The sequence below is a fragment of the Sinomicrobium pectinilyticum genome (assembly GCF_003725735.1).
Taxonomy (GTDB): Bacteria; Bacteroidota; Bacteroidia; order Flavobacteriales; family Flavobacteriaceae; genus Sinomicrobium; species Sinomicrobium pectinilyticum.
In genome coordinates this window covers 1-84,729 of the sequence record NZ_RJTM01000114.1, presented here as the reverse complement: position 1 = coordinate 84,729, position 84,729 = coordinate 1, and the positions used below count along the sequence as shown (strand labels likewise).

The 84,729-nt window shown below is 46.6% G+C and carries 41 protein-coding genes; 33 read left to right on the top strand and 8 right to left on the bottom strand.

What is annotated here, in order from left to right; translation table 11 throughout:
- Positions 1–105 precede the first annotated feature (105 nt).
- The 21 genes from ED312_RS17255 to ED312_RS17155 all read left to right on the top strand — a co-directional run bounded on the left by ED312_RS17255 (position 106) and on the right by ED312_RS17155 (position 39,472).
- Positions 106–696, top strand: coding sequence for an AbiV family abortive infection protein (locus ED312_RS17255; protein ID WP_170164549.1), 591 nt, complete (start codon positions 106–108; stop codon positions 694–696).
- Positions 697–822: 126 nt separating this feature from the next.
- Positions 823–1,215, top strand: coding sequence for a hypothetical protein (locus ED312_RS17250; RefSeq protein ID WP_123217271.1), 393 nt, complete (start codon positions 823–825; stop codon positions 1,213–1,215).
- A 454-nt stretch (positions 1,216–1,669) separates the two neighbouring features.
- Positions 1,670–4,534 (top strand): TIM-barrel domain-containing protein, encoded by a 2,865-nt coding sequence (locus ED312_RS17245; protein WP_123217270.1) that lies wholly within the window; start codon positions 1,670–1,672, stop codon positions 4,532–4,534.
- 52 nt (positions 4,535–4,586) lie between these two features.
- On the top strand, positions 4,587–8,582 hold the full coding sequence (locus ED312_RS17240) for a hybrid sensor histidine kinase/response regulator transcription factor (RefSeq protein WP_123217269.1): 3,996 nt from the start codon (positions 4,587–4,589) through the stop codon (positions 8,580–8,582).
- Positions 8,583–9,085: 503 nt separating this feature from the next.
- Positions 9,086–12,253, top strand: a complete 3,168-nt coding sequence (locus tag ED312_RS17235) for a SusC/RagA family TonB-linked outer membrane protein (RefSeq protein ID WP_206363278.1) — start codon at positions 9,086–9,088, stop codon at positions 12,251–12,253.
- A 12-nt stretch (positions 12,254–12,265) separates the two neighbouring features.
- The gene (locus tag ED312_RS17230; protein ID WP_123217268.1) at positions 12,266–13,849 is read left to right on the top strand and encodes a RagB/SusD family nutrient uptake outer membrane protein; all 1,584 of its coding nucleotides are present in this window, start codon (positions 12,266–12,268) and stop codon (positions 13,847–13,849) included.
- A gap of 18 nt (positions 13,850–13,867) precedes the next feature.
- Complete coding sequence (locus ED312_RS17225; RefSeq protein WP_123217267.1) at positions 13,868–15,085, top strand: glycan-binding surface protein; 1,218 nt, start codon at positions 13,868–13,870, stop codon at positions 15,083–15,085.
- A gap of 114 nt (positions 15,086–15,199) precedes the next feature.
- Positions 15,200–17,950 carry a T9SS type A sorting domain-containing protein gene (locus ED312_RS17220; protein WP_123217266.1) on the top strand — a complete coding sequence of 917 codons (2,751 nt, stop codon included), beginning with the start codon at positions 15,200–15,202 and terminating at the stop codon, positions 17,948–17,950.
- Positions 17,951–18,082: 132 nt separating this feature from the next.
- A complete protein-coding gene (locus ED312_RS17215) occupies positions 18,083–20,044 on the top strand; it encodes a sialate O-acetylesterase (RefSeq protein WP_123217265.1) in 1,962 nt (653 codons plus the stop codon).
- A gap of 211 nt (positions 20,045–20,255) precedes the next feature.
- On the top strand, positions 20,256–21,707 hold the full coding sequence (locus tag ED312_RS17210) for a cellulase family glycosylhydrolase (protein WP_206363277.1): 1,452 nt from the start codon (positions 20,256–20,258) through the stop codon (positions 21,705–21,707).
- Positions 21,708–21,742: 35 nt separating this feature from the next.
- Positions 21,743–23,329: a glycoside hydrolase family 43 protein gene (locus ED312_RS17205; protein ID WP_123217264.1), complete on the top strand. Its 1,587-nt coding sequence runs from the start codon at positions 21,743–21,745 to the stop codon at positions 23,327–23,329.
- Between the two features lie 237 nt (positions 23,330–23,566).
- Complete coding sequence (locus tag ED312_RS17200) at positions 23,567–25,552, top strand: glycoside hydrolase family 97 protein (RefSeq protein ID WP_123217263.1); 1,986 nt, start codon at positions 23,567–23,569, stop codon at positions 25,550–25,552.
- A gap of 227 nt (positions 25,553–25,779) precedes the next feature.
- Positions 25,780–27,852, top strand: coding sequence for an alpha-L-fucosidase (locus ED312_RS17195; RefSeq protein ID WP_123217262.1), 2,073 nt, complete (start codon positions 25,780–25,782; stop codon positions 27,850–27,852).
- A 57-nt stretch (positions 27,853–27,909) separates the two neighbouring features.
- A complete protein-coding gene (locus tag ED312_RS17190; protein WP_123217261.1) occupies positions 27,910–28,377 on the top strand; it encodes a RidA family protein in 468 nt (155 codons plus the stop codon).
- Positions 28,378–28,421: 44 nt separating this feature from the next.
- Positions 28,422–29,231 (top strand): PhzF family phenazine biosynthesis protein, encoded by an 810-nt coding sequence (locus ED312_RS17185; RefSeq protein WP_123217260.1) that lies wholly within the window; start codon positions 28,422–28,424, stop codon positions 29,229–29,231.
- A 279-nt stretch (positions 29,232–29,510) separates the two neighbouring features.
- Complete coding sequence (locus ED312_RS17180; RefSeq protein ID WP_123217259.1) at positions 29,511–31,052, top strand: alpha-L-fucosidase; 1,542 nt, start codon at positions 29,511–29,513, stop codon at positions 31,050–31,052.
- A 73-nt stretch (positions 31,053–31,125) separates the two neighbouring features.
- Positions 31,126–33,552: a glycoside hydrolase family 2 TIM barrel-domain containing protein gene (locus tag ED312_RS17175; RefSeq protein WP_170164548.1), complete on the top strand. Its 2,427-nt coding sequence runs from the start codon at positions 31,126–31,128 to the stop codon at positions 33,550–33,552.
- A gap of 84 nt (positions 33,553–33,636) precedes the next feature.
- Positions 33,637–34,077, top strand: a complete 441-nt coding sequence (locus ED312_RS17170) for a nuclear transport factor 2 family protein (RefSeq protein WP_123217257.1) — start codon at positions 33,637–33,639, stop codon at positions 34,075–34,077.
- Positions 34,078–34,102: 25 nt separating this feature from the next.
- On the top strand, positions 34,103–35,902 hold the full coding sequence (locus ED312_RS17165) for a glycoside hydrolase family 2 protein (protein WP_240643130.1): 1,800 nt from the start codon (positions 34,103–34,105) through the stop codon (positions 35,900–35,902).
- A gap of 16 nt (positions 35,903–35,918) precedes the next feature.
- The gene (locus ED312_RS17160) at positions 35,919–37,247 is read left to right on the top strand and encodes a serine hydrolase domain-containing protein (RefSeq protein ID WP_123217256.1); all 1,329 of its coding nucleotides are present in this window, start codon (positions 35,919–35,921) and stop codon (positions 37,245–37,247) included.
- A gap of 29 nt (positions 37,248–37,276) precedes the next feature.
- Positions 37,277–39,472 carry a glycoside hydrolase family 3 C-terminal domain-containing protein gene (locus ED312_RS17155; RefSeq protein WP_123217255.1) on the top strand — a complete coding sequence of 732 codons (2,196 nt, stop codon included), beginning with the start codon at positions 37,277–37,279 and terminating at the stop codon, positions 39,470–39,472.
- A gap of 396 nt (positions 39,473–39,868) precedes the next feature.
- Here ED312_RS17155 and ED312_RS24295 read toward each other — a convergent pair whose 3' ends face one another.
- Positions 39,869–41,071 (bottom strand): hypothetical protein, encoded by a 1,203-nt coding sequence (locus ED312_RS24295; RefSeq protein WP_240643129.1) that lies wholly within the window; start codon positions 41,069–41,071, stop codon positions 39,869–39,871.
- 270 nt (positions 41,072–41,341) lie between these two features.
- Between ED312_RS24295 and pdxR the strand changes: the two genes are divergently transcribed.
- Complete coding sequence (gene pdxR, locus ED312_RS17140; protein ID WP_123217254.1) at positions 41,342–42,796, top strand: MocR-like pyridoxine biosynthesis transcription factor PdxR; 1,455 nt, start codon at positions 41,342–41,344, stop codon at positions 42,794–42,796.
- Between the two features lie 300 nt (positions 42,797–43,096).
- Here the strand turns inward: pdxR and ED312_RS17135 are convergent, their stop codons facing one another.
- From ED312_RS17135 to ED312_RS17120, 4 genes are all read right to left on the bottom strand, one after another.
- Positions 43,097–45,718: a glycosyl hydrolase 115 family protein gene (locus ED312_RS17135; RefSeq protein ID WP_123217253.1), complete on the bottom strand. Its 2,622-nt coding sequence runs from the start codon at positions 45,716–45,718 to the stop codon at positions 43,097–43,099.
- A gap of 304 nt (positions 45,719–46,022) precedes the next feature.
- The gene (locus ED312_RS17130) at positions 46,023–47,708 is read right to left on the bottom strand and encodes a RagB/SusD family nutrient uptake outer membrane protein (RefSeq protein ID WP_123217252.1); all 1,686 of its coding nucleotides are present in this window, start codon (positions 47,706–47,708) and stop codon (positions 46,023–46,025) included.
- Positions 47,709–47,721: 13 nt separating this feature from the next.
- The gene (locus tag ED312_RS17125; RefSeq protein WP_240643128.1) at positions 47,722–51,096 is read right to left on the bottom strand and encodes a TonB-dependent receptor; all 3,375 of its coding nucleotides are present in this window, start codon (positions 51,094–51,096) and stop codon (positions 47,722–47,724) included.
- Positions 51,097–51,328: 232 nt separating this feature from the next.
- Positions 51,329–52,486, bottom strand: a complete 1,158-nt coding sequence (locus ED312_RS17120; RefSeq protein ID WP_123217251.1) for a FecR family protein — start codon at positions 52,484–52,486, stop codon at positions 51,329–51,331.
- Between the two features lie 111 nt (positions 52,487–52,597).
- On the opposite strand from ED312_RS17120, the gene ED312_RS17115 reads away from it, so the two are divergent.
- The gene (locus tag ED312_RS17115) at positions 52,598–53,206 is read left to right on the top strand and encodes an RNA polymerase sigma factor (protein ID WP_123217250.1); all 609 of its coding nucleotides are present in this window, start codon (positions 52,598–52,600) and stop codon (positions 53,204–53,206) included.
- Between the two features lie 82 nt (positions 53,207–53,288).
- On the opposite strand, the gene ED312_RS17110 is transcribed toward ED312_RS17115, so the two are convergent.
- The gene (locus tag ED312_RS17110; RefSeq protein WP_170164547.1) at positions 53,289–54,569 is read right to left on the bottom strand and encodes a prolyl oligopeptidase family serine peptidase; all 1,281 of its coding nucleotides are present in this window, start codon (positions 54,567–54,569) and stop codon (positions 53,289–53,291) included.
- A 433-nt stretch (positions 54,570–55,002) separates the two neighbouring features.
- Here ED312_RS17110 and ED312_RS17105 point away from each other — a divergent pair, with 433 nt between their 5' ends.
- The 4 genes from ED312_RS17105 (at position 55,003) to ED312_RS17090 (ending at position 62,182) form a co-directional block, all read left to right on the top strand.
- Positions 55,003–56,883: a glycoside hydrolase family 97 protein gene (locus tag ED312_RS17105; RefSeq protein WP_123217248.1), complete on the top strand. Its 1,881-nt coding sequence runs from the start codon at positions 55,003–55,005 to the stop codon at positions 56,881–56,883.
- Positions 56,884–56,885: 2 nt separating this feature from the next.
- Entirely contained in the window at positions 56,886–59,666 is a 2,781-nt protein-coding gene (locus ED312_RS17100; RefSeq protein WP_170164546.1) for a heparinase II/III family protein, read from the top strand.
- A 65-nt stretch (positions 59,667–59,731) separates the two neighbouring features.
- A complete protein-coding gene (locus ED312_RS17095; RefSeq protein ID WP_123217246.1) occupies positions 59,732–61,144 on the top strand; it encodes a glycosyl hydrolase family 28 protein in 1,413 nt (470 codons plus the stop codon).
- A gap of 6 nt (positions 61,145–61,150) precedes the next feature.
- A complete protein-coding gene (locus tag ED312_RS17090; RefSeq protein ID WP_206363276.1) occupies positions 61,151–62,182 on the top strand; it encodes a family 43 glycosylhydrolase in 1,032 nt (343 codons plus the stop codon).
- A gap of 150 nt (positions 62,183–62,332) precedes the next feature.
- Here the strand turns inward: ED312_RS17090 and ED312_RS17085 are convergent, their stop codons facing one another.
- On the bottom strand, positions 62,333–63,343 hold the full coding sequence (locus tag ED312_RS17085; protein WP_123217245.1) for a YncE family protein: 1,011 nt from the start codon (positions 63,341–63,343) through the stop codon (positions 62,333–62,335).
- Between the two features lie 481 nt (positions 63,344–63,824).
- On the opposite strand from ED312_RS17085, the gene ED312_RS17080 reads away from it, so the two are divergent.
- The 6 genes from ED312_RS17080 to ED312_RS17055 all read left to right on the top strand — a co-directional run bounded on the left by ED312_RS17080 (position 63,825) and on the right by ED312_RS17055 (position 79,718).
- Positions 63,825–67,037, top strand: coding sequence for a SusC/RagA family TonB-linked outer membrane protein (locus tag ED312_RS17080; RefSeq protein ID WP_123217244.1), 3,213 nt, complete (start codon positions 63,825–63,827; stop codon positions 67,035–67,037).
- Positions 67,038–67,048: 11 nt separating this feature from the next.
- On the top strand, positions 67,049–68,818 hold the full coding sequence (locus ED312_RS17075; protein WP_123217243.1) for a RagB/SusD family nutrient uptake outer membrane protein: 1,770 nt from the start codon (positions 67,049–67,051) through the stop codon (positions 68,816–68,818).
- Positions 68,819–68,883: 65 nt separating this feature from the next.
- The gene (locus tag ED312_RS17070) at positions 68,884–69,909 is read left to right on the top strand and encodes an IPT/TIG domain-containing protein (RefSeq protein ID WP_123217242.1); all 1,026 of its coding nucleotides are present in this window, start codon (positions 68,884–68,886) and stop codon (positions 69,907–69,909) included.
- Positions 69,910–70,196: 287 nt separating this feature from the next.
- Positions 70,197–75,770 carry a cellulose binding domain-containing protein gene (locus ED312_RS17065; protein ID WP_123217241.1) on the top strand — a complete coding sequence of 1,858 codons (5,574 nt, stop codon included), beginning with the start codon at positions 70,197–70,199 and terminating at the stop codon, positions 75,768–75,770.
- A gap of 151 nt (positions 75,771–75,921) precedes the next feature.
- Positions 75,922–78,069 (top strand): RICIN domain-containing protein, encoded by a 2,148-nt coding sequence (locus ED312_RS17060; RefSeq protein WP_123217240.1) that lies wholly within the window; start codon positions 75,922–75,924, stop codon positions 78,067–78,069.
- A gap of 413 nt (positions 78,070–78,482) precedes the next feature.
- Positions 78,483–79,718 (top strand): glycoside hydrolase family 88 protein, encoded by a 1,236-nt coding sequence (locus ED312_RS17055; protein ID WP_123217239.1) that lies wholly within the window; start codon positions 78,483–78,485, stop codon positions 79,716–79,718.
- A gap of 33 nt (positions 79,719–79,751) precedes the next feature.
- Here the strand turns inward: ED312_RS17055 and ED312_RS17050 are convergent, their stop codons facing one another.
- Positions 79,752–83,942 carry a hybrid sensor histidine kinase/response regulator transcription factor gene (locus ED312_RS17050; RefSeq protein WP_240643127.1) on the bottom strand — a complete coding sequence of 1,397 codons (4,191 nt, stop codon included), beginning with the start codon at positions 83,940–83,942 and terminating at the stop codon, positions 79,752–79,754.
- Between the last annotated feature and the right edge of the window lie 787 nt (positions 83,943–84,729).

Genomic DNA, 84,729 nt, shown 5'->3' with positions numbered 1-84,729 from the left:
TGACTTTACTCCTTTTTTACGTTAAGATTATTTTATCTCTTATCCATTATTCACGTTAATTTAATGCCCTATATAACGGATTATTTGCAATTAAAATCAACTTTCGTGTTAGAAAAAATATATAAAGCGATGTTTCTGACATTTGAGAATGCGACTGAATTGTATGAAGATGCTGAAATACTCTATAAAAACGGAAAAATCAAACGGTCGTATACTTTTTATCACTTTTCTTTTGAGGAAGGCGGAAGGTTTTTTCTTTTAGTAAAAGTTTTTTTCAAATCTCTACTCAACGAAATTAAACCTTTTGAATTGAACTATGGATACTTAAAAAAAAATGGATTTGAACAGCACATTAAAAAATTGGATGAATCTGTTCTAAAATTATTTGCTACACAAGTTTATACATCAGTATTGCAAAACAATACCGAACAGACAGAAAAATTAACCGAAATGTATGAAGAATTAAAAGGACGAATAAGTGAATTTAATAATTTGAAAAATAGAAGTATTTATATATCGTATATTGAAAATGAATTTACTAAGCCTTCTAACTCGATAACTCTTGAAAATGTTGACTACATGAAGGAATTAGCAGGTATTCAATTAATTAATATAAAACAAATACTTCAGAGAATCGAAAAAGAGGGCTCTATAAATAATTTAAAAACAAAATTCGTAAACGATAATTACAAGTAGCATCGCTAAAATAACTACATGGCAGACTGGAATGTAGCCAGGAAAGCGTTACAATAGAACAGTTTGGGTTTATTTGTTGCTTTCATAGTCGCAGTGCATTGGCACAATTCAAAATATAAAAACCGAATGAGTAAGATTAATTTTGATGTCAGAGATAATTACGAGTATTTCCAAGAATTATCTTATGCAGAAAAAAACCTGTCCACTAACCCCATTATTCTTGAACCGAAAAGAAATAATCGGGATTGGTTAAAACAAACTACAAAAATTGAACACTCTTCTATTGATGAAAACATCAATTTAATTGTGGAAAAAAAGTTATCTCTGCATAAATACGGAATTAAATTGCATTGCCCAGATTTTACGGAAAAACCATACTTCAGGTTTGATTCAGATGGCCCTGCACATAGGAACAAAACAGAACTACCATTATCTGAACAATTAATCACTACACCCCATTTTAACACTTATGATGAAAAAGGTCAAGAATTTGCATATAAAAGTGAGGTCCTGATTTGAGACCAGCTAGTTTTTTGAGGATAATTCACTGAGCTCAATCGTGGTATAGATCTCATAATTTCAGTCCGGTTCCTTTCATGATTCAATTGTACTAAAGATATACGTATTCTTTATAAATACAGGGAAATCAAATTGATTAAATGCCTATCGAAATTCCAAAGGAGATGAATTGGCTTATTTTTCTAACAAAACAATAAAATACGATCGGAACTACTTATGATTTATGAAGTTCAAGCTTCCTTCTAATACCTCTCCGAATAATTATTTCACCTGTTCGAAATAATCAGTGAGATTACCGTTTTCAGTCGTTATTTCACCCAAGGACTTTTCAAAATCATTTTCCGGCATTGAATTCACAATGCCCCCTCTTTAGAAACATAAGAACCCTACGGATGTATTTTTTTATCGGAGGTTTGAAGTCTGAATATTTTATTGAACTCCTTTTTGATATCAGATGAAAAAACCAACAAGACTATTGAATTTATTGGTACTGCTGACCCTTGCGGCATGTGCCGAATCTCCTTATCAAAAAATTGATGACGGTATAATTATCAATGTGGAACAACCGCAGGATGCAGGAGCCCGGAGAGTTCGTTTGCAGGTATTGGGAGACAAACTGATCCATGTTTCCGCTACCCCCGAAAAAGAATTTCCCCGGGATTCCAGCCTGATCATTGTTCCGGGACTTCAGACAGTTCCTTTCTCCATAGAGGATATCGGTGATTCCGTCATGTTAAGTACAGCAAAGCTAAAAGCAGTAGTATCCAGATCGGATGGCGGAATAAGGTTCAAAGATAAAGCCGGCAAGGTAATACTGGCCGAAAAGCAGGGTGGGGGCAGGTCATTTACCCCCATTGAAGCAGATGGAACAAAGGGCTATTCAGTAAGGCAGCTGTTTGATTCTCCTGCCGACGAAGCCTTTTACGGGTTAGGGCAGCACCAGGCCGATGAGTTCAATTATAAAGGAAAGAGCGAGGAGTTGTTCCAGTACAACACCAAGGTTTCCGTACCCTTTATTGTTTCCAATAAAAACTATGGTCTCTTGTGGGACAGCTATTCCTTAAGTCGTTTTGGTGACAGCAGGGAGTACAGGCAATTGAATGAAACATTTATATTATATGATAAAGAAGGGCGACAAGGGGGACTAACCGGCACCTACGTATCCCCGGCCCCGGAAAGACCACGATTGGAACGCAAAGAAGAGTCCCTCTATTTTGAAGATATAAAGACCATAAGGAATTTACCTGAAAATTTCCCCTTAAAAGAAGCCGATGTAACCTACGAAGGCACTATTGAAGCACAGCATGACGGCACCTACCGGTTTATCCTGTATTATGCCGGTTATGTCAAGGTTTACCTGAACGACGAATTGGTGGTGCCCGAACGCTGGCGGACCGCCTGGAACCCGAACAGCTATAAATTTACTTTTGATCTGGAATCCGGTAAAAAGGTCCCCTTACGCATCGAGTGGAAACCCGACGGGGGAAAATCGTATTTTGGTCTGAGGGTGCAACCGCCGCTGGAAGAAGAAGAACAGGACAGCCAGATATGGTGGAGCGAGATGAACAAGAAAATAGATTACTACTTTGTATACGGCGAATCCATGGACGAGATCATCGGGGGCTACCGGACCCTGACCGGAAAATCCCGGATCATGCCCAAATGGGCCATGGGCTTCTGGCAGAGCCGGGAAAGATACAAGACCCAGGACGAAATATTGGGTACACTTAAAGAATTCCGGGACCGTAAAATTCCGATCGACAATATTGTCCTCGACTGGAACCACTGGCCCGAAGACGCCTGGGGAAGTCATGAATTTGATAAAAGCCGCTTCCCGGACCCGAAGGCCATGGTAGATTCCATCCATGCCATGCACGGGAAAATGATGATCTCCGTGTGGCCCAAGTTTTATGCGACCACCGAGCACTACAAGGAGTTTGACAGTAAAGGCTGGATGTACCGGCAGGCCGTGAAAGACAGCATCCGGGACTGGGTGGGACCCGGGTACGTAGGCTCATTCTACGATGCCTATGCTCCCGGTGCCCGGAAGCTGTTCTGGAACCAGATATACGAACATTACTACCCACTGGGCATAGATGCGTGGTGGATGGATGCCAGCGAACCGAATATACTCGACTGTACGGATATGGAATACCGCAAAGCACTTTCTGGCCCTACGGCCCTGGGCTCTTCCACAGAATATTTTAACGCTTATGCACTGATGAACGCAGAAGCGATTTATGAAGGGCAACGCAGTGTAGACCCCGATAAACGCGTGTTTTTACTAACCCGTTCCGGCTTTGCCGGGTTACAGCGATATTCCACGGCCACATGGAGCGGTGATATTGCCACCCGCTGGGAAGATATGAAAGCCCAGATCTCTGCCGGGCTTAATTTTGCCATGAGTGGCATTCCCTATTGGACCATGGATATCGGGGGCTTTTGTGTGGAGAGCAGGTATGTCGGGGCACAACTGGAATACGACAGAAGCGGAAAGGAAAATGCCGACCTGAAGGAATGGCGCGAACTCAATGCCCGGTGGTATCAGTTCGGTGCCTTTGCACCCTTATACCGGGCACACGGGCAGTTCCCGTATCGCGAACCCTGGCATATTGCTCCCGAAGGGCATCCTGCATATGACGCCATACTGTACTATACCGATCTGCGCTACCGGTTAATGCCCTATATCTATACCCTGTCCGGAATGACCTATTTTGACGATTACACCATGATGCGGCCCCTGGTCATGGATTTCGGGGATGACAAAAAGGTAGAAAATATAAGCGACCAGTTTATGTTCGGCCCCGCATTTATGGTATGCCCCGTTTATCAATACCAGGCACGAAGCCGGGAAGTTTATTTTCCCGATGGAACAAACTGGTATGATTTCTACACCGGACAATCCGTAACGGGCGGACAGCAGTTAAAAGTGGATGCCCCCTATGACCGTATCCCCCTGTATATCCGTGAAGGTGCCATCATCCCCATAGGTCCGGATATACAGTATAGTGATGAGAAACCGGCAGAAACCATTGTTCTGTATGTTTACCGGGGACAAAACGGCAGCTTTACACTATACGAAGACGAAGGAGTAAACTACAATTACGAAAAAGGAGACTATTCAACCATCTCTTTTAATTATAATGACACAGAAGGAACATTGACCATCGGGGAGCGAAAAGGAGCATTTGACGGGATGCTCAGGGAAAGGAAATTTATCATTGTTCCGGTGAGCAGGGAAGACCCCAGGTCATTTCAATACACCGATCAGGGCAAGCAGGTAAATTATGACGGGAAACAACAGATCATAGAATTGTAATTGTTACATTTTTTATATCTTAGGTGGCCCTGGTTTTCAATGAGGCAAGGAGATGAGAGCATTTATCAAAATATTAGGCATACTTGTGATGGGGCTGATGGCTACCATTCGGACCACAGGGCAATCTCCTTACATATTCCATCACCTCACCACAGGAGACGGGCTTTCCAATAGTCATGTCGGTGCTGTTTTAAAGGATAGTTACGGGTTTTTATGGGTAGGAACGGCATCAGGATTGAACCGTTATGATGGCTATGGATTTAAAACCTACACCGCAAGACCCGGGGAGCCCGGTACGATGTCTGCAAATAACATCTGGGGACTACAGGAAGACGGTCTGGGCAATATCTGGGTCAGGAGCTTCACTTATATGGTGTATAACCGCGACAAGGACAATTTCATTACGGATGTCCCCGGGTTTTTGCAGGATCTGGGTATTTCCGTAGACCGCAATTATAAAGTTTACGTAGACAGGGAAAAGGACCTGTGGGTGATGAGCGGACAAAAAGTATACCTGTACGATACCCGTAAAGAAGCCCTGAAGGTCTTTAACATCAAAATACGGGTGGATGAAGTGGTCACCGTCGAGTTAAGCGATAATGGGAATTCCTTGTATGGCATGTTGAAGCCGGGATTTTTGTGGCAGATGGATAAACACACCGGCAGACAGCGGGTACTTGAATTACAGCATATCGCAACCCCCGGATTATATAACAAAATATACGCCGATAGCCATGGCGGGTTATGGCTGTTGTCCGGTAAAACCGACCTGATCTACTACCGGAAAAGCCCGGACTCGGATTGGGAGAAATTGTTGTTGAGTTCCGTTAGCGGGGCCCGGCGCAATAAAATATTAAATATGCTGGACGATGAGAACGGCCGTATCTGGATAGGCACCGACCACGACGGATTGTTCATATATGACCGGGCTACCGGAGCACTTACCAATCTATCGGAAGACCCGGCAATAAATTCTTCGATCGCATCCGATAATATTGCCTGCCTGTATAAAGATGATAACGGAATTATATGGATAGGCCACAACAAGAAAGGCATTTCGTATTATCACCATAGCTTTCGTAACATCGTAAATGAAGAACATCCGGATTGCAGGAATGTCAGCGTCATATTAGAAGACCGGCAAGGCAATACCTGGCTGGGTACAGACGGAAACGGGTTATTCCTGAAAGAGAAAACAAAAGAAAATAAGATCAGGAAACTACCCTTGCAAAGTGATGTTATCGTTTCTTTACTGGAAGACCGTAAAGGACGGATATGGATCGGGACCTATATAGATGGCCTTTTTTGCTATGAGAACGGAAAGTTCAGTCACTTCACCAAAGACAACAGCGCACTGGTCTCCGACGACATCTGGAATTTGCAGGAAGATCGATATGGGAATTTATGGATAGGGACCCTTGGTGGAGGGATACAATGCCTCCGTAATGAAGAAGAGAACATGAATGCCCTCTCCACGGTGTGCGAACAGACAAAACACCCTATGGACATGTATTACGACAACGGGGACAAGCTGTACATCGGTACGGTCTACGGGCTCTATGTAGTCGATATTACCACCGGCGGCCATGTCGTCCATACGGGAAACAAGCGGGGAACACAGCATTTCAATAAAATGCTGATATCCAGCGTATATAAAGATTCGAAAGACAACATCTGGCTGGGGCATCTGGAAGGACTGACATTATGGGATCTGAAGAAGGATACGCTCTACTTCATGGATAAAGACACAGGTCTTACCGATAATCTCATCCAGGGTATTATTGAAGATGATCACAGGAATATATGGGTGACCACAAGTAATGGCCTGTCCATTCTCTCCGCCGAACGTGATAGCCGGGATGTGATGAAGATCAGCTATAGGAATTTCTCTTCCAGAGACGGGTTCAAGGACAATCATTTTAATAATAATGCTATTTATAAACTCCGTAACGGAGATATTCTTCTGGGAGGAGTTGAAGGACTAACCGTTGTGAACCCGAACAAAATGGCGGAAAAAAACAGATCTCCTGCCCAAGTGATCTTTACAGGGCTGAGCGTGGGGAACAGCAGTGTTAAAGTAGATTCGCTCTATAAAGGAAATAAGCTGTTGAAACACCCGATGGAACAGACGGACTCACTGACGTTCCGGCATAACGACAAGCAGATCACCATACAATTCACCACCGGCGACCTGCTGCACGCCGACAAGGTGAAATATGCTTATAAACTGGAAGGATTTGACACACAGTGGCTCTACACACAAGACCATAAAATTATGTTTTCCTCCCTGGCCCCCGGCAGTTACAGGCTCCTTGTCAAAGCCGGCAACAGTGATGGTGTATGGAATGGTGAGGCTTCTGTGCTGAATATAACGGTTACCCCGCCCTTTTACCTGTCGGGATGGGCAATCGCTCTGTATGCCGTATTGGCTATCGGTCTTATCTCGTTCATTGTTTACCGGATCAGGAAACATCATCGCCGCAAATTCGAACAGCAAAGAATACAATTGAGGCGCAAGCAGGAAGCCAGTCTCAATGAAATGAAACTCAGGTTCTTTACAAACATAAGTCACGATCTTCGCACCCCGCTTACACTTATCACCACCCCGTTACAGGCCATATTGAACCAGGAACTGGAAGTGGGTTTACGCAAAAAACTGAACACGATAAACAAGAATGCAGAACAATTACTGACACTGATCAATTCTTTGCTCGATTTCCGTAAACTCGACACAGACGCCGAATCCCTGCACTTGCGGCAAGGTAATTTCGTGGTTTTTATGGAAGAAGTATGTGCGCCCTTCCATGCGTATGCCGTTGATCGTCATATCAATTTTTCCTTTTCCGGGGAACTAAAAAAACTTTCCATGCAGTTCGATCCGGATAAAGTGCAGAAGATAATGCTGAACCTGCTTTCCAACGCCTTCAAATTCACACAGGAAGGAGGCGAGATCGATGTCCGTGTGTACTGGGAGGAAGGCCATGCATGCGTCGATGTTACCGATTCCGGTCCGGGTATAGGAGATACCCATAAAAAACACATCTTTGAACGGTTTTACCAGGGGCCGCAGCTGCAGGAAAGGACAGGCAGCGGTATCGGTCTTCATATCGTAAGCGAATATGTACGTATGCACGGGGGCACCATTGCCGTAAAGGACAACATACCGCAGGGCAGTACGTTCACGTTTACACTGCCGGTAACCGAAACCGGGGAGACGGAAGAACTGAGTCCCGAAGAAGTCTCTGTGGATGATATTGCGGAACAGGTAGAAGACATGCAAGGCATGCCCGGATGTCCGGTATTGCTGTTCGTTGATGATAATAAGGATCTATGCGAATTTATGGAAGACAGCCTGTCTGACGAATATACCGTACTGCTTGCTAATAACGGCCGGGAAGCATTAGCACAGCTGGAAAAACACGACATTAACGTAGTGGTAAGTGATGTGATGATGCCCCTTATGGACGGAATAGAGCTTTGCAACCGCATCAAGACAAACATACAATGGTCTCATATTCCCGTGATCCTGCTCACCGCCCGTACAGCCGAAGAATATGAAATAAAAGGGCTGGAAGTGGGAGCCGATGATTACCTGACCAAACCTTTCAATTTTAACCTGCTGAAATTGCGCATCCGCAAATTCCTGGAGTGGACGGAAAAGTGCCATCTTTCATTCAGTCAAAAGATCGATGTCTCTCCCGGCGAAATTACCATCACCCCCCTGGACCAGCAACTGATAGAAAAGGCCATTAAAGTGGTGGAAGAACATATCGCTGACCCGGAATTTTCCGTGGAGGAACTGGGCAGCGAGGTCGGGCTCAGCAGGAGCCATTTATATAAAAAGCTGATGAGCATCACCGGAAAAGGACCGGCTGAGTTTATCCGCACCATCCGCCTGAAACGAGGCCGGCAACTTCTGGAAAAAAGCCAGATGCAAATTGCAGAAGTGGCTTATAGTGTGGGCTTTAATTCGCCAAAACGGTTTACCATCAACTTCAAAAATGAATTCGGTATCTCACCTTCGGAATACCTGCGCAGCATAAAATAACGTGAAGAATGTTTAAGTTGTTCCGGTCAAAAGCATTGAATTGTAAAAAAGATTTCCTCTACTTCGACTAGGCTCAATACAACGCCTTTAGACAAAGGGAGGTGGACAAACTTTCGTTTGGTCGGAGGGTTTGATAACCCAAGCTATAGGTATTGTATAAAAGTTTGAGGTTAAGCCCAGGGTATGGGCTGGGTCAAACTCCCCGTCCTGCAAGCGGGACACCCCTACTTTGGCTTTGCTCAGCACGGGCCTTCGTCTGAAGAGGGAAGTCTTTTTCTTATCCATTACTCACGTTAAAATAGAACGGTTTCTTAGAAACTGTATTAATTTTTTAACAATACACTATAAAATCGGCCGGATTTTTATCAAAATATGGAAGGATAACACATTGCTCCCCCTTATTAAAAACATGGCGAACCCTGTCCAGGCAGCGGAATTGATACTTTCACGACTTTGAACGACCGTTAAAAGGTCAACTATTAAAAAACCAAAACCACTATTTTATGAAGACGTGTACACGTATTAAATGGCCGGGTAAGAGGCTGAGGCGCTCTCTTGTTCCGTTGCTGATGAATTTGTGGATGGTCCCTGTTCTCGGGCAGGCCATCCAGGTATCGGGGGTAGTAACCTCAGGTGAGGATAAAGAACTGCTTCCGGGGGTTAATATTGTTGTTAAAGGAACCAACAAGGGAACTGTTACCGACTTTGACGGGAACTATTCCATAGAAGTTCCCTCTCCCGGAGCCGTCCTGGTATTCAGTTCCATAGGCTTTGTCTCAAAAGAGGTTGTCGTCGGACAGAAATCGGTAATCAATGTTGCCCTGTATACCGATATGACCGCCCTGGATGAAGTGGTAGTCATCGGGTACGGAACCACAAAACGAAAGGACATTACAGGCTCTATTTCGTCGATAACCGGTGAGGACCTCCGGAAGACCAGTCCTGTTACCATGGACCAGGCCCTGCAGGGAAAAGTTCCCGGGCTTGTGGTACAACAGGTTTCGGGGCAACCGGGCGGAGCAGTATCTGTTCAGGTCAGGGGCTTGTCTTCGTTCGGGTCATCCGATCCCCTGTACGTCATAGACGGTGTTATTATAAACAACACGGCCACTCTCGGTTCAGGAACCAATCCCTTGGCCGGAATAAACCCGTCTGAGATCGAGTCTATCGATGTTTTAAAAGATGCATCCGCTACGGCCATTTATGGTTCGCAGGCTACCAATGGAGTTATCGTAATTACTACAAAAAGGGGAAAAGATGCCCCGCCCAGTATTAATTATGAATTTTATACGGGCTTTCAACAACTTCCGAACAGGTTGCCTCTTATGAATTTGCAGGAATATGCTACTTTCATCAATGAACGAAATACGGGACTGGGCTGGGGCTTCGATGAAAGACCGGAGTTTGTCAATCCCCAATATCTGGGCAAGGGAACAGACTGGCAGGATGAACTGTTCAGAAACGCGCCGGTCAGCAATCACACCATTACGGTCAAAGGAGGCGATAAAAGAACGCAATACCTGCTTTCCGGTTCCTATTTTGAGCAGGAGGGCATTGCCCTGGGATCTGATTTCAAAAGAATGTCGGTTCGGCTTAACCTGGATAACCAGACAACCGATTGGTTAAAAATAGGAACAAGCCTTCAACTGGCAAACATCAAGGAAAATGTCAACTCCACCAGTTCGAATGTGATCCGCACGGCACTCAGTCAAACACCCGATATTTCCGTGAGAAATGCCGACGGTAGCTGGGGCGGTGCTTATAACCCGAACGGCTGGGTGAACAATACGGTAAATCCGTATGCCATAGCCCTTATCAATAAAGATCGCGCAAGGCGGAAGCAAATTTTCGGCAATGCTTACGCTGAGATCACATTTACAAAAGACCTGGTACTGAGAAATGAGATCACGGGAAGCTTTTCCATGGCTACACAGGACAGGTTTTTTCCGAGTTATAAAATGGGGCTTGTGGAAAGAACCATCAATGAAGGCTCCTATACCTTCGCACAAAGCTATAATTCAACCATACGAAATTACCTCACCTATTCCCGCTTGTTCGTCGACAGGTACAATATGAACGTCATGGTGGGACACGAAGCACAGCTGAACAAATCCGAAAACGTAGCTGCGGGCCGTACCAACTTCCCCTCCAATAACGTACAGGTGATCAGCGGCGGCGATCCCAATACCGCTACAAATTCGGGGATTAAGACCCACAGTGCACTGGAATCGTATTTCGGGCGGATAAATTTCGGAATGGATGATAAATACCTGTTGACCAGCAACGTCCGGGTAGATGGTTCTTCAAAGTTTGCTGCGGGAAACCGGTGGGTAACAACCTATTCGTGGGCCCTTGCCTGGAAAATGAATAATGAGGCATTCCTGAAGGATGTAGAAAAAATAAATGAATTAAAACTACGGGCCGGTTACGGACTGACGAACAATCAGAATATAAGGGATTATGCCTATACCTCCACATTGGCTACGGTGACTACAGGTCTTTCCGGAATATCCCAGATTACCAGTAACATGGCAAACCCCTATGTAGAATGGGAAAAGACAAAATACACCAATATCGGTCTTGACGGAACATTCTTTAACTGGCGTCTCAACTTCTCGGTAGATTTTTACAACAGGGACACCGATGGCCTTTTGATGCAGATTCCGTTGCCATTATACTCAGGAACAGCTACCGGCTATTCCCCCGGTTCGATAGCATCTCCTTACGTAAATGTCGGTCAGATCAATAATAAGGGATTCGACCTTAGAATAAGTTCTAAAAATTTTAACGGGGAAGATTTTTCATGGACAACAGATCTCACCGTATCCCATAACATCAATAAGATCAAAAAACTCAATACCGAAGGCGCTTCATTGGACGGACAGTACAGCAAAACCACCGTAGGAAGATCGATAGGTGAATTTTACGGATATGTGGTAGAAGGGGTTTTTGCGAATGCGGAGGATTTTGAGACGCATGCCATACCTGTGAGAAACGGGGAAAAGCTTAATATTGGCCCGGCAGGAGGAAGTATCTGGTATGGCGACCTGATGTTTAAGGATTTCAATGGCGACGGGATCATTGACGAACGCGATCAGACCTATCTGGGGTCGCCGATCCCCAAGTACCAGGTGGGACTTAATAATACATTTTCTTATAAGAACTTCGACCTGAATATATTTTTCAACGCCAATTACGGGAACAAGGTGTTTAACCAGCTGCGTATCAACGGAGAATATCCCGGAACCAGTTTCGGTTACCTCAAGGCATTAAACAACTACGCTAAACTTGCGCTGATAGACCCGGACGGATCAGACAGTGACGTTAACAATGTTTATGTTACCAATCCCGATACCAGGATCGTAGGTATCAGAAATGATAATACAAACGATAATAACAGAACTTCAGATAAATTTATCGAAGACGGATCTTTTATCCGGTGTAAAAACATTTCCTTAGGGTACACCTTTCCCAAAGAGCTCACGCAAAAAATACATATCAATTCCCTTCGGATTTACGCGAATGTTACCAATGCATTTATCATTACCAAATACAAAGGAATGGATCCCGAGATCGGGTCCTGGGATCCGCTTAACGCCGGTGTGGACAATGGTTTCTATCCCCAGTCGCGTGTATTTTCGGTTGGTGCAAGCATTACTCTTAACAAATAAAAACAGAAAACCATGAAATTCAAATATATCATAGTGTATTCCCTCATCGCGGCTACAGGGCTTTTGGTGTCCTGTGGTGAGGATTTTCTTGAGCGTGCTCCTTTATCGGAGATCAGTACAGAAAACTTTTATCAGACCCCCGAAGACCTGAGACTGGCAACTGCGGCTTTATACGGGGGTGCGCCATGGGCCGACTGGAATTATAATTGTTATTTGCCCGTAGGCGAGGTGCTTAGCGGCAATATGGCCGTAGGTTATTGGGGCGATGCGGTTCAGCTGAATACGTTCTCCGTAACCGGGTTGAATGAGATCATGATAGCGAACTGGAAGTCCATGTACAAGGTTATTGCCCATTGCAATACCACCATTAATGCCATACAGGAAAAAGCACCGCCTTCCATTCCTGAAGAGGACAGGAACGCTGCCATTGCCGAGGCGAGGTTTATACGTGGATTTGCTTATTACAATCTGGCTTTGTTGTGGGGGCCGGTCCCCATTATAGAGGATAACACCAGCCTGATCGGCGCTCCCCTGGTTTACAGAAATAAAGTTAACGACGTATACCAGTTTGTGGTGAATGACCTGACTTTTGCAGAAGGCCACCTTCCCGATTCTGATACGAAAGGCAGGCTTACCACCTGGTCTGCACAGGGTATGTTAGCCAAAGTCTATTTGACATGGGCAGGGCTGAATTCGGAAGGCTCCGGCCAGCGGGACCAGGCATTACTGGACAAGGCGAAATCTTATGCCGGCAATGTCTGTAAAAACAGCGGGCTGATGCTGTTGGACAATTATGCAAACCTCTTCAAAACCGAGTACAATGACAACCAGGAATCATTGTTTGCTTTGCAATGGGCGCCGGGCCTCGGCTGGCTGGAGGGCAACATGCTACAGGTATATTCTCCCGGAGGCGCTGAAATATCGGCCAACGGACAGGCGGGCTGGTTTAATATCGAGCCTACTATTGATATGTATGCTTTGTACACCGAGCAGGATTCCATAAGACGCAAGGCCACTTTTATGCTGAGAGGCGATTATTACCCCGAGTTAAATGCTGCGGGAGGCGGCTTTACATTTGATAGCCATACCGGTTTAAAGAAACATATTATCGGCACCAATGTGGATAACAATGCACCGACCATGACCCTGACCTCTTCCACAGAGCACAACTCATTATTGAGGCTTGCCGATGTTTATTTACTGTATGCCGAAGCGATCCTCGGCAATAACGCCGCCACATCAGATGCCGATGCACTGTTTTACTTCAACGAAGTACGCACAAGGGCCGGACTCGATCCCGTGGCCTCCATCGATGCGGACATGTTGCTGAAGGAACGAAGGATTGAGCTCGCCGCCGAAGGTCAGTTCTGGAACGACCTCGTAAGGCTCTCCTACTACGATCCCCAAAAGGCCATCGGTATTCTCAACAACGAGCAACGTGTGCCTTTTGATTATGAAGACGGGACGGCAACCCCCCGGGACCCGTACGGGGAAATAACCCCGGCCACGGTGAATACATTTAGGTTTCCGCTGCCGTCATCCGAGATAACAGCCAATCCTAAGCTGTTGGAACCACCGGTATCTTATTCATTCTAACATAATCAAGAACATATCATGGAAAAAACTAAATATAAATTTAATCGTTTTCTACTTCCTTGTCTGGCGGCAGTTTTTGTCCTGATGCTTGCCTGCGAGAAGGAAGATACCGTGTCTGCCCCTGTCATTACAGAGGTCCGGAATTATGAAGCATCCCCCAACGACACATTAATCACTGAAATGGTTGCCGGTCAGTGGGTGGTAATACATGGAAAAAACTTAAGCCAGGTTGGCCAGGTGACTTTTGGTGGCATCCAGGCAAACATCAACCAAACCCTTTTGACTGATGAAAATATAGTGGTCCAGATACCTTCTGTTCCGTTCCAGTCGGTGCCCTTGGAAGAACTGAATAAAGTAACCGTTGTAAGCGCGGGAGGATCTTATACGTATTCGATTGACTTTGCCATTGACCCACCCGTAATCACACGAGTATCATACGAACTCCCGGGTGAGGGAGACCCGGTGTTCATTTATGGAAGCAATTTCTTTTACGTTAAAGAGGTGACTTTTGCCGGTGCGACGATTTCGGAATACGAATTATCGGATGATGGTACATCAATTGGGTTTAAGGCCCCGGCACTCAATCAAAGTGGGCCGGTAACGGTAAAAACAGGGACAGGAGCCTATACTTCTTCTTTCAATGTCAATGATGCCACAACAGGTATGCTTTGTAATTTCGATGATGTAAATACATTCGACTGGGGAGCAAGTATAAGCAATAACAGCACCACCTTTCCGGGCAACAGGGGCAACTATGCAATTTTAAGTAATAATGGCCTGAGCGCGGATAATTCCAGTTGGTGGGAAGGAGGAAGGAGTATTAATACCAAAGGAGTCCAGTGGATTCCGGAGGATAAGCTGGATGATCCTGTTGACGATTATGCTTTTAAATTTGAGATCAATATACCTGGAGAATGGAATGGAACATCTCTGTTCATTTTAAAAGATTTCGATTGGACTTACGTGGCACGCTATGAACCCTGGAAACTCGGGGATGACAAGACTGCTCCCGTCACCACAAACGGTAATTGGGTCACAGTAACTATCCCTTTTTCACAATTCCGTAATAAACCCGATGGAGGAAAAGATGGAACAGGCGAATCAGTGGGAAGTTTAAAAGCCTTGCTGGGAGACTCTGGTAGCGGAGGTATCAATATCTTCACGGTCAATGACACCAATCAACCTACGGCCGCTATGAATTTTGCAATTGATAATATCAGAGTAGTGAGAATGTAACGGGTAAAAGAAGTTGTCTGAAACGTAGATTTAGATAACTTCTTCCCAAAATGTTTTTCGCAACCAAAGCCACCAAAAATTTACACCATTTAATTAACCCCTTAAACTTAAATTATGAAGAAAACCAATGATGACTGTGGTAAAAACAGCTTCAGGCACAGGATGCCTGCTTTTCTCTGTTTATTTGTCACAATTCTTATGTACCAGGGCCATAAGGTTAAGGCCCAGGCCACAGCAGATTACAACTGGAAGAGTGTAGCTATCGGCGGTGGCGGATTTGTATCTGCCATTATACCGAGTAAGACCCAGCAAAACCTGGTTTATGCCCGGACCGATGTAGGAGGTGCCTACAGATGGAATGCTTCGACGGGCAGCTGGATACCTCTGACGGACTGGGTATCGGAAGATCAGGTAGGGTTTCTGGGTGTCGAATCACTGGCAACAGATCCTAATAATCCCGGCAGGTTGTATATGCTTGCAGGCATCAGTTATTTTAATAATGGCAAAACTGCAATCCTTCGCTCCAGTGATTATGGCAACACGTTTACCGTAACAGATGTCACGGATCAATTTAAGGCTCACGGTAACGGTATGGGGCGACAAACCGGCGAGAAACTTGTAGTTGATCCCAACAACAGCAATATTGTGTACTGCGGTACGCGGTGGAACGGATTGTTCAGGAGTACGGATGCCGGTGTAACATGGAGCAGGCTCAATGCGCTCAACGTCACCACGACCCCCAATGAAAACGGCATAAGCTTTGTTATTCTGGATGGCAGCAGCGTTTCGGGGGGAGTTACGCAACGGATCATTGTCGGAGTTTCGCGCAGTGGCAGTACAAACCTGTACCGAAGTGAAAATGGCGGCCAGTCCTTTTCGGCAGTTTCAGGGGCTACCACCACCTATATGCCCCATCGGGCGGCTTTGGCAAGTAACGGAGACCTGTATATAACCTATGGCAATGGAGCCGGGCCTCACGGGCACTCGGCAGTGCCCGAACCCATGGATAACGGACAGATCTGGAAATACAATATTCCTTCAGGTGCATGGACCAACATCACACCTTCGGGTTTCAACAGGGCATTCGGAGGAATAAGCGTTGATCCGAATAATCCTAACCGGGTTGTGACATCTACCATCAACACCTATATGAACCAGAATGGGACCTGGGGTGACCGGATATTCCTGAGCACCAGCGGCGGATCGAGCTGGGTTGATGTGGTAGACCGGGGATTTAACATGGACCCTGATGGTGTAACCTGGATCAACGGCCATTCCATCCATTGGGCAGGCTCCGTAGAATTCGACCCCTTCAATACGCAAAAAGTCTGGGTCACTTCGGGGAATGGTATTTTCGTGAATGACAACATCAATAGCAGCGGTACCTGGCGGTTTACTGTCCGGGGGCTTGAAGAAACCGTGCCCCTTGGCCTGGAAAGTATTCCCAATGGCCCTTTAATTTCTGTTATCGGCGACTATGACGGATTCAGGCATACTGACATTGGTCAATATGCACCCATTCATAACCCGCAAATGGGAACCACCACCGGGCTGGCAGCAGCGGCCCAGAATACGGGCAAAATGGTTCGGGTGGGAAATTCCATGTATTATTCCACCGATATGGGATCGACCTGGACCCAAAGCAATATGAACGGAACGCAGGGAAAGGTGGCGCTATCGGCCAATGGCAATATCGTTTTGCATTCGCCCAGGCAATCGTCTGTCACTTACCGTTCAACGAATAACGGGTCTTCCTGGTCCACGGTAAGCGGGTTAAGTTTTAATGAAGCACATCCGGTTGGCGACCCGGTCAATTCCAATAAATTTTATGCATACAACCCCGGGAACGGAGCGGTAATGGTGAGCACCGACGGCGGATCTTCATTTTCCCGGGCAGGTTCAGTCGCGGGCTGGGGCTCAAAAGTCATCCGGCTGGCGCCCGGAAGGGAAGGCCATGTCTGGATAGCTTTGAACAATGGAGGTCTGGTACGTTCAACAGACTCCGGGCAATCCTTTTCAACCATAAATGGTATCAGTTATTGTGGAGCCGTTGGTTTCGGTATCGCTGCCCCCGGAGCCAATTATCCTGCCATTTACATTTGGGGTACCATCAACAATGTAAAAGGTGTTTATCGCTCCACAGACCAGGGAGCATCCTGGACCAGGATCAATACGGACACGCAACAATACGGAGGTCCGGGAAACGGGCAATTCGTGCAGGGAGATATGAATGTCTTCGGAAGAGTATATATGAGTACGGCCGGTCGTGGTATCGTATATGGAGACCCTGCCGCCTGTACGCCTACGGGCATTACACCGTACGTACAGATCAATAACGGAACCTGGCAGCAAACAGCCAGTGCCACCTTAGACGCAGGCGGGACGGTGAAATTCGGGCCCCAGCCTATCCAGGGAGGATCGTGGAGCTGGAGCGGACCGAACGGTTTTAGTGCTTCCACCCGGGAAGTAACCATTTCCAATATACAGGCCAGCCAGGCAGGAAGCTATGAAGCTACCTATACGAACAGCGGAGGGTGCCAAAGCACGCAGACTTTTGATGTCACAATAACAAGTGGAGCCCAGGCGGAGAAAACCATTGCCCTTCAGGTAAATGACAATACTTTAGCTAATGAAGTTGTTATTTACCCGAACCCTACCCGGGCAGGGAAATTTTCGATAGCATTACCGGCCCCTTTACAAACAGCGATCATCAGTATTTATGATAATCGGGGCAGATGGTTGTACCAGGAAGTTACGGGAGGAGATGAAATACGGGAATTCGATCAGTCTCTGGATAGAGGAATTTACCTGGTCAATATACGATCCGGCCAATATAACATAACGAAGAAGTTAATTGTCAATTAATGGGAAAACATAAAAACCCCTTATCAGACACATAGCATCCCCTGTCCGGATAAGGTTATAAATACTTTAGCCAATTAAATTCAGTTTAAACATGCTTTAAAGCCACAATCAAAATAAATTAACCTGAAAACAATGTTAAATACGAAAACAAGAATAGCGGGAGGACTTTTCATACTGTTCCTCTTTTGCCAGGGGCTATGTTACGCCCGGATCACCATGCCCGGAGTATTCGGGAATGATATGGTTTTACAAAGGGGCATAAAAATTCCGGTTTGGGGAAATTCGGACCCCGGAGCACACATCATAGCAGAATTGGGAACCGTGCGTGCAACCACAAAAGCCGATACCGAAGGAAAGTGGATGGTCCGGTTTCCGAAGTTCAAGGCAGGCGGTCCCTATACCCTTAAAATTTATGAAAAGGGAAAACCTGCCGAAGGTTTGGAACTGAAGGGTATCCTCATCGGGGATGTATGGGTGGCTTCCGGGCAATCCAATATGGAATGGCAGGTGCAGCAATCCGCAGATGCAGAAAATGAGATCGCAAATGCCAATTTTTCCAATATACGCTTCCTTCCGGTAGCACATGACAAGAAATTAATCCCGCAAACGGATATTTCTTCCGGAAAATGGCAGGTATGCGACAGTGCCAATGTAAAGGAGTTTTCGGCCGTAGCCTATTTTTTTGCGAGGAAGATACACCGGGACCACAATGTCCCCGTAGGCATCATCCAGAGTACCTGGGGGGGAACACCCGTAGAATCCTGGACAAGCCGGGAAATGTTGCTTTCTTCCCCGATATCCAGGCAAGCCGTGCTGGCCAATGATACGCTCAGGGACCCCTACGATTTTGTACAGGACAGCCTGAATGTCATACGCTTTTGGGATATCGTCTTGAATCCTCAGGATAAGGCAGACAAGATAGTACCTTCGACGGAATACGACGACTCCGGCTGGACCGAAACGGAAATGCCCCGGTTGATCAAAGATTTCGGGATCGGGCCCTACGAAGGGGTGATGTGGCTGCGCAAAAAGGTACTATTGCCGGAGCGTTTTGAGGGCAAAGACCTGGTAGTGAATGTGGGACATCCGGAGTTTAACTATTCTCTGTACTTCAACGGTGAGGAGATCTGTAAGGCGGTCTGGAACTCAAATCCAACCCATCGGTATACCATTCCCGCCCACCTCGTAAAAAAGGGGGAAAACGTGGTTTCTATCCGCCTGGCCATGATCTGGAACGGCGGAGGTATCTATCCCCCGGCCGACAGCCTCTATATCACGGACGGCTCTTCAAAAATATCTTTAGCCGGAAAGTGGTTGTATCAAAAAGATATCGAACCCGCCCTTCCCAGGATCATGGATTATCATTACAGGCCCGCGGTATTGTTCAATGCGATGATCAACCCGGTCATCCCTTACGGCATCAAGGGATTTATATGGTACCAGGGAGAAGCGAATGCCCCCGAAGCGTATCACTACAGGAAGCTTTTCCCCATGCTGATCACCGACTGGCGGGAACGCTGGGGCCAGGGCAACCTCCCCTTTTTGTATGTACAACTGGCAAATTTCAAAAAGAGAAAAGATACCCCTTCGGAAAGTGATTGGGCAGAGCTCAGGGAAGCCCAGACGCTGACGTTGTCACAACCGAATACGGGAATGGCCTGTATCATCGACATAGGCGAAGCGGATAATATCCACCCCACAAACAAGCAGGAAGTAGGCCGGCGACTGGCTCTGATCGCCGATAAAATGGTATATGGACGGAACGACCGTATCGCATCCGGTCCCGTGTACAAAAGCGCTAAAACAGAAGGAAACCGGGTCCGCATCAGCTTCACCAATACCGGTTCGGGACTATCCGCAAAAGACGGGAGACAAGTAACAGGTTTTGCCATTGCGGGAAATGACCGGAAATTCCATTGGGCCAAAGCTGTGATCGAGGGAAATGAGGTGGTCGTTTATTCCGATAAGGTGGTCAGTCCGGAAGCGGTACGCTATGCCTGGGCCGACAACCCCGAATGCAACCTGGTAAATTCCGAAGGATTGCCTGCGGTCCCTTTCCGGACAGATGACTGGAAAGGGATCACCCGGAAATAGAATCCAAAGATTGGATGAAAACGAATAATAAACAGTTTAGTACAAGGCAAAATTCAATTTCGCTGGATTTTCCTCGATGTTGCACCCCGTCCCTAAAGGGTGAATTGAGGAAAATCAGGTTCCCTTTAGGGTTAGGGTAAAGCTGATTTTCCGACAACTTGCTGAAAAACAAATTTTGTCATGTACTAAAAACAAATAAAAACAACCCGAAATGAAAAAAATAAATCCGGCCGGGATTCTGGCCATACTTTTTGTAATAATAGCACTTGCCTCTTGCAGTAGTAAAGAAGGAGAAATAGCCCCCGTGCTCGACGTTTCTTCGAATAAGGCTGATTTCACAGCGGAAGGAGGAGATGTAGAAATAACAATAACAAGCAACAGCGAGTGGAGTATTAGTAACCCGGTCTCATGGTTACAGCCGAGTCAGACAACAGGTAGCAGCGGAAGCACATCCGTAAAATTAAGCACAGAAGCTAATGGCACCGGTTCAGCCCGGGCCTCCGTATTGGAGGTTGCCGCGTCAAACGGCCAGGTGCGCAGGATTAATGCCTCACAGGGTTCGACGATCTACCCCTCTTATAATACTTCTCCGCTGCCGCCCGATGCCACAGGGATGAGCAGCAATGCCGTGGAGCTGGCGGCCAAAATGAAACTGGGCTGGAATATCGGCAATACCCTGGAAGCCACGGGCGGTGAAAATGCCTGGGGTAATCCGAATATCACAAAAGAATATGTCGAGGCTGTTAAAAAACTGGGATTCAACGCCATTCGTATTCCCTGTGCCTGGGATCAGTATGCAGACCAGGCGACGGCAAAAATAGGACAAGAGTGGATGAACAGGGTCAAAGAAGTGGTAGGATACTGTGTAGACAATGACATGTATGTAATGCTCAATATCCACTGGGATGGTGGCTGGCTGGAAAAAAACTGCACCCCCGAAAAGAAAGATTCGGTAAATGCCAAACAAAAAGCGTACTGGGAACAAATAGCAACAGCCATGCGCGACTTTGATGAGCACCTGATGTTTGCCAGTGCCAATGAGCCAGACGTAGATAATGCTGAAGAGATGGCGGTACTCCATTCCTACCACCAGACCTTTGTCAATGCCGTTCGGGCTACGGGCGGTAAGAACAGCTATAGGGTGCTGGTGGTCCAGGGACCTGCTACAAATATTGAAAAAAGCAATGATTTGATGAACATGCCTACAGATGAGGTAGACGGCCGTATGATGGCTGAGGTACATTATTATACACCTTCTCAATTCTGCATCCTGTTCGACGGCGACAAGAGCTGGGGCAAGATGGCCTATTACTGGGGTGCAGATAACCACTCTGCCATTGAACCCGACCGCAACGCCACCTATGGGGAAGAGGATGAAGTAGATGCATCTATGGCTTTGGCAAAAACGAAATTCATCGACAAAGGAATCCCGGTAATCCTGGGCGAATATGGGGCCTATCGACGTCACGAAAGTGAGCATGTCCCCCAGGACCTGGAGACACACCACAATGCAGTAGATCATTGGATCGAGTATGTAACAAGGAAGGCCCTGGCGAATGGTTTGATCCCTTTTTGGTGGGATACGGGAGTTGCGGTGGATAGAAACAACGGTTCCGTAAAAGACCAACGTACCATCGATAAACTTTTTGAGGCAATAGAATAATAAAAACCTGCCCGTATTTCAATTAAAAATAACTCATGATAAGTAAAAAAATCACATGGCTTGCCTGTTTACTGTTTTTACAGGTAAGCCTGCTCATAGGTCAAACCACCTATAAAAATCCGGTAATCCCCGGATTTCATCCCGATCCGAGTATCTGTAAAGCCGGGGATAGTTTTTATCTGGTAACCAGTACTTTCGAGTATTTCCCGGGAGTTCCGGTTTTTCACAGCAAAGACCTTGTCAATTGGGAAAAAATAGGACACTGCTTAACCCGGCCTTCACAAGTGAATTTGGAGAAATGTCGCGCTTCGGGAGGTATTTTTGCACCCACCATCCGTTATCATGACGGGGTTTTTTACATGGTCACTACAAATGTAACCGGCGGGGGTAATTTCATTGTGCACACCACAGATCCGGCCGGCGAATGGTCAGACCCCGTGTGGTTGAAGCAGGGGGGGATTGATCCTTCGCTCTATTTCGAGGGTGATAAGTGTTACCTCACCACCAATCCGGATAACTGTATCTACTTGTGCGAAATTAACCCATTGACGGGTGAACAACTTTCAGAGAGCAAAGCAATCTGGAATGGGACAGGAGGGCGCTACCCGGAAGCCCCGCACATTTACAAAAAGGACGGGTGGTATTATCTGTTGATCTCGGAAGGAGGCACAGAGTATGGGCACAAAGTGACCATTGCACGTAGTAAGCATATCGACGGACCCTATGATCCGAATCCCGCCAATCCCATTTTAACGCACATGAACGCGAATACCCAATCACATCCGGTCCAGGGCACAGGACATGCGGATCTGGTTCAGGCCAACGACGGTTCCTGGTGGATGGTGTTCCTCGCTTTTCGGCCACAGTCCGGGTTGCACCACATGCTGGGCAGGGAAACCTTTCTGGCTCCCGTGAGATGGGACAGGAATGCGTGGCCGGTTGTTAACGGCGATGGTACGGTCGATTTAAACATGGATGTCCCTACTTTACCGTTGCAGCCGTTTCCCCGGGTATCGTACAGTTCCGATTTCAACAAAGATAAACTGGGGCTTGAATGGAGTTATTTGAGAAACCCCAAAAGCGAAAATTATTCGTTAAGCGCGAGAAAAGGTCACTTGCGTTTAAAGGCAACGCCGGTATCGCTCGACGATCTTGATTCGCCCACTTTTGTCGGACGCAGGCAAGAGCATATCAACTTTACTGCCACTGCTGCCACAGAACTTTTTGATGCCCGAAAAGGAGACGAATCAGGGATCACCGTATTTATGAATAACACATCGCACTATGACCTGTTTGTAACTCAGGATGAGTCGGGGAAACGCGTTTTGAGCCTGCGTTACCGCCTGGGGGCATTGTCCCATACTGCTCGTGAGATTTCCGTGCCTGAAGGAAATGTCCACCTGCAGGTCCGTGGCGATAAAGACTATTATTCATTTGCCTATTCGACTAACGGCAAGGATTTCGAGACTTTGGATAAAGTGGATGTACGCTATATCAGTTCCGAAACGGCAGGTGGATTTACAGGAATATACCTTGGTCTGTTTGCAAGTTCGGGCGGAGGATCTTCCAAAGCCTATGCCGATTTTGACAAATTTGTTTATACGCCGGGAGTTGTAGACTGAAATTATCGTGTTACCCACAAGGCAAACGCATTATATATGGAATAGTAATAGTGTTACAGTTCGGAGTTTTGGAGTTGAAGGTATTTTTTTTGTTACAGGTTGCGGGTTATATGTTTGGGTAATAGCATTTAACAAACCTGCAACATGTAACATGTAACTTGGAATTTGCCCTGGTGTTACCCGCTCCAATCAGAATAGCGTTATTTTTTTGTCATGCATTAAAAATCAATATATCAAATGAATAGAATTTTTTTATATATAGTCTCTATCGTGTTTTTATCAACCGGTGTTGGTATGGCGCAGGTCATCCATGTAAAGTCGCCCGACGGGAAGATCGACATGGCTTTGGAAAGCGGAGAGAAGATTTTGTGGTCTGTCAAACATGAAAATACGGAAGTTATTGCTGCTTCTACTATTTCATTGACACTTGACAGCGGAGAGGTTTTAGGAAATAATGCAAAAGTCATCAGTACTAAAACTTCAAAAGTCAGCAACACCTTTGCCACACCTGTTTATAAAAAGGCAACGGTAATTGACGAGTACAACCAGGTCGTAATAAAGTTTAAAGGCGGTTTCGGTTTGATTTTAAGAGCCTATAATGACGGGGTAGCCTACCGCTTTTTTACCAGTAAGAAGGGACAGATCATTATTGAATCCGAAGAAGCCAATTTTAACTTTAATAAAGATCATAAAGCCTTTGTTCCCTACGTGCGCGATCTGAGGGAAAACGATATGTATACATCTGCTTTCGAAGTGATGTATACTCAAATTCCTCTTTCCGGATTTGTAAAAGATTCACTGGCTATTTCCCCGCTCCTTGTTGATCTGGGAAATGGAAAAAAGGCGGCCATTATAGAGGCTGACCTGGAAGATTATCCCGGTATGTTCTTAACACGCAATAATCAAACACAGCAAGGCTTGAAGGGGGCGTTTGCCTGTTACCCGAAGGAAGAACGCCTGGGAGGCTTTAACAATATGAACTACATGGTGGTGAAGCGGGAACCTTATATGGCTAAAACAAACGGTACCCGCAATTTCCCGTGGAGAGCAATAATAATAAGTGAAAGCGATAAAGACCTGTTGAATAATGACATGGTCCAAAAACTTTCAGCACCTTCACAAATTGCTGATGTAAGCTGGATAAAGCCGGGTAAAGTGGCATGGGACTGGTGGAATGACTGGAGTATATCGAAGGTTGATTTTAAGGCCGGAATCAATACGGAAACCTATAAGTATTATATTGATTTTGCCGCAGAAAACCATATTGAATATGTGGTGCTGGACGAAGGTTGGAGTGAAGAAAACAATATGCTGGAAATTTCACCCGGTATGGACATCGAAGAAATCATCAGCTATGCGAATCAGAAAAATGTCGGGATTATCTTATGGGCCACCTGGTATGCCATAAATCAGGATCTGGATAATACCTTTTCTCACTATTCAAAATTAGGGGTTAAGGGCTTTAAGATTGATTTTTTAGATCGTGATGATCAGAAAATGGTAAAATCTGTTTATGACATTTCAAAAAAGGCGGCCTCTTATAAACTCCTGATCGATTTCCACGGCATTTATAAACCTACAGGTATTCAGCGGACCTACCCTAATGTGGTCAATTTTGAAGGGGTCAAAGGTCTGGAGAACGTGAAATGGACGCCGAATGATGATATGCCGTATTATGCGACCTGTATTCCCTTCATCAGAATGCTGGCGGGGCCTATGGATTATACACCGGGAGCAATGCGCAATGCAACAAGAGCAGATTTTCGTCCGAGCAATTCCATGCCGATGAGCCAGGGGACCAGGTGTCACCAATTAGGGATGTACATCATTTATGAAGCACCCTTGCAAATGATGGCAGATAGCCCTACGGCATATATGAAAGAACAGGAAAGCACTACCTTTATTTCCCGGATCCCTACCACTTTTGACGAAACAGTTGCCCTCGATGGCAAAGTTGGCGAATATGTTGCTCTGGCCAGGCGAAAGGATGAAAAATGGTTTGTAGGTGGTTTAACCAATTGGTCGGCAAGAGAAATATCGATAGACCTGTCTTTCCTGGGAGAGGGAACCTATTTGGCGGAGATTTTTAAAGACGGGGTTAACGCAGATAAAGATCCCACGGACTATAAACGTGAGATAATTAAAGTAGTAAGTACCGATAAACCGGTAATAAGTATGGCTAATGGCGGTGGCTTTGCAATCATAATCAGACCGGAAAAATAAGGCGTGTTTGCATGCTGCACTGCCATTCACCGGTAGCCCGGGAAAATTTATGCATAACGAAGGCAGCGGCCAATATAACCGGCCGGTACTATACCTTGTTTTGATTTCAAAACAATTATAAAGTCCAAATAGTCATAATGACAAAATAAAAATTAAAAGCTAACTTTGAGACATACAGTGCTTGCTGATACGTATAATAACCGTTGAACAATCAATAAAAAAAGAATATGATCAGGTATTTACTATTCGGAACCGTTCTGGCCGTATGTATGGGGTGTAGCAGAGTAGCACCTCCGACTGCCTTCGGGCCTGTGCCATCCGAAAACCAGATGAGATGGCAGGAAATGGAATATTATGCATTTGTTCATTTCTCACTGAACACCTACACCGACCAGGCATGGGGATATGGTAATGAAGATATCAACCTGTTTAATCCCACGGAACTGGATGCCCGTCAGTGGGCCCGGATTTGTAAAGAAGCAGGGATGAAAGGCATCATCATCACGGCTAAACACCATAGTGGCTTTTGTTTATGGCCGTCGGAGTATACGGAGTATTCTGTAAAAAACGCTCCCTGGAAGGGCGGCAAGGGGGATGTGGTCCGCGAACTGGCCGAGGCTTGCGAAGAATACGGTTTGAAATTGGGCATTTACGTATCTCCATGGGACAGGAATCACCCTGATTATGGAAAGCCGGAATACATCACCTATTTCCGAAACCAGATAAAAGAGTTACTGACCGATTATGGCCCCATTTTCGAAATATGGTTCGATGGCGCCAATGGAGGCAACGGTTATTACGGTGGTGCCAATGAAAACCGTAAAATTGACCGTACGACATATTACGACTGGCAGCCGACGTATAAAATGATCCGGGAGCTTCAACCCGACATTGTTATCTGGAACGATGGCGGCGACAGGGCGGACCTGCGCTGGGTAGGCACAGAAGGGGGCTTTGTAGGGGAGACCAACTGGAGTTTATTGAACGGTACAGGCGACGTGGAGTGGGAGATGTTGCATTTTGGCCTGGAAACCGGCGATTCGTGGGTGCCGGCTGAAGTAAATACCTCCATCCGGCCGGAGTGGTTTTATCACCCGATTGAGGACGACAAGGTAAAAACAGTACCGCAGTTAATGGAGACCTATTATAACTCCATAGGGCGCAACGGCACGTTGTTGCTCAACTTCCCGATCATGCCCAATGGTCTGATTCATGAAAATGACGAAAAAGCGGCATTGGAATTTGCGGCAACCGTCGAGGCTTCATTTGCTGAAAACTTAGCCAGGAACAAGCATGCGATTGCGTCGGATGTCCGCGGTAAAGCCAAAGAATTTGGAGCGGATAAGGCGTTAGACAATAATAAGGACACATACTGGGCAACGGATGATAGCGTAACAACAGCCTCCCTGACCATAAATTTTGAAAAACCAACCATGGTCAACCGGTTCCTTGCACAGGAATACATCCGCTTGGGGCAACGGGTGAAAGCCTTTACGGTGGAAGCCCTCGTGGACGGAAACTGGAAAGAACTGGCCAAAGGAACGACCGTCGGGTATAAGCGTTTCCTCAGGTTTCCCGCTGTTGAGGCAACGAAGGTTCGTTTCCGTATTACCGACTCGAAAAGCTGCCCGGTAATTTCCAATATCGGGATTTACAATGCGCCGTTATCTTTGAATCCTCCCGCCATTATCCGGGATCAATCCGGTGAAATCACCATATCGACCGATGATATAGGGCCATATTTTTACTATACATTGGATGGAAGCGAGCCTACCCCGGAATCAAAAAGGTATACAGGCCCGGTCCCGACAGACGGGAAAGTGGAAGTAAAAGCCATTGCCTATGATCCTTCCACGCATAAAAGCAGCCCTGTGACTATCGGGAAATTTGACATTTGCAGAAAGGATTGGAAGATCGTCGGAACCGATGACCATAAAGCATACGCCGTTCTGGACGGAAATACAGCTACCACCTGGCGTCAAAGCAGGGACAAGAAGATGCCCGTTGATCTTGTCATCGATCTGGGAGGTCTGCAAAATTTGAATGGTTTCAGGTACCATCCGGACCAGAGCATGTGGGAACCCGGCATCATTACCAACTACGAGTTTTATGTGTCCGATGATAATAAGAAATGGAAACTGGCAGACAAGGGAGAATTCTCCAATATCAAAAACAATCCCGTTTGGCAAACCAGAATGTTTGCACCTCAAAAAGCCCGTTTTATCAAGTTCCGGGCATTAAAGAACACTGAGGGCAATGATAATATAGGATATGCTGAAATAGATGTGGTCACGGACTGATTTAAGCTGGAAAAACACCATATCCCTTGTGAACTCCATACTTAAAAAATAAACAAAATGACAAATACGCCAGAACAAAATCTAAAAAAGCATTCAATTACTTTAAACGAAGTTTCGCAACCAATTGCAAGCTATGTGAATTGTGTAAGAACAGGGAATTTATTATTTCTTTCAGGTAAAGGCCCGATTAAAGAAGACAAGACTTATGTAACAGGAAAGGTAGGAAAAGACTTGACCATTGAGCAAGGAAATGAAGCTGCCCGTTTAGTTGCAATCGATCATATAGCCGTTCTAAAAGACGAACTGGGAGACTTGAGCAAAGTAAAAAGAATCGTTAAAGTTTTCGGTATGGTTAATTGCACAAGTGATTTTATTGACCAGGCAAAAGTTATCAATGGATATAGCGATTTAATGTTTTCCGTTTTTGGCGAAAAGGGACGACACGCCAGAAGTGCGGTAAGTATGCACGCATTACCTTTAAATTTTGCCGATGAAGTTGAAGTAATTGTTGAAATAGAAGATTAATTCAATACTTTTTATTTTATAACCATAATAAAGATTCAAAATCGATGCGTATAAAAACATATATTATAGATGCTTTCACCACAGCGCTTTTCAAGGGAAATCAAGCTGCTGTCTGCCTGCTTGAAAATGAACTTGATGAAAATACAATGCTCAATATAGCAAAGGAGTTCGGGTTTTCGGAAACCGCTTTTGTTGTAAAGCAAAATACGGATTCCTTTTCCATTCGCTACTTTTCACCTGCACAAGAAATTCCGTTATGCGGACATGCCACATTAGCTTCATCCAAAGCCTTATTTACGGAGTATGAAGATCTGCCCAAGATCACCTTTTATACCCGTTTTGGCCATGTCTTGAAAATCTTCAGGAAAGAGGAATTAATAGAAATGTATTTTCCGCTTCATGACACAGAAAAATCAACTGCAGATGAGGAAATTAAAAAAGCATTGGGTATAAGCGAAATTCTTAACTGCGAGTATAATAAATTTCATAATATACTTTTAATGGAAATACAAAGCGGCGTAGTACTTCAAAATCTAAAACCCGATTTTTATGCACTGAGGAATATCAAAACAACCGTTAGTGGCGTGCTGTTAACTGCTAAATCAGTGCATAAAAATTATGACTACGAATACCGGTATTTCTTTCCCTGGTCAGGTGTTGACGAAGATCCTGTAACAGGTGGAGTCCAAAGTTTTTTAGGCAAGTATTGGGCAAACAAATTGGATAAAAAAATAATGAGGGCTTACCAAAGTTCGGCCCGTACAGGGAGTATGGAAGTCGAATTGATGAAAGATTCTGTAGTGATCAGAAGCAGTGCCGTAATATTTTCGTCCGGAATATTGCATTTGCCTTAGTTGGCCCCCACCCGGGCAAAATATAAACGAAACAGACAACTGCTATTGTTTATATATATAATGCTGTTTTCGCGGATGAAGCCGAGTTTTTTAGTTTGAAAAGAACCTTATGCCAATCGGACAGTTCTCACAAAGAATGTAAAATACGCCCATTAATGCTATAATGAATGAAACAAAAATTTTATTGATCTTAATTTGTGTTCAAACAGGGGCTTTGCGCAATGGGAGAAGGAAGTGTAAAGTTTAAGAATTTCGCTTACAAGCCATTAAAATAAATAAATGATGAGAAATATAATACACGCTATCTGCATGCTGTGCTGTTATTCACTGATAGCCCAGGAATCATCTGTTCGGGACAGCCAAGAGCCTGTTGCCGAAGGAAAGTTCGAACCCACGTGGGAATCCTTGTCTGTTATCGAACGAGAACCCGAATGGTTCAAAGACGCCAAATTCGGGATCTATTTTCATTGGGGGGTCTACAGTGTACCGGCTTATAGTTCGGAATGGTATCCCCGGTGGATGTATGTTCCCGGCAGGGAAGACTGGGGAGGCGACATTTTTGAACATCACCGGAAAACATACGGCCCGCTATCCGAATTCAATTACCACGATTTTATACCGATGTTCACCGCAGAGCACTTCGATGCGAAAGAATGGGCCGGGCTGTTTAAAAAAACCGGGGCCAGGTTTGCTGGTCCCGTCGCACAACACCATGACGGATTCGCCATGTGGGGCAGCAAGGTGAACCCCTGGAATGCCAAAGACATGGGGCCGGAAAAAGATATCCTCGGGGAGTTGTTTGCAGAACTCAAAAAAAGTGACATCAAAACGATTGCTACCTTTCATCATGCCAGACTTCTCCAGAGATATGCAAAGGATACTTCCAATTGGGCGGGTAATAGGCCGGACCCCGGCTGGAACAGCCACTACCCTTACCATCCGGATTATGTCACCTCCACAACCGATCCGAAGCTCAGGATGCTGTACGGGAACATGCCGGCAGACGAATTTCACGAGTACTGGTTGAACCAGGTAAATGAAGTAGTCGATGTGTATGCACCCGACATCATCTGGTTTGATTCCTGGCTGGATGAGATACCGGAAAACTATCGTCAGAAAATGGTTGCCCATCACTTTAACACAGCCGTTTCAAGGGGACAGGCTCCCATAGTGGCTTATAAACAAGAAGATTTGCCCGCTAATGTGGGGATATTGGACATTGAGCAAGGTGGGAAAACAGAAATTTCCGAAGACTATTGGCTTACGGATATTACCCTGAGTCATGACAGTTGGTGCTATATCAACGGACAAACCTACAAGCCGGCATCCCTGGTCATCAGGAACATGGTCGACGTCTGGAGTAAAAAAGGTATCGTGTTACTGAATATTTCTCCTAAGGCCGACGGAACGATCCCCACAGAACAAAGGAGCGTCCTGGCCGCTATCGGAGAATGGATCGATAAACATAAAGAAGCTATTTACGGGACCAGGGCACACTCCATCTATGGCTACGGGGATGCCGAATTCGAAAAGGGGCATTTCGGGGGGCAGTCCGCAACGATTGCCTACTCTGAAAAGGATATCCGGTTTACGGTGTCAAAAGACAAAAAGTACCTGTATGTATTTTCATTAGGGCTTCCGGCACCTGGTTCGGATCTTGTAATTCGTACTCCAATCGAATCCGGGATTAAAAAAGTATCCGTACTGGGAAGCGGAAAGGAGTTGAGGTGGACGGTAACGGATAATTTGTTAACGCTTACAACACCCGGTTCTTCCGACATGAATGAGTTGGCGACGGTATTTAAAGTGGAACTGGAATAATAAAAGAAGAATATGAACCGGAAAAGTGCCGTTTTTCAGCGAATTAAAAAAATTTAAACAAGCTCAATATAAAGTGAAAAGAATTCGATTAATTTCATCATTGTTCCTTCTTTTCGTGGTGCTTGCATCATGCAACAAAGAACAGCCCGATGATAATACCAAGATCCCTTTCGATTTCGACTGGAAATTTGCCCCGGAAGATCACCAGGGCGCAGAACAACCCGGGTTCGACGATTCCGGCTGGCGTATACTGGATGTACCGCACGATTTCAGTATCGAACATCCTTTCGACTCAGCCTATGCCACTGGCCCAGGTGGTGGCTATACGTACAGCGGTATCGGCTGGTACAGAAAAGCCTTCAGGACAGCGCCCGGGTTTTTAAATAAAAAGATCGGAATACTGTTCGATGGCGTGTATCGCAACAGCGAGGTCTGGATCAACGGGCAGTACCTCGGTATACGGCCCTATGGATATTCTTCCTTTTATTATGACCTGACACCACACCTGAATCCGGAGGGTGAGGAGAATGTCATTGCCGTAAAAGTAAATACCAGCGAACAGCCCAACTCAAGATGGTACACCGGTTCGGGTATCTACCGGCATGTCCGGCTGCTTGCCAGAAACAGGCTGCATATCGATCAATGGGGCGTTTTTGCCCGCACGGTCGATGCCAGCGAAGATGAAGCAAGTATCGATGTTTCCATCGAACTGCGCAATGAGAACGATACCGACCGGCCCTGCACGGTCATCACCAGGCTTATAGATACCGAAGGAAAAGAAGCCGGAAAGGCCGGATCGGAAATCGAAGTCAAAGCCGGTCAGCCGCTGAAAATCGACCAGGACATCCGGGTCACCAGGCCTTCATTATGGTCCGTTGAACAACCTCACTTATATCGTCTGGAGGTGGAAGTCCGGTCGGATGGTACCCTAACGGATAGCTACACGACCTCTTTCGGGATCAGGACCTTCGATTTCGATCCGGATAAAGGCTTTTCCCTTAATGGAAAACACGTAAAGCTAAAGGGCGTAAACAACCACCACGACGGCGGGCCATTGGGCGCGGCCGTACTGGACTATACCCATAAGCGGCAGTTGGAGATTTTGAAGGAAATGGGCTGCAACGCACTAAGGATGAGCCACAACCCGCCTTCGCCCGAATTGCTGGCCTATGCCGACAGCCTCGGTTTTGTGGTGATCAACGAACTATTCGACGAATGGATGGACGGGAAAACGCCTGCGGGATATGCACCACATTTTGAGGAATGGTATGAGAGGGATATAGAAAACTGGATTAAGCGTGATCGTAATCATCCGTCTGTTATTGCCTGGAGCATAGGCAATGAGCTTAGGGAGCAGTATAACAAGGACAATGCGCTGAAAATTATACCCATGCTGCTCGATGCGGGGCGCATACACGACAACACCCGTCCCTTCACCCTCGCCTGTAACGAAATCGTAAACTTCAATGACTTTGGAGCCCTGGAATTGCTGGACATCGTAGGTTACAACTACCAGGAAGCTTTTTATAAGGAAGACCATGAAAAATACCCCGATCGGGTGATTTATGGCTCCGAGACAGTGATGTACCCTTACCACGACCACAACGCATGGCAAATGCGATCGTACCAACAATGGCTCGACGGCCAGTTGGAGGATTATGTGGCGGGCGAATTCCTTTGGACCGGTTTCGACTATATAGGCGAGGCAGGTATTGGCCATGTAGGTACCGGGTTCGAATTCTGGAAAACCTGGCCCGAATGGCCCTGGAGGGGAGCCGATTGCGGGGTGATTGATATGTGTGGTTCTCCCAAACCCGGGTATTGGTTCAGAAAAGCATTATGGAATGACGAACCCATGGTGTATATTGCGGTACAAACCGATGAATCGGCAAGGAACAGGGAAGTTAGTTCGTTCTGGAACTGGCCCAAAGTGGAGGCCCACTGGAACCATGACAAAACGGGCGATACACTGGCTGTCCATGTATATACCAATGTGCCCGATGTAGAACTGAAACTGAACGGAAAGTCTTTGGGAAGCCGGAAATGGGACCTTAAGAACGAAGCTTTCCTGTTCTGGGAAGTACCCTATGAACCGGGCAAGCTGGAGGCCATCGGGAAAACGGAAGAAGGAAAGACCGTTTCCTTTGCCGTTCAGACCGCGGGAGAACCGGCAAAAATAGTGTTATCACCAGACCGGAAAACAATAAAAGCCAACAAACAGGATTTAAGCTACGTAACCGTGCAGGTAGTGGACGCTAACGATGTGCCGGTTCCTTTTGCCGGCAACATGATCGAATTTGAAGTGGAAGGTGCGGGCAAACTCACCGCAGTGGGTAACGGGAATCAGCAGAGCCATACCCCGTTAAAAGGAGATAAAATGGAAACTTATCTGGGGAAATGCCTGGCCATCATACAGTCAACAGACCAAAAGGGCGAAATAATCATTACCGCAAGGAGCGGAACGCTGCCGGTGGCTACGGCTACCTTAAAGGCTGAATAGACCGGTATTATATAACCAATGGTGTTATAGATAAAAATTCACCTGAATAGTACAACTCAAGAACAAACCTAAAAAAGCAATACCATGAGAACACATTATTTCTTGCTGATCGGTTTTATTTTCGTTACCACAATTTCTTTCGGACAGTCCGAAGAGGAAACAGAGATCAGGCGATTGGAAAAACATTGGACGGAACTGCTTGACCGGGGGGATACGACTTCGCTGTTGCGAATATGGTCTGAAAACTATGTGGTAAACAACCCCAATGGAAAAATTGTGACCCCGAAAGATATTGTGGCACTGATGAAAAGCGGACATAAATTCCCTGCTGTTGAGCGGATCATCGAGCGAATAACCTTCAATCGGAATATTGCCATAGTCATGGGCAAGGAGTTACAACAGCCGGCCAGCATGGTCGCTGATCGGGATCAATGGATACCGAGAAGATTCACCAATGTATGGATAAAGTCTGAAAACGGGTGGCAGCTGGCCGCACGGCAGTCCTCAAGGCAAATTGTGGAATAATAGTCAAAATTGAAATAAAAGAGAAATGAATACATACAAAAAGGCGGCTATGGGGAAATGGATGTTGATAGCTTTATTCACTATGGTTTCCGTCGAATTGGTAACTGCCCAGACTGCCATGATAAACATACAGTCCAGGGACCGGACAAGCCTCAACGGCGAATGGAAAGCCCTAGTCGATCCGGCCGGGCGCGGCGAATACCTCCGGGTATGGCTGGAGAAAAAACCGCAGAAAAAAACCGACTTTTTCGAATATTCGTTTGAAGGCGCCCCCGTATTGAAAGTGCCGGGCGACTTCAACTCCCAAATGCCTGAACTCACCTATTACGAAGGCACGGTCTGGTACAAAAAACAGTTTACCTCTTCCCTTCAGCCGGGGAAAAGGCTGTTTGTTTATTTCGGGGCGGTGAATTACCTGGCGGATGTGTACCTCAACGGGGAGAAAATAGGAAGCCACGAAGGTGGTTTTACCCCTTTCCAGTTTGAGATTACCGGCAAAGTCAGGAAAGGGGAAAATTCCCTGATCGTTAAAGCAGACAACCGGCGCCTGAAAAACGGTTTGCCCGGTACAGGCTACGATTGGTTCAATTACGGCGGCATCACCCGGGATGTCGACCTGGTGGAAACCAACGGCACCTATATCGAAGACTATTTCATTCAGTTAAAAAAAGGCAGCCTGGACACCGTTCAGGGGTGGGTCCGGCTAAACGGGCCGGAAACAGTGCAAAAGATCAACATACGGATTCCCGAACTCAACCTCGTCTATAGTACAAAAACCGACGGTAAAGGCATCGCCCGTGTTGAATTTTCTTCGGATTTTGACCTGTGGTCGCCCGAAAACCCCAAACGTTACGAAGTGATCGTTGAAAGCGAAACGGATACGGTTACAGACCAGATCGGGTTCAGGAGTATCGAAGTACGTGGGGACGAAATTCTGCTCAACGGGCAGCCTGTATTCGTGAAAGCGGTGAATATCCATGAGGAAAACCCGTACGAAGGGAAGCGGGCCTATTCCACAGAGGATGCCCGGCAGCTACTTACTCCTGCAAAAGAACTGGGTTGCAACCTTGTACGGCTGGTGCATTATCCACACAGTGAGCACATGGTGAAAGAAGCCGAAAAGATGGGCCTGATGGTGTGGAGTGAACTCCCCATATATCAGCATATCCGATTTTCCGATAGCCTTATGCCGCAGAAAATGAAGAACATGCTCCACGAAATGGTCCGCCGGGACCGGAACCGCTGCGGGGTGGTCATCTGGGCGCTGTCCAACGAAACCTACCCCGGCACCCCCGGCCGGAACAAAGCCCTGGCAGAGCTGACCCGGAAATGCAGGGCAGCCGATCCCACCCGGCCGGTTACCCATGTGACGAACACCCAGAGCTACGAAAACAACACCTTTGGGATAAAGGATTCGCTTTACCTGCATTCCGATATTGTTTCGATCAATGAATATATCGGCTGGTATATCCCCTGGCAAGGCAGGCCGGCGGACACCAGGTGGAACATTGCGTTTCCTGATAAGCCCGTGTTTATTTCGGAATTCGGGGGAGAAGCCTTATACGGAAACAATGACGGCCCGGCTGACGAAGCCGCTTACTGGACGGAAGGATACCAGGAAAAAATTTATACCGACCAGGTAAAAATGTTCGGTACGATACCCAACCTGGCCGGGGTGTGTCCCTGGCTATTGTTCGATTACCGGTCGCTCGGGCGGATGCACCCTGTCTATCAACAAGGCTATAACAGGAAAGGGTTGTTGTCCGAGAACGGCGATAAAAAGAAAGCCTGGTATATTATGAAGAAATATTTCAAAAATAAATAACATAGCAATTAGTAAAATGAATAAGATCAACCTGTTACTGGTATCATTGGCTGTACTGACTTTTGCCTGCAAAGGCTTCTCAATGCAGGCAGATGACATTCCCCGGAGCTTTAACCGGAATCCCGACTTAAAAGACCTTGGCGTTCGTGCCAAAAAAGTAGAAAGTATGGATTCTTTGCTACAGTCATTTGTAGATGAAAGAAAGCTGAACAGCGTTGCCGGCTTTGTAGCAAAGGGGGGAAATATAGTGTACAAAAAAGCATTCGGTTGGAAAGATATGGAAAATCAGCTTCCGGCGACCACAGATGACTATTATGTACTGTTTTCACAGACCAAAGCTATCACTACGGTTGCGTTCATGACCCTGGTCGAAAAAGGCCTGGTGGCCATAGATGACCCGGTGTCGAAATACTTCCCTGAAATCCCGGACCGGGTGGTAACAAAGGTTCACGAAGACGGCACCTACGAAACCAGGCCGGTTCAATCGCCCATGACCTTTGTTCACCTGATGTCCCATACATCCGGCCTTAATGCGGGGCTTGTTGAGGAGATCCGCCGTTCCGAAGGTCAAAAAACAGGTACGTTTGCCGGCTTTGGCGGTGCTATGCCCGAAAAAGCGCCCGACGGGCAACACAGCTTTGGCGGCGACTATAATGCAAAATACCTCGAAGACGAGATGCTCGACCTGGCAAAATATCCTCTCGGCTTTGATCCGGGGACGGCATGGAATTACCACGTGAGTACCAATATGCTGGCCTACCTGATAGAGCGTATTTCGGGGAAACCCCTGCGCCAATATGTGAAGGAAACGGTCCTGGACCCGCTGGGCATGACGGAAACCGATTGGTATTATGGAAAAGATGCATTGAAGCGTTTTGTAAAAACTTATACCATGGAGGAAGGTGAGCTGAAGCCTGGTTCACAGATATATGTGGAAGGCGCGGTCAGCAGCGAACAGACCTATTGTGAGGGAGCTATCGGGTTGAACGGACCCATAGAGGATTACGCCAGATTTTGCCAGATGCTGTTAAACAAAGGAGAATTCAATGGCCATCGAATCCTGAAGCCCGAAACAGTAGAGCTCATGACCACTGTAGACCGGCTTCAGGGAGTGGAGGCCTGGGGAGAAGGTTTCCGGTTTGGTTTAGGGTTTGAACTTTTCAATGAGATAAAGAAGCCCGTACCCGCAGTTTCCAATACGGCGTTTGCCTGGGGAGGGCTGTTTGGCACAGAATATATCATAGACCCGGAAAACAATATGATTGCCTTGTTCTACATAAACATGTACCAGCGCGATCCTCTATACCCTTTATTCCTCGAAAAGGTATATGAGTTGTTTAACTAATGATAGATGATTCTAAATAAAAAACACACATGAAATCCGGAATATTTTATATCGTGGTACTATTGTCCATGCAAGTCATTGCACAGCATAAAGTACCTGTTTACCTCGATGTTACAAAACCCGTAGAAGAACGCGTAGAAAGTGCGCTTTCGCTGATGACCACCGAAGAGAAAGTAGCCCTGTGCCATGCCCAGTCCAAATTCAGTTCAAAAGGAGTGGCCAGGCTCGGAATACCGGAGGTCTGGTCTACCGATGGCCCGCACGGCATACGGGAGGAGGTTTTGTGGGACGAATGGAGCGGCGCACAATGGACCAACGATTCCTGTACCGCATTCCCTGCGCTTACCTGCCTTGCAGCTACATTTAACACAGACCTGTCCCGGTTATACGGGGTTTCCATCGGGGAAGAAGCCCGGTACCGCAATAAGACCATACTATTAGGGCCCGGGGTAAACATATACAGGACCCCACTGAACGGCAGGAATTTTGAATATATGGGAGAAGACCCTTACCTGGCCTCCCGTATGGTCGTACCGTACATTCAGGGAGTACAATCTGCAGGAGTGGCCGCCTGCGTGAAACATTTTGCCCTGAACAACCAGGAGGTATGGCGGGGGCATATCAATGTCAATGTAAGCGACCGGGCCCTTCACGAGATCTATTTACCGGCTTTTAAGGCAGCCGTTCAGGAAGGAAACGTCTGGTCTGTGATGGGAGCTTACAATCAGTTCAGGGGAGAACATTGCTGTCACAATGATTTGCTTTTGAACAAGATCCTTAAACAGGATTGGGGATTTGACGGATTGGTGATCAGTGACTGGGGAGGAGTTCACAATACTGATCAGGCTGTCAATAACGGGCTTGATATTGAAATGGGGACTTACACCAACGGATTGACAACAAATAGCCACTTCCCCTATTCGTCCTATTATCTTGCCAACCCTTTCCTGAAAGGAATTGAGGAAGGCAAATACGATACGGATGTACTGGAAGATAAAGCACGCCGCATTCTGCGTGTGATCTTCAGGACTACTATGAGGGGAGATCGTCCGTTTGGAAAGTTTGTTTCACCGGAACACAGTAAGGCGGCAAGAAAAATCGCACAGGAAGGTATCGTTTTGCTGAAGAACAAAGGGCAATTTTTCCCTGTACCCGTAGATAAATACGAAAAAATAGCCGTGATCGGGGAAAATGCCTCCCGGAGCCTGGTCATAGGAGGCGGATCGTCTTCGTTAAAAGCAGCCTATGAAGTTTCCCCTTTGCAGGGGCTTAAAGACAAATACGGGGACGAGCGTATAGTCCACAGCCTCGGTTATGCCTCCGGACCTTCGCTTTACGGGCGCGAAGAGCCGTCAGGTTTGGATGCGGATTCATTGCGAATGGCTGCGGTAGAGCTCGCCAAAAGCGCAGATATTGTGCTGTTTATCGGAGGCCTTAATAAAAATCACTATCAGGACTGTGAAGGAGGGGACAGAAGGTCTATGGATCTTCCGTTTGAACAGGACAAACTGATCCGGGATGTATTGAAAGTCAACAAAAATACAGCCGTGATATTGCTCAGCGGAAATGCGGTAAGCATGCCCTGGGCAGACAAGGTTCCCGCGATCATGCAAGGCTGGTACCTGGGTTCGGAAGCCGGAAATGCATTAACGGATATTGTTTCCGGTGATGTAAACCCTTCGGGAAAACTGCCTTTTTCCTTTCCTGAAAAACTGGAAGATAACGGAGCACATTTTTACGGTGAACTTTCATATCCCGGCGACAGTACCGATCAATTTTATAAGGAAGATATTCTCGTAGGCTATCGTTGGTTCGATACCAAAAAGATCAAACCGCTCTTTTCTTTCGGTCATGGATTGAGCTATACCTCCTTCGACTATGCCGGTCTTTCTATTGATAAAACTCAATATAGTGATAAAGAAACCGTAAAAGTATCGTTTACCCTGACTAATTCGGGAAGATCCGACGGGGCGGAAGTTCCGCAATTGTATACAGGTAAATCAAAATCAGAAGTGTCACGGGCGGCAAAAGAATTGAAAGCATTTAAAAAGGTCTATCTCAAAGCCGGTGAAAGTAAAGAGGTGGAACTGGAAGTACCCATTGGCAGCCTGGCATACTATGATGAAAATATAAGCGATTGGGTTGTAGAACCGGGGACTTATACCCTTATGCTGGGTAGCTCATCCGGTGATATAAAAGCTAAAGTGAATTTAAAGGTGGAGTGATATTTATGCTATCATTGTTGATTTTCAAATATATAAGGTAGTCGATAATCTGGCAACTTCCGGAAGGACTGCTGTTATTACCTTATGAATCATCCTGAACCGGTTATTTTATCGGGCATCGGTATTCGCCCGGAATGAGGAATATTTATTGATTGTAATGAAAATTCAGCATGAACCACTTACTATCCATATAGCGTTATCCATAGGTTATTGATGATAGACGTTCGGTAGGGTTAGGAGGTAATCACCAAATATCCTTTATATCACATATAAATTTAAACTAATGTTACTCCGAAAGTTCACATAAAAACTCCAATCTTCCAAAAAATGGCCAACGGAATGCTATCACCCTGAGATGTCCCGGAAATAAGTTCTGGCAAAAGGTGATTTTGATCTTTACTCCATCTTATACGAAACATTAATCCAGTTCCATTCCCATGTTTTTCCGTTGTCTTCAGAGAAGGCCTGGCTCCATACGGGATGCTCCCTGTCGCGCATATCCCAGCGGAATACCATGACGATATCTTTTCCATTGAAAGTATCTTTTCCGAAAAAGTGCCCGATATCATTGTCAAACGAACCGACAACCGGTGGGTCCAGCACACCGGAATTGCTGGCTACCCAGTACAAACTCCACAGTTTTGTTTCCGGATCGAACAATCGTAACGTAAACCCTTCAAAAGGTTCGCCATCAAAGGTTGCCCTGTATAAATCTGTATTGCCGATACCCTGTAATATGGTCCCATAATTCTCATCAACAGACTCCAGGTAAATCCATTCGTTATTGTTGCTTAACCTGAATTTAAGTTTTTTATGGTACATTTTCCACTTGCCCGTTAACATGTCGAAGTCGTTGTGGGAAGAGGTTTCGGATGCTTTAATGATCAGTTCCCCGTTCTTATCGAACGAAAGATCTGGTATAGGGATACTTGTGTCAAATGTCAGTAGTTTTTCCCGGAGTTCTTTTTCATTTTCAACCACCCGGTTTTCGTACATGTACCAGTTCCATTCCCATGTTTTCCCGTTGTCTTCCGAAAAGGCCTGGCTCCAGATAGCTTTGTCCGGATCAGTTTTGTCCCACCTTGCCATGACGATAACAGGTTTGCCATTAAAAGTATCCCGGGCATAAAAAGTGCCGATGTTACCTTCAAAAGATCCTACCACGGGATTATCCTCATCGAGTACACCGTTTTTGCTGCTCGCCCAGTAAATACTCCACAGTCTTGTTTTCGGATTAAAGAGGGTAAGACCTATGCCTTCGTAGGGTTTCCCGTCAATAACAGAACGATTGTTATTGGTATGGCCCAGCCCGTTCAATATCTTTTTGTCCTTGTTGGTGCCGTTGTATTCAATCCATTCCGTGCTGTTGTTCAATCGTGTTTTGAGCTTTTTGTTACGGATCTTCCAATGGCCTTCAAAAAAGTCAAAATCATGTTGGGAAGAAGTTTCGGAGGGTGTGATTCTTAATTTGCCATCGGTGTCAATGGTGGCATTAACCAGGTCCTCTTTCGTTATTATGGATTGTGCGGAACCGTGTGTAAAAATGCTTGGTAGAACTAGTAAAAACAGGACTACGAGGTATCTACTATAGTGTTTCATTTATTTTTATTTTACAGGGTTATATCGATTCAAAAGAACTGTTTTACAATCTAAAATCAGAGGGGTCACATCACTGATATTACGTATACGGTTTTATGATTTCGAGACCTTTGACATTAGGATTTCCGGCCTCAGCCTGTTTTAATAAACGTGCCTCAGCCGCTATACACCTTGTTTTTCGTAATAAAAATATAATTATATTCGACTATCTTAGTGGTACACTTTTTACATTGTAACTGGGCCAGATCAAGGACCGGAAAATGGCTGTATATGTTTCCATGGAAATCGATATTAAAGTTTAGCAGGGAATCGACCAAACCGATCTACCTGCAGTTGGCAGATGCCATAATTAAATCGATCCATGAAGGACATCTTTTTCCCGGACAAAAACTACCCGGGGCCAGGGTGCTTGGAGATTTACTCAATTTAAACCGCAAAACGGTTACGGCTGCCCTGGAAGAACTATCGAGTCAGGGATGGGTGGAAAGCTATGAATGGAAAGGGACTTTCGTATCGAATAAATTGCCTGAATTAAAGTATAAACCATTGCACAATACGGGTTTTAGAGAAGCGGTAGGGGAAACCGGCCGTAAAGTCAATAAATTCCGTTTTCTTGAATCCCTATATCTCGATTATACTAATGTTCGCCTGATCGATGACGGGGTTCCCGATGTAAGGTTATCACCGTTGGATACGCTGTATGCATATCACCGTTCCATTCTTTCCAAAAATGCTTTTAGTGCTTTGTTGAAATACAATCATATTGAGGGAGATCTTGATTTGAGAATGACCCTTACATCTTACCTGCATACTACCCGGGGAATAGTAACCGATCATCAGAATATTTTTATAACGAGGGGCAGTCAGATGGCCATTTATATTACTGTTACTGCTCTGTTAAAGAAAGGTGATTATTGCATTACAAGTTTGCCCGGCTATCAGATCGTTGACAATATTATTAATCATTCGGGAGGTAAAGTAGCCCATGTAGCGGTAGATAACGAAGGTATCGACGTGGGCGAAGTGGATGAGATTTGTAAAAAAAAGAAAGTCAGATTGCTGTACATCACCCCCCATCATCATTATCCGACAACGGTAAGGCTTTCTCCCAAACGCCGTATAGAATTGTTGCAACTGGCCATAAAGCACAATTTTTACATATTGGAAGATGATTATGACTACGATTTGCATTATGATAATAGCCCGCTATTGCCCCTGGCAAGTTTAAACAAGGACGGACGGGTAATCTACATAGGTTCTTTCAGTAAATGCCTCTCACCATCCGTACGTGTAGGGTATTTTGTTGCTCCGAAAGAGATCATGGAGGCTGCTAATAAATTGAGAAGGATCATTGACAGGCAGGGCGACCCCTTATTGGAAAGAGCGGTAAGCGAATTTATAAAGTCCGGCGATTTGGACCGGCATTTGAAAAAAACAGTCAGGATATATAAGCATCGCAGGGATTATTTTTGTGCTTTGTTACAAAGTAATTTCTCGGAATACCTGAGTTTCATACAACCTGAGGGCGGCATGTCGGTCTGGTTGGTTTTCAAAAATGCGGAGATGTTAAAAAACTTGCCTGACAAACTTTTAAAACAAGGTTATTTGCTTGAAACCGACAATATTTTTATCGAAAGGTTCAATGGGGTCAGGATTGGATTTGCTTCGCTGAACGATGTGGAAATGGACAAATTTATTGAGACGGTGAAGCATATCCTGGATTAAATATTGTAGCACCGCCCTGAAACGGTATAGGTGAATGAATCAATATTTAACCTGACAGTTACAGGTAAATTTTACACCGTACAAGCCATACATAAATACATTTTTAACGTATTGATTTATATGTGGTTAAAAGTGTTTTTACTCGGAAAGCCCACATAAAAGCTCCGAATCTTCCAAAAAACGGGTCCGGGAGTTTTATCCTTTGGACTCCCTCAATAAAGACAAGGCCCCCGGGTGATCGGGGGCTTTTTTCATTTCTGCCTGGGTACGGCGTATTAAATCTACAAAAATAGAATTTTCTTATTGTGGCTTCAAAGACAAAGATACTCCGGGCCCCACATAAGTTTTTTTCAGCCCTCCCCAGTCGATTACAATACGCTGAACAATTACTCCCGGATCGCCGCAAGTCAGCTTAAGCGTATGTTTTTTTGCTTTTTGCTCAACAGGAAACCCGGCGACTGCAAGAGCCCCGTTTTGAAGTACCTGGTCTTTCCATCCTTCAGAAAACTCTTTAGGTCTGTTTTCGGTGACATAAACAGGTTGGTTATCTACGGAAATACCAAACCGGGTGCTTTTTCCTTCATAAAGCGGAAAAACAGGCAGGGTGTACACATATACGGTAACAGAATCGGCATCTACCCTGGAAAATTCGTACTCAAAGCGTGACCCATCCGGGTTTTCCGGATCTGCGGTTTTTTCCGTGGCCTCTCCCAGTTGAATAACTTCCCAGTCATAGCCAATGCCTTCGATAACCCGAAGCGTATGCCCGTCTTTGGCCACTTTATCTGTATATTTTGCCAAGTCCAGCACCGTGCAGCCCTCCAACCGGTTTTTGCTTTTCTGGGGAGACAGGTCAACCGGAGTGTGGCCAGCACCCTTCGTATAAACCACATCGGGCATGTTCTGGTATCTGGCCACCAAGCCCGGAGCCAGTTGCATCATGCCTTTCCATTTTCCGCCGAGCAGGTTGTTGTATTTTTCGGTAAGGCTGTTGATACTGTCGTAAGCTGTTTGAGATTGTTCGGCCGCCCAGTTGGCAGCGGAAAAATTGTTTTCCTTTACCTGTTCGTGGTTCAACTGTGCCAACAGGAATTTGCGGTTCATCTGGTACGATCCCATAACGGGGTAAGCCACCATTTCAAAAAATGCAGGGCGGTATGCTTCGGGTAACTCCCGGAGGATTTTATCTGACAAATCCGAGATATCCCTGTAATCGGCCAAACGTTGTTGAGCGTCATTATAGTTCTGGAAAGAATAGTCTGTATCTGTCAGCTCTCTGTACTCCGGGGCATCCCATTCGCGTTCCCATCCCATAAATTCCGGTTTACGGCTCCAGGCAAGACGATAGTAGGTATCGAGAATTTCCTGGAACTCCTTTTCGTATTTGGCACCGAAAATGCCTGCCAGGAACCGGCTTTGGTGCTGATTGATGTTTTTAAAATCGTAGCTGTCTAGGTCCCAGGCCATATCGAAGAACGTCTGCATTCCCAGCTCGGCCGGTTTAATGTCGCCGATATTGAGCAGCCAGTACCTGTCCGCTCCGGTGTCATAAGCCTTTTTCAACTCCTCGTACATCAGTACGGGCGGAGTGGTGCAAAGCCACAGATAATCGTGGGGAGGGCCCAGGTAAGACGTATGGTAGTACACTCCCGCGCCTCCATTGCGTTTTTGTTCTTCCGGATTGCTCAATCGCTTCATATATCCGTAGTTGTCATCTACCCATACCAGGGTAACATCTTCCGGTACTTCCAGGCCGAGTTCATAAAGATCAAGGGTTTCCTTGTAAGGCACGAATATCTGGGGGATGTCCTCTACCGGTTTTTTCAGGTATTTTGTAAGGATATCCCGCTGGTCGGCCATTACCTCCGTTAAAGTATTTAGCCTTATCGAATCAGGATAGTTTCCCCTCATCCCTTCGTCGTGCAGGCCGCGGATACCCACGGTGTAGATATTCTCATAGGGCGATGCTTCGTGTACACGGTCATCCAGCTTTTTACGTATTGTTTCCTTGTTGATCACATAATCCCATTCCCCGTCCACCTCGCTATCCCATTCGGATTTTGACGCATTATTGAACAGTAAGGGCTCGCAATGGGCGGTTGTGATCATTATTCCGAATTCGTCGGCCACCTCTTTACTTTCCGAATGCGAATAGAAAGCCCCGGAACAACTGTGCATGGCCGGGGCCATCATATTCCCCTTGAGCCGAAGTATTAATTCGAAGACCCTAGCATAGGTTTTAGGGCCGATGTCTTCCAGGTCTTTTTCATAATTTTTTGCCGCCCACGGGTGTAGCCCCCAGTCCTCGTCATTTATGAAAATGCCGCGGTATTTAACCGAAGGGGTTTTGGAACTGTAGTCTTCTGTAACATACAATTGGTCGCGTTTTTTTACAGGTACATCTGCCCACCATTCCCAGGCTGTCACCCCCATGGCTTCGCTGAGGGCAAAGGCGCCATAGGCCGTGCCCCGGCGGTCACTGCCCACGATAACCAAGGCCTGCTTTATTCCGGGCAATGGGTCTTGCAGGCGTTTTATCTTAAACTGTTCCCAGCCTCCCTGAATATCGGAAACGTCCAGTTTACCCTCGGAAACAAGTTGGTCTATAAGGCTGTTTTTTCCTAAAGTCCCTAACAGGATCACATTTCCCCGGGCATCTTTTGTAAGCACTTCGGGCCGGATGGCCGTAACGGACGCTATGTCCCCGGCCAAAAGGGCTGCGGTTTTTTTCACTACGGTAAAATCGGTATGATCATACATCACGGAGCAATCCGTCAGGGAAAATGCCTCTTTGCCAGGTTTGCCGGATACCAGGAACGTGCCTTCTTCCTGTTCTGGTCCCGAACCCGAACAACCTGACAACAGGTATATCGGTATGGTCAGCATCCACAGTATATTAAAGGATATTTTTAAATTTTTCATCTGTTCTTTTTTATTTAATTCACCTATTGTTTATTTTAAAGCGGAATTCATTGATATGCTTCGCAATTGTTTTTCATCGGTCAGATGGAATGCCCTAAGAACATATCGGTTGATTTGCACGAACTGCTAATGGGCATTTCATATACTAAAATGGCTTTTACCGGAGAGATATCTATTAAACTAAATAAACGTTGTCAAGGTATCAGGGCGGATTTTGATATTTACCGTTTCTCCAAAACACTACCGCCCTGACCTTGAACCAATCAAAACTAACTAATTATAATTTGTAGCTTTCATAAAGTTTTTAATTGTACCCGGGATTTTGTTCTATGTCGGCACCGATGTTCGCTTCTATTTCACTAAACGGAATCGGCCATAAATTATAATGTTCTTCCAGCCCGTCTGCCTGGTTGGTATAGAAAGGATTATGAGCTTTTACCCTATCGTACAGTTTGCCCAATCTCATCAGGGTCAACCGTCTTTTTTCTTCAACCCCCAGTTCCCGCATACGTTCATCCAGTATATAATCAATATCCACGTCACCGGCATTGACAAGCGAGGCGTTTGCCCTTTGACGGACAATATTGATATCGTCGGCCGCTTTCCCGGTATTGCCTAATCCCAGGTAGGCTTCCGCACGCAGAAGGTATGTTTCGGCCAGGCGGAACATATATTGATCGGTATAGGTAGAACCGGCACTTGATTTAAGCATAAACGGGATGGGGGAGTTGGTATCATATATATTACCGGGATGATTAAAAGGCGTTGTACATTTGGTCTGAAAGGCATAAAAATTTCTTGAAGGAACCCTGTCGGCCAGCTCAGGGTCTTCGGTTGAAATGGTCTGCCCAAAAAATGATGAACCGGGATTATTGGCCACAAATTCCCTGGCAAAATTGTGGTTGGCATTCCGGATATCATTGTCAAAATCACTTTCCCAGATAGTATTGGAAAAATATGTTGTAGAGATCATCCAGCCTATACCCCTGCCTCCTGTAAGATCGCCAACAGGCCATGCGAACGGGTTTTCGCCGTTTATTTTCAGATCCCTGAAAAAAGGACCGTGATGACGCTCCAATACATACCCGCTTAAACCGGAGGATACAAGGCTTCCTCCGGGTACATCCGTTTGAAACTGTATCACCCAGATACCTTCGGTATTGCCGGAACTCCGGTTCTGATTGCCATTTCTGAACAGGTCCCAGTAAACGTCTTTATCTGTTTCACTTTGCCTGGAACCGAAGCGGTTTTGCATCAATGCTGTGGACGGATCATCAATGACGATCGTTGCAGCATCTATGGCTTTCTGGAATTCACCGTTGGCAATATAAAGTTCTGCAAGTAAGTGATAGGCTGCCAGGTTATTGATCTCTCCATCCAACACATCTGCAATACCCGGTAAATGGTCTGCGGCAACTTCCAGATCAGAAATGGCCTGCGCTATTACTTCTGACCTGGAGGCCCTGGTAAAATCGGTTTTCGGCGTTGAGATCTCATTCAGGGAAACCGGGACCCCTCCGTATAAATATGCCAGGGAACGATAACTTAATCCTCTGAAAAATAAAGCTTTACTTTTGTATGTTTCTTGTTCTTCACTTGTAATTTCGGATAAAGCCAACCTATCAATAATGGTATTGGCCTCCGAAATGATCTTATAAAACTGCCCCCAATGGTCTGTGGCAATGGCCCCGGTGGGGTCGTATGCCGTTTTCATGGGAGAATGACGGTTGGAGCTTTGCTGGGGTTCGCCGTCGAATACCAGATCGGTCCCGTACAGATAATCGAAGGGGCGATTTTCATCACGGTCATAAAATTCCCTGCGAACCCTGCGGTACAGGTTATAGACAGAAGCATCAATATCTTCCGTAGACGTGAATGCGTTTTCTGTACTTAGGAAATCACGGGGAGATTCCTCGAGAAGATCTTTACCACATGAAAAAAGGCCGAGTAAAATCAGGAATGCGGATATATATACGATATTTTTCTTCATGACATTGAATATTTTAAAATGTTATATTAAGTCCCAGGGTATACCCTTTCATTACCGGCCTGCCATTTACAATCATACCCAGCCCATAAGCAGTTACATTACCGTTATCAGTAACATTGGCCTCGGGATCCCAACCTTTCCATTTTGTCCATGTATGAAGGTTTTTTCCACTGATGAATATGTTCAGGTCTGCTACTTTTATTTTTTCCAGGAGTTTCTCCGGAAACCGGTAAGACAAACTGACATCCTGTAAACGGACGAAGCTGCGGTCGTAATACGGATTGGGCGTAATGGAAGGGGTGGATACCGATTGCGGATACTCTCCGTCGGGATTTCCGGGTGTCCAGTAATCAATGGCGCTGATGCGGTTCCATATCAGAGTATTGGTCCCACGCGAAGTAGCATGTGAATTGTCCCCGAGATATCCGTTCTTACCTCCCTGGATGGTATTGAGGAAAACACTTAACGAAAGTCCTTTGTATTCGAATTTGTTCAGTAAACCTGTACGATAGGCCGGTTCTCTACGTCCTAAAATAACACGGTCGTCCGTTGGGTTGATGTCGTACGCATCGGAATCCCCCGGATTTTGATCGACGATACGATAGGTCCCCGGATAGTAGCCGGAAGGGATGTCATCGTTAAGTTGGTATATACCGTCTATCTCATAGTTATAAATGGCTCCAAGGGGTTGGCCGATGAAAAGGCCGCTCGCAGTGAGATCGTCCTCCCGGCCATCGCCGTCATTGTCAACTCCCAGGAGGGACACGACTTTGTTCCTGTTCGTAGAAAAGGTGAGGGTGCTACTCCATTTAAAATGTTGACTATTCACATTTTGTGTGGTCAGCAGCAGTTCAAAACCACTGTTTTCAAGCTCACCCACATTTGAAGTGATTCTGTCGAACCCGGACAATCTTGGCAATACCACGCTGAACAGAAGGTCTTTGGTTTTATTATTGTAATATTCCATGCTTCCGTTAATACGGCCGTTAAAAAAGTTGAAATCCAGGCCAATGTTTATTCCTGCGGTCTTTTCCCATTTCAGGTCCGAATTCCCCAATGTGCCGACTTCCTGGCCGATGAGAGTGGTGCCGTCATCTCCAAAAATATAGGCATTGGATGTGGTTATGGCCGACAATGATGAATACCTGCCAGTTTGATTTCCACTTATACCATAACCGCCACGGAGTTTGAGAAGGCTTATCCCATCGGGCATTTTAAACTCATCAGATATGATCCAGCCCAATGCTACGGAGGGAAACAGGCCGTATTTTTCCTTTTTCGCAAAGCCTGAAAAACCATCGCGCCTTAATGTTGCTGTCAGAAGGTACCTGTTCTTAAGCTTGTAATTGATACGCGCCATCTGGTATTCCAGTGCTTCGTCCCATGCATCGGAGACCGTGAATTGGTTTTCGCCCAGCTCCAGGCTATTATAGCTCAGGCTCAATCTGCTGAACCCGTTGGCCCTGGCATTGGTTGTGGAAGACTGTCTTTCTATGACCCCGTAAAGCAAGGTCGCCGTAAGGCTATGATCTTCATTGATATTCTTATTATAGGTAAGAATGTTGTCAAAAGTATAATCATAATATTCTGTGTTGTTTTTATAGGCTTCACCTGTTAAGCCGGCACCATAGATGCTGGACTGGTAGTGTTTGTCCAGGCGGTAGTTCTGCCCGTAATTAAAACGGTACGTTAAACCCTCTATAAATGGGAGGTCTATCTCAGAATAAATATTGGCAAAGAAATAATCATGGCGTTCATAATCATCCACATCGCTCGATGTAAACGGATTGACATCCAATGTGTTAAATGGATTTATGACCAATTCCCCGTTTTCGTCATAAGGCAGGAGCAGCGGGGATTGTATCATTAAATTCCGTATGTTCGGTTCGGCCCCGTCCTGATTGATAAAAGAACCGAAACTTTGTATGCCAAGCTTAAGCCAGGGGGTAACCTGAGACTCCAGATTTACACGAAGGCTTTTTCTCTTGAATTTATCGCCGATTATAAAACCTTCCTGACTGGTGAGGCCCCCTGAGATCAGATAACTGAAATTTTCGCCTCCGCCGGTAACACTCAGTTCGTTTTTACTAATAAAGCCTTCATTGGTACCCGCATTCCACCAATCGAAATTATTATCTTTAAGATTGCCGTTACCGTCAAAAAAAACAGGGGCAAAACCATTGGTAATGTCATAATCCGGATTGAGAGTGCCATCATTCAAATAGGACTGGTCCCAGAAGAGGTCACGTACATGGTCTATATACTCCTGCCTGTTTAAAGGCCTTAGGTCAACCGTAGGTGTCTGTGTTGCATATGAAGTGGAGAATGAGATTTGCGGTTTACGCCCCTTTTCACCCCGTTTGGTTGTGATCAGGATGACCCCGTTGGCTGCCTGAGCACCATAAACAGCGGTAGAACTGGCATCTTTCAATACGTCTACGGAAGCAATGTCATTAGGATTGATCGAGGATAAAGACCCGTTATATTGAATTCCATCCAGAACTATCAAGACATTACTATTACCTGAAATAGTATTTGTGCCCCGTATTTCAATGGAGGGGGTTGAACCGGCACTGGTAACCTGCCCGATATTCAAACCTGGTACGGTACCTTGCATCGATTGCATAACATTTGTATTCGGAGCTTGTTTAAAATCTTCTATATTGGCACTTACCACAGCCCCCGTCAGATCCTTTTTTCTCTGCGTACCAAAACCCACGACCACGACTTCATCCAGTTGAGCCAGGTCTTCCAGTAATGTTACGTGGACAGAGGTTTGATTGTTTACGGGGACTTCCTGGCTGGAAAACCCTACAAAAGAGAATACCAGAACGGCGTTGTCAGGGTCATTTATCTTTATTTCATAGTTCCCGTCAAAATCCGCAATAACCCCGTTGGAAGTCCCCTTTTCCAGAATATTGGCGCCTGCGAGGGGAACCTGGTTAGCGTCTGTGACCGTTCCGCTGATCGTTAATTGCGGAAGGGCATTGAAGGTTGCCGGATCGGGGACCGGGGATTTGACAGAGGGCGTAGATCTTTTCAGGATGATCTGCCGGGCGTAAACTTCAAATTCCACAGGGGTACTTTTAAAGATCTCTTTTAGAATGGTATCTACCGGTTTTTTATTGACGTTAATGGAAACCTTTCTGTTGACATCAATGTGAGACCGATTAAACAGGAATTTGAATTTTGTGGTGTGTTCAATCTCTTTCAGTACATCCAGAACGGAAACTTCTGTCATATCCAGTGAAATCTTCGAAGTCTGGGAGTATGTGCTTGCCTGTACGTTAAACAGGGAAAGAACCGTTAACAAAATGGTGATCCTCATCTTTAAGCTTAATTTCAGGGTACAAAAAGGTGTAACCTTTGCATTCAAAAGTTTTTTCATAATTTTACAATGTTACTTGGTTGATCAAGAATTAAATCAACTGGCTATTAATCGGAAAATGTGGCATCATTTTCCGGTTTTTTTTGCCCCGTTGCCTCCTTAAATTCAACGCGGACAAGGCAGGTTGTTTTAATACTTATATAAACTGGTTTTTGAGCGGTTCGGGCTTATGGAACTACTGCGGAAATAAAATGGTTAATGATCGTGGTGAATCATAAATGCTTGTTTTTGGTTAGTTAATGATTATCCTGTTATCTTTTATCTCATACTCAATAGAATAACTTTTATTGAAAGATTCCAATACCTGTTCTATGGTTTCTACGTCAAAGATGGCATCAAACCGCTGCTCATCCAGTGCTGCGTCATTATTTGCTATCTCTACATTGTAATGGCGCTCCAGGGCCCGCCTGATCTGCAGAAACGGGGTGTTGCTGAAAATGAGTTTTCCCTCTGTCCAGGAAGTATATATTTCCGTATTGACCTTTTCAACATTGATTTTGGCACGGTGTTTAGCCCATTCTCCTTTATAACCGGGTTTCAGCAACACGGGTTCCTGCTTAAGGCCGTCTTCTTCGGTGGCCCGCAGGGAAACAGTGCCGGAGACCAAAACCGTATTAATAGCGGGATCTTCCGGATAATGAGATACATTAAACTCGGTGCCGAGAACCTCGACCTGTACCTTATTCGCATCTACTATAAAAGGATGTTCCTTGTCCTCAGTTACCTCAAAATACGCTTCCCCGTTCAGATAGACCGTTCTTACCGACCCCTTCCGGAATTCAACCGGATATCTCAGGGAAGTTCCGGAATTCAGTAACACCTGTGTACCATCCGAAAGTACCAGATCGAACCGCTTTCCATAAGGCACTTTTAGGGTATGGTATATCATCTTATCATACGTCGCAGAACGGGAATAGGTCAATTTGGATTTCTGCTGCCGGCCAATGATATTTCCTCTGGAATCCACCAATTCCCCCTCATTGTCCGGCTCAACGGTTTTAACGGTTCCGTCATCCAGTACGATAGTCACTTTTTTCTGTTCCGATATCAGGCTGCGGTTTTCCTTTTCTCCGAAAATTTCCTGTCTCAGCAGATAGCCCATGGAGAAAAACAGCAGGCCGATAGCTATATATTTTAAAAAAGGTTTGATTTTATGTACCGAAAATCCCCTTTTATCCTTTTTCATCCGTTCCAAAAGAACCCTTTTGATCTTCTCCGTATCCGGATCATTCATAGCTGTAATGGTTTGGTAATGCAGCTCAACATAGGATGTGAAGATCAGAAGGTTATTGTCAATACGGATCCAATCCGTCAAAATATCCAAGTCTTCCGAGGTGGCTTCACCCGAAAGGTACCTGACAATACTATTTTCTATTTTCTGACCTGACATTTTTTTAAGTAATGACAAAGCAGATTTTCAATACCCTGATTTTATCCTGTGTTTTTTTTGAATTATTTATTTAATTTAACTTTTTTTGTGTACACAATACACTTTTTTGTAATGAACTACTGTGAAGATTCATTTCTGATAAACAGGTTAAAGGAAGGGGACGAAAAGGCCTATGTTTATCTCATTGACAGGTATAACAAAAGATTATACGGTTATGCCCTGTCGCTGTCAGACAATCGTGCAATGGCAGAAGACATCCTCCAGAATGTTTTTCTGAGGACATGGGAAAACAGGCGTCAGCTCTATATTACATCTTCAGTTCAAAACTATCTTTTCAAATCGGTCTATAATGAATTTATCAACCAGTACAAGAAAAACAGGTCCACCATGGTACTGGAAAAGAAGTATTATGAGACCCTGGATAATATTACGAAGGACATGGATGACGGTCTTTTGGAATCGAGAATAAAGCAATTAAAAAAGGAAATAGACAACTTACCTCCCAAATGCAGGGAAGCCTTTATCTTAAGCAGGAAAGAAGGGTTGACCAATATTGAAATATCCGATTATTTGAATATCTCGGTAAAAACGGTAGAATCTCATATTACCAAAGCTTTCGGTATACTGAGAAAAAGACTGGCGGACAAAAGCAGGCCCCTGCTGTTCCTGTTGTTGGGGAAAGTGGATTTCCATAATCCGTACAACCGAAAAGAGGGGTGAATTAACTGCGTTACAAGCGCTCTTTTTTATTTTGTTCCGGAACCGCTTTCCGGCCGGTTCTGCCTTTACGGAGTCCGGATAATCAGTTCTCTGCCGGTATCCGGTCATTTTTTTGCTGAAACAGCCAATCCCTGATCCCTTCTATATTATATGCGATTTTCCACGTGTACATGTGGTTTTCCACGGGATTTTCTTCAACCCCTTCCGGTACGACCGTATTTTTCTGTAACGCTACATATTTTATATTGCTGTCTTCGGTTTCCATTTTTTCCACAAGTTTGGAAAATTCCGGAGGTGATGACTGCCCGTTCCAGACTGCCCGGCTTACTTTGGCTCCGTGGGCCTCCAGTTCTTTTGTTATGGCATTCATGCCGGGATATGCTTTCTCATCTCCTTCGGCCACCATAATCCAGATATGATCGTCAGCCATCGGGCTGACTTTTTCGGTGTCCCACTGCCCCGCTACCAAATATGAGGCTGCAAAACAGGCCGGGTACTTGATATTCATGGCTATTGACATCATGCATCCCCCCGATTGCCCGGTTGTATACAAGCGGTTTTTATCAATACTGTATTCTTTCTGTAAGTGTTTGATTAAATTAATGACGGCATCCAGGTCGTCCGTAGTTTCCCAGTTATCATTTACTATCCGGGTTGAGAACTGGGGCGCCAATACAAATGCTTTGTGTCTGGACTGTTCGGAAGGCGTCGCCCACACCGTGGCGCCATTTCCCTGCAATAAGGTGGCTTTGGTTGAGTTTCCCGTTACACTGGCATCGTGCATGAACAATACCAAAGGATAGGATTCTTCCGGGTCGTAATCGCTGGGGACAAACAGGTTGTAATTGATCGTTAAACCCGTTTCGTTATCCTCATATACCTTTTGTAGGAAATCATCCGCTACGAGGTTCCGGGTTTTATTGTTTTCATAAACCTTGTCCCCCGGTTGTAGTGATCCGCCTTTTGTTGTTGTTACAATCCCCGTTTGCTTTATAATGACTCCGGGTTCTGAAATATTGGTTTGCGGACCCTTTTTCTGAACAGAAGAGACGAAGGTTTTATCAGCCTGTGACAATTCGATAATAATGTATTTGCCATTCTTTCCCTTATCCGTTTTTTCGGGTAACCGGTTGGCGTATATTTTTGAAATTTTTCTGCCGGTTACTTCAAAAGCTGTTTTTTTTAATTCGTCATTATCAATTTCCTGATCGTATTCCAGGATGACTCCCGTGTTCTTGAGCCCGTCGCCAAACACTTCATTTATGGCCGTTATATTTATCGGTTCCCTTGTATTATTGCCGGTGGAACATCCAATAACTGCAAGACTTCCCATTAACTGAAATAAAAACCGGATGCTTTTCATGTTTATTGTTTTTAGCATAGCTCCTTCGTAGGATTTTTCAACTTAAAGGTAATGATTTTTGTAATATCTTTCCCGGTCACGAATCAAATCACAACGCCTTAAGACAGATTTTCCCGTTCCGTGATCCGGATCGTGAAGCCCTGATATTCCCACTTCGTATACCCGGTGGATTTTCGTTTCAGGCAACCCCTATTGTTTTGGTATTCTGTTGTGAACAGGGCCGGTTTCCCTTAAAGAACATGCCGGAAGAGGGGTCACGGCCTTCAGTAAAGGTACTATATTTGAATGAAGATATTTTTTAAGAAATGCAGGAGTCCGGGGTTCCGGAGACGCAGGGAATTTCAAATGGCACATAGTTTATACACTTTGAAACATATTTGATACGCCCTTAACGACCTTTTTGATAACATTGTAAAATATTTAATAAAAATCAATGATCACCAGATTAAACAAGACGCTTTGGATATGCCTGGCCCTGCTTGTATTCAACCGGGTGCAGGCCGGGGACTGGAATAAATTACTGGCCTCCCCCGACGGAAGCTATCAGTTGACCATAACAGGAGATAATTCCGGGGAGATTAAATACAGGGTAGACTACAAAGGGAAACCCCTGATCAGATCATCCCGGTTACGGATTAAATTGGACAACCACCTTTCCGAGTGGGCCCTGGCCATTAAGGAAAAACCCCGAACTCCGTGGATGGACGGACTTGTACTGAAAAAAGCCATGGTCCATATGGTAGACTCCACCTGGACACCGGTCTACGGCGAACGTTCTGTCATACGGCAAAAGTATAACGAACTGACCCTCTCTTTTGAACAAAAGACCAGCGCGAACTATAAAATGGATATCCAGTTGAGAGCCTATAACGAAGGGGTGGCCATCCGGTATTATTTCCATACCAACCCGACGGGTATTTATTATAGGATAACCGAAGAAAATACGGAATTCACTTTTCCGGAAGGTACGCAGGCCTGGTTTGAGCCTTGGGCACAGGGACCGTTCACAAAAATGCCTTTGGCCGAATGGCCGGCGGAAAGCGAAAGGCCCCTCACCCTGGAACTGGAAAACGGCCTGTATGCCTGCCTGGCAGAAGCGGCTATGGTGGATTTTGTCCGTACAAAGTTTGAACTGGCCCGGGATAAGCCCAATACCGTAAAGACGGCGCTCTACGAGCCGGTAGATAAAGTGCCGTATTTTGCTACGCCGTGGAGAGTGATCATGGCTGCGGAGACTCCCGGTGAACTCATCGAACACAACGATATTTTGCTTAACCTGAACGCCCCCTCCGCAATTGACGATACTTCCTGGATCAAGCCCGGAAAAATTGTGCGCGATCTCACGCTCTCCGATGAGGGAGCCAAAGACTGGATAGATTTTGCCGCAGAACACAACCTGCAGTATGTTTTGTTTGACTGTTGCTGGTATGGCGATAATTTCAGCTGGGACTCGGATGCGACCACCGTAGATGTTGATCTCGATCTGAAGGAAGTGGTTCGTTACGGTAAGGAAAAAGGCGTGGGGGTCTGGGTATATGTCAACCAGCAGGCACTCGCCAGGCAGGATTTTGAGATGTTCCCCCTTTACAGGGAATGGGGATTGGCGGGCGTAAAATACGGTTTTGTACAGGTGGGGTCCCATCGCTGGACCAAATGGTTGCACGAATCGGTACAGCGGGCAGCCGAAAACCGGTTGATGGTCAATATTCACGATGAATTCCGCCTAACGGGCGAGCAGCGTACCTGGCCCAACATTATGACCGTAGAAGGCATTCGCGGCAATGAAGAAATGCCCGATGCCACCCATAATACCATATTACCCTTTACCCGTGGTATTGCCGGAATGGGAGACTATACCGTGTGCTACTACTCGCCGCGTATCAAAACCACCCATGCACATCAGCTGGCTTTATCGGTAGTAATGTACAGCCCCTTGCAAACGCTGTTCTGGTATGACAAAGCCACCGATTACCAGGGAGAGCCCGAGATCGGATTTTTTGATAAAGTACCTACGGTATGGGATGACACCAAAGTGCTGGACGGCCGGATAGGTGAATATATCGTTACGGCCAGGCGATCCGGAGCCGGGTGGTTTATCGGAGGGATTACCAATAATGACGCCAGGGAGATCGAACTCAACTTTGATTTTCTCGACAAGGACAAAAAATACGTCGCCACCCTTTACCGGGATGATGAATCCGTAAAGACCCGGACACAGGTGTCCCTGACAGAGAAAAGGGTGACGGCGTCGACCAAAATGAAGTTAAAGCTGAAAGCATCAGGAGGTGTAGCAATATGTGTAAGAGAACGGTGATTATGAAATTTGTTCTGGCCGTTATCCTGTGTATGGGCACAGGTGTGACGGGTATGGCACAGTTACCCGTACCTTCCGATATCGGAGATGTGCACCCGCGATGTTTCGGTAAAAGAATGTCCGGGGAAGCCGTTCGGCAACTTGTTGCTCAGGAAGAGTGGGCACAGCAGGTCATTTACAAAACCGAAGAAAGATTGTCCCCATACCTGGACCATTGCGAAGAAGATCCGGAGTGGCTGTTGTCCAGGCTCCAGATGTACTGGAAAACCAGATCGACACAAGTTTATATCGACGGGGGAAAGTACGACCACGCAGAGGGAGAAGCCCCCGTTCCTACGGTCAGGTTTCCGGGGACAAGGGACCACCGTACCGATTATTTTACGCCACGGTTGGAGGATGTCAAACCCTATATGGATGACGAGCGGGGGTTGTATCTCCAGCGAAGGGATAATAAGCAGTGGGAGTGGGCCGATATGGTTTCCTCGGCCAGGATTGTTGAGTCCGTCAACCGGAACATCCTGGAAATAGCGAGGGATGCCGCTTTTATGTATTGGTACACCAGTAAGGAAGCCTATGCCAGACTTGCCTTCGGGGTACTCGATACTTATCTGAGCGGACTTTATTACCGGGCGGAACCCACAGACCTGAGCCATGGGCACCATCAAACCCTGGTAGGGCTGACCTCCTTTGAAGTGATACAGGAACATTACATTGCAGAAGTTACCCAGGCTTATGATTTTCTGCATGGTTACATTTCGGCCAACTACCCAGGCAAGATCGCGTTGTATAGTGCCAGCCTTCAGAAGTGGGCCGACCAGGTGATCAAAAACGGGGTGAGTTTCAACAACTGGAACCTCTTCCAGGCCGGGCACGTATGCCGTATAGCCCTGGTACTGGAAAATGACTCGGCTTACAAAAACGGCAAAGGGGCACAATACTATCTCGACCGGATCACCAATCAAAACAGTACCCGCCAATGGTCGCTAACCAAACTCATTGATTACGGGTACGATCCGGACACGGGTATCTGGAATGAAAGTCCCGGCTATGCATTGGGTGTTCTCCGCGATTTTATCCGTTTTGCAGCATTTTACGATCATACCTTTGACATTGACCTTATAGCAAAACTACCCGTACTCCGGCAGGCGGTCATTGCCGCACCGCAATACCTTTACCCCAATGGATACCGGGTGGCCTTTGGAGACGGACACTATGGAAAACTGGAGGCCGGCCCGGTATTGTATATGATCGAAAACGCCAAAAAATACGGCAAGGAAACCGATGAGGTCTTTTTCACCCGTATGCTCAAGACCCTGTTTGATGAAAACAGTTATGCAGATGGGCTCAATGGCGGGCATATCGAAGACCTCTTTGCCGAAGCCCCGCTTAAGGTCCGGAAAGATATTCGCCCCGGCAACCCCGAAGACTTTACTTCCCCGTTGTTTTACGCACCCAATACCAGCTGGCTGGTGCAACGGCAGGGTACAGGGGAGTCGGGCCTGATGATCAGCCAGATCGGTTCCAAAGGCAATCACATGCATTCAAACGGCATTGCCATGGAACTTTATGGACAGGGCCTGCCGTTGGCCCCTGAGCTCGGGAACGGGCCCAGCTACTTTTCCGCGGCCTATGCCGAGTATTACTCCCAGTTCCCGGCCCACAACACGGTAATTGTCAACGGAAAGTCCAGGTATCCGGAAATGAAAAGCAATCACGCCTTTACCCTTAATGCAGCTTATCCCGAAAGCGGGAAACGGGAAGGAAACCTGCCGGGTTTCACCTTTTCTGATGTGAATTTTCTGGAACCCGAAACCTATAGCGACCAGCGAAGGGTCATGGGCATTGTTTCCGGTGAAGAAAACGGTTATTATATCGATATTTTCCGATCCGGGCAAAGGGAAGGCAAGGACGTCAAACACGAATATTTTTACCACAACCTGGGGCAAAGCCTGGACCTGAAAGATAAGCAGGGAAATCCCCTGGATCTGGAACCCTCCTCCAAAATGGCTTTTGGCGACGGCGACCTGATGGCCTACGATTATATGTGGGATAAAAAATCTGTCGAATCCGAAGAAGATCTTACCGGGCAGTTTAACCTGGAAACGGCGGACAAAACCGTCACCATGAACCTTTGGGTAAAGGGCGAAAGGGACCGGGAGATCTTCTCGGCTATGAGCCCGAAGTCTATGGCTTTCCGGCACGGACCGCTCCCGGAAGCGTTCAATGACTTACCGGTACCGACCCTGGTCATCCGGCAGAACGGGGAAGCGTGGAACCGTCCTTTTGTCGCCGTGTATGAACCTGCCCTGAACGGGGAGTCCGATATCCGGTCTGTGGATTATTTCGGCGAGAATGAGCAGGCCGGTATCCATGTGACCGGCAGATCGGGAAGAGAAGATTTTATTCTGTCATCCGCAAGCGGTGATCTGGATTGGAAATACAAGAATATAACCCTCATCGGGACATACGGAGTAGTGTCCGTTCAGGATAACAATCTTAAAATGTTCCTGGGCCATGGCCGGTCACTTGGTTGCGGAAAGTATACATTGCGTGCCGAACAACCGGCTTCCCTGGCATTCGAGATTGATAAAGGGCAATGGTATGTGATGACCACAGCCCCGGCATGCCTGAACATTTCCGTGAATGATGTAAAAGCGGACTATCAACTGGAAGATACCGCTGGCAACAGCTACCGGGGGATAGTAGATAAAAAAGCGAAACAGGTTCGTTTTAATCTTCCCGTATTGGATTATACCCCGGTAAAACTGAAAATATCTGATTAAACCGACAGGTTTTCAATACCTGTAGTTTTTAAATTTTTGAAATGGGTAAAATGTATTTTAAGTCGATGAAAAAGTTTTTATTTGTTTTTGTGATGTTTGTTTGCTTTATATGGGCGGGCACAGGTTTAGCACAGGACAGCCTGGTCACTTATGAAGTTCCCCAAAAGCTGTTCTATTCCATGCATAATGACGATTTTACCGTGCAGGTGAGGACTCCCGGGGGGCGGTGGAAAGATGCTTACGAGTATAATGTACAGGTAGACATGGACCGGGTGCAGGATGCCTCCATGGTCTATTTTGATTTTTCGGGGACAGTAGAGGTAAAGATCAGGAAAAACAACGGGTTGGTGAATACGGTGGACATCAGGCCACTATCTTATAAGATCGCACCGGAGGTGAAAGGCAATATCATTCAATTTACGCTTGACAAACCCAGGAACATTTCCATAGAAGTAAACGGGGACAGGCTTCACAACCTTCACCTTTTTGCCCGGGCCATCGAAAAAAGCCGCCCGGAGCCCGACGACCCCGATGTGGTTTATTTCGGTCCGGGTCTGCATGAAGCCCCTGATAAGCCGGGAGATGTCTTCCAGGTCAAAAGCGGGCAGACCGTATATATTCACGGCGGGGCGGTACTCAAGGGAAAACTGCTCTGCAATAACGTTAAAAATGTGCGCATCGTCGGAAGGGGTATCATCCTGGAACCCGAACGGGGCGTGGAGATCCGGTTTTCCGAAAATGTGGAGATTGATGGGATCCATGTAGTGAATCCAAAGCATTATACCGTTTACGGAGGGCAATCGAGGGGGCTGAAGATCAAAAACCTGGCCTCATTTAGCTGTAGGGGATGGAGTGATGGCATCGACCTGATGAGCTGCTCGGATGTAGAGATCGACGGCGTTTTTATGCGCAATTCGGACGATTGCATTGCCATTTATGCACACCGCTGGGATTTCTACGGGGATGCACGAAACTATAAGATCACCAATTCAACTCTCTGGGCGGATATAGCCCATCCTACCAATATCGGGGCCCATGGGAATACAGAAAACGAAGGGGATACGATTGAAAATATCACCTTTTCAAACATCGATATCCTGGAACACGATGAAGATGATCCATGCTGCCTGGGCGCTATGGCTATCGTAGCGGCAGATAACAACCTGGTGCGGAATGTGACGTATGAAGATATCCGGGTAGAAGATATACAGGAGGGGCGTTTGTTTGATTTGCGGGTGCTGAATAACCCGAAATACAATACCAGGCCGGGAAGGTCTATCGAAAACATTTATTTCAAGAACATTACATACAAGGGGTCGGGTGTTCACCCTTCCCAGATCGAAGGATATAACAAAGACCGGGCTGTCAACGGGGTAACCTTTGAGAATGTGAGGATCAACGGTAAAAAAGTAACTTCTCCGGAGGAAAGCGATATCATCATCGGGGATTTTGTAAAGCATGTAAAATTTAAAAAATAAAGTAGAATGTCGAAAATTACAAATACACCGAAAATTCTGGCTCTCATCGGAACATGCGTGCTTCTCATGTTAACAGGCTGCCGGAAAAAGACGCGGGCCACAGTATCGGAAGAAACAAGAATTTCAGAGAAAACAACGGCATTAATACGCAACCCCATTTCCGAAATATCCTGTGCGGACCCTTCCATTGTAAAACACAATGGCAAATATTATATCTATGCCACGGTCGATCCCTGGGGAGGGGACGAGCTTGTTGTGCTGGAATCATCCGATTTTGAAAGCTGGGAGCGGAAGCATATCCGGTGGCCCAACCCGGAAGACTGTAGCAGCCCTACATCACGTAACGATAAGGTTTGGGCCCCTGGTGTGATTAAAGGTAAGGATGGCAGATTTTATATGTACGTAACAGTGCACAATGAAGTCTGGGCCGGGGTTGCGGACCACCCCTTGGGCCCGTGGAAAAATGCAAAACCGGATGGTACTCCCCTGATCAGGGGCAACATGTTCCCCGAGTATCACATGATCGATGCAGAACCGTTCATTGATGAAGATGGCCGGGCTTTTTTGTACTGGGGGTCGGGGTTGGACTGGAAGAACGGGCACTGTTTTGTGGTAAAGCTCGGGGAGGACATGGTTTCGTATAAGGAGGATGAAATAAAGGATATAACCCCGCCCAACTATTTTGAAGCACCGTTTATGCTCAGGAAAAACGGGAAGTATTACCTGATGTATTCCAACGGAAAATGTACGAACGGCACTTATGAAGTAAGGTATTCCATAAGTGATACCCCCTACGGCCCCTGGAAAGAAGGCCCGGAAAGCCCCATACTTACTACTACCGGAGATTCCACCACACTGGGGCCCGGTCACCATACCGTTTTTTCGGAGAACGGGCAGGACTATATACTGTATCACCGGATCAGAGACAACAGCAATGGGTCCCTGTTTCGTGAGCTGGCCATTGATAGCCTGAACTTTGATACGGACGGAAATATCAGCAAAGTGGTCCCCCGGGGGATATCGGGTTTTATGCACTGAATGAGACCCGGGTGGAAATGGGATGATTTATTATTCCCGCCTGATGTCATACGTCCGTTTCCCGTTTCAGCCCGGTTTGAATATTTTGAATATATGGAAAAGGATATGGAGAAAAGGAATACAATCCTGTTTTTACAGGAAGTTGTAGTGTTATTTTCCAATCCAGGCCATGGCATCCGGTCCTTTAAAACCGGTCAATTTCCGGGAGATTTCCAAGGTGGCCAGGTCTATTTCCGCAATAAAATTTTCGCTGGTGACCCCTACGCAAATATGTTTGCCGTCAGGATGTATAAAAATGGGTTCCGTGCTTTCTCCCAAAGCTATGGTTTTTACGGTTTTGTGTGTTTCCGGGTTTATGAAGATCACATGACCTCTGCGCGAATCGGCAGCGATGAGATATTTCCCGTCCGAAGAAAACTTTACCCGTGCAATGCCTTCCGCTTCGGCTACGTCAAATGCATCCACCACTTTTTTCCCGGCAATATCCACCACGGCAATTTCTCCGTTATGGCGTAAACCTACCCAGACCTGTTTGCCGTCGGGGCTCAGGTCCAGCCCTTCGGGATTTTGTCCTACCGGTAAAATGGTATGTGTCCACGAACCGGCTTTTAAAGGGTCGTCCCCGCGGCGTTCATAAATGGAGATACTGTTGGACCCGCGGTTAGTTGCTATAATATATTTGCCATCCTGCGTAACTACCAGCATATGGGTCTGGTCCTGCCCGGTGCCGTTTATCCACACCAGTTTATCTGCTTCGGGGTCATAAGCCCCGATAACACGAGATCCCTCTGCCGTGAAGTAGAATAGACCGTCGTGATAGGTAAGGCCATGGGGGTTCCAGAGGGCGCCCAGATCGATCCGATGGATCTCTTTCCGTTGGTCGATATTTATAAGTGAAAGGGTGTTGCCGGGTTCCCGGTAGCTTCCCGTATTGGTCACCAGGGCATATTTCTTATCGGTAGAAATACAGACTTCGTGCGGTTCATTCCCCACCGGAACGGTTTTTATTACTTTTCCGGATTCGTAGTCCATGAAGGCAAGGCTCCCCGGCAGATTGGCATTACTCTTTATTTTGTTGACCACTAAAACGTCCGGGGTCTGGGCCTGTAAAACTCCCTGAACAAGGAGTATGGTCAGGAATAAAAATGCTGATCTGATCATGTTTATGTTTTTTTTACACTTATTTTTTCTGCGCTGTTGCCATACACATATTTGTTTTGAATATGTTGTACTTATGATCCAGAAATATTGCAAAAGCGGGCAATAAATGAAGCTTTATTTTCTGCGTTCAGTACTCTAACAAATATAGTTTTTTTATTTATCAGGGCGTACTGCGGTTTTGCATTTTGCGTAAAAAGGTAAACCGGTCTCCCTTCCCTTGGGATTTTGTGGTGTGCGTTCGGTATTTGCTATTTTTCCGCGGTATTAAATAACATTTAAACTTTAAAATGGGTGATAATTTATCAATATTGAACCATAGTTGATATTCCTTATAAGCTGCCCTGGCTATCATTGTATTCTAAAATCAAGACTTCATCCGACACCTTGTTTTCCGGGGATCATCTGCCGTGCCTTTTTTAGGAGGGTTAAAGGTAAGATGACAGCGGGATAAGAGATGAGGTAAAACCAAAACTATATTTTTATGAAAAAAGATGATTTCGCCAGAGTAAGAACACGGATGCGGGGGCTCATCGGTGTTTTATGGCTATGTAGCATGTGTAACTGGCTGTATGCGTATTCCGGGGACATTCGCGGAGATGACGGGATGCTATTCCTGAAAGTCACCGGGAAAGTCACCTCGGCTACAGACGGGCAGCCCCTGCCGGGGGCGACGGTAATGGTGAAGGGGACATCGACAGGGGTGGTGGCTGACTTTGACGGCAATTACGAAATAGAGGTGGACGACCCGGCCAATGCCGTATTGAAGGTCTCCTTCGTAGGGTTTAAGCCTGTAGAAATTCCCGTTGCCAACCGGAGTATCATTAATGTGGCATTGGAGGAAGACCTTGCCCAGTTGGATGAAGTTGTAGTGGTTGGCTATGGTACGCAAAAGAAAGCGACACTTACGGGAGCTATTGAACAGGTAGATGCGAAAGTCTTTGAAGACAGGGCGGTTACCAACCCGGCACTTTCGCTCCAGGGACAAACACCTGGCCTGGTAGTGACCCGTACCACGTCCAGGCCGGGTAATGAAGACCTCAAGTTGCAAATACGGGGGATCACCTCGGTAAACGGGGGGTCGCCACTCATTGTCATTGACGGGGTGCCGGCCGTAAATGACCAGGCTTTTTACAACATGAACCCGGATGATATAGAGTCCATAAGCGTACTGAAAGACGGGGCGGCTTCCATTTACGGGTCCCGCGCCGCCGATGGTGTGATCCTGGTGGAAACCAAAAGGGGCGCTGCCGGTAAAATCAAAGTGAATTTAACGAGTAATTTTCGTGTAAATACCATAGGGATACGGCCTGCTGTTTCCGGTATAAGAAAATATGCGGGCATGTTTATGGAAGCGACCGATGAAGATCTGGCTTACGCCGGTACCGCCTGGTATTGGGGATGGGTGAACAGGGAAACCCTTGTGCGGATGCAGACCGAAGGGCCCGGGGTATACACTACGGAATACTGGGGAGATATTTATCTCGGCGATGCTTCCCGCTTTGATGATATGTATGGTACCTCCTATTCGCACCAGACCAACCTTAGTGTTTCGGGAGGTTCGGAAACATCAAAATACAGGATCTCTGCCGGGTATGCCGAAAACATAGGTAACCTTAAGCCTGCTTATGACGGAAAAAAGCAATATAACCTGAGGTTTAATCACGATTATCAGATTTCAGACCGGATAAGTCTTGAAACGGGCGTATCTTATTTCAGATCCCATATTTCTGCTCCTTCTGGCGGCCTTGGTATTACTTCACTGGCCTATGATCCCCCGTTATTTCCTGTTAAAAACCCGTACGGGCAGTGGTATGCAAATTTTGGTATTGCCGGGAACAGACATTCCGTGGCCAATGTTATGGAAGGCGGCCGGGATGAGTCTTATGCCGACCAGCTAAAATTGTATATGGCGGCTACAGTAGATATTACCGATGATCTGAATTTCAGGGCTACGGCCAGTATTGACAAGGAATTCTGGGACCAGGAAGTATATAAGATCAATGTTCCTATGTATACCTGGTTTGGCGAACGGGCACCGGAATCCGTCAATCCCGTATCTTCGTTTGAGAAGAAAAAGAATAATATCAGTTACCAGAACTACGGGGCTTTTCTGAATTACAATAAATCGCTTTGGACAGATCACAACATAGCCGTAATGATCGGTACCACGGCAGAACTGAGAAAGACCGATGACCTAAAGGGATACAGACAGGGGTTCGAGGATAATGGGATCTATGATCTGAACGTAGGGTCGCTGGAGCAGAATGTAACCAATGCAGGAGGGTCTTCCAACTGGGGCTTCCTTTCCTATGTGGGACGTTTTAATTACGGTTATAAAGACAAATACCTGCTGGAACTTACCGGCAGAAGGGACGGATCTTCAAAATTTCATCCCGATTACCGCTGGTCGAACTTCGGCGGGGCCTCTGTGGGCTGGGTAGTGACGGAAGAACCCTTTATGCAGCATATTCCCGTGGTGGACTTTCTTAAACTCAAGGCCAGTTATGGCGAAATGGGAGGACAGGTAGGCATAGGCAACCATGATTATGTCTCGGCCATAGGCCTGGGGACAGCCATTTTCGGTATACAAGCCGGGAATCAGACAGCCGCGTGGGTTAACGGGCTGACTACCCTTACCCGTACCTGGGAACGGATAGGGATGGCCAATTACGGGATTGAGTTCAGGCTTTTGGACCACAGGCTGTCAGGTTCATTCGATTATTTTACCAAGAAAAACGACGGCATGTTGATCGCCGTGAATTATCCTGAGATGCTGGGAGGAGAAGCCCCCAAAACAAATAGCGGGGTATTGAAGGTGAAAGGATGGGAGGCCGTACTTTCCTGGAGGTCCGGGATAGGGGATTTCAAATACAACATATCCGTGAATATGAGTGATACCAGGAATGAACTGGTCAGCATGGAAGGCGTCAGCAGCTATCACGCAGGCCTGAATACTACCATACAGGGATACCCGCTCAACTCTTATTTTCTTTATGAAACAGACGGGCTGTTTGCCAGTGAGGCAGAGATCGGGGCCTACTATGCGCAGGTAGGAAACGGAGGGGAGATCCCCGATGCCGAAAATCAATCCATACGCATACGCCCGGGAGATACAAGGAAAGTGGACCTGGATGGCAATGGTCTTATTATGGGTTCCGGTACTACAGTAGATGGTAATGGAGATGTGAAATATATGGGGGATGCGGCACCTCACTACACTTATGGTATAAACCTGGGATTTCAGTTTAAAGGGTTTGATCTCAGTACATTCTTTCAGGGGGTGCTCAATCAAAATATAGTAAGGACCGACGGTATGGCCTATCCGTTTGTTACAGTGGGCAATAACCAGACCACGGCATACAGGGGCAAAACATGGACCGAAGAGAATCCGGATGCTGTGTATCCGCGGTTAACCGTACAGACCAGCAGGGCTACCTGGAACTGGAGAAACAATGATTTTATGATGCAGAACAACCGTTACATCAGGATGAAGACCCTGGTGGTCGGCTATACTTTCAATGACCTGAAGATCGGAAATTATACTATGGACAGCTTTCGGCTGTACTTCTCAGGGAATGACCTGTTTGAGTTTACAAGTGTAAAAGACGGCTGGGACCCTGAATTCGGCTCCAGCAGCAATAGCTCTTACCCGTTCAACAGAACATATTCACTGGGTTTAAACGTGACATTTTAAAATTGAAAGCGATGAAAAAATTTAATTATATACTGCTGCTGATATTACTCTCAACAGCCTGCGAAGATGAATTCCTGGACCTGGAAAGGCCGGATGCACTATCAGAGTCCTCTTATTTTAAGACCGCCGATCATTTCAGGACGGCTGCCAATGCCTTCTACAATAACCTGTGGGCCTGGAACTGGCACGACGGGGGCAATGCCCAGCAGCTTCTTTTGGACCGGGGGTCTGACCTGAACCTGTATTTTACCAATTACGGAAGAGGAAATATAACGCTTTCCAATACCGATGTGGTCTGGACAGATTCCTATAAGTACATCAGGGGGAATAATATCCTGTTGGAAAAGGCCGGGGAGTATTCCGGGGAACCCGAAGAAATTGCCGAATATGTAGCGGCAGCCAGGTTTTTCAGGGCCTACAATTATTTTTTCCTGCTTCAGAGATTCGGGGGTGTGCCGGTGGTAACCACGGTACTGGATATAAATTCTCCCGAACTCATGGGGAAAAGGAACTCCCGGTACGAGGTTTTTTACCAGGTTAAAAATGACCTGGAGGCAGCTATTGAAGGACTGCCAAGGGAGGCGGGTATCGGTACGTCGGACAAAGGCCATATAAGCAGGGAAGCCGCACAATCGCTTTTGGCCAGGGCGCTTCTGTTTGAAGCAACCTGGGAAAAATACGTGGGCACCACTACGGACGGAGACGGTATGGCAGAAGGTGCCGGAACGGCAAAACCGGAAGGGTATCCTTCCGTAGACGGAATGCTCGCTCAGGCCGTTACACTGTCAAAGGATATTATGGACAACGGCGGGTTTGAATTGTGGAATTACAATGAAGAACTCAACAATCTGACCATGTACTATCTTTTTAACCTGGAAGACAGCGGGTCCAATCCGGCCGGGTTGGATAAATCCACAAATAAGGAATTCATCTTTTACAGTAAATACGATTATGTTTTGCGCCAGGGAAGGACCAATATCAGCCATGCTTCCTATTACTCTTCCATGAGCCAGAACTATATGGACATGTTTCTCTGTACCGATGGACTGCCGATCGATAAATCGCCTTTATTCCAGGGATATCAAACCGTCAATGAGCAATGGGAAAACCGTGACTACAGGCTGTATGCCTACGGAGGTACCAACGAGCAGGAGGTGGTGCTCCCCGCAGACGAATCAATGCTTCAGGGGGGGTATAATACCCATTGGAACCGTAAATTCAGGTCGTACGATTACCCCAATTACCGGGAAGCCGCTACGGAGTCTTCCGATTTTCCGCACATCAGGCTGGCAGAGGTATACCTGATCTATGCCGAAGCCTTGTACGAACTTAACGGGACGATCACGGATGCCGAATTGAACGAGTCACTCAATCCGGTACGGGAAAGATCGGGCGTAGCCCCGCTTACCAATGCCATGGCAGCGGCATATAACCTGGATATTCTTGAGGAGATACGAAGGGAAAGAACAGTAGAGTTGTTTCAGGAAAACAGCAGGTACAATGATTTGAGGAGGTGGGGAATTGCGGAAGAAGTATTGAACGAACCTGTTTTCGGCCCCATTATCGAAGGGACGGATTATGAGAACAATCCGGACCTGTACGACCCTTCAGCCTATCAATACGGAGAGGCTGTAAAACCATATACGGGTGAGGGCCCGAAGCGGGCAATAGTTGCAGATTCCGAAGCCAACAGAAGCTGGTCCCGTTCAGATTATTTACTCCCCATCCCGGTAGAAGAGATCAACCTGAACGGAAGCCTCCTGCAGAACCCGGGCTACTAAATATCGATAAACCGGGGCACTCCCGGACCGTGACCAATTGGGAGTGCCCAAAAAGATTCGTAAAAATGAGAACAACAACTATAAAGTATGTGCCGGGTTTTATGGCAGTGGCCTGCGGGTTTATCATGGCCGTATCGTGCAAACCCGAATTTGAACCGGATATCGTGACCTATCCGGACATAACATTAAGCGATTTTCATCCGAAGTCAGGTCGTCCCACTACCCCTGTGACGATCTCCGGAACCAACTTTGGCGATGCTCCCGAAGCTGCGCATATTATATTTGATGGTGCCGAGGCCGATGAAATTATCAGTTATTCCGATACGGAAATTGTCGTGGCAGTTCCGGAAGAAGCCGGGAGCGGTCCGATCACTGTCCGGGTATGGACACATGAGAAAGTGACCCCAGATGATTTTGAATATATCCCGGGAGCCGAATTATTGAGCGTGTCCGCCGGGAGCGCCGATCCCGGAGAGATCCTGTCGCTGACGGGAACCAACTTCGGCAATGCCCCGGATATGATAAGGGTAACATTTGGCGATACTCCTGCGGAGGTAGTGTCAGTCACGGATTCGGAGATCCGGGTGGTAGTGCCGGACGCTACTTCGGGGACCATACGTATATATGTGGATACCCAGACCATAGAAGGCCCTTTCTTCCTGATAGGTGAAGTTCAGTTAGCAGGGACGGTTTTTGGCCATGAAAGTTCCTGGGGCGATAATCCCGATACCTATGTTTCCGCAGCTTTTGACGGGAATAAGGAAACTTTTGTCGATGCCCCCTCGGCCGAAGGTTATGCCGGTATTGACCAGGGAGAGGGCAAGCAGGCTTTCGTTAACCGGGTGCGCTATTTTCCGCGATCTTCCCATCCTTCGAGAATGGAAGGCGGTGAGATCAGGGCGTCCAATGACCCCGATTATCTCAATACCTATACCACCTTATATACCATTTCGGAAACTCCTTCCGCTACGGAATATACCGAGACAGCCCTGGATAGCGGGGGAGAAAGCTACCGGTATATCTATTATTACAGCGGTAACGGTTATGGCAATGTTGCCGAACTGGAATTCTATGGAGTGCCTGATAATTAAGAATGACTTTTAAAAGGGGTACCCCCGAATCCGGAGGGGGTGCCTTTTTATACATAAAACAGTATTAAGCATGATCAGCTAAAAACATCCGACCCCCGATCTCAAAGTAAACCTGTTATGAAAAAGTATGGCCTGACTTTATTGTTTTCCGTTGCCCCGGCAGGACATCTCTTTCCGCAGGAACCTGTACATCCGGGAGGTTTTTATTACAGGTTACCACCAATAATACAGATCAGCCCCGGAGTGAAAAAACTATAAAAAAATAACCACCAAAAACCTTTAAAACCATGAAAAAACAACTACTAATATTACTGCTGATATTCGCCTTGACAGGGAATGCCTTATCGCAGGAATTTATACACCCGGGAGGTTTGCATACCCGGGAAGACCTGGACCGTATGAAGACCAAGGTTACCGAAGGGGCCCATCCCTGGATTGACGGCTGGAATAAGCTGGTCCAGGACCCGTTGGCACAAAATACCTTCAGAGCGTCCCCAAGAGCGAATATGAACCTTCGACAGGTGATGTCACGGGATGCTCATGCCGCTTATTTAAATGCGATCCGTTGGTATATTTCCGGGGATGACAGCCATGCGGATTGTGCAATCAGGATTTTTAACGACTATGCAAATACACTCAACCAGGTCCCCTCCGGAGGCAACACTGATATTGTTGGTTTGGGTGGGATAGGTATTGCAGAACTGGCCATGGCCGGGGAAATCATGCGAATAAGTGACAGATGGACGGAAAGTGATTTTAACCGGTTTAAGGATATGATGGTCAATTATCTCTATCCCGTTGCTCATGATTTTCTGACCAACCACAACGGCCGCTGTATCGATTATTATTGGACCAACTGGGACGCCAATAATATAGGTGCTTTAGTAGCTATTGGCGTACTGTGCGACAACCGGGAGATCTTTGACGAAGGGATCGAATATTATAAAAACGGAGCAGGGACAGGAAGCATCAGGCATGCGGTACCTCATGTTCATCCCGGCGAACAGCCATATGGCCTGGGGCAATGGCAGGAGGCCGGCAGAGACCAGACCCACGGATTTTTAGGAGTGGGGCTGATGGCTACGGTCTGCCAGATTGCCTGGAACCAGGGGATGGATCTGTATGGATACGACAACAACCGCCTGTTGGCCGGTGCCGAGTATGTGGCACAGTATAACCTCTGGAAAGACGTCCCTTTTTCTTTTTATAACAATTGCCAGCCAGCCAATAACAAATGGCCCTCTATAAACGGAAGAGGCTGGTTTCATGACCGGCCCGTATATGAGCTAATATATAACCACTATATAGTCCGCCAGGGATTAGAAGCTCCCAATACGCAACTGATGGCAGAAATTATGAGGCCCGAAGGAGGAAGCAAGGATCATTTTGGCTATGGTACCTTGACGTTCACCCTGGAGCCGTCAAATGCTACGGTTCATCCCGTTCCTCCTGCTCCGGCAAGTATAACGGCTACTCCGGGGGTGTGGAGAGTAGACCTTGAGTGGGAGCCCCCGGCAGGTCATGCCGTAAGGGGGTATCATGTGCAGCGGTCCACATCTGCCACCGGTCCTTATGAAACAATTGCGGAATGGGACGGAAGGACCACCGCTAAGTACACCGATTGGGATGCTATCAACGGAACAACTTACTATTACAGGGTTGCCGGAATAAACCAGGCAGGTACGGGGGAATACTCTGCGGTATCCGATGCGGCTACCCCGCAAGAGACCGGTGAACTTCCGTTAGGTTGGGTGAGCGGAATAGTGGGTAATGGAACAACCGCCAGTGCAGCTTATGCAGATGTGAATGAAGGAACGTATAAACTTACCGGCAGCGGAACGGATCTGGGAGGGACTGCGGATAACTTTGGCTACCTCTATTCAAAGGTGAATGGTGATGTTACCATTACTACGCGGATATCGCAAGGCGATGGAGCCTTAAAAAAAGGATTGATGATCAGGGAATCGCTTGCCGAGGATGCAAGGACAGTAGCGATGACCCTGGGAGACGGTGGAGGACGCTTTGCCAGGATGGGGTTCCGGAATGAGGAAGGAGCGTCCATGTCATATCATTTCGGAAATACCTACACATGGTATCCCGCATGGTTCCGGATCAAACGGGTTGGCGATACGTTCACAGCTTACGAATCGTCCGACGGTATCGAATGGTTTACAGTAGGTACCGAGACCGTGTCAATGGATAGCCAGGTTTATGTGGGGTATGCCGTATGTACGGGAAGTCCAACAAATACTGCCACAATTACATTTGACAATGTATCCGTGGTAAGTGAAGAGACAACACTACCTGAAGCGCCTGCAAATTTAACAGCAACCGAAAGTAACACACAGGTGCCATTAAGTTGGGATCCGGTGCCTGATGCTTCCGGCTATAACCTAAAACGCGCTACCACCAGTGGGGGGCCGTATACCACCGTTGCCACGGGACTTACCGGAACCAGCTATACAGATACGGGTCTGGAAAACGGGACTACCTATTATTACGTTGTAACGGCTGCAAATTTTGCGGGAGAAAGCCAGAATTCCACGGAAGTAAGCATTACACCGGTACTGGCTTTACCTCCTGTTCCGGAAGGGGTTGTAGCTGCCTCTGTTTCTGCCACACAGATCAACTTGTCATGGGAAGCCAGCTTAAGTGCGGAATCTTACAACATAAAGCGATCCGAAACCGGGGGAGGTCCCTACACTACTATTGCCACTCCGGATACCACTTCATTTAGTGATACGACTGTAGATCATACGTCAACCTGGTATTATGTGATCTCAGCCATAAATGAACTGGGAGAATCGGAGGACTCTGAGGAAGTAAGCGCCACGCCGGGCAGGGTAGGTTACTGGAATTTTGATGAAACCGGCGGTTCTATTGCCGGGGATTCATGGAGCGTGAACGATGGTACCCTCCACAGCGGCGCAAGCCGGGCTCCGGGTATAGTTAATAACGGCGTACAACTGGATGGAAGCAGCAATGGATATGTGTCCTTGCCTTCGGGAATTATGAGCGGGGTAAACGGTGATTTTACCATAACTACCTGGGTCCGCCTGGACGAAGTGGCAACATGGGCCCGCATTTTTGACTTTGGTACCGAGAACGACAACTCCATGTTCCTGACCCCGGAAACATCGACTCCCGGCGAAGGTATCCGGTTTGCAATTAAGACCCGGAGCGGATATCCAACGGTATCCTACAACTATACCTGGCCACTGAATACCTGGACGCATATAGCAGTGACCCTGAGTGGCGATACGGCAACCATGTACCTCAACGGGGAGCCGGTAGCCTCCAGTACCGGTTTCACCAAACGGCCTTCAGACCTGGGCAATACGACCAATAACTATATGGGAAAAGGCCAGAATAATGACCCGTATCTGAAAGGCTCGATCGATGAGTTTAAGATCTATAACAGGGCGTTGAGCACTCCGGAAATAGCCGAAATGACACTTGCCCATCTGCCACCGGCAGCGCCGAAAGATCTGCAAACTGTTGCCGGGAACAACCAGGTGTTGTTAAGTTGGGCGGCTTCCCCGGGAGGAATCCGTTACAACGTTAAAAGGGCTGCCGACCCGGAAGGCCCGTTTGAGCGTATTGCAAATGTTGATGAAACCAGCTACATAGATACAACTGCGGTTAATTGCGAAGATTATTTCTATACGGTGGCTGCTATCAATGATATAGGCGAGGGCGGAGATTCGTCGCCGTCAGGGCCTTCGCTGGACAACAAACTTTCCGGTGTGCTGACAGGTACCTCCGGATCCGGGGGCAACAATCCTGCTACGACTATGGAAGCAGCAGTAGACGGCAATTTAGCTACGTATTTTGATGCTTCGGTAAATACCGCCTGGGTAGGATATGATTTGGGCGAGAACGGAAATCGTATAATTACGCGGGTACGTTACGCGCCACGTGCCGGCTTTTCGCACCGTATGAACGGGGCCCAAATCCAGGGCGCCAACACTCCCGATTTCAGTGATGCCGAAATATTATTTGTTATTCCGAAACCTGCCGAATGGGTAATGACAGAGCAAACCCTTTCCAATAACGGAGGTTACCGTTATATCCGGTATTTTTCGCCGAATGGTTACGGGAGTATTGCCGAACTCGAATTTTACGGACGGCCCGCCCGGTTACCGGAATTCAGCAGTGACAGTATTGCAGAAGGGACCTACGGTTCGGAATTTCATTATCCAACCGTAGCTTCCCATTTGCCGAAGGAATTCATGGCCGTCGGGTTACCGGAGGGTTTGAGTATAGATGCCTGCACAGGCATTATATCCGGCATACCTAATGCAGCAGGGACATTCCCTGTTGCTGTAACCGCAACCAATTATTATGGTTCTGCCACCGATACTGTGGAGGTGGTGATTAAGAAAGATCAAACCATTAGTTTTGGTTCTATATCGGCAAAACACATTGGTGACGCGGATTTTGAACTTACTGCCGTTGCGAGTTCCGGTTTGCCGGTCACTTACAGCAGTTCCGATACCACAGTAGCTACCATAGTTGATGGCAATAAGCTTCATATCAATGCGATGGGCGCGAGTGTTATCACGGCCTCACAGGCAGGTGACAGTATTTATTACCCGGCGGCGGCGGTTAGCCAAAGTTTTACGGCACTTCCTTTGAATATCAGCGTGCTGCACAAGAGCGGGGAAAAGAACGTGAGTAATAATGTTATTATGCCCTATTTACAGATAGTTAACGGGGATAGCCTTGGAATTGCATATGATCAACTAACCATGCGATACTGGCTTACTGCAGAAAACTATGCCGGCATCAATACCTGGATAGATTATGCTCAATCGGGCAGGGATAAGGTCAAGATGAATTACGTATCCCTGCCGGAACCGTACGAAGGCGCCTGTGGATATATCGAATACGGGTTTGACGCTGCTTTGGGCGATTTATTGCCGGGTGCCGGTTCAGGGCCAATACAATCAAGGTTATCCAATACGGATTGGTCAGATTTCGATGAGACCGATGATTATTCATTCCAACCCGGTACTTCCTATGTAGAAAATGAACAAATTACGCTATACAGGAACGGACAACTGGTATGGGGAACAGAGCCTCTGCCGGTAACGCGGGAATTGAATGTAAAGGTGTATGCGAAAAACATGAATTCCAATACAGGTACTAACGAGATACATACGGTCCTGAAGCTTAACAACGAAGGGAATGTGCCGATAGATTACAAAGACCTGGGTATCCGGTACTGGTTTACAAAAGACAGCGAAGCGGGATTGAAATACCGGATTGACCATGCAGAGTTGGACGGAGCAAATATATCGGGAGAATTTGTGACATTCGATCCTGCTGTTCCGGGAGCGGACACCTATTTTGAGATCTCCATAGATTCTGCCGCGGGAATCTTTTATCCGTTAAGTGATACGGGAGACATTGAATACCATATCTCAAAATCGGACTGGTCCGGGTTCGAGGAGTCGGAAGACTATTCTTATGTGCCAAAAGCTCCGTTCGCGGAGAACGATCACATAACGGTGTACTACCAGGGCGAATTGGTATACGGAACAGAACCTGTTGAACTAAGATCCGTGACACCCGGGGATCTACAGGCAGAAAAGAGTGACGATAATCCGTACGGGACCGGATCTATGAACCTGGATGTTTATCCCAACCCTGCGTCGGACAGGCTTACTATTTCACTTACAGCACCTCTGGAGAATGCAAGCCTGTATATACATAACAGTCTCGGCAGACTGATCAGGACAGAGAAAATGAGCGGGCAGGAGCACGTGCTTGATTTAGGCGCAGTTCCGCAAGGGGTTTACATTCTTACGCTGACGAGTTTAAGAACAAGCGTTGTCAGGAAGATTGTGAAGAAATAGGTTTGATCACAGTATGTTGGGATACAGGAAGAATGGTTATTTATTCCAGTATCCCAACATTCAAACCCTGCTGTACTGTATTTTTTTAGCTACCCGATCCTGATAGGTATCGGGATGAAACCAGTGTAAACAAGCCCTGAATTAAATTATTATGAAAAATCAAATCTTCAGCTATTTGACCGCAAAAGGAACAATGCCGTATCGAAAGATGCGGATTATGGCCGTCCTTCTGATGATCACCGGCCTGGCCCGGGCGCAATTCACACATCCCGGTATCCTGAGCACCATGGATGAACTGAATGTAGTAAGGAACAACCAGGCGGCCGAACCCTGGAAATCGGCATTAGATGCTTTGAAAGCCTCGGAGCCCGGCAGTCTTTCATATGCCATGCAGGGCCCCTATTCCGCAGTTTATCGCGGTTCCAATAATAATGAAGGCTGGGTGCAGCATGGAAGGGATGCTACAGCTTGCTATGTGCAGGCATTGTTGGGGTATATTACCGGGGACAGCGCTTACACTGACAAGGCCATCAGCATTATCAATGCCTGGTCAGGTACGTTAAATTCAATTGGCGGGAATGATGTGGAGCTTCTTGCGGGGATACAAGGTCCGCTTTGGGCGCAGGCCGGGGAGATCCTGGCCCACACCAATACCGGCTGGGCAAGTTCTGATATTACCCGGGCAAAGAATATGCTGACCAACATATTCCTTCCCCCAATGGAGGGTTTTGCTGCGGCCGACGGAGCAAATTTTAGCACTACCTGCATGTATGCTACTATGGCTATAGCCGTATTTACAGACAATCAAAGCAAATTTGACGATGCCTGGAATGCCTTTGTTTCTACCGCAGGTTGTCCGAACGATTTCTCGTTATACAAAAATATAGCGGAAAACGGGCAGAATGTCGAATCAGGACGCGACCAGGTGCATAGCTGGTCATCGTATGAAATGTTATCGGGGTTAGCCGAAATTGCTTATCACCAGGGATATGCACCGTATACGCTTGGCTCCAATCGCTTAAAAACGGGAGTGGAATACTGGTGTAAATACAATCTCGGCGGTTCGGTACCTTATGATGAATCCGTCTATCGGTGCAGGGCGGGTTGGGGCCCCTGGCCGGAAATTTCCGGCACTAACCGCGGGGTCCCGACCGGGCAGGGCTCTGTCTGCAATATGGTTAGGCGTGCCTATGAACGTCTGGGGCAGAGTACGCCTTACACATCGCAAATGGCAGACGCCATGGGCAATACCATTGTAGGGGCTACTCCGCGTAATGGCTGGGGCGCCCCTTTTATTGCCGATGCGCTTTTGTCCAATACGCCTGCCACCAGTGTTTCTTTAACCGCTACGGCAGGCGACGGAACAGTCTCTTTAAACTGGACGCGGAATGGCATTACCCTGGGCAGGCAGGATGTTTTCAGGGATACCGATTCTGATATGAACGGACGCACCATGATAGCAGGCGATATTGGCGGCGGCACATCTTATATGGATAACACGGCACAAAATGGTGTTACCTATTGGTATTGGATAAAAGCAACCGATGCCTCAGGCACCATTATCAACTCCAATTCCGCAAGTGCAGCTCCATCGTCCGGCGGCCCCGCCTATTACCAATTGCAGAATCGTGGAACAGGATTGGTCCTTGATGGCTATGGCCGTACAGCAAACGGTGATGACTGTGCGCAATATGCCAGTTCTACCAATCATGTCAATTCCCATTGGGAAATGATTCCCATGGGCAGTTACCATCAATTCAGGAACAGGGGCACAGGATTACTTCTCGACGGCATGGGGCGGACAACCAATGGATCGGCTTGTGGACAATGGGCCAATACAACCAGCACCAATGCTCAATGGCGTGTGGAACAATTTGATGGTGCTTATTACAGGATCCGAAACGTGAGCACGGGCCTTTACCTCGATGGCATGGGACAAACGTCCAATGGAGCAGACTGCGGCCAATGGGCCAGCACAAGTAGTGCGAATGCGCAGTGGGAATTGGTTCTGGTTTCATCTTCGGCAGGGATAGGTTCTTCAAGCGCAGACACAGCGGTTGAAACTACGGGAATCAGTATTTATCCGAACCCTGCAACAGATAAGGTCACTATTTCGCTGGCAACGCCTTCGAAAAATGCAAACCTGTTAATACACAACAGCCTGGGCAGGTTGATCAGGATAGAAAAAGTGGGTGGACAAGAGCATGAGCTCGATTTAAGTACGCTTCCGAGAGGGGTTTACATCTTTACGCTGACAAGCGGAGCGGGGAAATTTATAAGAAAAATAGTGAAGGAGTAACAAAGGGAGGCTCTGTCAAAAAATAAAGGATAAACACGGCCTTACTACGGGAAAAGTAGTCAGGAATCAGGCAAAAGGACCATGATTTATCTATTGTGGACAATAATTACAAGCTGTTTTTACCGGAGAAACTTAAAATTGCAGCGTAAAAACTCTTTTTGTCATAAACAATTTGAGTGATGAAGAACCAGGGGGCAGGATAAAGGGAGAAACGTTTTGTTCCGAAGGTTCTTTTGAATACACCAGATGAATAGTAGTTAGTAGTTAGTTGTGAAGAAGAGGTATAGAAGGCATGCCCGGGAAGGCCGTAGCTCTTTCGGGTTCTATACCTTTTCTTTTGTGAGAGAATCGAGAGGTAAGTGATTTAAATAATACAGGATAAACCCTGTTTTTATTCAATAAAATTTAAACATATGAAAAAATTAGGAGTGTACTTTCTGTTGATATTTGTTGTGGGAATGACGGGATGTGGAAAAAAACGGGATAGTGATAAATTCAATCTCAATGAAAATCTCGACTATTGTGTAGCACAGGCTTCGCAGACATTAAAACTCATACCTGGAGATTCGGTACTGCCACGGAATATAACAGCGAAAACAGGCGGGCACTGGAAATTTGTTCCCTTCAATGACTGGACCAGTGGTTTCTGGCCGGGTACATTGTGGTACCTGTACGAGTATACCGGTGAAGAAAAATGGAAACGGGAAGCCGACCGGTTCAGCCGGTACCTGACCCCGCTTTCGGTGCGTTCTGCTACAGATCACGATCTTGGATTTCAGGTGTTCTGCAGTTTTGGAAACGGTTACCGCCTGACAAAAGACACCGGTTACCGGAAAACCATTCTAAGAACGGCCGATACACTTGCTGCACTCTATAACCCGAAGGTAGGCACCCTCCTTTCCTGGCCGGGAATGACAGACAAGATGGGGTGGCCGCACAATACCATTATCGATAATATGATGAACCTCGAACTGCTGTTCTGGGCCGGTAAGAACGGCGGGAATGACTCACTGTACGATATAGCCTTGAAACATGCCGAAACCACCATGCAAAACCATTTCAGAAAAGACCATTCGGTTTATCATGTTGTGGTTTATGATACCGTAACCGGAAAGAAGGTCAGGGGGGTGACACACCAGGGATATTCTGATGATTCCTTATGGGCCAGGGGACAGGCCTGGGCCATCTACGGATATACCATGACGTACCGGGAGACCGGGAATGATAAATTCCTCGACTTTGCCCAGAAAGTTGCCGACGTATACCTGGACAGGCTGCCGGAAGACATGATCCCGTTCTGGGACTTTGATGCACCACATATTCCCCATGAACCGAAGGATGCCTCCGCTGCCGCGATTACGGCTTCCGCTTTGCTGGAACTCTCCGGGTATATCAAAGATCCCGTAAAGGCGAGCTTCTACCGGGAATCGGCAGAGAAAATGCTCGGGGAACTAAGCGCTCCGGAATACAGGAGCAATGACAGGAATACGGCCTTTTTACTGCATTCCACGGGACATTATCCGAATGGCAGTGAAGTAGATGCTTCTATCATTTACGCGGATTATTACTACCTGGAGGCCCTGTTGCGGTTAAAGAAACTGGAGGAAGGGAAAGCCGTGGCGGATTTCGTACCGGTATTGCAGAAGTAGCTGAAAAGGGAAAACCCGGGATTCCGATCGTGTCTAAGTTTTTACCTGTTCTTCTGCCCGGGAAACCGGAGCCTCTTTGGCGCTCTCCATAAATGCATTCGGGCTTTGCCCGAAAAATTCACGGAAGGTTTTGCTGAAATATGCCGAAGAGTTAAAGCCGGACATATAAGCAACTTCCTTAACCGAAAAACACCTTTTCAGCAACTGTTCCGAAGCATATTTCAAGCGTATAGTGCGTATAAAACCACTGGGATTCTGCCCGGTAAGCGTATTGATTTTGCGATAAAAGTGCGAACGGCTCATCGCCGTTTCCTTTAACAGCGTTCCCATTTCGAACCCGGGATTTTCGATATTTTCCATGACAATTTTAGTCACCTTATCCAGGAACATCTCATCGAGGGAGTTTGTCACCAGTTCTCCGGGTGACCCGACCCCGACAACGGAAACGAATTTTTCCCTCAGTTTTTTCCTGTTCTCCAGAAGGTTACGGATACGGGCTTTCAGGACATCCATATGAAAGGGTTTGGGAAGGTATGCGTCCGCACCGGTATTATATCCTGCTACTCTATCTTCTTCAAGACTGCGTGCAGTGAGTAAAATAACGGGAGTATGGCAAATTTCTATATCAGATTTTATTGTTCTGCACAATTCAAAACCGCTCATTTCGGGCATCATGACGTCACTGATAATAAGATCGGGGAAATGTTTTTTGGTCTTTTTAAGACCCTCCGCTCCATTTGCCGCCTCTTTTATTTTAAAACCGGTCTTTAATTCATTTTTGAGAAGGCTCCGCAATTCCCTGTTATCTTCAACAATAAGTACGACCTGTTTCTTTCCTCCGGGAGCACTGTCCGCCGTTTTTTTCTCCCGGCTTTTTTCAAGGCTTTCCGAAACCGCGATCTCATACTCCGCCGATTTTACGGTATCGGAATCGAAAATGTAGTTTTTGAGCGGAATATCCCCGTTCTTTAAGGCATTCGGTCTGCTGTCCACGGGTAATTTTACGGTAAAAACGGTTCCTTTCCCGTATTCACTGCTCACCAGTATTTCCCCACCGTGAATTTCCACAAGGCTCCTTGTGAAATTGAGGCCTATTCCCGTTCCTGTCCCGGTTTGATTGGCGTGAAAAAACCGGGTAAAGACTTCCTTCAGATGATTTTTCCTGAACCCTATCCCCGTATCCTTTACCTTTATGGAAACTCCATCGCTCTTCTTTTTCTTAGCTCCCTTAAAGAACCTGGAGAACATTACGCTCCGGTTGTAACTCCAGGATATTCCCGATACTTCGAGGGTAACACTTCCCCCGCTGTCCGTAAACTTCAGGGCATTGGACAAAAGATTGGTTATTATTTTCTCCACTTTGTCCGGGTCAAACCACCCTATGAGCTCTTCTTCCCCGGATTCGAAGCGAAAATCAATGGCTTTCATTTCGGCCAGGTCAGCAAAAAGCGAAAAAATATCCCGGCAAAATTGAACCATGTCTCCCCGGACCGTTTCCAGGGGTGACTTTCCCTGCTCCATTTTCCGGAAGTCGAGCAGCTGATTAGTGAGGTTGAGCAGCCTCCTGGCACTCCGGCGGATGGTTTGGGCAGAGGCCTTTACTTCTTCGGGATTATCATATGACGACAGTATTTTGTCGAGGGGATTGAGTATAAGGGTCAACGGTGTCCTGAACTCATGGGAAACATTGATAAAGAACCGGAGTTTCATCTGGTCGAGTTCGTGTTCCTTTTCCTCCCGGACCATTCGTGTATAGTATCGCATTCCCAGCCCGAAAAGAAAGATCGCCATAATACCGTAGAGCACAAAAGCCCACCAGGTTTTCCAGGGAGGGGGCAGGACACTTAATTTCAAACGCGATACCGGGGCGTTGTCCCAGGAATCGTTTACGGTAGCCTTTACCTTAAACGTATAATCGCCTGCTGCAAGATTAGAGTAGTTGGCCGTAGTATTGGCACCGGGATATATCCAGCTTTTGTCAAGGCCTTCCATCGTATAGGCATAACGTACTCTTTCGGGGTTTTGATAGTGCAATGCGACAAACCCCAGGGAAATATGGTCTTCGTTATACCGCAACCGGATTGTTTTTGTTTTGGAAACCGGTTTTTCGAATAATACGCGGCCGTTTATGGTATCCTTGCTCTTCACGGACCGGTTAAACAGCCGGAATCCGGTGAGCAGGGGGCGGACAGTATCTGCCCCGGTATTCATGTCTTCCGGGTGAAAAATATTAAACCCGTTAATGCCCCCGGCCAGTATCCGCCCGTCGCGGGTCCTGGCAATGGACTTGCTTTGAAACTCCATGCCCTGCAACCCGTCGTGCGTATTGAAATTCTTGAATTCCCCGGTTTCGGGGTTGAGGCGGGAAAGCCCGCTTTTGGTTGTGATCCACAGGTTGCCGGTATCGTCTTCCTGTATTCCCACTACGAGATTATTGGGCAATCCGTCATGGGTGGAATACGATTTTAGCCATTGCAGTTTTTTATTGAGTTTGTGCAGGCCAAGGTCTGTTCCCAGCCAGATATTGCCATGGCGATCTTCAGCAATGTGATTGACCCGGTTTCCCTTTATAACCTCTTCTTCGATTTCCCGGAACTTCAGGTCGTACGGGATATTTTCTGTTAAATAGTCTTCGGGATACAGCACGGAAAGCCCGGAAGACGTACCTACCAACAGCCGTTTTCCGGAATCCAGATGAAGGTGAAAGACAAAATCGCTGGCAATGCTGTAATCCTTGCCCGGATCATGCCGGTAGGTATAAAATTTTCCGGAAACAGGATCAAACAGGTTAAGCCCTGCAGTCTGTGTGCCCGCCCACAGTCGTTTCCGGCTATCTTCAACGGCACACCAGACCGTATTCTGCCCTATGGAATACGGATCGGAAAGAAGGTGTTTGTAATGTACGGCTTTCCCGGTACGGGGATCAAATTTGTTGAGGCCACCGTCCCATGTGCATACCCATAAGGCGCCTTCGTGTCCTTCGGCCAGGTATACGACCTTATTGGAACTCAGGGAAGAAGGTTCTCCTTTCTGGTGTCTGTAATGCCGGAATTTCCCCGTAGATTCATCAAATGCACTAAGCCCCCCTCCATCCGTACCTATCCATATCTTTCCGTTGCGGGTCTGTATAACGGATTGCGCAATCTTGGCACCCAGGCTGTTGGGGTTCCCCGGCTGAAAGAAGTAATGCCCGAAGGCCGATTTCGATAAGACCAGTTTGCTGACGCCCTTGTTATAAGAGGCAATCCACAACGTACCGTCTTTGTCCTCAAGTATTTTCGACGGCTGGTCATTGGGTAGCGAAAAAGGGTCCGAAGGATTATGGGTAATGTGGTACACGGTATCCTTTTCCTTGTCGAGAAGGTATAGTCCGTAACCATCCGTAGCTATCCAGATCATCCCTTTGTTGTCCCGGAACATATCGAATATGGGAATGTTACCTTCGCTGGTGTATTGCTTTTGTTCAAACACCCCTTTCTCCCGGTCCCACATGACCAGCCCGGAGAGGTTATTCCCTATCCAGAAATCCCCGTCCCGGTCTTCCAGGATGCTTTTCGGCATGTGGTCCAGCCCGTAACTGCGGGGAATATCCATGGCAACACGTTCAAAGCCGTCGGTTTTCCCTTCCCTTTTCCCTTCGCCTTCAGATGCCGGAACATACCGGTTGAGGTGCGCTCCCGAAGTGCCTATCCAGATATTACCGTTCCGGTCCTTGAGGATACTTGTAATATTATTGTCATCTATAGACCGGGGAAGCCCCGCTATGTGCATGTAAAGGGTAAATGGCGGAGTTTTGAGAGAGGATTCGCCTATTTTGTCCAACAGGAGTCTTAACAGCCCGTTTTTCGTTCCTATCCACAAGGTATTGGCGGTATCGTCATAAAAAAGCGTATTGATCACGTCAACGGCCCCCGCCCGAACGGATTCACCGGAACTGAAATTGATACGGGTGAATTTTTCGGTGTGCTTATCCAATACATTCAATCCGTTACTCGTACCTATCCACAGCCTGCCCCTGCTGTCTTCCGTAATGGAAGTTATCCGGTTGCCGCTTATGGAATTCCGGTCATTCAACTCCGGGCGATATACCGTAAAAGTATATCCGTCATACTTGTTGAGGCCATCAATGGTGCCAAACCAGAGAAAACCGTCCTTGTCCTGGAATATTTCGGTACAGGTACTGCTCGAAAGCCCCTCGGTGGTAGAGAGGTTCTCAAATTTCAAATTGCTGTATTGTGCCTTTGCATTAATGCAAAAGAATAGTATATATAAGAACAGCCTGGCTCTCATAAAGTGTCATAAAAAGGATTGGTATTGGTTATATCGGAACTAAAAGTATATTAAAATTAAGGATAAAACAAAAAATAAGTGTAAAAATAACATTATTGTTAATGTTTTTTGAGGAACAAGGAGGAAAAATCTGTCCTGTAAGTTATATGTTCGCGGTATTTTTATTGCGAAACTCACATAGGGGTTCCGGGTCTTCCAAAAACCGGTTTGAGGGTTATACTCCGGGGCCGCCTTTATGATGAAGTTAAAGGTTAAAGCCCTGCCCCCGATCCGGGTTATTGCGGTGACTTTAGGTTTCATACATTTCCGCCACAGATGCGCGGATATTTTCCTGGTTTTTTACAATTGTTTATGTATCGGTAGCCCAACAGGTTTGCAGTCCCGGAGTAATGTGGTCAGAGGAGAGCAGGGGGGAACTTTACATTTCGCGGAGCACATCGGAAAGTTCCCGTCAGTCAAAACCACGTGCGCCCACCCCGCGGCACTAAAAAAACATCTGCGTATCCGTGGCTTTGGTTTGGGAGTTTAGGAGTCGTGGAGTTTTTTGGTCGGGGCCTTGACCTCGGGGTGGTTAATGGGGGTCTTCAGTCATTGAAGAACCTACGCTAACGTTCGGGAAAAACGGCCATTAAAGCAATCCCTTTGACACCGGAAGTAGTTGGTTGAGCGGCTAACCCATTTACTTTAGCCGCTAAACAGGTTGCTTTGACGGCTAAACTGA

Bases quoted from the DNA above. Each gene is read 5' to 3' on its own strand.
- ED312_RS17250 (WP_123217271.1), top strand. From the start codon at position 823: ATGAGTAAGATTAATTTTGATGTCAGAGATAATTACGAGTATTTCCAA.
- ED312_RS17245 (WP_123217270.1), top strand. From the start codon at position 1,670: ATGAAAAAACCAACAAGACTATTGAATTTATTGGTACTGCTGACCCTT.
- ED312_RS17240 (WP_123217269.1), top strand. From the start codon at position 4,587: ATGAGAGCATTTATCAAAATATTAGGCATACTTGTGATGGGGCTGATG.
- ED312_RS17235 (WP_206363278.1), top strand. From the start codon at position 9,086: ATGAAGACGTGTACACGTATTAAATGGCCGGGTAAGAGGCTGAGGCGC.
- ED312_RS17230 (WP_123217268.1), top strand. From the start codon at position 12,266: ATGAAATTCAAATATATCATAGTGTATTCCCTCATCGCGGCTACAGGG.
- ED312_RS17225 (WP_123217267.1), top strand. From the start codon at position 13,868: ATGGAAAAAACTAAATATAAATTTAATCGTTTTCTACTTCCTTGTCTG.
- ED312_RS17220 (WP_123217266.1), top strand. From the start codon at position 15,200: ATGAAGAAAACCAATGATGACTGTGGTAAAAACAGCTTCAGGCACAGG.
- ED312_RS17215 (WP_123217265.1), top strand. From the start codon at position 18,083: ATGTTAAATACGAAAACAAGAATAGCGGGAGGACTTTTCATACTGTTC.
- ED312_RS17210 (WP_206363277.1), top strand. From the start codon at position 20,256: ATGAAAAAAATAAATCCGGCCGGGATTCTGGCCATACTTTTTGTAATA.
- ED312_RS17205 (WP_123217264.1), top strand. From the start codon at position 21,743: ATGATAAGTAAAAAAATCACATGGCTTGCCTGTTTACTGTTTTTACAG.
- ED312_RS17200 (WP_123217263.1), top strand. From the start codon at position 23,567: ATGAATAGAATTTTTTTATATATAGTCTCTATCGTGTTTTTATCAACC.
- ED312_RS17195 (WP_123217262.1), top strand. From the start codon at position 25,780: ATGATCAGGTATTTACTATTCGGAACCGTTCTGGCCGTATGTATGGGG.
- ED312_RS17190 (WP_123217261.1), top strand. From the start codon at position 27,910: ATGACAAATACGCCAGAACAAAATCTAAAAAAGCATTCAATTACTTTA.
- ED312_RS17185 (WP_123217260.1), top strand. From the start codon at position 28,422: ATGCGTATAAAAACATATATTATAGATGCTTTCACCACAGCGCTTTTC.
- ED312_RS17180 (WP_123217259.1), top strand. From the start codon at position 29,511: ATGATGAGAAATATAATACACGCTATCTGCATGCTGTGCTGTTATTCA.
- ED312_RS17170 (WP_123217257.1), top strand. From the start codon at position 33,637: ATGAGAACACATTATTTCTTGCTGATCGGTTTTATTTTCGTTACCACA.
- ED312_RS17165 (WP_240643130.1), top strand. From the start codon at position 34,103: ATGAATACATACAAAAAGGCGGCTATGGGGAAATGGATGTTGATAGCT.
- ED312_RS17160 (WP_123217256.1), top strand. From the start codon at position 35,919: ATGAATAAGATCAACCTGTTACTGGTATCATTGGCTGTACTGACTTTT.
- ED312_RS17155 (WP_123217255.1), top strand. From the start codon at position 37,277: ATGAAATCCGGAATATTTTATATCGTGGTACTATTGTCCATGCAAGTC.
- ED312_RS24295 (WP_240643129.1), bottom strand. From the start codon at position 41,071: ATGAAACACTATAGTAGATACCTCGTAGTCCTGTTTTTACTAGTTCTA.
- pdxR (WP_123217254.1), top strand. From the start codon at position 41,342: ATGTTTCCATGGAAATCGATATTAAAGTTTAGCAGGGAATCGACCAAA.
- ED312_RS17135 (WP_123217253.1), bottom strand. From the start codon at position 45,718: ATGAAAAATTTAAAAATATCCTTTAATATACTGTGGATGCTGACCATA.
- ED312_RS17130 (WP_123217252.1), bottom strand. From the start codon at position 47,708: ATGAAGAAAAATATCGTATATATATCCGCATTCCTGATTTTACTCGGC.
- ED312_RS17125 (WP_240643128.1), bottom strand. From the start codon at position 51,096: ATGAAAAAACTTTTGAATGCAAAGGTTACACCTTTTTGTACCCTGAAA.
- ED312_RS17120 (WP_123217251.1), bottom strand. From the start codon at position 52,486: ATGTCAGGTCAGAAAATAGAAAATAGTATTGTCAGGTACCTTTCGGGT.
- ED312_RS17115 (WP_123217250.1), top strand. From the start codon at position 52,598: ATGAACTACTGTGAAGATTCATTTCTGATAAACAGGTTAAAGGAAGGG.
- ED312_RS17110 (WP_170164547.1), bottom strand. From the start codon at position 54,569: ATGAAAAGCATCCGGTTTTTATTTCAGTTAATGGGAAGTCTTGCAGTT.
- ED312_RS17105 (WP_123217248.1), top strand. From the start codon at position 55,003: ATGATCACCAGATTAAACAAGACGCTTTGGATATGCCTGGCCCTGCTT.
- ED312_RS17100 (WP_170164546.1), top strand. From the start codon at position 56,886: ATGAAATTTGTTCTGGCCGTTATCCTGTGTATGGGCACAGGTGTGACG.
- ED312_RS17095 (WP_123217246.1), top strand. From the start codon at position 59,732: ATGAAAAAGTTTTTATTTGTTTTTGTGATGTTTGTTTGCTTTATATGG.
- ED312_RS17090 (WP_206363276.1), top strand. From the start codon at position 61,151: ATGTCGAAAATTACAAATACACCGAAAATTCTGGCTCTCATCGGAACA.
- ED312_RS17085 (WP_123217245.1), bottom strand. From the start codon at position 63,343: ATGATCAGATCAGCATTTTTATTCCTGACCATACTCCTTGTTCAGGGA.
- ED312_RS17080 (WP_123217244.1), top strand. From the start codon at position 63,825: ATGAAAAAAGATGATTTCGCCAGAGTAAGAACACGGATGCGGGGGCTC.
- ED312_RS17075 (WP_123217243.1), top strand. From the start codon at position 67,049: ATGAAAAAATTTAATTATATACTGCTGCTGATATTACTCTCAACAGCC.
- ED312_RS17070 (WP_123217242.1), top strand. From the start codon at position 68,884: ATGAGAACAACAACTATAAAGTATGTGCCGGGTTTTATGGCAGTGGCC.
- ED312_RS17065 (WP_123217241.1), top strand. From the start codon at position 70,197: ATGAAAAAACAACTACTAATATTACTGCTGATATTCGCCTTGACAGGG.
- ED312_RS17060 (WP_123217240.1), top strand. From the start codon at position 75,922: ATGAAAAATCAAATCTTCAGCTATTTGACCGCAAAAGGAACAATGCCG.
- ED312_RS17055 (WP_123217239.1), top strand. From the start codon at position 78,483: ATGAAAAAATTAGGAGTGTACTTTCTGTTGATATTTGTTGTGGGAATG.